Source organism: Chryseobacterium soli (assembly GCF_000737705.1).
Taxonomy (GTDB): Bacteria; Bacteroidota; Bacteroidia; order Flavobacteriales; family Weeksellaceae; genus Chryseobacterium; species Chryseobacterium soli.
Genome location: NZ_JPRH01000002.1, coordinates 57,672 through 173,014, shown reverse-complemented (window position 1 = coordinate 173,014; position 115,343 = coordinate 57,672). Strand labels below are relative to the sequence as shown.

General features: G+C 35.5%; 112 protein-coding genes and 1 other RNA gene (2 of these 113 cut by a window edge). 39 read left to right on the top strand and 74 right to left on the bottom strand.

Features of this window, described 5'->3' with window-relative positions:
- From IW15_RS06095 to IW15_RS06070, 6 genes are all read right to left on the bottom strand, one after another.
- Positions 1-268 carry the start of a hypothetical protein gene (locus tag IW15_RS06095; protein WP_034710044.1) on the bottom strand. It extends 458 nt beyond the left edge of the window, so only the first 268 of its 726 coding nucleotides appear in the window; the start codon lies at positions 266-268; its stop codon lies off the left edge, out of view.
- 29 nt (positions 269-297) lie between these two features.
- Positions 298-1,080, bottom strand: a complete 783-nt coding sequence (locus IW15_RS06090; protein ID WP_131368506.1) for a hypothetical protein — start codon at positions 1,078-1,080, stop codon at positions 298-300.
- Positions 1,081-1,459: 379 nt separating this feature from the next.
- Positions 1,460-2,761 carry a 30S ribosomal protein S12 methylthiotransferase RimO gene (rimO, locus tag IW15_RS06085; protein WP_034710042.1) on the bottom strand — a complete coding sequence of 434 codons (1,302 nt, stop codon included), beginning with the start codon at positions 2,759-2,761 and terminating at the stop codon, positions 1,460-1,462.
- A 100-nt stretch (positions 2,762-2,861) separates the two neighbouring features.
- Entirely contained in the window at positions 2,862-3,407 is a 546-nt protein-coding gene (rfbC, locus tag IW15_RS06080) for a dTDP-4-dehydrorhamnose 3,5-epimerase (RefSeq protein WP_034710041.1), read from the bottom strand.
- A gap of 17 nt (positions 3,408-3,424) precedes the next feature.
- Positions 3,425-4,390 carry an MraY family glycosyltransferase gene (locus IW15_RS06075; protein WP_051881796.1) on the bottom strand — a complete coding sequence of 322 codons (966 nt, stop codon included), beginning with the start codon at positions 4,388-4,390 and terminating at the stop codon, positions 3,425-3,427.
- Entirely contained in the window at positions 4,387-5,283 is an 897-nt protein-coding gene (locus IW15_RS06070) for an NAD-dependent epimerase/dehydratase family protein (protein ID WP_034710040.1), read from the bottom strand. Before IW15_RS06070 ends, IW15_RS06075 begins: the two co-directional genes overlap by 4 nt.
- 150 nt (positions 5,284-5,433) lie before the next feature.
- Between IW15_RS06070 and IW15_RS06065 the strand changes: the two genes are divergently transcribed.
- On the top strand, positions 5,434-6,459 hold the full coding sequence (locus IW15_RS06065; RefSeq protein ID WP_034710039.1) for an O-fucosyltransferase family protein: 1,026 nt from the start codon (positions 5,434-5,436) through the stop codon (positions 6,457-6,459).
- A gap of 4 nt (positions 6,460-6,463) precedes the next feature.
- Here IW15_RS06065 and IW15_RS06060 read toward each other — a convergent pair whose 3' ends face one another.
- From IW15_RS06060 to IW15_RS05940, 25 genes are all read right to left on the bottom strand, one after another.
- Positions 6,464-8,179, bottom strand: coding sequence for a DUF4838 domain-containing protein (locus IW15_RS06060; RefSeq protein WP_034710038.1), 1,716 nt, complete (start codon positions 8,177-8,179; stop codon positions 6,464-6,466).
- A complete protein-coding gene (locus IW15_RS06055; protein ID WP_034710037.1) occupies positions 8,176-8,991 on the bottom strand; it encodes a glycosyltransferase in 816 nt (271 codons plus the stop codon). The genes IW15_RS06060 and IW15_RS06055 overlap by 4 nt, the downstream gene beginning before the upstream one ends.
- Positions 8,992-9,169: 178 nt before the next feature.
- A complete protein-coding gene (locus IW15_RS06050; RefSeq protein ID WP_034710036.1) occupies positions 9,170-9,760 on the bottom strand; it encodes an LbetaH domain-containing protein in 591 nt (196 codons plus the stop codon).
- 12 nt (positions 9,761-9,772) lie between these two features.
- Positions 9,773-10,564: a glycosyltransferase family 2 protein gene (locus IW15_RS06045; RefSeq protein ID WP_034710035.1), complete on the bottom strand. Its 792-nt coding sequence runs from the start codon at positions 10,562-10,564 to the stop codon at positions 9,773-9,775.
- A gap of 9 nt (positions 10,565-10,573) precedes the next feature.
- Positions 10,574-11,638 (bottom strand): EpsG family protein, encoded by a 1,065-nt coding sequence (locus IW15_RS06040; RefSeq protein WP_034710034.1) that lies wholly within the window; start codon positions 11,636-11,638, stop codon positions 10,574-10,576.
- A gap of 2 nt (positions 11,639-11,640) precedes the next feature.
- Positions 11,641-12,774 (bottom strand): glycosyltransferase family 2 protein, encoded by a 1,134-nt coding sequence (locus IW15_RS06035; protein WP_034710033.1) that lies wholly within the window; start codon positions 12,772-12,774, stop codon positions 11,641-11,643.
- Between the two features lie 7 nt (positions 12,775-12,781).
- On the bottom strand, positions 12,782-14,269 hold the full coding sequence (locus IW15_RS06030; protein ID WP_034710032.1) for a lipopolysaccharide biosynthesis protein: 1,488 nt from the start codon (positions 14,267-14,269) through the stop codon (positions 12,782-12,784).
- 18 nt (positions 14,270-14,287) lie between these two features.
- Positions 14,288-15,142: an acyltransferase gene (locus tag IW15_RS06025; RefSeq protein ID WP_034710031.1), complete on the bottom strand. Its 855-nt coding sequence runs from the start codon at positions 15,140-15,142 to the stop codon at positions 14,288-14,290.
- 21 nt (positions 15,143-15,163) lie between these two features.
- Positions 15,164-16,201, bottom strand: a complete 1,038-nt coding sequence (locus IW15_RS06020; RefSeq protein WP_228384311.1) for a DegT/DnrJ/EryC1/StrS family aminotransferase — start codon at positions 16,199-16,201, stop codon at positions 15,164-15,166.
- Positions 16,202-16,225: 24 nt separating this feature from the next.
- A complete protein-coding gene (locus IW15_RS06015) occupies positions 16,226-17,314 on the bottom strand; it encodes a DegT/DnrJ/EryC1/StrS family aminotransferase (protein WP_034710029.1) in 1,089 nt (362 codons plus the stop codon).
- Between the two features lie 13 nt (positions 17,315-17,327).
- Entirely contained in the window at positions 17,328-18,350 is a 1,023-nt protein-coding gene (locus IW15_RS06010) for a polysaccharide biosynthesis protein (protein WP_034710028.1), read from the bottom strand.
- A gap of 52 nt (positions 18,351-18,402) precedes the next feature.
- Entirely contained in the window at positions 18,403-19,695 is a 1,293-nt protein-coding gene (locus IW15_RS06005) for a nucleotide sugar dehydrogenase (protein WP_034710027.1), read from the bottom strand.
- Positions 19,692-22,094, bottom strand: coding sequence for a GumC family protein (locus IW15_RS06000; RefSeq protein ID WP_034710026.1), 2,403 nt, complete (start codon positions 22,092-22,094; stop codon positions 19,692-19,694). The genes IW15_RS06005 and IW15_RS06000 overlap by 4 nt, the downstream gene beginning before the upstream one ends.
- Before the next feature lie 7 nt (positions 22,095-22,101).
- Positions 22,102-22,920, bottom strand: coding sequence for a polysaccharide biosynthesis/export family protein (locus tag IW15_RS05995; protein WP_034710025.1), 819 nt, complete (start codon positions 22,918-22,920; stop codon positions 22,102-22,104).
- Between the two features lie 36 nt (positions 22,921-22,956).
- Positions 22,957-24,885, bottom strand: a complete 1,929-nt coding sequence (locus IW15_RS05990; RefSeq protein WP_034710024.1) for a polysaccharide biosynthesis protein — start codon at positions 24,883-24,885, stop codon at positions 22,957-22,959.
- A gap of 121 nt (positions 24,886-25,006) precedes the next feature.
- Positions 25,007-26,098 carry a DegT/DnrJ/EryC1/StrS family aminotransferase gene (locus tag IW15_RS05985; RefSeq protein ID WP_034710296.1) on the bottom strand — a complete coding sequence of 364 codons (1,092 nt, stop codon included), beginning with the start codon at positions 26,096-26,098 and terminating at the stop codon, positions 25,007-25,009.
- 44 nt (positions 26,099-26,142) lie between these two features.
- Positions 26,143-26,607 (bottom strand): regulatory protein RecX, encoded by a 465-nt coding sequence (locus tag IW15_RS05980; RefSeq protein WP_084681371.1) that lies wholly within the window; start codon positions 26,605-26,607, stop codon positions 26,143-26,145.
- Between the two features lie 58 nt (positions 26,608-26,665).
- Positions 26,666-27,931: a serine hydroxymethyltransferase gene (gene glyA / locus IW15_RS05975; RefSeq protein WP_034710023.1), complete on the bottom strand. Its 1,266-nt coding sequence runs from the start codon at positions 27,929-27,931 to the stop codon at positions 26,666-26,668.
- Positions 27,932-28,038: 107 nt separating this feature from the next.
- Positions 28,039-28,941, bottom strand: a complete 903-nt coding sequence (locus IW15_RS05970; protein WP_034710022.1) for an NAD(P)/FAD-dependent oxidoreductase — start codon at positions 28,939-28,941, stop codon at positions 28,039-28,041.
- Between the two features lie 231 nt (positions 28,942-29,172).
- Positions 29,173-30,366 carry an efflux RND transporter periplasmic adaptor subunit gene (locus IW15_RS05965; RefSeq protein ID WP_034710021.1) on the bottom strand — a complete coding sequence of 398 codons (1,194 nt, stop codon included), beginning with the start codon at positions 30,364-30,366 and terminating at the stop codon, positions 29,173-29,175.
- Between the two features lie 16 nt (positions 30,367-30,382).
- Entirely contained in the window at positions 30,383-31,807 is a 1,425-nt protein-coding gene (locus IW15_RS05960) for a hypothetical protein (RefSeq protein WP_131368505.1), read from the bottom strand.
- Between the two features lie 7 nt (positions 31,808-31,814).
- On the bottom strand, positions 31,815-33,086 hold the full coding sequence (locus IW15_RS05955) for an ABC transporter permease (RefSeq protein ID WP_034710019.1): 1,272 nt from the start codon (positions 33,084-33,086) through the stop codon (positions 31,815-31,817).
- A 99-nt stretch (positions 33,087-33,185) separates the two neighbouring features.
- Positions 33,186-34,415: an ABC transporter permease gene (locus IW15_RS05950; protein WP_034710018.1), complete on the bottom strand. Its 1,230-nt coding sequence runs from the start codon at positions 34,413-34,415 to the stop codon at positions 33,186-33,188.
- A 135-nt stretch (positions 34,416-34,550) separates the two neighbouring features.
- Positions 34,551-34,901, bottom strand: a complete 351-nt coding sequence (locus IW15_RS05945) for a four helix bundle protein (protein WP_034710017.1) — start codon at positions 34,899-34,901, stop codon at positions 34,551-34,553.
- Positions 34,902-35,011: 110 nt separating this feature from the next.
- Positions 35,012-35,701 carry an ABC transporter ATP-binding protein gene (locus tag IW15_RS05940; RefSeq protein WP_034710016.1) on the bottom strand — a complete coding sequence of 230 codons (690 nt, stop codon included), beginning with the start codon at positions 35,699-35,701 and terminating at the stop codon, positions 35,012-35,014.
- Positions 35,702-36,127: 426 nt separating this feature from the next.
- Here IW15_RS05940 and IW15_RS05935 point away from each other — a divergent pair, with 426 nt between their 5' ends.
- From IW15_RS05935 to IW15_RS05915, 5 genes are all read left to right on the top strand, one after another.
- On the top strand, positions 36,128-37,102 hold the full coding sequence (locus IW15_RS05935) for a ribonucleotide-diphosphate reductase subunit beta (RefSeq protein ID WP_034710015.1): 975 nt from the start codon (positions 36,128-36,130) through the stop codon (positions 37,100-37,102).
- A 212-nt stretch (positions 37,103-37,314) separates the two neighbouring features.
- Complete coding sequence (locus IW15_RS05930; RefSeq protein ID WP_034710014.1) at positions 37,315-37,602, top strand: hypothetical protein; 288 nt, start codon at positions 37,315-37,317, stop codon at positions 37,600-37,602.
- Positions 37,603-37,633: 31 nt separating this feature from the next.
- Positions 37,634-39,319, top strand: coding sequence for a ribonucleoside-diphosphate reductase subunit alpha (locus tag IW15_RS05925; RefSeq protein WP_228384318.1), 1,686 nt, complete (start codon positions 37,634-37,636; stop codon positions 39,317-39,319).
- A gap of 708 nt (positions 39,320-40,027) precedes the next feature.
- Positions 40,028-40,600, top strand: coding sequence for a hypothetical protein (locus IW15_RS05920; RefSeq protein ID WP_051881794.1), 573 nt, complete (start codon positions 40,028-40,030; stop codon positions 40,598-40,600).
- Between the two features lie 6 nt (positions 40,601-40,606).
- Entirely contained in the window at positions 40,607-42,175 is a 1,569-nt protein-coding gene (locus IW15_RS05915; RefSeq protein ID WP_034710012.1) for a hypothetical protein, read from the top strand.
- Positions 42,176-42,322: 147 nt separating this feature from the next.
- Here the strand turns inward: IW15_RS05915 and IW15_RS05910 are convergent, their stop codons facing one another.
- Positions 42,323-45,508 (bottom strand): TonB-dependent receptor, encoded by a 3,186-nt coding sequence (locus tag IW15_RS05910; protein ID WP_034710293.1) that lies wholly within the window; start codon positions 45,506-45,508, stop codon positions 42,323-42,325.
- 434 nt (positions 45,509-45,942) lie between these two features.
- On the opposite strand from IW15_RS05910, the gene IW15_RS05905 reads away from it, so the two are divergent.
- Entirely contained in the window at positions 45,943-46,833 is an 891-nt protein-coding gene (locus tag IW15_RS05905; protein ID WP_034710011.1) for a DUF72 domain-containing protein, read from the top strand.
- Positions 46,834-47,028: 195 nt separating this feature from the next.
- On the top strand, positions 47,029-47,259 hold the full coding sequence (locus IW15_RS05900) for a hypothetical protein (RefSeq protein WP_034710010.1): 231 nt from the start codon (positions 47,029-47,031) through the stop codon (positions 47,257-47,259).
- Positions 47,260-47,325: 66 nt separating this feature from the next.
- On the opposite strand, the gene IW15_RS05895 is transcribed toward IW15_RS05900, so the two are convergent.
- The 6 genes from IW15_RS05895 to IW15_RS05870 all read right to left on the bottom strand — a co-directional run bounded on the left by IW15_RS05895 (position 47,326) and on the right by IW15_RS05870 (position 53,959).
- On the bottom strand, positions 47,326-47,844 hold the full coding sequence (locus tag IW15_RS05895; protein WP_034710292.1) for a hypothetical protein: 519 nt from the start codon (positions 47,842-47,844) through the stop codon (positions 47,326-47,328).
- Between the two features lie 113 nt (positions 47,845-47,957).
- Positions 47,958-48,602 carry an HD domain-containing protein gene (locus IW15_RS05890; RefSeq protein WP_034710009.1) on the bottom strand — a complete coding sequence of 215 codons (645 nt, stop codon included), beginning with the start codon at positions 48,600-48,602 and terminating at the stop codon, positions 47,958-47,960.
- The gene (locus IW15_RS05885) at positions 48,602-49,444 is read right to left on the bottom strand and encodes an alpha/beta hydrolase family protein (protein ID WP_034710008.1); all 843 of its coding nucleotides are present in this window, start codon (positions 49,442-49,444) and stop codon (positions 48,602-48,604) included. Before IW15_RS05885 ends, IW15_RS05890 begins: the two co-directional genes overlap by 1 nt.
- Before the next feature lie 88 nt (positions 49,445-49,532).
- A complete protein-coding gene (locus IW15_RS05880; protein WP_034710007.1) occupies positions 49,533-50,420 on the bottom strand; it encodes a ribokinase in 888 nt (295 codons plus the stop codon).
- A 67-nt stretch (positions 50,421-50,487) separates the two neighbouring features.
- Positions 50,488-51,123 (bottom strand): DUF4241 domain-containing protein, encoded by a 636-nt coding sequence (locus IW15_RS05875; protein WP_034710006.1) that lies wholly within the window; start codon positions 51,121-51,123, stop codon positions 50,488-50,490.
- A gap of 220 nt (positions 51,124-51,343) precedes the next feature.
- A complete protein-coding gene (locus tag IW15_RS05870) occupies positions 51,344-53,959 on the bottom strand; it encodes a valine--tRNA ligase (RefSeq protein ID WP_034710005.1) in 2,616 nt (871 codons plus the stop codon).
- 128 nt (positions 53,960-54,087) lie between these two features.
- Here IW15_RS05870 and IW15_RS05865 point away from each other — a divergent pair, with 128 nt between their 5' ends.
- Together IW15_RS05865 and IW15_RS05860 are read left to right on the top strand one after the other, a co-directional pair.
- Positions 54,088-54,573 carry a DUF1573 domain-containing protein gene (locus IW15_RS05865; RefSeq protein WP_034710004.1) on the top strand — a complete coding sequence of 162 codons (486 nt, stop codon included), beginning with the start codon at positions 54,088-54,090 and terminating at the stop codon, positions 54,571-54,573.
- A gap of 77 nt (positions 54,574-54,650) precedes the next feature.
- A complete protein-coding gene (locus IW15_RS05860; RefSeq protein ID WP_034710003.1) occupies positions 54,651-55,520 on the top strand; it encodes a PPK2 family polyphosphate kinase in 870 nt (289 codons plus the stop codon).
- 95 nt (positions 55,521-55,615) lie between these two features.
- Here IW15_RS05860 and rnpB read toward each other — a convergent pair.
- An RNA gene (gene rnpB / locus IW15_RS21935) (RNase P RNA component class A) lies at positions 55,616-55,939 on the bottom strand.
- 160 nt (positions 55,940-56,099) lie between these two features.
- Here rnpB and IW15_RS05855 point away from each other — a divergent pair.
- Genes IW15_RS05855 through IW15_RS05845 form a run of 3 tightly spaced genes read left to right on the top strand, consistent with a single transcriptional unit; the run spans position 56,100 to position 58,947 of the window.
- Positions 56,100-56,591, top strand: a complete 492-nt coding sequence (locus IW15_RS05855; protein ID WP_034710291.1) for an RNA polymerase sigma factor — start codon at positions 56,100-56,102, stop codon at positions 56,589-56,591.
- Entirely contained in the window at positions 56,584-57,258 is a 675-nt protein-coding gene (locus tag IW15_RS05850) for a hypothetical protein (RefSeq protein ID WP_034710002.1), read from the top strand. Before IW15_RS05855 ends, IW15_RS05850 begins: the two co-directional genes overlap by 8 nt.
- Positions 57,259-57,318: 60 nt before the next feature.
- The gene (locus IW15_RS05845) at positions 57,319-58,947 is read left to right on the top strand and encodes an AMP-binding protein (RefSeq protein WP_034710001.1); all 1,629 of its coding nucleotides are present in this window, start codon (positions 57,319-57,321) and stop codon (positions 58,945-58,947) included.
- Between the two features lie 84 nt (positions 58,948-59,031).
- Here IW15_RS05845 and rpoN read toward each other — a convergent pair whose 3' ends face one another.
- From rpoN to IW15_RS21890, 5 genes are all read right to left on the bottom strand, one after another.
- Positions 59,032-60,495: an RNA polymerase factor sigma-54 gene (rpoN, locus tag IW15_RS05840; RefSeq protein WP_034710000.1), complete on the bottom strand. Its 1,464-nt coding sequence runs from the start codon at positions 60,493-60,495 to the stop codon at positions 59,032-59,034.
- A gap of 158 nt (positions 60,496-60,653) precedes the next feature.
- Complete coding sequence (gene asnS / locus IW15_RS05835; protein WP_034709999.1) at positions 60,654-62,102, bottom strand: asparagine--tRNA ligase; 1,449 nt, start codon at positions 62,100-62,102, stop codon at positions 60,654-60,656.
- A 288-nt stretch (positions 62,103-62,390) separates the two neighbouring features.
- Positions 62,391-62,990, bottom strand: coding sequence for a CDP-alcohol phosphatidyltransferase family protein (locus IW15_RS05830; RefSeq protein ID WP_034709998.1), 600 nt, complete (start codon positions 62,988-62,990; stop codon positions 62,391-62,393).
- Positions 62,987-63,625, bottom strand: a complete 639-nt coding sequence (locus tag IW15_RS05825; RefSeq protein ID WP_034709997.1) for a hypothetical protein — start codon at positions 63,623-63,625, stop codon at positions 62,987-62,989. The genes IW15_RS05830 and IW15_RS05825 overlap by 4 nt, the downstream gene beginning before the upstream one ends.
- 11 nt (positions 63,626-63,636) lie before the next feature.
- Positions 63,637-64,101: a hypothetical protein gene (locus IW15_RS21890; protein ID WP_051881789.1), complete on the bottom strand. Its 465-nt coding sequence runs from the start codon at positions 64,099-64,101 to the stop codon at positions 63,637-63,639.
- A gap of 96 nt (positions 64,102-64,197) precedes the next feature.
- Between IW15_RS21890 and IW15_RS05815 the strand changes: the two genes are divergently transcribed.
- The 3 genes from IW15_RS05815 (at position 64,198) to IW15_RS05805 (ending at position 67,646) form a co-directional block, all read left to right on the top strand.
- On the top strand, positions 64,198-65,127 hold the full coding sequence (locus IW15_RS05815; RefSeq protein WP_034709996.1) for a helix-turn-helix domain-containing protein: 930 nt from the start codon (positions 64,198-64,200) through the stop codon (positions 65,125-65,127).
- Entirely contained in the window at positions 65,124-65,927 is an 804-nt protein-coding gene (locus IW15_RS05810) for a helix-turn-helix domain-containing protein (protein WP_034709993.1), read from the top strand. The genes IW15_RS05815 and IW15_RS05810 overlap by 4 nt, the downstream gene beginning before the upstream one ends.
- A 72-nt stretch (positions 65,928-65,999) precedes the next feature.
- Complete coding sequence (locus tag IW15_RS05805) at positions 66,000-67,646, top strand: serine hydrolase domain-containing protein (RefSeq protein ID WP_034709992.1); 1,647 nt, start codon at positions 66,000-66,002, stop codon at positions 67,644-67,646.
- Between the two features lie 317 nt (positions 67,647-67,963).
- On the opposite strand, the gene rimM is transcribed toward IW15_RS05805, so the two are convergent.
- The 7 genes from rimM to IW15_RS05770 all read right to left on the bottom strand — a co-directional run bounded on the left by rimM (position 67,964) and on the right by IW15_RS05770 (position 73,010).
- On the bottom strand, positions 67,964-68,506 hold the full coding sequence (gene rimM, locus IW15_RS05800; RefSeq protein ID WP_034709991.1) for a ribosome maturation factor RimM: 543 nt from the start codon (positions 68,504-68,506) through the stop codon (positions 67,964-67,966).
- A gap of 11 nt (positions 68,507-68,517) precedes the next feature.
- Positions 68,518-69,084 carry a 30S ribosomal protein S16 gene (locus IW15_RS05795; RefSeq protein WP_034709990.1) on the bottom strand — a complete coding sequence of 189 codons (567 nt, stop codon included), beginning with the start codon at positions 69,082-69,084 and terminating at the stop codon, positions 68,518-68,520.
- Positions 69,085-69,195: 111 nt separating this feature from the next.
- A complete protein-coding gene (locus tag IW15_RS05790) occupies positions 69,196-70,503 on the bottom strand; it encodes a cryptochrome/photolyase family protein (RefSeq protein ID WP_034709989.1) in 1,308 nt (435 codons plus the stop codon).
- Between the two features lie 22 nt (positions 70,504-70,525).
- A complete protein-coding gene (locus tag IW15_RS05785; RefSeq protein WP_034709988.1) occupies positions 70,526-71,038 on the bottom strand; it encodes a nitroreductase family protein in 513 nt (170 codons plus the stop codon).
- Between the two features lie 38 nt (positions 71,039-71,076).
- A complete protein-coding gene (locus IW15_RS05780) occupies positions 71,077-71,715 on the bottom strand; it encodes a DoxX family membrane protein (protein WP_034710288.1) in 639 nt (212 codons plus the stop codon).
- Between the two features lie 127 nt (positions 71,716-71,842).
- Positions 71,843-72,292: a hypothetical protein gene (locus IW15_RS05775; protein ID WP_034709986.1), complete on the bottom strand. Its 450-nt coding sequence runs from the start codon at positions 72,290-72,292 to the stop codon at positions 71,843-71,845.
- A 187-nt stretch (positions 72,293-72,479) separates the two neighbouring features.
- The gene (locus IW15_RS05770) at positions 72,480-73,010 is read right to left on the bottom strand and encodes an SRPBCC family protein (RefSeq protein WP_034709985.1); all 531 of its coding nucleotides are present in this window, start codon (positions 73,008-73,010) and stop codon (positions 72,480-72,482) included.
- Between the two features lie 212 nt (positions 73,011-73,222).
- Between IW15_RS05770 and IW15_RS05765 the strand changes: the two genes are divergently transcribed.
- The 11 genes from IW15_RS05765 to IW15_RS05715 all read left to right on the top strand — a co-directional run bounded on the left by IW15_RS05765 (position 73,223) and on the right by IW15_RS05715 (position 82,638).
- The gene (locus tag IW15_RS05765) at positions 73,223-75,241 is read left to right on the top strand and encodes a M3 family metallopeptidase (protein WP_034709984.1); all 2,019 of its coding nucleotides are present in this window, start codon (positions 73,223-73,225) and stop codon (positions 75,239-75,241) included.
- Between the two features lie 119 nt (positions 75,242-75,360).
- Positions 75,361-75,561 (top strand): YqaE/Pmp3 family membrane protein, encoded by a 201-nt coding sequence (locus tag IW15_RS05760; RefSeq protein WP_228384310.1) that lies wholly within the window; start codon positions 75,361-75,363, stop codon positions 75,559-75,561.
- A 12-nt stretch (positions 75,562-75,573) separates the two neighbouring features.
- A complete protein-coding gene (locus tag IW15_RS05755) occupies positions 75,574-76,305 on the top strand; it encodes a class I SAM-dependent methyltransferase (RefSeq protein ID WP_034709983.1) in 732 nt (243 codons plus the stop codon).
- Between the two features lie 175 nt (positions 76,306-76,480).
- The gene (locus IW15_RS05750; RefSeq protein WP_034709982.1) at positions 76,481-76,978 is read left to right on the top strand and encodes a DUF2867 domain-containing protein; all 498 of its coding nucleotides are present in this window, start codon (positions 76,481-76,483) and stop codon (positions 76,976-76,978) included.
- A 95-nt stretch (positions 76,979-77,073) separates the two neighbouring features.
- Complete coding sequence (locus IW15_RS05745; protein WP_034709981.1) at positions 77,074-78,471, top strand: gluzincin family metallopeptidase; 1,398 nt, start codon at positions 77,074-77,076, stop codon at positions 78,469-78,471.
- Positions 78,472-78,624: 153 nt separating this feature from the next.
- The gene (locus IW15_RS05740) at positions 78,625-79,380 is read left to right on the top strand and encodes a hypothetical protein (protein ID WP_034709980.1); all 756 of its coding nucleotides are present in this window, start codon (positions 78,625-78,627) and stop codon (positions 79,378-79,380) included.
- 33 nt (positions 79,381-79,413) lie between these two features.
- Positions 79,414-79,794 (top strand): tetratricopeptide repeat protein, encoded by a 381-nt coding sequence (locus IW15_RS05735; protein WP_034709979.1) that lies wholly within the window; start codon positions 79,414-79,416, stop codon positions 79,792-79,794.
- A 130-nt stretch (positions 79,795-79,924) separates the two neighbouring features.
- A complete protein-coding gene (locus tag IW15_RS05730; protein ID WP_034709978.1) occupies positions 79,925-80,887 on the top strand; it encodes a bifunctional helix-turn-helix transcriptional regulator/GNAT family N-acetyltransferase in 963 nt (320 codons plus the stop codon).
- 164 nt (positions 80,888-81,051) lie between these two features.
- Positions 81,052-81,921, top strand: coding sequence for a leucine-rich repeat domain-containing protein (locus IW15_RS05725; RefSeq protein ID WP_034709977.1), 870 nt, complete (start codon positions 81,052-81,054; stop codon positions 81,919-81,921).
- A gap of 23 nt (positions 81,922-81,944) precedes the next feature.
- Positions 81,945-82,244, top strand: coding sequence for a hypothetical protein (locus IW15_RS05720; protein WP_034709975.1), 300 nt, complete (start codon positions 81,945-81,947; stop codon positions 82,242-82,244).
- A 73-nt stretch (positions 82,245-82,317) separates the two neighbouring features.
- Positions 82,318-82,638, top strand: coding sequence for a hypothetical protein (locus tag IW15_RS05715; protein ID WP_131368504.1), 321 nt, complete (start codon positions 82,318-82,320; stop codon positions 82,636-82,638).
- A gap of 19 nt (positions 82,639-82,657) precedes the next feature.
- Here the strand turns inward: IW15_RS05715 and IW15_RS05710 are convergent, their stop codons facing one another.
- Together IW15_RS05710 and IW15_RS05705 are read right to left on the bottom strand one after the other, a co-directional pair.
- Entirely contained in the window at positions 82,658-84,064 is a 1,407-nt protein-coding gene (locus tag IW15_RS05710) for an MFS transporter (protein ID WP_034709972.1), read from the bottom strand.
- A 39-nt stretch (positions 84,065-84,103) separates the two neighbouring features.
- Positions 84,104-84,667 (bottom strand): TetR/AcrR family transcriptional regulator, encoded by a 564-nt coding sequence (locus IW15_RS05705; RefSeq protein ID WP_034709971.1) that lies wholly within the window; start codon positions 84,665-84,667, stop codon positions 84,104-84,106.
- Between the two features lie 264 nt (positions 84,668-84,931).
- Here IW15_RS05705 and IW15_RS05700 point away from each other — a divergent pair, with 264 nt between their 5' ends.
- Positions 84,932-85,720 carry a hypothetical protein gene (locus IW15_RS05700; RefSeq protein ID WP_034709970.1) on the top strand — a complete coding sequence of 263 codons (789 nt, stop codon included), beginning with the start codon at positions 84,932-84,934 and terminating at the stop codon, positions 85,718-85,720.
- Positions 85,721-85,733: 13 nt separating this feature from the next.
- On the opposite strand, the gene IW15_RS05695 is transcribed toward IW15_RS05700, so the two are convergent.
- Together IW15_RS05695 and IW15_RS05690 are read right to left on the bottom strand one after the other, a co-directional pair.
- Positions 85,734-86,753 (bottom strand): NAD-dependent epimerase/dehydratase family protein, encoded by a 1,020-nt coding sequence (locus IW15_RS05695; protein WP_034709969.1) that lies wholly within the window; start codon positions 86,751-86,753, stop codon positions 85,734-85,736.
- Positions 86,754-86,814: 61 nt separating this feature from the next.
- Positions 86,815-87,390 carry a Crp/Fnr family transcriptional regulator gene (locus IW15_RS05690; RefSeq protein ID WP_034709968.1) on the bottom strand — a complete coding sequence of 192 codons (576 nt, stop codon included), beginning with the start codon at positions 87,388-87,390 and terminating at the stop codon, positions 86,815-86,817.
- Between the two features lie 145 nt (positions 87,391-87,535).
- Between IW15_RS05690 and IW15_RS05685 the strand changes: the two genes are divergently transcribed.
- The 8 genes from IW15_RS05685 to IW15_RS05650 all read left to right on the top strand — a co-directional run bounded on the left by IW15_RS05685 (position 87,536) and on the right by IW15_RS05650 (position 95,652).
- Positions 87,536-89,908 carry a TonB-dependent receptor domain-containing protein gene (locus IW15_RS05685; protein ID WP_034709967.1) on the top strand — a complete coding sequence of 791 codons (2,373 nt, stop codon included), beginning with the start codon at positions 87,536-87,538 and terminating at the stop codon, positions 89,906-89,908.
- Between the two features lie 170 nt (positions 89,909-90,078).
- Positions 90,079-90,705 carry a TetR/AcrR family transcriptional regulator gene (locus tag IW15_RS21885; RefSeq protein WP_051881787.1) on the top strand — a complete coding sequence of 209 codons (627 nt, stop codon included), beginning with the start codon at positions 90,079-90,081 and terminating at the stop codon, positions 90,703-90,705.
- Positions 90,702-91,712, top strand: a complete 1,011-nt coding sequence (locus IW15_RS05675) for a hypothetical protein (RefSeq protein ID WP_034709964.1) — start codon at positions 90,702-90,704, stop codon at positions 91,710-91,712. The genes IW15_RS21885 and IW15_RS05675 overlap by 4 nt, the downstream gene beginning before the upstream one ends.
- Before the next feature lie 16 nt (positions 91,713-91,728).
- Positions 91,729-92,553, top strand: coding sequence for a helix-turn-helix domain-containing protein (locus IW15_RS05670; RefSeq protein WP_034710283.1), 825 nt, complete (start codon positions 91,729-91,731; stop codon positions 92,551-92,553).
- A 70-nt stretch (positions 92,554-92,623) separates the two neighbouring features.
- Positions 92,624-93,193, top strand: a complete 570-nt coding sequence (locus IW15_RS05665) for an NAD(P)H-dependent oxidoreductase (RefSeq protein WP_034709962.1) — start codon at positions 92,624-92,626, stop codon at positions 93,191-93,193.
- A gap of 221 nt (positions 93,194-93,414) precedes the next feature.
- Positions 93,415-94,578 carry a tyrosine--tRNA ligase gene (gene tyrS, locus IW15_RS05660; protein ID WP_228384309.1) on the top strand — a complete coding sequence of 388 codons (1,164 nt, stop codon included), beginning with the start codon at positions 93,415-93,417 and terminating at the stop codon, positions 94,576-94,578.
- Positions 94,579-94,664: 86 nt separating this feature from the next.
- Positions 94,665-95,186: a 3'-5' exonuclease gene (locus IW15_RS05655; RefSeq protein WP_034709961.1), complete on the top strand. Its 522-nt coding sequence runs from the start codon at positions 94,665-94,667 to the stop codon at positions 95,184-95,186.
- A gap of 31 nt (positions 95,187-95,217) precedes the next feature.
- Positions 95,218-95,652 (top strand): GNAT family N-acetyltransferase, encoded by a 435-nt coding sequence (locus IW15_RS05650; protein WP_034709960.1) that lies wholly within the window; start codon positions 95,218-95,220, stop codon positions 95,650-95,652.
- Between the two features lie 204 nt (positions 95,653-95,856).
- Here IW15_RS05650 and IW15_RS05645 read toward each other — a convergent pair whose 3' ends face one another.
- The 9 genes from IW15_RS05645 to panD all read right to left on the bottom strand — a co-directional run bounded on the left by IW15_RS05645 (position 95,857) and on the right by panD (position 104,007).
- Entirely contained in the window at positions 95,857-97,368 is a 1,512-nt protein-coding gene (locus IW15_RS05645; protein WP_034709959.1) for a helix-hairpin-helix domain-containing protein, read from the bottom strand.
- 2 nt (positions 97,369-97,370) lie between these two features.
- Positions 97,371-98,774 carry a PP2C family serine/threonine-protein phosphatase gene (locus IW15_RS05640; RefSeq protein WP_051881785.1) on the bottom strand — a complete coding sequence of 468 codons (1,404 nt, stop codon included), beginning with the start codon at positions 98,772-98,774 and terminating at the stop codon, positions 97,371-97,373.
- A complete protein-coding gene (locus tag IW15_RS05635) occupies positions 98,774-99,817 on the bottom strand; it encodes a TerY-C metal binding domain-containing protein (protein ID WP_034709958.1) in 1,044 nt (347 codons plus the stop codon). The genes IW15_RS05640 and IW15_RS05635 overlap by 1 nt, the downstream gene beginning before the upstream one ends.
- Positions 99,818-99,841: 24 nt before the next feature.
- Complete coding sequence (locus IW15_RS05630; protein ID WP_034709957.1) at positions 99,842-100,480, bottom strand: vWA domain-containing protein; 639 nt, start codon at positions 100,478-100,480, stop codon at positions 99,842-99,844.
- Positions 100,480-101,118, bottom strand: a complete 639-nt coding sequence (locus IW15_RS05625) for a vWA domain-containing protein (RefSeq protein WP_034709956.1) — start codon at positions 101,116-101,118, stop codon at positions 100,480-100,482. Before IW15_RS05625 ends, IW15_RS05630 begins: the two co-directional genes overlap by 1 nt.
- Positions 101,119-101,790 carry a TerD family protein gene (locus tag IW15_RS05620; protein WP_034709955.1) on the bottom strand — a complete coding sequence of 224 codons (672 nt, stop codon included), beginning with the start codon at positions 101,788-101,790 and terminating at the stop codon, positions 101,119-101,121. It lies immediately after the preceding gene.
- Between the two features lie 27 nt (positions 101,791-101,817).
- The gene (locus IW15_RS05615; protein ID WP_034709954.1) at positions 101,818-102,393 is read right to left on the bottom strand and encodes a TerD family protein; all 576 of its coding nucleotides are present in this window, start codon (positions 102,391-102,393) and stop codon (positions 101,818-101,820) included.
- 177 nt (positions 102,394-102,570) lie between these two features.
- Positions 102,571-103,653: a lysylphosphatidylglycerol synthase transmembrane domain-containing protein gene (locus IW15_RS05610; RefSeq protein ID WP_034709953.1), complete on the bottom strand. Its 1,083-nt coding sequence runs from the start codon at positions 103,651-103,653 to the stop codon at positions 102,571-102,573.
- Between the two features lie 3 nt (positions 103,654-103,656).
- Positions 103,657-104,007, bottom strand: coding sequence for an aspartate 1-decarboxylase (panD, locus tag IW15_RS05605; RefSeq protein WP_034709952.1), 351 nt, complete (start codon positions 104,005-104,007; stop codon positions 103,657-103,659).
- Positions 104,008-104,404: 397 nt separating this feature from the next.
- Between panD and IW15_RS05600 the strand changes: the two genes are divergently transcribed.
- Positions 104,405-104,695, top strand: a complete 291-nt coding sequence (locus IW15_RS05600) for an HU family DNA-binding protein (protein ID WP_034709951.1) — start codon at positions 104,405-104,407, stop codon at positions 104,693-104,695.
- A gap of 89 nt (positions 104,696-104,784) precedes the next feature.
- Here IW15_RS05600 and pdxH read toward each other — a convergent pair whose 3' ends face one another.
- On the bottom strand, positions 104,785-105,429 hold the full coding sequence (gene pdxH / locus IW15_RS05595; protein ID WP_034709950.1) for a pyridoxamine 5'-phosphate oxidase: 645 nt from the start codon (positions 105,427-105,429) through the stop codon (positions 104,785-104,787).
- Between the two features lie 24 nt (positions 105,430-105,453).
- On the opposite strand from pdxH, the gene IW15_RS05590 reads away from it, so the two are divergent.
- The gene (locus IW15_RS05590) at positions 105,454-106,002 is read left to right on the top strand and encodes a YqgE/AlgH family protein (RefSeq protein WP_034709949.1); all 549 of its coding nucleotides are present in this window, start codon (positions 105,454-105,456) and stop codon (positions 106,000-106,002) included.
- A gap of 110 nt (positions 106,003-106,112) precedes the next feature.
- On the top strand, positions 106,113-106,694 hold the full coding sequence (locus IW15_RS05585; RefSeq protein WP_034709948.1) for an N-acetylmuramoyl-L-alanine amidase family protein: 582 nt from the start codon (positions 106,113-106,115) through the stop codon (positions 106,692-106,694).
- A gap of 82 nt (positions 106,695-106,776) precedes the next feature.
- Here the strand turns inward: IW15_RS05585 and IW15_RS05580 are convergent, their stop codons facing one another.
- From IW15_RS05580 to IW15_RS05540, 9 genes are all read right to left on the bottom strand, one after another.
- Positions 106,777-107,586: an aminotransferase class IV gene (locus tag IW15_RS05580; RefSeq protein ID WP_034709947.1), complete on the bottom strand. Its 810-nt coding sequence runs from the start codon at positions 107,584-107,586 to the stop codon at positions 106,777-106,779.
- 78 nt (positions 107,587-107,664) lie between these two features.
- Complete coding sequence (locus IW15_RS05575; RefSeq protein WP_034709946.1) at positions 107,665-108,051, bottom strand: START-like domain-containing protein; 387 nt, start codon at positions 108,049-108,051, stop codon at positions 107,665-107,667.
- A 177-nt stretch (positions 108,052-108,228) separates the two neighbouring features.
- The gene (locus IW15_RS05570; protein ID WP_034710280.1) at positions 108,229-109,404 is read right to left on the bottom strand and encodes an aspartate aminotransferase family protein; all 1,176 of its coding nucleotides are present in this window, start codon (positions 109,402-109,404) and stop codon (positions 108,229-108,231) included.
- A gap of 142 nt (positions 109,405-109,546) precedes the next feature.
- Complete coding sequence (locus IW15_RS05565) at positions 109,547-110,323, bottom strand: hypothetical protein (protein WP_034709945.1); 777 nt, start codon at positions 110,321-110,323, stop codon at positions 109,547-109,549.
- 2 nt (positions 110,324-110,325) lie between these two features.
- On the bottom strand, positions 110,326-111,153 hold the full coding sequence (locus tag IW15_RS05560) for a hypothetical protein (protein ID WP_034709944.1): 828 nt from the start codon (positions 111,151-111,153) through the stop codon (positions 110,326-110,328).
- Position 111,154: 1 nt separating this feature from the next.
- Entirely contained in the window at positions 111,155-112,060 is a 906-nt protein-coding gene (locus IW15_RS05555) for a hypothetical protein (protein WP_034709943.1), read from the bottom strand.
- Between the two features lie 273 nt (positions 112,061-112,333).
- A complete protein-coding gene (locus IW15_RS05550) occupies positions 112,334-114,079 on the bottom strand; it encodes an OstA-like protein (RefSeq protein ID WP_034709942.1) in 1,746 nt (581 codons plus the stop codon).
- A gap of 3 nt (positions 114,080-114,082) precedes the next feature.
- The gene (locus IW15_RS05545) at positions 114,083-114,556 is read right to left on the bottom strand and encodes a Fur family transcriptional regulator (RefSeq protein WP_034709941.1); all 474 of its coding nucleotides are present in this window, start codon (positions 114,554-114,556) and stop codon (positions 114,083-114,085) included.
- A gap of 68 nt (positions 114,557-114,624) precedes the next feature.
- Positions 114,625-115,343 carry the end of a KUP/HAK/KT family potassium transporter gene (locus IW15_RS05540; protein WP_034709940.1) on the bottom strand. The gene runs 1,276 nt beyond the window's last position, so 719 of the gene's 1,995 nt are visible here — the last part of the coding sequence; its start codon lies off the right edge, out of view; it ends in the stop codon at positions 114,625-114,627.

The following is a 115,343-nucleotide window of genomic DNA, read 5'->3' as shown; positions in this document are numbered from 1 at the left end:
CAAATGCTGTTGGATAAGTTATACCATCCAGATTAGCAGTTTTAAACGTCCAAGTTGTTAGGTTTGTTGAAGGAAAATATAAACCTTTTCCTACATTGTTAGGGGTTCCTGTAGATGCGGTATCAAAGTTTGTAGAAGCATCAAAGAAAGGGTTTTCTCCGACAATATTATTAACTACAGTACCATTACTTGCTACCTGGGCTGAAACAGAATTTAATCCAAAAGTTGCAAGTGAAAGTACTACTACAGATTTAAATATATTTTTCATTGTATTGTATTTACTAAAATTATTAATTATTATCTACTTGCAGCATTCCACCAGTTAGTTCCATCAGAGATAAACATTGCGCCTGAACCTGCAGTTAGGTTAGCAAAGTTCAAAGGCCAAGCTACTCCATCAGCACCTGTAGGAGCTATAGCAACACCACTATTATTTCTAATGCATAAAATTCTACCCGCATTTGCACCGGTTGGACTTGGTAAAGCAAGCTGACCAGAGATAGCAGGATTAGTAAGGATTACAAAATAATCACTTGTAGTCCATACAACATTTGTCGCACCTGTATAAGTTCTTACGCTGGTATTGTAAACACCACCTTGCGTCTGAAAACTTCCATTTACGATTGCTTTTGCAGTACCTGTAGTAAAAGTTAAGTTGTTATTATTTTGTGTTACCACTCTAGGACCAGCTAAAGTACCATCATTTAGGTATAAACTTGTGTCAACACTAGCACCTCCACCACCAACAGCAATCCATTTGTTGGTTGATCTACCATCATAATAATAGAATCCTGCTGTTGTTACATTTGCTGTTTTAGTAGTAGCAGTACCATCAATTGTATTTACAAATACCAATGCACCATCTTGAGCTGCAAGGTAAGCTGCGTCTTTAGCATACAATTGTGCTCTTGTCATACGAGGAACCAATAGCGCATCAGGTCTCGTAGCATCTGTTGTAGTAGCTACAACATCTAAAGTAGCTGCAGGAGTACTCGTGTTAATACCAACACGCCCTTGCTGAGCCTGAGAAAGCGCCGCAAATCCGACTAACATAGTCGCTGTTAATAAAAATTTTTTCATAAGTTTTTAAAGATTTTAATTACATTTTTTTTTCATCAATATTTTCAAATGGGAAATATATTCCAACTTGTGCACGTTCAAATCTACCTATAAATAAACGAGTTACATTCTATTTATTTGAATTTGAAAATACCTTTAAACTGAAGTATATAATTTTAGAATATTGTTTATAGTGCAAATTTAAGATATAATTTCATATAACGTATGTTTTATACAAAAAAAATACTTAACATTAGCCACCAAAACCACAACTCCCTAAATAACAACAAAGTAGAGATTTAAGCATGAAAAAGAAAGATATTAATTTTTCTTAACATAATTCAATTAACCTAAATTTATTTACATTATTGTTTAAAATTCAACAACAATAAAGGATTACTTACACTAATTCTCCATATAAATCAAACTCCTCAGCAGAAGTAATTTTTACGTTGGCAAATTCACCAATAGAAATGTAAGTTTCCTCAGCTAAAACCATAACGGTATTGTCAACATCTGGAGAGTCATACTCTGTTCTGCCAATGAAATAATTTCCTTCTTTTCGGTCAAAAACACATTTAAAAATTTTACCGATTTTTTCCTGATTTTTTTCCCAGGAAATCTGAGACTGCAATTCCATGATTTCTTCCACTCTTGCCTCTTTTACTTCCTGAGGAATATCATCTTCCAATACATGAGCAGTCGTATTTTCTTCATGAGAATAGGTAAAGCATCCCAATCTGTCAAATTTCTGTTCTTTTACCCAATCTTTCAATTCCTGGAATCTTTCCTGTGTTTCCCCAGGATATCCTACGATCAGGGTTGTTCTGATGGCCATATCCGGAACTTTCTCTCTGAATTTTGATAGCAGGGCATTGGTTTTTTCATGCGTAGTTCCTCTTTTCATTGATTTCAATAAATCAGAGTTAATATGCTGAAGAGGAATATCTATATAATTACATACCTTAGGTTCTTCTCTGATGATGTCTAATACATCTTCCGGAAATCCGCTAGGAAAAGCATAATGAAGACGGATCCATTCAATACCATCTATTTTCACTAATTCTTTTAATAAATCTCCAAGGGCACGTTTTTTATAGAGATCTAATCCATAATATGTTAAATCCTGAGCAATAAGAATCAGTTCTTTTGTTCCTTTTTTAGCAAGTTTCTGCGCCTCAAGCACTAATTTTTCAATTGGGGTAGAAATGTGCCCTCCTCTCATTAAAGGAATTGCACAGAAAGAACATGGTCTGTCGCATCCTTCCGATATTTTAAGATAAGCATAGTGTCTTGGAGTAGTCGTAAGCCTTTCTCCAACCAATTCATGCTTATAATCTGCTCCGAGATGTTTTAGTAAGATCGGAAGATCTCTGGTTCCAAAATATTGGTCTACATCGGGAATTTCTCTGATCAAATCCGGCTTATATCTTTCAGAAAGACATCCTGTAACGAATACCTTTTCAACTTCACCTCTGTTTTTAGCCTCTACATAATCAAGAATCGTATTAATTGATTCTTCTTTTGCATTATCTATGAATCCACATGTATTGATTACTACAATATCTCCCTTCTCTTCATGTACCACTTCTTTTCCGTTGGCTTTCAACTGGCTCATTAATACTTCAGAATCATATACATTCTTGGAACATCCAAGAGTGACAATATTGATTTTCTTCTTCCCTACAGATTTTGTGCGCATCGTTTTGATTTTGAGTCTGCAAAGATACGAAATATTAAAGAGTATAGATTATAAAATACAAAACCACTTTAATAAAGTGGTTTTCAATAGGGTATTTATTTTAAAAGTTCCTTTCGCTAAAGGATGCTAATGCTTTATCTTTATCTGATAACTGAACTGCTTCTAATGGTAACTTCCAGTCGATATTCAATTCCGGATCATTCCACATTACGTTTCCTTCAGATTCTTTATTATAAAAATTATCGCACTTATAAGAGAAAATAGCAGTTTCACTCAATACCGAAAATCCATGTCCAAATCCTCTTGGAACATACAGTTGTAATTTATTTTCCGGTGTAAGCTCTATCCCGAACCATTTTCCAAATGTTGGAGAGTCTTTTCTAAGGTCGACGGCAACATCAAAAACTTTACCTTCAAGACAAGATACTAGTTTTGCCTGTGCATGCTCTCCTTTTTGCAAATGCAGTCCTCTCAAAACGCCGTAAGAAGATTTTGAGATATTATCCTGAACAAAATGACCATTCATCCCGGTTAGTTCTTCGAATTTCTGCTGGTTATATTTTTCAAAAAAATATCCTCGGTCATCTTCAAAAATTGTAGGTTCTATGATATAACAATCTTTTAAAGGAGTTTCTTTTATTTTCATATTCAAGTTTTATTCTGTTATAAATTATATTTCTTTTTTAAGCTCAATTTTAATACTAAATATACACATCCCAAAGGGATAAAAACCATTGCTATTACTGCCCAAATTGAATAATTCGAATGTATTAAAAATACATTTATGAGTAATTGTACAATAGCATAAACGCTACTGATCACTAAATGAGAAGCCTTTTTTTCATTCGCAAAAAGCTGATATAAATGTCTTCTATGGGCTTCGAAAATATTTTCTTTTAATATTATTCTTTCAATAATGGTAAGTACTACCTCCATTCCATAGATTGCTAAAAGCAGGATGAATTTATATTCACCCGTTCTCATAATTAAAAGTGTAACAAGCCCAATTATCCAGAAACCAATCCCCATACTTCCCACATCACCAGCGAAGCATTTTGCTTTCTTTCTGAAATTAAAAAATAGAAACACAAGACAGGCAAGCATCGGATAGTATATAAAATCAATATCTGTAAATTGAACAACCTCTTTATTAATATAGGCTAATGAACCAAGTGCTACAAAACTATAAATTCCTGTCATCCCATTAATACCATCCATAAAATTATATGCATTCAGTGTACCTACTATTAATATAAATAGTATAGGCCATATCCAAAAAGGCATTAAAGTAAAAGCTCCAGTAAAATACAAAAGTAAAATAACCGAAATAAGGTGAACAAACAGTCTGATCTTATTTGACAGTGTTCTAATATCATCAATAAAACTTATTGTACATATTGCCAGAATTCCAAGGCCAAAAGACCAATATTCGTTGATCATCAAGTTGAAATTAAAAAATCCAAAGATGATAAATGCTATAGGAAATATAACCCCTCCTCCTCTTAAAGTGATCTGTGTATGGGCACTTCTGTGGTTGGGTTTATCTATGATGTTGTACTTATCTGCAATTTTGAAATACATCAGCATTGTGATAAACAAAATAACTATTATTACTATATATTCTATCATTTGTTTTTAAAACTTTTTATTGTTTTAAGCAGACCATCTTCTGCAGAAACAGGCATGCATTTTATATTTAAAGCGTGTTTTATTTTTTCATTAGAGACTTCATAGCTTTCAGTTAGCTTTTTCAATCTTTCAGAATTTAAAGGCAGCTTTAATATATCACCCAATTTTGCAACTGAAGAAATCATTCTGGAGGGTAGTTTCCACAATCTGCTTTTTCTTTCTGAAGCCTGACCTATAATTTTTATCAAATCATTTGTAGAAATAGATTTATCATCAGCAAAATTATAAATTCCGGAAGGAACATTTTTATTTTTAAGTATTTCATAGATTAAAAAATTTAAATTATCAATACTTAAAAAGGAACGTTTATTTTCGAAAGCGGCTAATGGCCATGGGATTCCTTTTTCTACAACCTTATAAAGAAGATTCAAATTTCCTTTATTTCCAGGACCATGAATCATACATGGACGAATAATCAACAACCTTTTATCTTCAGGAAGATTTTTAGATAATAAATATTCTTCAGCAAAGAGTTTGGATTTTCCATAATGAGTCTGGGGATTTGACACATTCTCTTCATCTAAAATTCCATCCACTGTATCTGCGGTTGCTTTTACACTGCTGAAATAGATAAAGTCTTTAATATCTGAGTTCAGAAACTCATCGAAAAGTTTTTTAGTTAGCTCAGTATTTACTTTAAAATATTCTTCCTCTTGGGAGGTATTGGCGGTATCATGAGCCTTACCAGCGAGATGAATGATTGTTTTTGTGTTTTTATTAATCTTCCATTTATTTCTTAATGAAAGATTTTGAATATTGTAATTATTATCTTTTAAAAAATTTGAAAGATTTTTCCCTACAAACCCAGAAGCACCAGTAATTGTAACCTCCATTGTTAATTTAAATTCTTAATTTTAAGTTCCAAAAATAGCAAATCTTATTCCAACAAAAAATTATTCTGCAAAAAGAAATATTTATATTAACCCTATTTCTACTACAAATCAGTATATTTGTTGTTATACCTAACTTTTCATATTCATAATATGACCTTAAAAGAGCTGCTTAGAAAGAACAAACAAATAAAAGAATTATATCATTTTTATTTAGAATCAATTTATGACATTAGAAATTACAGATATAAAAAAATTGTAAAAAAACTACTTCATAATAGTGATGAACTTGATCTTGCAATTGCAAATATAAAAAAGATAGCCTCATCATCTGAAAAAAAAACTTATTACATAATACGAAGAGATAATTCTTCAATAGGGCTTTTAACATATGTTTCACTTTTTCTAGGTCATATTGCTTATGCTATTGCAAAGGGATATATACCCGTAGTCGATATGCAAAATTTTCACAGTATTTATTTAAATGAGGAAGATTTCGGAAAAAAGAATGCTTGGGAGTTTTATTTTAAACAGCCTTTAAATTCCAATTTAGATGATATTTATAAAGCAGGCAATTATGTTTTAAGTCCAACAAAAATGCAGCCATTATCTCCTTTTATCAATTCTGTTTTCGACCGGGATGAAAGCATATTCTGGAAAAAAATATGTGAGAATTTCATTCATTTAAGTGATCAGGCTAATTCTTACATTCAAGATGAATATATAAATCTTATAAATGGTAAAAAAGTTCTTGGTTTATTGTATAGAGGAACTGATTATACAAAAATGAAGCCTTATGGACACCCCATACAACCCGACATCGATACATTTATCAGTAAAATTGAAGAGCTTATCGCTCAATGGGGTGAATTTGATTATATATATATCGCTACAGAAGAAAAAGCAGCAGTTAATAAGCTAAAAGAGAAATTTCCTAATAAAATCTTAGAAAATAAAAGAGTATACTATGATGATCTCAATGTTGATTTTCTTTTTGAAGCTTCTTTTAACAGGGAAAATGACAGGTATTTAAAGGGAATTGAATACTTATCTTCAATTTATATACTTTCTAAGTGTAATTCTTTTATCGGGGGACTATGTGCCGGAACTTATGCTACTAACTTTATGAATTCAACAGATTTTGAAAATAAATTTTTCTTTGATCTTGGAAAATACTAAATAATTATTTACCTGTTTTTTTCTCAATTTGTTTTTGATATTCCTCATTAGTAAGTTCTCCATTTCTAAGAAAAGTTATCCCCACTGATTTAGCTTCCGATACAAAGGTATTTGCTTTGTTATGAATTCCAGCACCTCCTATTTGATCGAATCTTTTTTGATCATTTCTACCTATTTCCAAGACAGCATAATCTACGGATAACAATTCTTTTTTTATTCTTTTTTCAAATTTGCTATTACCTTTCACCTTGTTTAAGGCTGATTTCAAGATTTGATAGTAATCTCTAATGTTTTGATCACTCAAATAACCATCTTTATATTGTACGGGATTAGCATAAACATCCAGAGATGCTCCTGACTGCTGAAATCTATTATTAACTGTATTTATATAGTTTTTTATATCTGTCCATACAGGACCATAATAGTTTTTCAAGAAATCATCAATTAACGTCTGAACATCTAGTTCAGGATTCCATAAAAGTTTTGCTATAACATATGACTTCAACTCTGAAAATTCGCCTTTTTGCGGGCCTATTCCCTGTTCAAATATTTTTTTAACGCCTGAAGCTTTAAAATACTGAAGATTCGGTTGGAGAGTATAGATGTTAGGAAAGGGAAACAATGAATTGAAATAGTTTACTGTATAATCCCAGACAAAAAAATTATTTGTCTGCTTTTTCCATTCCTTAAATGCTTCTTTGAATTTTGCAGCATCCTTATTTTCAGGAGACGAAATGGGTTTACTTCTATCTACATTGGTATAGCAAAACATTATCTCCACATTACTCTGCGGCTTCGTCTTAGGTGATGGATATAGTGACTGATTATATGCCAATGTACTTATAGTTTTATCTGGAAAGGCTATTGCAATTTTATTCACAAAATACATCATAGCTTCAGTGAATCCACCATTTGAATATTTTTTTTCACATAAATTACAATGGCATACATTGGGAGAGTCTAGTGGACTTACAGACCACACAACATTATTAGGTGAAAGTGACATTTCCACTTTCAGAACTTTAATAAGTTCCTGTATTGCCCCTTCACTACTGAAACACATTTGAGAAGCGTCTCTTTTACCATTAACTAAAGCAAAAAATTCCGGATTAGTTTTAAAGTACTTATCCGCAGGCAGAAGCCATCCAAATGAATGAGCAAAATATAACCTATTTTCAAAAAAATAGTTCAATTTATGAAAATCAGCATAATTCTTATCTTGACTTTCAATAAAATATTCTGATCTGAACTCAAATGTAGGAGAGTAAATAAAATTAAGATTATTCGGGATCTGAACATTTTTACTAACAGGTATAGTTTTTTCATCCAATGCATAGACTTTATATCCCATATAATTTTCAAAAAAAGTATATATCGCATAAAGTACTCCTTTTCTGCTTCCTCCTGATATAATAAGATTATTGTTCAGTGCTTTAATCACTACTCCATCTTCTGCAACATTGAAACTATTCCCAAAAGCAGAATTCTTACCTATTCTTATTTCTTTCTCTTTTTTAAAATCTGAGGTTTCAATAGGCAGGGTAACTCCTGATATATCTTTAAACATTCTCTGAAACTCCTGTGCTGACTGTTTTTCAATATTATCTGCATTCTTAGCTAGGGCTATATGATAAACCGAAGTACCACCTGAAGCCAAAACTAATTGTTGAGAATATAGTCTCAATGAAATAGCCAACAGAAAAAGAGTAATTAGTTTCATTTGAATTGTGATATTGTTTCTTTATTTACGTTTGTTCTTTCAAAGTCAAAGAACCATCCCCATTTTGAGAAATATCTATATGCTGACGCTAGAAAAATTTTAAATAATTTTTTATTTTTATTAGCACCTGATTCATATTTATGATAAATAGATACTTTTGGATAATAAATCGTTTTATATTTTTTGTGCATCCTTCTTGAGATGTCCCAATCTTCAAAATACATAAAAAACCGGTCATCATAGAGACCAATTTCTTTTAACGCAGTACATCTGAACAATGTAAAACAACCTGAAAGAATTGGCGCATTATAGATTTCAGATTGATCTACAAATCTAAGTTCATATTTATTAATAAAATCATTGTAAATAAAAAAAGGAGACTTGATCTTTCTAAGCAAGATACTCATTGGAGAGGGCAAAAGCTTAGGAAGAAACTGAACTGTCCCATCCTCATTCAGAATCTGTGGCATAAGCATTCCTATTTCAGAATCAGTATTCATATAACTAATCATATCAGAAATTACATCGCCTTTGAAATAAGCATCAGGGTTAACTACGAAATGATATTTCACCCTGCTATCTTCCAACGATTTTTTCAAAGCAATATTATGAGATGCACCAAATCCTGGATTGGAAGGGTTATGTATATATTGAATAAAATTAAACTCTTTAAAATATTTTTCCAGAGAGTTTGTTTCAGAGTTGTCAACTAGAATAAGATTAAATTCTAGTTTAAGCTGAGAGAAAGAAGAAAGAAAGTTATTAATATCTTCTGAAGAAGTATTATATAAAACTATTGAAATATTTATCATTACAATTCTAGATTCTAGATCATCATTATTATCTTCATTTTTTAGCTATGCTTAGTTTCAACAATTCTTTTTCCCTTTACATTTCTTACGGTTTGTCTTAACATTGCAAGGCTATTGGTAATACATTTTTAACAGCCTATTTCATATACTTATATTTCATTTCTGTAATAGGTTCATATTAAACTTTATCCCATGTATTAGTAGAAAAATTAAACTTTTTTATCACTTTTGCGGGACTGCCAACAGCAATAGTATAATCTGGAATATCTTTTGTTACGACAGACATCGTACCAATAATAGATCCTTTGCCTATTGTAACGCCTGGCATTATTGAAACATATTCTCCAAGCCATACATTTTCTTCAATAGTTACCGGTGAAGATTGAAGTTTTCTTTCACTTGGTTTAGATAATGGAGAATCTTGATCTTCTCCGCTATAACTACCATGGTTATGATCTGTTATAAAAACTTTACTAGCTATTAATACATTATCTTTAATGACAACTTTTCTATGCGCTGCAATGTGCACATAATCATTCATCTGTACTCCTTCCCCTATCTCAATTAGATATTTTTCTTTACTATCTGATGGAAAAGCATCAATTCTACAATTAAAACCTGTCGTAAAACCTTTGCCTACTTTGATAAACTTTCTTCCTCTTATTCTAAACGGAAAACGAATCAATCTCGCATTTTTAAAAATAAGCATTCCTCTAATCTTAAAGTATAACAGACTGATAATACCAAATATACCGTATCTTTCTAACATAAATATCGTATATTATTTTAATTTAACAATTAAGAATCTTCTTACATATTTTAAAATAGAAAAGGTACTAATCAAAACATATTCAAAACTATTAATAATTCCCATATGTAAGGAGTCTTTAATATTTTTTAATTCTCCTTTTTCCATTTCCAAAATATTTCCTGATAACCCGCTTTCTCCAAAATGGGCTTTACCACCTCCCGTTATCACTAAACTTTCATTAAGTAGATATGCATTATATTTATTGGCTATTCTAATAAAATAATTTCCTTCTTCCGCATATCTTTGATTTTCATCAAAATATCCAATATCGTCAACTATGCTTTTCCTAAACAAAATAGTAGGGGTTACAAAAACAAATCTTAATAGAAGTTGTTTCGCTGTTATTTTTGTTAAATGGCCTAATTTAATCCATAGGATATTTTTAATAACCTCTTTATTCCTGGTGGTCCCTAAAAAATCTATTGAAGGATTTTCCTTAATAATTTCAATCTGTCTTTCTAATTTATTTACTTCCCATGCATCATCAGAATCCAAAAGGGCAATCCAATCTCCATGGGCATTTTTAATTCCTGTATTTCTTGCAACAGAAACACCACTATTCTTAATATTAATTATTTGAATTTTTATTCCTGATTGATTATTGTTGATAATCTGATCAACAATATTTTTAGAATCATCTTTACTTCCATCATTAACAATAATTATTTCATCAGGTTTACATGTTTGACTAAAAACTGATTTTAATGTTTCAGTGATAGTCTTCTCGGAATTATACATGGGGATTATTACGGAAATATTCATATAAAAAAATTAAAAAGGATAGCCTTGTTCCCAAAAGAATTTATAAGGTAAAAAAGGAGTCAGTTGCGCCTCATCTCCCACACTGGTAATATTCTTCATAAACATTGCAGTACTGAATAAACTGATTATGATCATTCTGAACATAAACATGCTTCTATTTTTGATTTCCAACAAATCAATATTATTCAATATATATATAATTAAAGTGAATAAAAATGTTGTTTGAAGCCTTAATCCTGCATAAGTAAATTTAGCAATGATAAATGATATAATTTCCAAGATCAAAATAATATGCAATAGTTTTTTCGAAGACTTTTTGTTTGAATAAAATAAAAAACAAAAATAAATAAATAAAAACTGGATCAGAGGTCCAATTCCCGAAAACGCACCTGGTGATTGAATGTGCGAGTAGCTTTTCTGTTTTCCCGCCAAATGGTCCAAAAAGAAGTCAAAAGTACTTGTGAGAGTCATCAAGACAAGAAAAATACCTAAAAATACAAAAATATATTTTTTCTTTATTAAGTTAGATATAAAAACCAGCACAATAAGCAATGCAGAATACTGAATTGAAATAGCGACCATTGACAAAATCGTTGTGTAAAGGTATTTTTTTTCATACAAATAGTGCACAGCCCAAGCAGCTAATGCAAAGCTTAGCCCATATCTTATACCATTCATTGTAAAATCAAAGTAGAAAATAGGAAAAAATACAACTACAAATAGAGCAATAGTTTCTTTTGACCGCGAAAAAAGCTTAATAAGAAGAAAACTTGTCATTACAGAAATTAAAGCCACTCCAAATCTTGCCCCTAATCCTAATTTTGATATTAAAAAAGTAAGTAAAAGAAATCCTGGTTCATATCCATCCGTAACCATACCCTTTTCATGGAGAGAAAAAAGACCCAGGTAAAAAAAAGTATCTGTCCCTATATTCCCTCTTAATACAGCAATTAAAAATGCAGGCAATAAGAAAACAAATAATAACAGATTTTTTCTTTGAAAATCTACTTTATTAAAATAGTAATTTATCCAAAGAAAAAATATATAGATGTATGGTATTAAGTAATATGGCATTCTTATGAATTATAAATTTCCAATACTTTTTGAATATTTTCTATACTTAAAATTGTTTTGTCTTTCCGAGAACTCATTTTTGTATTCAATATATTCAAAGCTTTTTTAGTATAAATTTTAAATATACTTTTTGCATTTTCAATTTTGTATTTATTTTGGCTGATATTATTTTCAGATAATGTTTTCTGAGTCTCCTCTTCAATCAAATCACTAATAAACTTCCTATTGTTTATTCTTCCTTGAGCCAAAAGATAAAAAATATTAAATTCTTTTAATAGTTCAAATTCTTTCAATTCTTCTAATGCTTTCAACCCAGACTCAGCCCATATTGTATTAACACTATAATATTTAGGAATTCTTTTATCAAAAACATATCCTTCTCTATGTCTAAGATGGGGAATATTTTCTAATGTTCCTGAATGCTTTCCTGTGAAGTTTTCTGCAGTAGTACTTGTTGGGCATACTCCTGCCACTGAAATTGGCTCTTCCAATTGGAAATGGTTTTTAGCAATGCATGAAACGGCAACTGAAGAGTATATATCCGGGCTTAATCCACCATAATAATGTCCTGTTAGCTTTTTTATCTTTTCTAAAATATCTTTTTTAACTATTCCGTGATAGGTTTTAGGTAAAGGATACAGCAAATAATGTTGTAATCCATTATGTAGAAGACTGATTAAATTCTTTTTTAGAGAAATTTCCTTTATATTATTACCAAATGGCGGAATAATTAATGCTCCGGTAGGGTATTGCTCTAATGCACCTGGCCAGTAATAAGTAACTGCTTCTTTAGAACAAACAGAATCTATATCGTTATTATCTGCCCATTCGGCTATCTCAATGGCCTTTGGCAATATCGTATCATCATCACCAATCAGTATGATATATTTTCCTGTGGTAAGTTCTATTGCTCTGTTAAAGTTTTCAATTGAAGAAACCGGGCCTGAATCATATCTATATTTAACATTAGTAGATTTCAGCTCTTCAATAAAGTTCTTTACCTGGGGAGTTGCGCTATTATCTGAAATGGTAATTTCTATTTTATTACTATTAAGAGATAAAATAGACTGTATTGATTTCACACAATATTTTTCTCTGTCTTTAGTCGCTATTGCAATACTTAGTAATGGTCTCATTACAAAATTAATTTTTAAATTTAAAAAATCTTTTTATTTCCTCTCTTGGCAAAACTATAACAGAAGTGACCATCAATGTTAGAAAGGTAGCAATCCCTATCCATATAAAAGAAATAATTCTGCTTTCACTAAAGATTTGTGGAATTCTTGAAAGCATAAAAGATACTAAAAATGCTATAATGAACGGAATAAAAATCTGTTTAAAAAAAATTTTATTCAGCAAGTTTTCTTTTATGAATTTTCTATTTATAAAATAAATATATATAAATGTAGAAATAATCTGTACGAAAAGGAAAACGACAGCCGCTCCATATGCCTGGTAGTATTTAATGGAAAAATAGTATCCGGGAAACGTTATAAATATACTTAGTATTCCCAATACGTTATTTAGCTTTGTATATCCATTTGCTATGGCCACCTGGCCTGGAATTACCTGAAGCATAACAAAACCATAAGCTGAAGCTACAATTGGTAAGATTATATATACATGGTTAACGATTTCTAAATTTCCAGTCCATGCCCATAATAATGGTTTAGTAAAGAAAATAATATTAGACAAGAAAGTAAAAATTAAGATAGAAACATACAATGCATACTTATTATACAAATCCTTAGCTTCAGTAATTTTTTTTAATGAATAATAGGCTGTAAAATTTGGAAGTACAGCTGTAGCTATAGGTCCGGCAATAGCAAGCATCCCTTGAGACAACGAAACTGCTAAGGTATAATATCCTAAACTTTCTAATGATAAAAGTTTAGAAATAACAATTTTATCCATCTGCGTATTGAAGGCTGCTACTATAGCAATCAATAGCATTCCACCAGCAAAATGAGAGACATTTTTCAAAACATTTTTGTCTATGCTAAACAAAAAATTTATTTTTCTTTTATAAACTATCTTGTCAAGAGAAGCTTTCATTAAAAAAGTAAAAATAAGTGTAGCAGCACTCTGCCAGATAAAAAATGTATTTAAATCAGGATAGTAAATAATTACCCCAATAACCAGCCCATTTCTTAACATTCCCCACAACATTTGATAAACATTGGCCATCACCTGCTTTTGAAGGCCAAACAGGCCTCCCATATAAAACCTAAGCAACAGTTGAAAACCTACATCAATACTAATAATTTTAAGAAAACCAGATACCTGAGATGGTGTATAAGATTTAACCTTAATCCAATTATCTGCGATAATATCTGAAAACAAGACTATTCCTACAATAGATAGCAAAACAACTATTATATAAACCGACTCAAGTGTTTTATAAATTTTTATTCTGTCTTCTTCTTTATTATCATTTCTTGCAAATTCCCTCGATAAGGTAGCTGTGAGTCCAGAATCTAAAATTGCAATTATTCCCGCTATAATTAATATAAAGCTTATAATAGAATAGCTTTCAAATCCTAAATACTTAATATATAAAGGAATAAATATAAAATTTGAGAATATACCCCAAAATTTACCTATAAAATTTGCAACAATATTTTTTTTCATCTATTTTTCTAAGTAGGATCAAGCAGGTAAAAATCTCGCCTTATTATTGTACAAGAACTTATAAACTCTTCTTTCCAATTCTGAATTTGACTTATTGAATGTTTTATTGTGCAACAAAAAATATCCTTTTTCAGCGTTATCTTCTTCTTCCGTGGTAAATACTACATCACTATTGCTGTCAGATAACTTTGTTCTTTTTTCGTCTAATGTGATCTGTACATCTTGATTTAATGAAACGAATTCCTGCAACCATCCATTAAGCATTTCAAATTTTTTGTCTAGCGTTACATCTTTGTAAAAATTTGCTTTTTCCATAAGCTTTGCAGGACTTCCTGAATAAACTCTATTAGCTTCTAAATCTTTCGTTATAACAGAGTTAATAAGTGCTGTGCTTCTTTTCCCTAAATACAGGCCAGATCCTACAACACAGCTTCCTACAAGCCACACATCATCATCAATGGTTGTTTTTCTCTTTGCGTACAGTGTACAGCCTTCTATTTGCTCACCACTTGCCACATGCGTCCATATCTGTGAGTACATTCCAACTCTTACTCCATTTCCTATTTCAAGTCCACCTGCAGCATCAAGAATAGTATTCTGTCCAAACCAGCAATTATGTCCAATCTTCATCTCTTGTTCTGCCATTAACAACATATCATTATGCAGAACGTTCCAATCTCCTATATTCAATGAACTGTAAACAAATATTCTTGTATTATCATTAATAATATTATTATCACCAATTACAACTTCAGCATCCGGATCATTTCCTACTATTTCAATAAGTACATTTTTCCCTATACGGTTATATTCGCCAAGCCTTACATTCTTATGAATTTTGGCAGTTTCATGAATCTGATTTGTAGAACTCATATATTATATTATTATTTCAATTTAACGGGTGAACCACCATCCAGACGGTACAGCCACATATTTACTCATAAATTCATTTACTCCAATTAATTCCGTTTTATTCTGAAAAACAGAATAAACATTATTATTAATATGAACGCCTGTGGAATAGAAACCCTCTGCTTTCATCTTTTGAAGAAACTCATTTTTATTATCTGTAAGAAGTCCGTATACCCAAAAATTGGGATTAACATTTTCATTAACTTTCAGTGATTGAAGTTTAGGATCTGCGTCACAGATTTTGTTCCATGTTAAACCATTATTTCTCTGCTTTTCCAAAAGCTTGGTAACATTTTTCATCTGCTCCGTTCCGATTAAAGAGTTAATCTCACTCATTGTGGCCCCATATCCTTCTAATGTGATATCACAATCAGGATTGATTTCTCCATTTTGTAATCTGAAATTTGATCTGTCTATTCCATAATCTCTTATCATTCTCGCCTTTTCATATAGTTTGTTATCTTTAAAAGACAATGCTCCTCCATCTATTGTATTAGGCAACCTCACAGTCTGAAAAGAAAAAATGGTAATATCAGCTCCTGTATTTCCTGTTTTTTTTCCTTTATATTCAGTTCCAAAAGCTTCTATACAATCATCAACAACAGGAATATTAAATTCTGTACCTAACTGATAAACATCATCTAACTCTCCTGCGTATCCACAAAAAAGGTTATTAAATATAGCTTTTGTTTTTCCAGAAATAAGTTTTCTTAAATGCTCAGTATCAATTGTTCCTGAAGTAGGATCTACATCAACCCAATTTATTTTTAGATCTTTAACTGCAAATGGTTGGTTACTGGCTAAGCAACTTACCGGACTCGCAATAATTTCATCACCCGCTTTAAGGTCTAAAACTGATAATGCCATTAATAATGCTTGATTATAAGTAGTGGTCGTCAAAATTTTATCATTACTGATAAAATCAGAAAGAGATTGTTCAAATTCTTTTCCTATCTTGCCATAAGATAGTTTTCCGGAATATAATATTTCATTAATTTTATCTGAAATATTTTCCGGCATAAAGGGTTTATATATAGGAATCATTTACCATCCTTTTTTAATTACTTCAGCAATTGTATTACGGGTATCCTCATCTATCCACCATCCACAAGGTATATGTACCATTTTTTTATAAAAATCATCAAAAACAGGTAATTCCGTTTCAGATTCTTTAAACAAGGAATGTCTGTCATTACGAAGATGAAGTTCTGATGCTGTAATTCCATTATCGGCCATCATCTTAATAAAATTTTCCCTATCATCTACTTTCATGGTATATAACCAATAAGAGGGATCTGTATTTGGATTATAATCTAACAGTTGTATTCCGGAAGTATTTTCTAATGCTGTATCGAAAAATTTACCATTTGAAATATATTTACCAATTATATCTCTTACATATTTCATTTGTATAAGACCAATAGTAGCATTCACATTATTCATGTGATACTTATAGCCTGGGAATTTAATATCATTTTCAAGCCTAGCTACTTTCTTATCCAAACCAAACCATCTCAGTAATCTTCCTTGGTTATATTTATCTTCGCTTTTTACAGTCAAAAAGCCTCCATCCACAGTAGTCATATGCTTTATAGCCTGCAAGGAAAAAATCGTATATGCAGAATTATTTCCAATCATTTCCCCATTATATTTTGCCCCCATTGCATGAGCTGCATCTTCGATTATTGGGATATTGAATTCTTCCGAAATTTTATTAAACTCATCCATATCACATACCATTCCGGCATAATGTACAAGTAAAATAGCTTTAGTTTTAGCAGTAATTTTACTTCTTACACTTACTGGATCCAGTAGTCCTGTATTTTTTTGTACATCAGCCCAAACTACTTTACCTCCAACAAGTTTTATAGCAACGTTAGTAGGTTCAGCTGTAAGAACCGTACTTATAACTTCATCTCCTGGCTGTATTCCAACCATTAATAGAGCTATATGCAAAGCAGCAGTACCTGAATTAAGAGACAGAGCAAGTGGGTTTCCTATGTACTCTCCAAATTCTTTTTCGAATTCATAAACTTTTTCTCCTTCAGCTATATATCCGCTATATAAAGTTTCTTGTATTGCCGGCATTAAATCTTCAGCAGGTGGTAAATACGGTTTTACTATAGGAATCATATTTCTATTTTAATTATTTGGTGATCAGATTTAATTCTTGTTGAACATATTCCAGGGTCAATAAAAGTTTTTTAAGCTTTTCAACATCAAGTAGTTCTGTGTTATCCGAATTATATTCTTCTACACTAAGTTTTGGACCATCTGTTTGTACATATTTAGTATAGTTCAGATCTCGCAGATCTGCAGGAATACGATAGAAATCACCAAGATCTTCAGCTTTTGCCATTTCTTCTTTAGCACATAATGTTTCATACATTTTTTCTGCGTGACGCTCTCCAATAATTTGAATTTCATTATTAGCTGAAAATAATTCTTTTAATGCTATGGCTAAGGTTTCTATAGTTGCACCCGGGGATTTTTGAACAAAAATATCTCCAGGATTTCCATTTTCAAAAGCAAATAAAACCAACTCAACAGAATCATCAAGAGACATCATAAATCTTGTCATTTTAGGATTTGTAATAGTCAATGGTTTTCCCTCTTTTATTTGTTTAATAAATAACGGAATAATAGATCCTCTGGAGCACATAACATTTCCATATCTGGTTGCCGTGTATACAGCATTTACAGCTTGGACTCTAGGATCTCTAGCTTTAGAAACTGACAGTTTTTCCATTATTGCTTTGGACATTCCCATTGTATTTATGGGATAAACAGCTTTGTCTGTACTTAGAACAACTACTCTTTCCACATTATTCCTTGCTGCAGCTTCGAGTACATTTTCTGCTCCAAGTATATTGGTTTGAATGGCTTGCATCGGATAAAATTCACACGATGGTACTTGTTTTAGTGCCGCTGCGTGAAAAACGAAGCTTACTCCTTTCATTGCATTATTAATACTGTCGAAATCTCGAACATCTCCAATAACAAAATTTAATTTGTCATTTTTATATTCGATACGCATATCTTCCTGCTTTTTCTCATCTCTTGAAAAGATTCTTATTTCTTTAAGGTCAGAATTAAGAAATCCTTTAAGCATTGCATTTCCAAAAGAACCAGTTCCTCCTGTAATTAATAATACTTTATCTTTTAACATATTTGTTTATTTTTTTATTTAATGGGATATATTGGAATGGGCAAATAAAGTTTTATAATCTTGCATCTACCATCGTTCTATCTAAACATGCCTTTGCATCAAATACAACACCATTATCTGTTTTAATTTTCTGAATATCCAGTTTCAAAAATTCATTATGAGACACAGCAAGAATAATGGAATCATATTTTTTTCCATCATTAAGTCTATCTATAAGTTCTACATTATATTCTTGACGAACCTCTTCTTTGCTTGCCCAAGGATCGTATATATCTACTTTGATACCAAAATCAATTAATTCTGAATATATATCGACTACCTTTGTATTTCTGACATCAGGACAGTTTTCTTTAAATGTCACACCTAATATTAAAGCGTTTGAATCTTTTATAATTCCCCCTTTTGCAATTAAAAGTTTAACAACTTTAGACGCTATAAACTTGGCAATTGAATCATTCACCCTTCTTCCTGATAAAATAACATCTGGGTGATAACCGAGTTGTTCTGCTTTATGGGCTAAATAGTATGGATCTACAGATATACAATGACCACCAACCAGTCCAGGTTTATACTTAAGGAAATTATATTTCGTTCCGGCAGCTTCCAAAACATCATGGGTATCAATCCCTATTCTATCAAAGATCAGAGCCAATTCATTAACAAATGAAATATTTACATCACGTTGAGCATTTTCTATGGCCTTAGAAGCTTCCGCTACTTTTATACTTGGTGCTTTATGTGTTCCAGCCGTAATGATTTTCTTATATAGATTATTAACTTCCTGAGCAATTTCTTCAGTAGACCCAGAAGTTACTTTTTTAACACTCGTAAGTGTATTAATTTTATCTCCAGGGTTAATTCTTTCAGGGGAATAGCCAACAAAAAAATCTAAATTGAATACAAGACCTGAATATTCTTCGAGAATAGGAACACATTCTTCTTCAGTACAGCCAGGGAAAACCGTTGATTCATAAATAATAATATCTCCTGTTTTTATAATTTCGCCAAGCATTTTTGATGCAGAGATTAAAGGTCTTAAATCTGGAGCATTATATTTGTCAATAGGTGTAGGAACTGTAACTATATAAATATTAGCTTCTACTATATCAGATAATTTACTTGTTGCTTTGTATCCTAATTTACCTTCTGTCTCTTCAAATTTTTTCAATCCATTATCCAGCTTTTCTATATCTGCTTCTAATGTATTATCCATTCCATTATTAAGTTCTGTTACTCTTTGATCATTTATATCAAATCCTAACACTGGATAATGTTTAGCAAATTCTAGGGACAGAGGCAGCCCTACATATCCCTGTCCTACAACTGCTATTCTATATGGTTTCATCTTTTTGTGAATTTATTTTTAATTTTCTCCAAACATGTTTGTTCTATATGATTATTATAGCCATAACCATATTTATTGCTGTATCCCAAATTCTCTCTACTTACATCATTTAATACAAAGCCTACATTTTTAATTTTCTTTTGATCGATATTACTATTCGCAAATTCTAATAATGCTTTTTCAGTGTACTTCGATCTTGAAACATAAATAGTAACATCCGCAAACTCTGCGATCAGGAATGTATCTGTAACAAGCAATAATGGTGCAGTATCTAATATTATATAATCATACTTTAATTTAAGTTGATCTAATAATATTTCATATTTTCCATTTGATAATAATTCAGTAGGATTTGGAGGAATCATCCCTGAATAAATTACATCTAAATTTGGATTAAAAGAAGATACATGAATAATTTCATCCAGATTAGCCTGATCAGAATACAAATATTCAGTAAGACCAGCCAAGCCTTTTCTTGCCGTATTATATCGTTGTAATTGAGGATTTCGAATATCTGATCCAATAATAATTGTCTTTTTCTTTGGATTCGCTAACGTTAAAGCTAAATTAACAGATGCAAATGTTTTCCCTTCCCCTTTTACTGTCGAAGTCACGAAAACGACTTTTCCTTTCTTATTATCCTTAGGAAGCATAAAATTCATATTAGTAATCAAAATTCTAAATGCCTCTGCCATAGGAGTAACATCATTCATCCTTACTATATCGGAGTCTCCCTTCTCCAAGCTTGGCAGTTCTGCAATTACAGGTGCATGAACAAGTTTTTCCAAATCATGCTTGGTGATTACCTTATTATTTAATAATTCTGACAAATAGATAATAATAAAAGGAATAAGAAGGCCAACTGCCAAGGCCCCAAGAAGTATTATATTTTTCTTCGGGGAAACAGGTGCACTGGAAGCGTATGCTGTATCTATCACTCTTGCTTTTGGAGCAGTAATCGATAGCCCTATAGCTGTTTCCTCTCTTTTTTGTAAAAGAAGAAGATACAGGTTTTCTTTAATTTGCTGCTGCCTTTCAATTCCTCTAAAAAGCTTCTCAATAGAAGGAAGTTTAGATATTTTACTGGAAACTTTACTTTGTTCTCCTAAATATTCATTTTTAGTTAACTCTAGACCGTCTTTATTCCTTTGTAAACTCTGCATTATTGTTGTACGCATCGCACCAATTTGCTTCGTAACATCAATTACTGTAGGGTTTTCTGGCGTAGCCGATTCCAATAACCTATTACGCTGCATGATAAGCTGATTATAAGTGGAAATTCCAGCAGCAGCTTCAGGACTGTTTAAACCAACATTAGATGGTAGAACCTGAAACTGTCCTTGTTTTGAAACGAAACCAATCAAAGAATTTGTCAATTCCAGCTGAGCATCAACATCCAGTTGTTTTGCTCTTGCGGCAGCTGAACTTTCTAAATCTATTTTTGCTTCAGTTTCAAGATCCGTAAGATTATTTTTTGTTTTAAAATTTTCTTTTTGATTCTCTACTTCACCTAGCTCTCCTGAAAGTTTTTTTATTCTATCTTCGATAAAATCCAAAGTTTTTTTAGATTCTAAGTTCTTATCAGTAATCGCATCATTATTATAAGCTAATACTAGTGCATTTAGAATATCAATAGCTTTTTCTGTTTGAGGATAATTTAATCCCAGTCCTAAAACTGTAGCATCTTTATTAACAACTCCAACATTAGAAATACTTTGAAAATAAGATATTTTAGCTTCTGTCGTAGAAATTTTGAGTTGCATTTCATTTACATCTAAATCCCTAACAGTTAAAGGGTTAAAATCATTATTTTTAATAATAATAATGGTTGCAAATGGTAAATTTATAGTTGTTCCAAATTTTGAAACGATTTCTTTTCCAATTTCATCTGAAAAAAGATGTAACTCATTTCCTTTTATTGTCAAATTAATTGGCTCTTCAGGAAACTTAGCCAAAGGCTTTTCTGAAACGACTTTAATACTAACCGGAGAAGAGCTTTTATATAATTCAACACTTCCGATTTTATTTTTTGAGAAAATATCAACCTGCATATTTTGAGATTTCACAACATCTCTCATCAGTTTCTTAGATTTTAAAATCTCAATTTCATTATCTACACTATTCGTTTTCATTCCTCCGAATCCAGATAAATCTTGAAGTATTCCAACATCACTCACGGTAGTAGTTTGAGAGCCTTTGGAATCTTTTATAAGTATTGTAGTTTTTACACTATAAACTGGCGTTACAAATTTTAAAGCAAAATAAGTTATAAGAGTACATAATAGAACTGAAATAACAAACCATGGCCAATTTCTTAAATAGGGTCTGATAACTTCATTAATATCAATACTTTTTAAATCTTCCGTTTGTGATAAATTCAGAGTTTTTTGGCTGTCCATTAATTTTTTACTTCTTGATTAAACTTACTACAACAGCGGCAGCTGTAATGGCAATTGAAAGTGCAGTTATGTAGAATGTCGTATTTGGGTTTTGTTTAGATGCTAAATCCTTTGTATTATTAGAAGCTACAATGATAGCATCCCCTTGCTTCAAATTATAATAAGGTGAATTAATTAAATTGGCATCTTGTAAATTTATCTTGCCATGAATTATTTGTCCATTTTCAGTTCTAATGACCAAAACATCATCCCTCTTACCATACATTGTTAAATCTCCAGCCATTCCTAATGCATTTAAAATTGTAGCTTGTCCATTTGAAATTACATAATCTCCCTGCCTGTTTACTTCTCCTAAAACTGTAATTTTAAAATTCGAAATTCTTAAGTTTATTGTAGGGTTAATAACATAACGAGCCATTTCACTTTTAAGCACATCTTTAAATTCGGTAAATGTTTTTCCGGAAGTATTAAGTTTCCCTATTATAGGAAAATCTATATTTCCTTCATTATCTACAATATAAGTAGGTCCTGCAATGTTAGTTGTGCCTTGGGTAGGAGTATTTCCGCCAGCAAAAGTATTGTTCTGAATAGTTTCAGATGAAGAATAGTTTTGATTAAAAGGCTTCACAACATCCATATCTTTTGCCGTCACCAATATAACGAGTTGATCTCCCGGTTGAATAGTAGAACTAGAATTTCTAGTAGAAGCTTCTACAGCTACTTGTTCTATGTTCTGCATATAGTTCAGATCATTTTTTGTATTAGGATTTGTTTTGCATGAAACTAGCCAAAATGCTAGTAATATAATCAATATCTTACTTTTCATATTTTTTAATTATACAAATATACATTTATATTTTTCTTATATATCCAAAATCTCGTAGACAGAATTATTACTCCTGAATTCAGGTACGATGATTTTCAAAATTTTCACCACCTCTACTTTGTCTTTCATTATAGAAGCGTCCGTAACCAAATCTATCAGACCTTCTATTTCTAAAAATGCCATGGCTGGATCTTTAGAGATCATAATCTTTTCATTATGAGTAGGAAGTGTTTTAGCATTGTCACTCAACAACTCTTCATATAGTTTTTCACCTGGCCTTAATCCGGTATATATAATTTTTATATCAATATTGGGTTCAAAACCTGATAATTTAATCATTCTCCTTGCGAGATCCAGGATCTTAACAGGTTCGCCCATGTCAAAGACAAAAATTTCACCTCCTCTTCCCATAGTTCCTGCATGAAGAACAAGTTCACAAGCTTCAGGAATTGTCATAAAATATCTTACAATATCAGGATGTGTAATCGTAACTGGCCCTCCCGCTTCAATCTGCTTTTTAAAATGTGGTATAACAGAACCATTTGATCCTAAAACGTTACCAAACCTTGTTGTAATAAATTTTGTAGTATTTCCTTCGACATGCTGTAAAGATTGAACGAATAATTCCGCAGCTCTTTTAGAAGCTCCCATTACATTGGTAGGATTTACCGCTTTATCTGTAGAAATCATTACAAACCTGTTCACCTTATAACGGCTTGATAAAACAGCAATATTTTTTGATCCCAATACATTGACACGAATCGCCTCATTAGGATTTTCTTCCACTAAAGGTACGTGCTTATAAGCCGCAGCATGGTATACCATTGAAAAATTATAAGTCTGAAATAGTGGTTCAACTCTATACATATTAGAGACATCCGCTAAAACAAATTTAAATCTTATGTGAGGAAATTTCTCCTTCACTTCAAGCTCAATGTCATAAAGAGGTGTTTCGGCTTGATCTAAAACAACTATCAATGCAGGATTAAATTGGGCAACCTGTCTTACAATTTCACTACCAATAGAACCTGCACCACCCGTTACCAATATATTTTTATTGAAGTGCCTGCTTCTAACTTCTTCACTTTCAATTTTTATTGGTTTTCTATTAAGTAGATCTTCAATCTGAAGATTTCTAATCGCCCCTCCTAAATCACTGTCTCTTAATTTTTGAACGGATGGAGCTTTGAAAATATTTAAGTCTTTTTCTAAAAATAAATTTACCCAAGAATTCATTTCATCTTTAGACATCATTTCCTTAACAATAATAACACCATCAATAATAAGATCTTCTTTTGTTGTTTCCTCTATTCTTCTTTTTTCATAAATAGGTTTTCCTAATAAAGAAGCTCTTTTAGAATCTTTTCTTTGAGTCAGAAAACCAACCACCTGATACGGCAGACTTGGATTATCCAAAATAGCACGGGCTATAGCAATAGACTGTTCGTCAATACCCAATACTAAAATTCTTTTTTTCAGAGCACTTCTTCTATATTCTCTAACAATATGAAAGAATTCTTTCACATATAGCCTGAAGAGAAACAGGCCCATGAAAGAAATAATAAAATACAACACCAGAAAAGGTGTTAATATAAACTTCCCCCCCATAGTCCAGAAATAGGTCAGGTTTACAACCCCTATAACGGTCATAGTACAAAAACATGATATCAACAATTTGAAAAGGTCAATAAAAGTAGAATGTCTTATTATTCCTGCATAAGTCTTGAAAAAATACATAAACATAGTATTTATCAAAATTATAAAAGCAAAAACAACACTTTTATCTTCATGATAAATAAACTCTTTTTGGGTAATTTTTTCAATAGTATAAGTAGAAAGAAATAGAGACATCACCAAAATGATAATATCTATTACAAGTATTATCCATCTAGGTAAATATCTAACGTCTGAGAGATTGACAACATTATCACCTCCGAATATTTTTTTTCTAAAAGAGCTGTACATTGTCTGTATTTGTGTTCATATTCAAATGGGTTACCCCCTAGTTTTAATTAATGATAATTCTTAAGAGTGGATACAAAATTAAAATAAAATTTCATCTACGCTTAAATTAAAAAAAACAAATTTAGTAAATTTCATTTTGTAAAACATTAGAAATTCTAGCTCTGTAATCATCTGTTAAATTAGTTCCCGACGGTAGGCACAGTCCTGTATCAAAAAGTGTACCAGACAAATTATCTCCAAAAAACTTATACCCTTTATACAGAGGCTGAAGATGCATAGGCTTCCATAGGAATCTGGTTTCTATATTATTCTGTGAAAATTTTTCTTTTAAATTTTCTTTTAAAAAATCATTTTTCAGAATAACAGTATTGAGCCAATAATTAGAATAAAAGTCACTATTTGGTGCAGAAAATAACTCAATATCATTATTATTCTTCACTGCCTGTTGATAAAAATCATGATTTTTTCTCCGCTGCTCTATTTTTTTCTCGAGTGTTTCTAACTGTCCTCGTCCTATTCCAGCTGCAATATTATCCATTCTGTAATTATATCCTATTTCAGAATGACTATAAAATTCTGCATCATCCTTAGCTTGTGTAGCAAGGAAAAGAGTTCTTTTTTTAGCAGCTGCATTTCGGGATATTAAAATTCCACCTCCTGCAGTCGTAATAATTTTGTTCCCGTTAAAACTTATAATGGAAAGATCTCCAAAAGTTCCACACAGCTGGCCCTTATATTTACTACCTAGTGCTTCTGCACTGTCTTCAATAATAGGAATTTCATACTTTCTGGAAATATTGAGTATTTCTTCCACCTTAAAAGGCATTCCATATAAAGATACTGTGATAATAGCTTTAGGTTTTTTCCCTTGCTGAATAACATATTTTATTGCTTCTTCCAGCATGTCCGGACACATATTCCATGTCAGGCTTTCGCTATCGACAAATACAGGTATCGCCTTTAAATAAAGAATAGGATTAGCAGTAGCAACAAAAGTGAAAGACTGACAAATTACAAAATCTCCTTCCTCAACATTTAGTAATCGTAACGCCAAGTGAATGGCAGCAGTTCCGGAAGATAAAGCTGTGACATAAGAACTGTTTCCTAAATAATTTTCCAGACTTTTCTCAAACTCATCTATATTGGAGCCGTATTGGGAAATCCAGTTGGTATCAAATGCGTTCTGTATGTATTTAAGTTCATTCCCTCCCATATGCGGAGGAGATAGCCAAATCTTTTCTTTTTTCACTTATCTGCTTATGTTTCGTCAAAAGTATCAATTATTTTCTCATATTCAAAACCTCTACTCATCAAATATTTTATGGTCTTCGATTTTCTTTGATACTCTTTTTGGTCTTTTTGCCTGGAATAGTAATCTTCAAAAATTTTTCTGATGGTCTTTTCATAGTCAGCTTCATCTATTTCATCAAAGCATTTACTGATAAGCTTTTCAGAAATCTGCTTTTGCTTGAGATTCATTTTTATTTTACCTTTTCCCCAATGCTTTATATAAAATTTTCCTCTGATATAGCTTCGGGTAAACCGTTCCTCATTTAAATAGTTCTCTTGGAGAAGGTAAAGCATAATCTCTTCCTTTGCTTCCGGAATCAGCATAAATTCCTTCATTTTCTGCTCAACCTCAGCGTGGCAGCGATCCTGATAAACACAATAATTTACCAATTTCAGTTTGATTTCATCGAAAGTGAAAGATTTCTTATCCATATTGATAAAAAAAGAATGAGCTATCGCTCATTCTTTATATTTCTGTTGGCAATACCTATTAGTAGTTAAACAATGCTTTACCTTCCATTAATTCATTAACTTTCTTTCTTACGGAAGTAAGAACTTCTTCATTTTTGATATTGTCTACAACATCAGAAATCAATCCTGCGATAGTATCCATATCCTGTTCTTTCAATCCTCTGGTGGTAATAGCTGCAGTACCTAATCTGATTCCTGAAGTTGTGAATGGAGATTTGTCATCGAAAGGAACCATATTTTTATTACATGTGATATCTGCCAATACCAAAGCTTTTTCAGTTTCTTTTCCGTTTACACCTTTATTTCTAAGGTCTACAAGCATCAAGTGATTGTCTGTACCTCCGCTTACAATATCAAATCCTCTGTCGGTCATTGCTTTTGACAATGCTTGAGCATTCGATTTAACCTGCTTTGCATAGGTTTCAAATTTTCCGTCCAATGCTTCTCCGAAAGCTACTGCTTTACCAGCAATAACATGTTCTAGAGGACCACCTTGAATTCCTGGGAATACAGCTCCGTCAAGTACCTGGCTCATCATTTTGGTTTCTCCTTTTGGAGTTTTATGTCCGTAAGTATTTTCAAAATCTTTACCCATCATGATCATCCCACCTCTTGGGCCTCTCAGTGTTTTATGAGTGGTAGTGGTTACAACATGACAGTGTTCGAATGGAGAATTCAATAATCCTTTCGCCACCAATCCTGCAGGGTGAGCAATGTCAGCCCACAGTGTCGCTCCTATTTCGTCAGCAACCTCTCTGAATTTTGCATAATCCAAATCTCTTGAATATGCCGAGAAACCTGCAATAAGCATTTTCGGTCTTTCTCTTAAAGCTACTTCTCTCATTTGGTCATAATCGATCAAACCGGTTTCCTGCTGTACTCCGTAAGAAACTACCTGATACTGGATTCCTGAGAAATTAACTGCTGAACCATGAGTAAGGTGTCCTCCCATTGAAAGGTCCATTCCCATAATTTTATCACCGGCTTTCAAAACTGCAAGATAAATAGCTGCATTAGCCTGAGAACCTGAATGTGGCTGCACATTCACATAATCAACTCCAAAAAGTTCTTTTGCTCTGTTGATGGCTAATGTTTCAACCTCATCTACTACTTCACATCCTCCATAGTATCTTTTTCCTGGGTAGCCTTCTGCATATTTATTCGTCAATACGCTTCCCATTGCTTTCATCACATTTTCAGAAACAAAATTTTCTGATGCAATAAGCTCCAATCCGTGAGTTTGTCTTTGTTTTTCTTTTTCAATAAGGTCGAAAATAATATCCATTTACTTTTAGTTTTGAGATTTTCCACCCCAAATGTACGGAATTTCCCTCTAGATTTTGGCATCCCAAAATATGATTTTTGGAATTAAAATCATAAATATTCTATAATTCAGAAGTTCTCATCTACCAGTTCTTTGTTAACCATAGCACCTGTAAAATTGCCCTGAGAGACTGCATTTGCTACTGAACGCATCATCGTGACATTATCTCCACAGGCATATATTCCGTATACAGTCGTCTTTTGAAAAAGATCAGCTTTAATAAATCCCTGTTCCGTCAGCTCATAGCCTAAATCTTCAGCAGCCTTCAGGTTTTGTTCAAAAGGTATTTTAGAATACAGTACTTTTAATGGAAATTCTTTTCCATTTTTAAAAACTATTGTACTGATATTTCCATTTTGATGTTCTATCTTTTCAATTTCATCTTCATTAATATGGATTTGATGCTGCTCTAATTTTCCGATCTGCTCTTCTGTAAAAGTCGATTTTCCGTTGGTGAAAAGGGTAATTTCTTTAGTCCAGTTGAGGATCATTTTTGAAAATTCATAGGCTATATCTCCACTGGCTAAAATTCCTGTTGGTTCATTTTTCACTTCATAACCATGGCAATACGGACAGTGAAGAACAGAGATCCCCCAGCAGTCCGTAAATCCTGGAATGTCCGGATGTATGTCTTTAATTCCGGTGGCAATAATCAATTTTTTAGCGTTGAATTTTTCTCCTGAATCAGTTTCAACTTCAAAACCACCAGAAATTTTATTGGTTTTCACAACGATTCCATCGTATAATTTTACCGTTTCATATTTTAATACCTGTTCTCTTGCTATCATATTGATCGCCTTTGGACTTTTTCCGTCATGCGTCAAGAAATTATGAGAATACGGAGTTTGCCTGTTGCAGGGGTTTCCACTATCGATGATGAGAACATTCCGCAGAGATCTTCCCAAAGACATTCCTGCTGATAAACCTGCGTAGCTTCCTCCTATGATAATGACGTTAAAATTGTTTTCCATAGCTTGTTGGTTGTTGGTTGTTGGTTGTTGGTTACGCAAAGGTAAATAAATCTCCACTAATGCAATTAAGTTGCAATAGTGTTTTTTTTTATAAATATTTCTCGGTAAGGAAAAATGCAAACAACTGATGGTAGATCTTTAAAAACTACAAAACTTTAAATATCCCTGTCTTAAAAACAAAAAAATCCCGAAAAAATCGGGATTCCAGTTTAAAACTTATATAGTCGTTTATTATTTTTTCTTTTCTTTAAGCTCTTCTTTATCTTTATCGGAAGGATTCCATACTTTTACATTGGCATCTTTTGTAATTCCTGATAGGATTTGCACATTGATTCCATCGCTGGCACCAAGCGTTACATAGGTTTTCTTAAATTTCCCATCTGCCTGCTTAACCTCAACAAAAGGTTTGTCTTTTCCGTTGCTTTTTTCATATTGAATAAGCGATTCATCCAATAACAATGCGTTTTTCTGAGAACTTAATACAATTTCTCCGTTGGCAGAGAAACCAGCTCTGATGTATTCGTTGTTAGGATTTTGGACATCACCTTCAACCGGGAATTTTATAGTTCCGTTGGTATCTTTTCCTTTAGGAGCAATCATCGTCAGTTTTCCCGGAAAACTTTTATTCTGTAAAGCACCGATCACAATCTTCATATCCATTCCCTGCTTTAGTTTTCCTGCCTGCGCTTCATCAATATCCCCCTGAAAGATCAAAGAGCTAAGATCTGCAATAGAACAGATGGTTGTTCCGGCATTGAACGAGTTGGCTTCAATTACCTGGCTTCCTACTTTTACAGGAACTTCAAGCACTGTCCCTGCTGCTTTAGAACGAATCTGGGTTGTTGCTAAGCCCTGTAATTCCGGAGTAGCTCCTGTTTTTACAATTTGCAGTCTTTTTTGAGCAGTCTGCAGCTGTTGATTAGCATTTTTCACTGCCTGCTGCATAGAATACAGGTCCTGTTGTGAAGTAAGGTATTCCTGTTTGGAAATTACGCCCTGCTTATACAGTTTTTCCTGCATAGCAAACTGTTTCTGCTTATTGTCTACATTCATTTTTGCATTACTGATCTGCAGTTGAGAATTCATAACCTCCTGCTGTGCATTATTTACATCAGCAATATTCGGGATAATTCTTACGGTAGCAATCAGCTGTCCGGCAGTTACTTTATCTCCTTCATCTACCAGAATCTTATCGATAATCCCGGCAATGTTGGGTTTTATTTCAATTTCTTCTTTTGGAACGATTTTTCCGGTCGCCATTACTTTATCATCCATATTCTGGATGGTAGGTTTACGGGTAAGGAAATTTTCGCTCTGCTTCGTATTGGACTTTATGAGGTACCCAATTCCTGAGAACAACGCCACTGCAAATACAAGCCCCAACACTATATAAATGGCTTTCTTCCAAGTGAATTTCTTTTTCATATATCTAGTTTATTTTTTAATATTGAATTAATTGGTCTTTATTAATACTTTTATGTTTGGCCAGTTTTTCAAACGCCGGAGCTAGGTCTTCTTTCTTATTAATAAAAAGAATGATGATCATCCTGTTTTTGGCATCTATAAAACTTATATTCTGTATGGACTGGTTATATTGTATTCCTTTAATCTCCGGGAAAACCTTTTTCAATTCGTCCAGATTTTCTTTTTGATTCTTATCCAGCAGCATTATAAAAGAGGAATCGGCTTCCTGCAATTTTGAGCTTTGTGAAATATTTTTCATTGGGCTCGAAACACGTACATTGTTGGCACTGAAATACGTGAAAAGAGCATCAAATATATAATTCCCTTCCAATTCTTCCGTATACAGATTCAAGGTATTAAAATTAGGTGCATATTCATAAAGCGAATCAGGAAAAGTCTGTTCAAACTTTTTAATCGCTTCATCAATAAAATCCTTGTCAATTGCTTTATTTTCCTCCAAATATTTTTCAGTTAACGGATAAATCGCCTTTGCAAAGAGCGCAATGGTAGGATTATTATACCATTCCTGTGTATCCAAAACCCCTTTGTTTAACACTTTATATGCATATCCGTTGCCCAATGCTGTTGCCATTGCTTCATTAAAATAAGAATAGGCCAGCTTCGCATATCTTGATTTATTTTGCTTAAAGTAAGTCTCCTGCTCTTCCTGAACTTCCCTACTCTGCTCGTTATATAAAATGTGACACATCTCGTGCATCGTTACTCCCAATGTTCCTACTGTATCATTGGAATCTGTCATACTTCCGACACACAGCGCATTTCCATGAGGTGTTGCCGTAGTATTTCCACTTTTCCCGGGGATAGGATACAGCGTCACATAAAACGGAATATGCTGATCCCAAGATGATTTATAAAAGTGATTAAACTTTAAAAATAGTTCAGAACTAACAGCATTATATTTTTTAAGATCATCGATCTGTTTTTTAATCTTTGATTCATTCTCATTCCATACAAACTGTCTGAAATAAGGCTGTACATTTTTCAACGTCTGGTATACCTGCATTTGCTCATTAATAGGCAAAATCCCGGTTATTCTTTCATTAAAATCATCAAGATCTTTAGACTTCAGGGTGTTTACGATAAGCAGTGTCAAATAACTTTTCATATACATCCTGCCTTTCGGATAATCCTGTCTTGTAATGCTTTCATTAAAATCCATGGATTTAAAATCTCCGACCAATTTCTGAAAGTCTTTATCTCCTGATAGCTTTCCGTCTATATATTTCCTGTATGTAGAAGAGGTTCCCGGCATTTTTGCTGCCGTTTCCATGAAATTAAACAGGCTATAGACCTCACTTTCTTTAAAAATGAAAAAATCACTGCGCTGTCCGTAAACAGCTCCAAAACAGTAGATCATTATGAGTAAAAAAAGCTTTTTCATCTTTGTCTTATTCAGTTCTCAATGCTTCAATCGGCCTGATCTTCACGGCTCTCTGCGCCGGAATCATTCCTATTAACAATCCTAAAATTACCATTACTGCCATCGCCCCAAACACATTCAGGTAGTTGACTGTCGGGTTGTAGAAAGGAAATGAATCCTGATTCTGCGTCACCATATTTAATATAATCAAAACAAAGATTCCCGACATGAATCCCAGCAGCCCCGAGGACAGTGTAATAACCACACTTTCCAGCAGAATCTGGTTTCTTACTTCAGCAGGTTTCGCTCCTAAGGCTCTTCTGATCCCGATTTCCTTGGTTCTTTCTTTTACCGTAATCAATAAAATGTTTGAAATGGCGATAACCCCTGCAAGAATCGTTAACGTTCCCACGATAATGGTTAAAAGCTGCATTCCGGTTAGGAAACCTGTCAGCTTTTTAAATTCTTTTCCCAGGTTGAAACTTCCAAAAGCGTTTGTATCTTCCGGTGAGACTTTATTTTTAGCTTTTAATGCAAGCTTTACTCTTTCTTCTACATCATTGACGTTGGCATTAGGTTTACTTACAATCGCAAACATATCAATCTTATCTCCCGCATTGTACATTTTAGTATACGTAGAAAGTGGAATAAAAATAGTCTGGTCATTTTCAAAGCCGCCTCCTTTTTTCACCCTGAAAACCCCTATGACATTAAAGAAAAGACCTTTAACATTGATGGATTTACCAATAGGATTTTCATTCTTTTTAGAATCAAAGAAGTTTTTATATACTTCTTCTCCAATAACAGCTACATTTTTATTTCCAGAAACATCCGCATCATTGATGTATCTTCCAAAAATAAGTTTTTTCTCAGAAATTTTATTTCCAACAGGATAATCTCCCGTAAGAGAATAGGTTCCGTTTTTCCCATTTCTGGACATGATTTCTCCCGGTGTACCTGTAAAACTTCCTCTTGCATTTTGCGGAGAGATATAATCAATTTCTGAAATTTTATTTTTAAGCATCTGAATATCGGGAAGGGTAAGATCCAGCTTTCTTCCTTTCGGGAAACCTTCATAAGGAATGTTTGTGTTTTGTGCCCAAAGAAAAATTGAATTCGTTGCAAATCCCGAGAACACTTTATCAAAACCGTTCTCCATTCCTTTTGCTGCCCCCAAGAGACTCACGTATAAAAACATCCCCCAGCCCACACCAATCATGGTAAGGAATGTTCGAAGCTTATTATTCCGCAACGAATAATAAATCTCCTGCCAAGTATCTTTTTTAAATAAAATATTCACTTTCTTGAGTTATAAGTTATATGATGATCTCTAAAGGATTCATCTATTGATTGATCTTTGAGTCTGCTTATCAATTTTCTTTGTTACTATTCGCAGCAATTATTCTGTTCTTAATGCTTCGATAGGTTTAATCTTTGAAGCTCTGTATGCCGGAACAAATCCCGCAATAAGACCGGATAAAACCAAAGCAATAAAGGCCATAATAATAGTTCCCCAGCCCACACTCGGACTTTTGATAAAATATTCTTCCAGATTATCTCCAATTAAATTTAAAGCCAATACTCCAATTCCTACTCCTACAAAACCTGAAATTACCGTAATGACGACACTCTCCTGGACAATTAAGGCAACGATACTTCCGGGTTTTGCACCGATAGCTTTTCGTACACCAATTTCCTTGGTCCTTTCTTTTACGATATACACCATAATATTGCTGATCCCAATGATTCCTGCCAGCAAAGTTCCAAGACCGATAAAAGTTACAATAGCAGTAATCACAGCCATAAACATAAATGTATCATTCATATTTTTAGCGTTGTTCCATACCCGCACTCCGTTTTCGTCATCAGGAGATACACTTTTTCTGGACTTCAGTTTATCTTTTAATTCATCACCGTATTTTATGGCTGCTGCGGGAGTCAGTTTATCACTATAAGCAATGAATATTGTACTCACGGTATCAGAACCCTTTTTCATCTGCTGCAACGTGCTGATAGGAACGGTAATATGTCGTTCGTCAGAATCTCCGCCATCATCAGAGAAAACTCCTACAATTTTAAACATCGTTCCATTGATATTCAATTCTTTTCCGACAGGGCTTCCGTTCTTAATCAAATCCCGCTGTACCATTCTTCCGATAACGGCAACATTCTGCTTTCTTTCCAGGTCCATTGGACTTAGGTAACGGCCTTCCAGCATTTTTCTGTTTTCGGTAAACTGCTCCTGTGGATCAGCACCATTTACCTGGTAGGTTCCACTTTCTTTTCCATACTTGATCATTAAGCTGGATGAATACCTTGGAGTGGCATAGCCAACATTTTCTTTGTCTGTATTTACCAGGAAATCGTAGTCATCATTATTCATGGTAACCTTTCTGTCAGACTGCAGTCCTTTGTAGGCCAGCGTAGTTTTTCCTGTATAAATGGAAATAAGATTCTGGGCATCTCTGGTAAATCCTTCTGTAAAGGCATTTTGCAGCCCCGTCCCTATTCCAAAGAGAACGATGAAGATAAATAAACCTAAAGCCACCGTAAACCCCGAAAGTACCGTCCGCAATACATTACTGCGGATAGAACTGAATATTTCCTGCCAACGATCTAGGTCAAACATAGTTTTGTTTTTTACTTTATAAAAAAGTCAATTAAAATTAAATTGTGAATATTCTTCAAAGTCAATTCACTGCGTTGTCAATTTTTTCTCCTCTTGTGAATTTCACCTGCCCAATAAAATTCAGCATCATTTTGACTATTTTAACATTCCACTTAATAAAATGAAAGTTGTTTTTATTAATTTTCCTGTTTTTTCTAAATTCTCTCTTTCAATATACTTACATTCAATAGCTATATCAAAACATGAATCTAATTCTATTACCGAACCTCTTGCAATTTCAAAATACCTTTTTCTTTCGGTCTCGGATTTTCTTGAACAACCTTCTGTAATATTCAATACCACTGAAGTTGAAGCTCTTCTTATCTGATCTGTTAAATTAAATCTTTCACTATCCGGAAGTCTTGATAACATTTGATAACATTCAAACCTTAATTCCCTTGCCGATTTATAAACATCGAGTTTATAATGATTGAGATCTAAAAACATTTTTATTCTTTTTCAAATTTGTGATTTATTATATATGACGAACTATTCAATTTTTCACAAACATAAAAATTCACTTGCGAAGCAAAATTGACCATTCATCATTCACTTTCTTACAACACAATCTGCTTGATAAACTCATCGCTTTCAATAACTCCGTCTTTTAAAATAACGTTTCTTTTGGTTTGCGCTGCAACATCAGGTTCATGGGTAACCACAATAATGGTTTTCCCTTCGTTATTGATATCCTGAAGAAGCTTCATAATATCATGGGTAGTTTTGGAATCCAGGGCTCCCGTAGGCTCATCTGCCAGTACGATCTTGGGATCAGTAATCAAAGCTCTGGCAATAGCCACCCTTTGTTTCTGCCCTCCGGAAAGCTCATTCGGAAGGTGGGTTGCCCACTGGGCAAGGCCTACTTTCTCCAGATACTCCATCGCTTTTATGTTACGTTCTTTTCTGGGAACATTTTGATAATATAAAGGAAGAGCTACATTATCTAAGGCTGTTTTGTATCCAATCAAATTAAAAGACTGGAAAATAAATCCTAAAAATTTACTTCTGTATTCAGCTGCTTTTATTTCAGACAGATGCTCAATCGGAACGCCAGCCAGCTCATATATTCCTGAATCTTTTTCATCCAGAATACCAATAATATTAAGGAGTGTAGACTTTCCGGAACCGGAACTTCCCATAATGGAAACAAACTCGCCTTCGGAAATATTAAGATTAATTCCTTTGAGAACGTGCAACTTGCTTTTTCCTGTGTCGTACGATTTATTTAAATCCTGAATTACTAACATTAAGTGATGTATGTTTTATACCCAATAAGTAGACGATATATTCAATTTGTTACAAGAATAGCAATTTATTCAAATAAATTATTGTTTAACTCATTATGCATTTATTAATAGGTATTTACAGAATCCTGTTTAACCGTAAGTTTGCATTTTTATTCATTTTAGCTTCAGAACTGTGCTTAGACCATTATCAGCGCGACTTTCATGTAAATGTGGAAAACTTTTAGAGTTAAAACTCAACCAATTAGTATTTTCCCCTTTTTAAATCAGTTCTTTTTTTCGACCTTTGTGCTTCGCACGAAACAAAAAACAAAGACCCTTCTCCTGTGAAAAACTTTGAAATACAAGTTACGACAGATCAAGAAGTTGATTATTTTTTGAACGTTATCCACAGTCATGTAATTATTTTAATTTTAAAGACATTTTAATATGGGAATTTTTGATAAAAGAGTAAGCTATAAACCATTTGAATACCCTGAGGTTCTTCAATTTGTAGAGGCGATCAACAAATCGTTCTGGGTGCATTCGGAAGTGGACTTTACTGCAGATGTTCAGGATTTTCATTCGCAGTTAGAACCACACGAAAAAAATGCTGTGAAAAATGCATTGTTAGCCATTGCACAGATCGAGGTGTCTGTAAAGACATTCTGGGGAAACCTATACAACCACATGCCTAAACCTGAATTGAATGGCCTGGGTGCTACTTTTGCAGAATGTGAATTCCGTCATTCTGAAGCCTATTCCCGTCTGGTAGAAGTATTAGGATATAACGAAGAATTCTCTAATGTTATAGAAATTCCTGCTGTGAAAAAGAGAATTGATTTCTTAACAAACGTTTTGAAACACGCTAATTCTACCACTCCAAAAGAATATGTTTCTTCTCTTTTATTATTCAGCATCCTGATTGAAAATGTATCGCTTTTCTCACAATTCGCGATCATCCTTTCTTTCACAAGATTCAAAGGATACATGAAGAACGTTTCCAATATTATTGCATGGACTTCTATCGACGAGCAGATTCACGCGAATGGAGGAATCTACCTGATCAATAAAATTCGTGAAGAACAACCTGACCTGTTAACAGATTCTGATATTGAAGACATCTATACTTTGGTAGATCAGTCTATTGAATTGGAAGGTGAAATTATCGAATGGATCTTCGAATTAGGAGAATTTAATTTCTTCACCAAAGAAGATCTGTTAAACTTCATGAAATACCGTGTTGACGACAGTTTAAAGAAAATCAATATGGATACACGTTATAACATCACTCCTGAACAATATCGTCCAATGAAGTGGTTTGAAGAAGAAGTTTTCGCCAACTCTATGGATGATTTCTTCGCAAAAAGACCGGTAGATTATACAAAACACGATAAGAGTATTACAGCGAACGATTTGTTTTAATGATGAAGGCGCGAGCAAAGCGAGCGTCAAAACAGATAGTATTAGCGTTTTTGTCATTCTGAATGAAGAATTTCATCTTAATATTCTTAAAACTTAAATCATCCTTAATGGTTAAAATTTAAAATACTAAGAAATAGTTAAGAAATCAAAATTATCAAGAGATTGCTTCGTTCCTCGCAATGACAACCAGATTAAATATTAAAACATAAATAATGATCAACGTAATCGTATCTTACACCGTTAAACCGGAATTTGTTACCGAAAACAAAACCAATATCCAAAAGTTTCTGGATGATTTCAAAAATTTAGATCAGGAAACCTTTGAATATAAAGTGTATATAAAAGAAGATGACGTTACATTTTTACATTACTCCAATTATATCAATGAAGAAGTACAGCATGAGGTTTTGAACGTACCTTCTTTTAAGGAATTTCAAAAATTAAGAGACGAAAGCGGACTGAATGGTTCCCACAAAATAGAAATTTTACAATCAATATAAGCAATACAAAATTCCTGAGAATGATAAAACCATCCGGGAATTCGAAAATATAACATCTATGGAAGAGCAAAATTCAAATATATGGTGGCTCAATGAAGAGTCTGAGCAAATGCTGAACAGAGGATATCTGTTAAAAGGAGAAACTGTAGACGGAGCTATCGACAGAATCACCACTGCTGCTGCAAAAAAATTATACAAGCCTGAATTACAGCCGGCTTTCAAGGAAATGATCACAAAAGGATGGATCAGTTTTTCTTCTCCTGTCTGGGCCAATATGGGAACACAGAGAGGACTTCCGATCTCATGTTTCAACGTTCATATTCCGGACAGTATTGAAGGAATTACCCACAAAATGGGTGAGGTGATCATGCAGACAAAAATCGGAGGAGGAACTTCAGGGTATTTCGGAGAACTTCGTAACCGAGGAACTGCAGTAACCGATAATGGAAAATCTTCAGGAGCTGTATCTTTTATGAAACTGTTTGATACAGCAATGGATGTTGTTTCTCAGGGCGGAGTAAGAAGAGGTGCTTTTGCTGCTTATTTGGATATCGACCACGGTGATATTGAAGAATTCTTATCTATCAAAGATATCGGAAGTCCGATTCAGAACCTGTTCACAGGGATCTGTGTACCGGATTACTGGATGCAGGATATGATCGATGGCGACATGGACAAACGTAAAATCTGGGCGAGAGTACTGGAAAGCCGTCAACAAAAAGGCCTTCCTTATATTTTCTTTACAGATAACGTTAACAGAAACAAGCCGCAGGTTTATAAGGATCTGGGAATGCCTGTAAATGCAAGTAACCTGTGTTCTGAAATCATGCTTCCTTCCACCAGAGAAGAATCTTTCATCTGCTGTCTGTCTTCTATGAACTTAGAATTGTATGATGAATGGAAAGATACGGACGCTGTAAAACTTGCCGTTTACTTCCTGGATGCTGTTTTAACTGAATTTATCGAAAAAACAGAAGGTAATTACTACCTGCAGGGAGCAAGAAACTTTGCATTACGTCACAGAGCACTGGGCTTAGGAGTATTGGGATACCATTCTTATTTACAGAAAAACATGATTCCATTTGAAAGTTTTGAGGCAACCCAGTTCAACGCAAGAGCTTTCAGACATATCAAAGAACAGGCAGAAACTGCTTCAAGAGAATTGGCCAATATCTATGGAGAACCTGAATTATTGAAAGGTTATGGATTGAGAAATACCACGACTATGGCTATTGCTCCTACAACTTCAAGTTCAGCGATTCTGGGACAAACTTCTCCGGGAATTGAACCTTTTGCCTCTAACTATTATAAAGCGGGCTTAGCGAAAGGAAACTTTATGCGTAAGAACAAATATCTGGCAAAATTACTGGAAGAAAAAGGATTGGATAACGAAGAAACCTGGAGAACAATTATGCTAAATCACGGTTCTGTTCAGCATTTAACGGAACTTAGCGATGAAGAAAAAGCAGTATTCAAAACATTTAAAGAAATCTCTCCAATGGAGATCATTTCACAGGCTGCCCAAAGACAACAGTATATTGACCAGGCGCAGTCACTGAACTTACAGATTCCTTCTACAATGCCTGTAAAAGATGTAAATTACCTCTATATCGAAGCATGGAAAAAAGGAGTGAAGACTTTATATTACCAAAGAAGTTCTTCTGTTTCTAAAGAAATGATGGTCAATTTTGTAAGCTGTTCTGCTTGTGAAGCATAATATGGAACAATAATAAACATCAATATAGTACCAAAGCACGCTTTTTTAGCGTGCTTTTTTATTGTATTTAATATTTTAATATAAATTTAATATTGGGGTACAAAAATCTATTTTCTCTTCACACTCTATTAACACTGAAAATATCAGGTATCCATTCCCCAAGCAGTGAATCAAACCCCTGTAGCACTGAACTTTAGCTGTTTTTTGAAACAATTTTTACATATATTTGCTTAAATTCATCATATACTATAATATTTAACATAATGTTAATCAATAATAAAATATGCATTGAATAATAAAAAGGGTAAATCATGAATTTTATGATTTCTATTGAAATATGTATTAAGATGAATATTTTTTTAACAAATATGAAGAGATTAAAAAAATTGAATATTTACAAGCAAAATCTATAAATAAGTTAAAATAATACATTTTGCATTTCAACTAAAAAATTCAAACATAATAAAAACACACACCATAACAGATGAATCCCAAAATGCATGAATAGAGCCCAAAAACACACAAAAAACACCTACACAAATCACTAAACAATGAATTTAAATTCAATAAGAGATAAAAATTTAAATTAATCATAAACAAATATCAATTTATAATATAAAATACACAAATTAATCAAATTAAACAATTAATTTTCTATTGGCAAGAAGTTTGCTAATAGTACAAACACACAAAAAAATTATTTCGAAAATGTACAAAATTATTACAGCAATGTTGGTAATGGCTTTTTGTTCCATGACCGCACAGGTGGGTATTAATACCTCTACCCCTGACCCAAGCTCAGCTTTAGATGTTACTAGTACTTCTAAAGGGGTTTTACTCCCAAGAATAAGCAATCTTTCATCGGTTACTAATCCTGCAACAGGACTGGTCATTTTTGATACCAATAAGAAATGTATCAGTCAGAATGTAGGAACTCCTGCAGCTCCGGACTGGGCATGTCTTTCTCCCAATGCTACCAGGTTTTTCTATATGCCGAGTATAGTATTTGACACGACAACTACCGGAACAGGACAAACAAAGGATTTATACACTTTGTATAAAAATCAGTTTTCGAATGTACCGACTAATGCGAGAAGCGCATCTGCTCCAGCCACGATCCCGTTTTTTCCGAATGCAACAGATTTATATTATTATGTAACGGGCTATGATGCCACTGTTTTCAAAATAAACAGCATCAGCAGCACGGGTGTATTAAATTATGATGTTTTATCGAATGCTACTTCAGCCTCTTTCATCAACATCGTATTTGTCGTAAAATAAACAGCCATGAAAAAGAATTTTACAAGGCCATCATTGATGAGCCTGGTTCTCGTACTGCTTACACATTTCGTGTATGCACAGACAGACAGTACTGAAGTGGCCAGTATTTATGGGTTTTATTCCTATTCAAGTTCGCTGATGAATGCTTCTTCAGCACCGGAACTTTCGATACAGGGAAATGCCTCATATACTGCTACAGGAGTACAGCTTACGCCTGCAAGTTCAGGACAGTTTGGAGGATTATTTATCAACGGAAGAACTTTTACTTCCGTAAACGGACTTCATGTTGAATTTGAATATGACATGAAAAACGGAACACCGCTAAGCGGGACCTATGGAGATGGTTTATCATTCTTTCTTTATGACGGGGCTATAACAAACCCCACTATCGGATCACCAGGTGCAGGTCTAGGGTATGCTTACAACAGAGCAAAGGATACTTACGCATCGCTAAGAAAAGCAGGTTTATCAGGAGGATACCTGGGGATTGGTCTGGATGAGTTCGGAAATTTTAAGTCCAAGCGTTTTCAGGGTGATGCCAGAGTAAATGGTATTGCTGGGGTAACCTGGAGCCAGGCGACAAGTCATGTTTCTTTAAGGGGAGCAATGGGTGCTGCTATCAATTCTAATGGATTAGGTACAGGATTTACAGGATATCCTCTTTTGGTTACCCGATCTACCTTAAGCAATACAGGAACCGTGGGATTGGCTTTACAAAATGACAGAAGCTATCTGGCTACTTCAAATACATTAACATCAGTTTTTGATCTCAGAAACAATGCCGGAGAATTCAGGAAAGTATACCTTGATCTTATTCCACATTTTATTACTCCTACTACTACAGATGGATTTGATATCAAAGTGGATATTCAGACAACCCAGGGCGGAACACCGGTGAATGTCATCAACTATTATCATTATAAAACTTCGGTGCCTTATACTGAAAATGCAAATCCACAGGTAACTGATTTTAATACTTCAGATGTTGAGGGGTCGGCTACTAATCAGACCTTGAATGCAACAGTACCTTCAGTTTTAAAGCTTGGTTTTGCAGCTTCTACAGGAGCAGCATATCAACAGCATATTATCCGAAATGTAAAACTTACTCTTCCTTATGCCGCTGTGGCTAATGATGATGTGACTTCTACCTGTAAACTTCAGCCAGTCAATATTCCGGTTTTCAGTAATGATATCGCTTATAAAGGTCCGATCAGTATTACAACTCCTCCAACGGGAAGCAATGCCAATATTGATTACTCAACCTTCAGTTTTACAAAAAGCAGCGATACGGATCTAACATTGTACCGCAAAAAAGTGACTGCCCAAGGAACATGGACCTATAATAAATCTACAGGTATTGTGACTTTTAATCCTTCAAGCGGATTTACAGGAACAGCAACGATGACGTATACGATAAAAGGAAAAACAGTAAAAGATTCAAGCGGAAACATTATTGAACCCTATGGAGATACCGCTTACAGATCTGTTCCAGGTACCATTACCGTTAATTTAAAAACTACAGGTTGTATCTATTCGGTTGTTTCCAACAGAATGGTAACACAAGGTGTAAAATAAAACATATTCTGCCATACAGAAGCAATATAAAAACCATAGGAATTTCTATGGTTTTTGTTTTTTTAAATAAGTAAAATCCTAAGGCATCTTTATAAAAAAGGCCCGGAAAGAAAATCCGGACCCCTTGAAAGAATATATAAAGTAAAATTAAAAATTGTATCGAACTCCAAGCTGAGCCTGGAACCTTGACGCAAACTGGTCAATAGTATAAGGCAATCCTGGTTTTGTAAAATTATAAGTAGGATCTCCTGCGGCAGTTTGTCCTGCTGCTACATTTCCTACTTTCGTTAATCCTACACTGGCTGTGGAATTAAAGGTATTAGGTACAAAATATACTTTCCCCCAATCTTTATTCAACAGATTCGTAAGGTTGATGATGCTTAATGAAATCTGAATATTATTTTTAGATTTTTCACTTAATCTTATCTCATCCATGATTCTGAAATCGGCCTGGATATTCCACGGAGTATTATCACCATTACGTTCTGTAAACTTTCCTCGTCGGGAGCTTAAATATTTACTTCCATTAACAAAGTTTTCATAATCCGCGATCTGCTGCTGGGCCGTAACCACTACATTTCCTGATGCATCTTTTATAGGCACAATATATTTTGCCGCTTCAGTCGCATCCTTAAAGATATAAGCCAATCCTGCTGCCTGTCCCGTATTGGCAATCGTACTGTTTACAAATCCCCATGAGAAAGGATTTCCTGATTGTGCATTGAAGTATACATTCGCAGACAATCTGTTGGATTTCGAAACATTGAAGGCATATCCAAGGTTAGCAACCACTCTGTTTTTGATCGCGAAATTGGAAGTTGTCAATTTAGGATCATTAGGAGTCAGCGACTGATTCATCTGCCAGTTACTTTCCATAGAGTTTCGGATTCCATTGGTAATATCTTTTGCATCACCGTATGTATAAGCGGCAAAGAAATTAAACCCGAAACTGTACGCTTTTGAAATCTGTGCCGTCACATTATACCGGTATCCTTCTTTGGTATTGGATAAAAGATAGGCATTAGAAAAATTACTATTGATATTGGTGGTGTAAATCGGCATCTCATGATTCACATCATAGCTGTAATACGTTACATTGTCTGTTTTGTTTACCTGCTGGAACTTCAGATCGTAAAGTACTTTCGTATAAATTCCTTCTAAGGTTAGTTTATATCCTGCGAATGTGTAATCCAGGGCTAATGAACTTCTCCATACTCTTGGCATTTTAAAATTGTTATCGATAAGATCCACCTGCACTTTGGAAGAATTCTGCCATTTCGGGAAATTTCCGCTTACCAAAGGATCTCCATTCGTTGCAAGCTGTGCGGCAGTCGGTGCATTATAATCATAGCTGCCAAAACCTACCCCGTCATTATAATAGGCGTATCCCAGCCATGCAAAAGGTATTCTTCCCACAAAGATTCCGGAACCTCCTCTTACTACCACAGAACGGTCTTCTGTAACATCCCACGTAAATCCTAATCTTGGAGAAAGTGTCGGTTTAGTTAGATAATCATTATTGAGCTGGCTCAGTGGTGTATAGGTATAAGTATTTCCGTAATTAGGATCTGCAGGAGAACTCGTCACCTTCGGGCTTAAAAGAGGCTTATTCGGCAGATCAGTATAATCCACTCTCACTCCCGGAGACAATCTCAGTCTTCCTAAATTAATTTCATCCTGGAAATATAAGGAAAGAAGATTTACTTTATACTGTGCATACGGATTATCGAAAATCGTCTGTCTGCTATCTCCGTTGAATGGATACGTACCTCTGATTCTGGCAGGATTGGAATTATAAAAATCCGCTAGGCTTTTGTAAGAAATTCTTCCGTTAAGAGCATTTACAAAACCGTAATCAATATTATATAATTCATTGTGTGTTCCTAATAAGAACGTATGATTCCCTGTTTTATAGGTCAGGTTATCTGTGATCTCAAAAGTTTTCTGTTTCATGTTAAAAACAGTAGCTTCTCTGTCATTTCCTAATAAAATAGTTCCGCCGTTATAGGCAATTTCCACCTGTGGAAACATGTTATTGGTAGAAGTAGGATCTCTGTAATCATGAATAGAAGAATATCCCAATACCAAATTATTATTCCATTTATCATTGAAACGGCTCTTTAATTCTAAAGTCGTTGAAGAAGAGGTGTTTTTCTGGATAAAATCCATGCTGGAAAATCTGAAATTGGCTCCATCCCTTTCAAGATTTGAAGCCTGAGAAAACACAGTGTTATTCTTAATGGATAAAGTATTCTTATCGTTGATCTTCCAATCTAATTTATTAAACATCTTAGCACTTTCCGAGAAGTTGGTATACTGATCAAAACTTCCTACATTAAAATTATATTTATTTCGTACAAAGTCAGAAATCTGTTGAGCAACTGTATTGCTTACCAAAGCATTGGGGTCGCCTGCATTATAAAAAACCGGGTCTGTTCGTTTCGTATACTCAAAGTTGCTGAAAAGAAAAACCTTATCCTTTACCACAGGAAGTCCTACTCTTCCCCCGTAAATAAAATCTTCAAAAGAATTCGGCATCTTAGAATTGTCTCCCACTCTGTTTTTTCCTGTAATAGAAGCATTTCTTCCATACACATACATCGATCCCGTCACATCATTACTTCCGCTTCGGGTTACAGCATTGATACTTCCGCCAAGAAAATTTCCCAGCTTTACATCATAAGGAGCAATGTACACCTGAACATCCTGGATAGCATCTAAACTTATAGAATTGGAACGGGTACTGCTCCCGGGCATCCCCGAAGTTCCTGTCTGCCCTCCCAAAGATGGACTGAAACCGATAGCATCATTATTAATAGATCCATCAATCGTTACGTTATTATATCGGAAATTGGTTCCGTTAAAAGAGTTATTGGCACTTTGCGGTACAAGTTTCGTCACATCCTGAATTCCTCTGTTGATATTGGGAAGTCCGGAAATCTGAGCCTGGCTGATTCCGACTCCATTTTTTACACTTGTTCTCTTGGAAGTAATTTTAACTTCATCAATGGTTTTCTCCCCATTATTGATCTCCACTACCGGCAGATCATTATTTCCTAACGAAAGCTGGACGTTGGTATTAGAATAAACGATTTGTGAGCCATCAGAAATCACAATACTATACGGACCTCCCGGCTGCAGGTTATCCAGACTAAACTGCCCCTTGCTGTTACTTTTTGTTTCAAAAGTACTATTGGTAGGCACGTGAATTACTTTTACAGTAAGCTCCGAACTTGTTCCTTTCAGCCTTCCAAAAATCTTAGAGGTAGTTTCCTGTGAAAATGCAAAGCCGAAGGACAATAAAGCAAAAGCACAGATCAGTTTTTTTTTCATTTTTTTACTTCTTATTTCTAGGGCAAAATTAGATTCCCTGCTGATGAAGTATGGTAACATACAATTAACATTATGTAACACAAAGTTTAATATTTCCTTAAAAAAAACTTAATAAGGTTAGACAATCTTTTAATTCAGGAATATTTTAAGCCTATAAAAATCAGCTTACTCCGCCTATTAAAGACTTTTCGTGATATGAACACAATGTGAACAGGAAGAATAAATCCCGGATTGTTAAGAATTAGCCGTTCCTCTTTCTAAAAACTTCTATGAAAATAGTCTGTTGATTAGAATGATGTAATTTTCTAACAAAAAAGTAAAAAACACTCATTACAGAAGACGCTGACAGGGATCATTTTAACGCCAAAACCATAGAATTTTCTATTGTTTTGTTTTATATTTGTTATATCATATAATACCTAAAAATCACTCATATGAAATTCGGACAAGTAGAAGACCCTTCAAAAATAGATTTTACGTTACCAAAAGATCATCCCAGAACGAAAGAAATTTTAAATCAAAACAAAAAAGGACTGGAAACCCTTTCTGTAGGATGTGCAAAATGGAATAAAACCGACCTTAAAGGCTTTTATCCGAAAGGAACGAAAGATGAACTGACGTATTATGCGACCCAGTTTAATTCTATAGAACTGAACGCTACTTTTTACGGAATGCCGACTTCGGATCAGGTAATCACCTGGAAGGAAAAAACCCCTGCTGATTTTAAGTTTTTCCCAAAAATAACCAATACGGTTTCCCATTTCAGAAGACTGATTGATGTTACAGATCCTGTAACTCACTTTGCATCCGCAGTAATAAATTTTGATGAAAAACTGGGAATGGCTTTTCTCCAGCTTCATGATAATTTTAAACCTAAAGATTACGACAGGCTTGAAAAATTTGTCAAGGAATGGCCGAAAGAAGTTCCTTTAGCCATTGAACTCCGAAATACAGAATGGTTTACCGACGAAAACATCCTGAATACCACCTGCGAGCTCTTTGAAGCCCACAATATCACGAACATCATTGTAGATACGGCCGGAAGAAGAGATATGCTTCATATGCGCCTTACCACTCCCAGCGCTTTCATCCGGTATGTAGGAGCTAATGCAGAAAGTGATTATGAAAGATTGGATGACTGGCTCGAGCATCTTACAAAATGGAAGAAGGAAGGACTGCAGAATCTTTACTTTTTTGTTCACCAGAATATTGAAAAAGCATCCCCTCTATTATCTGCCTATTTCATCAAAAAATTGAATGAAAAGTGGAAAACTGATCTTCCGGTCCCACAAATGGCGACTGAAAGTACAGGAACTTTGTTTTAAACAAATAAAAAAATATCAACACTTGGTGAAAAAAGCAATAATCTATCTAAAAATCACCATTTAAACAGTACATCTGTAGGCTATTTTTCTTTTTTATAAAAATTATAATTAAAAGGGTTTTTATATTCGTAAATTTAATATATTCCACCCTACACAATTCGCATTCAATTTTGAATGCTCAAAAACTATAATGTTATGGAAAAAGAAATTTGTACGATAAGCATTACCAGCAACTGGCTGGGCGATGCCTATACTTTTTATACAGATAATAAAATAAAAAGAGTGTACGACACCAGCAGCCTTAATTCTAATATAACAGAATGGCTAGACGCTACGCAGATCAGCAAGCATAATAAGGACAAATTAATTAAAAACTGTCCTGAAGAGTTTAAAGAACAGGTGATGCATATCCTGGATTATCCTTAATAGGTAAAAGAAAATTCGCGTAAGAAGCCGATCTTTTGAGGTATATTCTTAACGGAGCTAAATAAGTTATTTATTTTTTCTTACGATCAATACCAAATTGAGAAACAGGAGCAGCAGATCCAATGCTACCCAGATTCCCAATTTGGTATTTTCATAATTATAGGCGTCAACCTGCTTTTTTGCAGCTTCAGAAAGCTTTAAACTTTGGTTGATATAGTTTTGAACCTCTACAATCTGGTCAATATTTTTATTAGGAACGGAATGCTGAGAGAAATACACCAGATTTTTTTTGCCCAGGTATCCTACAATCCAGTATTCGTTTGACTGATCCATTTTCAGATATTCTACCCTATAATATTCGGGACGTATTTTACCAATATGCTTGGATTCCAACACCCCATTCTTTTCAGGATTATTGACATTGATTACATAAAAATCCAATGTCTGAGGCAGTTTATTGATGACCTGCAAGCCAACCGAATTGTCGATAAACCCTACCGCACTTTTTTTGATAAACCAATAGGTAAATATGGAAACCGAAAAAACAACGGTAACGATGCGAAATAATTTCGCCCATTTTGCCATCCTTCCCGATTTTACTTTTGATAAAACCAAAGAAAGTACACAAGCCCAAAAGATAACAAAAATGATAAATACCATACTGCAAAGATACTCATTTCGGAATTTTTGAGGGAATGTTAATCAACATTCCACTCTTTATAAAACTGATCCAGGAATGTAAGCATGAAATTATGTCTTTGCTGTGCGAGTTCCCGGCCTTTTTCTGTGTTCATCAAATCCTTCAGTAACAGGAGTTTTTCATAGAAATGATTGATCGTAGTGCCGTTCGATTTTTTATATTCTTCTTTGGACATATTCAGACTGGGTGGCACTTGCGGATCGTACATCGGGTTATTTTTAAATCCTCCGAAATTAAATGTTCTTCCGATTCCAATGGCACCAATCGCATCGATACGGTCGGCATCCTGAACAATTTTAAGTTCAATAGGCAGCTCTGAAGGGGCTTCACCTCTGTTTTTAAATGATATATTTTTGATAACAAACAAAACCTGTTCAATGATATCTTCCGAAACCTGCTGTGATTCCAGAAATTCCCTGGAAATTTTCAACGCCAATGTTTCATCACCGTTATGGAATTTGGGATCGGCAATATCATGCAGCAATGCCGACAGCTCTACCACGTCATGATTACAGTTTTCTGCTTCCGCAATTTTTTTTGAAAGCTTCCATACTCTTTCGATATGGTACCAGTCGTGCCCGGCTTCTGCTCCTTCTAATTTTTCTTTTACAAATTCTACGGTGTTGTTAATTGTACTTTTCATTAATCTGTCAGTTCATTTAAAATTATATCCCAAAGGTTTTTATTATAACTTCTAAAAAAATTCACATGCCCTATCTCTTTCTTTGAGGATTCGGATGTTTCTACAAGTCTGTAAGTAGGTCTAAGGTTTGGATAGGTGTCATTCAAAAGACTTTTGACTCCTTTTTCAGTCAGCCATATATCATCTTCTGCACGGATCACAAACACTTTCTGCGTTAAATTTTTAGAATAATCATCAATTTTCTCCAGCAATCTGTTGGTTGATTTTCTGTTTAAAATTAGGGTTCTCCAGTCATATGCACAATTTTTTGGAAGACTTTCTCCAAGACCAAACCAATGTGCCGGGAAATAACCTAATAACCCGGTGGTTAGAGGTTGTGCAATTCCAAATCCCAAATAGGCTTCCACTTTTGTCCTAAGTTTTAGATTTCCTACAAAAGCATTTTGAGTTCCTACAAAGATAAATTCTTTAAACAGGTCGGAATCTTTATTCATTCCTAAGATCAATGCTCCTACGGAATGACCAAGGCAATATTTTTTATATTCAGGAAATTTGATCTTAATATAATCCGTCAATGCTTTATAGTCTACTGATCCCCAAATTCTCATCGAAGCATCAAATCCTTTCATATGCTTTGGTTTTGAAAGACCGATTCCCTGGTAATCATAGGTAATTACCGTAAACCCTTTTTCAGAAAAATAGTTGGCAAAAGAAAAATAGACCTGTTGTTTCACCCCTGTCGCAGAATTGATCAGCAGCAGTTTGCTATTACTTTGTTCCGGCTCAAAAATATGCGCAGCCAGAGAAATATGATCCCGTGTTGTGATGATTAGCTTTTCCATAGTATAAAAGAAAATATCCACCCTAAAAGTGGATATTTTACTTATATTTTTGTGTGAAGTTTATAATTTTCGATATGTAACAAATAGTTTAAACGAAATCCGACCTCCTTGGCAGCCCCGTCTGAGAACCTTTGCCACCGGACACTCTTGATGAAACTTCATTTCCAAATTTCACGCAATCTTCAATAGAATTTCCATGGCATAAAGCTACAGCAAATCCTGAAGTAAAGGCATCTCCCATCCCCATCTTGTAAACCGTTTCATCTTTATCATTCCGGTAATATTTCATTTCCGTACCATCGAAGTAGATGGTTGAATTGGTATCATCCCGAACAAAAACTTTATTGAAAAATTTTTTCAGAACTTCTTCTCGCTGTTCTTTTCCAAAAACAATATACAGCTCACTGCTTTTTGCGACTACAAAATCTACCATTTCCAAAATGGTGTCACTTACTCTCATCGCAGGGGATGCATACAATCCTACTTTTTTGCCGTATTTTTTAGCTTTTCTTACGGTATATTCCACCACTTCCATGGAAACTTCCAGTTGTACGAGAACAAGATCTGCGGTATGAAAATACTTATCAGCATCCTCAATATGTTCTATACTCAAACATTTATTGGCAGCTGGTACCACTACAATGGCAGCGTGTCCCTGGCTTGTTGTAACATATGCCGTTCCCGTTGATTCTCTGTCTGTTTCATACACAAACCCTACATTCACATTTTCGCTTACCAGATTCCTCATGATTTGCTGCCCAAGAGGATCCATGCCGACGCAGCCTACAAAATATACGCTGGCACCCAACCGGGCTGTCCCTACGGCCTGATTAGCCCCTTTTCCACCAAAATAACTGTCGGAATTAACGGCTAATACGGTTTCATTAGGCTGTGGAAGTTTTTCTGTTTCTAAGACCAAATCGATTGAGGAACTGCCTACAACAATAATCCGGGGTTGTTCTGATGAGAAATTCATTGTGTTTTATGTTAGTTTAATAATTTATATTTGGTGGAAGTTGTTCTTCAAAAATAACTATTTTTATTTAACTTATTTCAATAAATTCTGTTACAATTTTTACCGGTGATTTTTCTTTGTCATAACCGATATAGCTTGCATAAAATCCTTCGCCATATCCGGTCTCAAAAGCGAAAATTGTTCCGGGATGATCTTCTGCCGGCTTCAAAAATGCATATTGGTCTATCGCCCCGTTTTCATCAAAGAAATAATCATGGAAGAATTCTTCATAGATTCCCATAAAATCCACTCCTTTGCTGTGGTATAACCTTTTTTCGAGATCATTGAGCTTTTCCTGGGTACCCACATCCATAAAGCAACCCATTCCGCTTTCTACAGGATAGCCGAAAATTTCTCCTTCGGACAGATCTTTCAGATTCTGATCATCAGTTGTTGCTAATTTCCATTCTGCAATTTCTGCATTCGTGAAAATAATTTCAGCGTATGCTACACAGTTGCTTTCTCTTTCTTTATGCAGTAAAACTGAAAAATCTCCTTTTGGAAATTCTGTAGAAAAAGGTTTCATATCATTGGTAATCAAAGGATCACAAGCCACTAATTTTCCACTGGAAAGATAGATCTTCCCCACTTCAAAACTTTCAAGCAAAGGACTTTCTACAAAGTCTTTTGAGAATAGTTTTTTTATGTTTTCTATATGTGTCATTTTTAATTTTCAATTATATCATTAAATTCACAAAAGAAGACCAGTTCAACCAGTCTTCTTTTATGTATATCATTTTCCGGAATCATTGACAATTCCTGCAAGACTTATCGGAATGGTTTACAATATATACAAATAGTCTTCCATTTTATATAAAAGGCTTCCCGAACCGGGTTCTTGATATTTCAGCCTGATATTCCGAGCAATTACTGTTCATTTAGGATTATAAACTTTTCAGCTTTTCTTCCAGAATGGCAATTTTATCCTGCGCATCTTTTTGTTTTTTGCGTTCACCGTCTACGACTTCAGGTTTTGCATTGGCCACAAATTTTTCATTGGAAAGCTTTTTATCTACAGAGATCAAAAATCCTTTCAGGTATTTCAATTCTTCTTCTGTTTTTATTTTTTCCTCTCCTAAATCTAAATTTTCACTTAAAGGAATCGAAACTTCCGTAGACCCAATAAGGAAAGTAAAGCTTGGCTTCTCTGTCTTTTCACCGAAATGAATTTCAGAAACATTAGCTAATTTCTTAATCACCGCTTCGTTTTCAAACTTATCTGCACTGGTATATACTTCAACGATTTCTTTCGGTGAGATTCCTTTAGTCTGACGGTAATTTCTAACACCGGAAATAATTTCTTCAGCAGTCTCAAAGTTTTTAATAAGAGCATCATTAAACGCTCCAGCTTTTTTCTGCTGTGCAATTACCAACGCTTCCTCAATGCTTCTCTCAGAGATCAAATGCCAGATTTCTTCTGACTGGAAAGGCATAAACGGATGAAGAAGTTTCATTAATTCTTCGAAGAAAATAACAGTTCTGTCATATACTTCTTTAGAAATTCCTTCTCCGTAATTAGGCTTAATGGCTTCCAGGTACCAACCACAGAAATCATCCCAGATCAATTTATAGATCAGGTGCAGCGCATCAGAAATTCTGAATTTCTCAAACTGCTGATCTATTTCTACTATCATTTTGTTTAATTTATTTTCAAACCATTCGATTGCCTGGTTGTCTGCAATATTCGCCGGCTTATCTTCATGATTCCACATGTTGATCAAGCGGAATGCACTCCAGATCTTCGTCATGAAGTTTCTTCCCTGAAGCATAAGATCTTCATCAAAAAGAAGGTCGTTTCCGGCTGCAGAACTCAATAAAATTCCTACACGTACTCCATCTGCTCCATATTTATCCATCAATTCAAGCGGATCCGGTGAGTTCCCTAAAGATTTTGACATCTTTCTTCGCTGCTTATCTCTTACAATACCTGTAAAATAAACATTCTTAAACGGAACTTCTTTTCTGTATTCCAATCCGGCCATGATCATTCTGGCTACCCAGAAGAAAATAATATCCGGACCAGTTACCAGATCTGAAGTTGGATAGTAATAATTGATTTCTTTATTTTCAGGATCAAGTAAACCGTCAAATACAGACATTGGCCATAACCATGATGAGAACCAGGTGTCAAGAGCATCTTCGTCCTGTTTCAGGTTATCAGTTGTCAGTTGTCGGTTGTTGGTTTTTTGCTTGGCAAGTTCTAATGCTTCATCAATGTTTTCTGCAACAACGAAATCATTTTCTCCTTCCCCGTAATAGAACGCAGGAATCTGCTGTCCCCACCAAAGCTGGCGGGAGATATTCCAGTCGCGGATGTTTTCCATCCAGTGTTTGTAGGTGTTTTTAAACTTTTCAGGATAAAATTTCACCTCATCGTCCATTACGACATCCAAAGCCGGCTGGGCAATATCCGCCATTTTAAGGAACCACTGAACAGAAACTTTAGGCTCGATTACCGCACCCGTTCTTTCTGAAGTTCCTACTTTATTTACGTAGTCTTCTGCTTTTAACAGAAGTCCGTTTTCTTCTAATTCTTTTGCAATCTGCTTTCTTACCTCAAATCTGTTTTTTCCGGCATAATGCAGTCCGTGCTCATTAAGGTTTCCGTCATCATCCAAAGCATCAATCATTTTTAACTGATGTTTCTGCCCGATCTCATAGTCATTGGTATCGTGAGCAGGTGTGATTTTCAATGCTCCTGTTCCAAATTCAATATCAACATATTCATCTTCAATAATCGGAATCACTCTGTTAACAATCGGTACGATGACATTTTTACCTTTTAAATGAGCATATCTCTCATCATTCGGATTGATACAAACGGCAGTATCTCCAAAAATAGTTTCCGGACGCGTGGTAGCCACGGAAAGAAATTCTTCGGTTCCTTCAATTTTATATTTAAGAAAATATAGTTTTCCGTTTTGTTCTTTAAATATTACCTCTTCATCGGAAATATTGGTTTTTGCTTCCGGATCCCAGTTGACCATTCTGTATCCTCTGTAGATCAATCCTTTATTGTAAAGGTCTACAAAACTTTTGATCACCTGCTGGGACAATTTCTCTTCCATAGTGAAGCGGGTTCTGTCCCAGTCACAAGAACAGCCCAGTTTTTTCAACTGCTCAAGGATCGTTCCTCCGTATTTATCGGTCCATTCCCAGGCATGTTTTAAAAATTCTTCACGGGTAATATCGGATTTACTGATCCCTTCAGATTTCAGTTTGGCAACAACTTTAGCTTCGGTAGCAATGGAAGCATGGTCTGTTCCCGGAATCCAGCAGGCGTTAAAGCCCTGCATTCTTGCACGACGGACCAGAACATCCTGAATGGTATTATTCAACATATGACCCATGTGTAAAATCCCCGTAACGTTTGGCGGAGGGATGACCACGGTATATGGAGGCTTGTCATTGGGTTCTGAGTGGAAAAATTTATTTTCCAGCCAATACTTGTACCATTTCTGTTCTGTTTCCTGTGGATTATACTTTTCTGAAATCTGCATAAATTCTATTTCTTTAGCTTACAATTTGCAAAAATAGCTTAAAGAAAAAAAATTTTAAGTATGAATTAAAATAATTTTTAACTTTGTTTCTCAAAATTTATCTAACAAACGTATTAACATTCAAGAATATGAAAAAATTAATTGCAGGAATTGCATTATTCGGGACATTTGCTCTTGCATCTGCACAAACTATTACATTCGATAAGACTACTTTCGACTATGGTACTATTAAGCCAAGTTCTGATGGTACAAGATTTTTTACAGTAAAGAATACAGGTGATAAGCCTTTGGTAATTTCTAATGTTAAACCTTCTTGCGGATGTACTACTCCAGAATTCAGCACAGACCCGATCATGCCTGGAAAATCTGCTAAAATCAAAGTTGGATACAACACTGCTCTTAATGGTGGATTCAACAAAATGATTGAGGTATTTTCTAATGACCCGGTAAACAGCAGAAGCGTAATTTACATCAAAGGTAATGTAGACGCTAACGCTCCTGAGCCAAAGCCATTAACTGCTGAAGAGCAAAAACAGGCTGCTAAAGCTCAGAAAGAAGCAGATAAAGCTGCTAAAAAAGCTGCTAAAGTTGCAAAAGTTGCTGCCGCAAAGTAAGCTCTACTCAAAAAAATAAAAGAACCGCCTCCTTTGAGGCGGTTCTTTTATTACTTTTATTATAAATATCAACATGTATGGACACCAATTTCTCTGATGATTTCCTGGTAAACGGAAAATTCTCAATAAAAAAATCTTCAACATCTTATGAAGGAAAACTCACTAAAGAAGAAGGAAAGAAATTATTAATAAAGGAAAAAGAAAAACTTCGTGAACTTCAGGAGAAGTTGTATGCGGACGGCAGCAAATCTCTTCTGGTTATCTTACAGGCCATGGATGCTGCAGGAAAAGACAGTATGATAGAGCATGTTTTTGGAGGAGTAAATCCACAGGGATGTAACGTCACCAGTTTCAAAACACCCACTTCTAAAGAGTATTCCCACGATTTTCTCTGGAGGCATTATTTAGCCTTACCACAAAAAGGAATGATCGGTATTTTCAACCGTTCTCATTATGAAAGTGTTTTAGTATGTAAGGTACATCCTGAATACAACCTCAGTGAAAAAACCTGGAAAACGGTAAAAGATTTTGACAGTACTTTCTGGGAAAACAGATATGAAAGCATCCGAAATTTCGAAAAACATCTTTCGCAAAATGGAACTACCATTGTGAAAATTTTTCTGAATGTTTCTAAAGGAGAACAGAAGAAAAGACTTCTGGACCGAATTGAAAAGCAGGAAAAAAACTGGAAATTCTCGGCAGCAGACCTTCCTGAAAGAGCTTTATTCGGCCAGTATATGGAAGCCTATGAAACTGCCATTAATGAAACTTCAAAAGATTATGCACCCTGGTATATACTTCCCGCTGACAATAAATGGTTTGCAAGAGTAGCTGCTATACAGATTATTATTGACACCCTGGAAAAAATGGACCTCAGGTATCCGGTACTTTCGGAAAAAGATAAAACAGAATTGGAAGAATCTAAAAAAACACTGGAGAATGAATAATTTATGAGGAAGATGGGAGCTGGGGGATAAAGGTTACAATTATCGCATTAAAAAACTTCCTTCCTCCAGCTTCTAACTTCCTGCTTTTTTCAAAAATCACGAGAAAATCTGTAAGCCGGATTTTGTACTTCCGAAGAAGTGCCTGTTATTTATCTGCGTACTGCATTGCTGCAATACTTTAGCTGATTACCCCTCGGCTTTCAGAGCGAGCCGCCCCTATTTTCATTGCTGAAAAGAACCGATATACTTATCATTGCACCGCAAAGAGTTTACCTGGTTTCACTACAGCCGAACTGTACCTGCTTTCTGTTGCACTTGTCCTACCCTCACGGGTGACGGATGTTATCCGCTTTGCTGCTCTATGGTGTCCGGACTTTCCTACCCCTGCCGAAGCAGGAATCAACAAGCCGACTTTCTCGTGGCTGCAAAGATACAGGATAATTTTGAGAATGAGATAATGCGGTTATAGGTAAATTCGTAAATATATATTTCCCTTTTAGCGTCCTGTTCATAATTATGAATGATAACTCTTCATTAATCACCACATTATTATTATCTTCGTGCCGTTATACATCTATTGTGATTTCTAGAGAAAAAGAATTTGCGCAGCTCATCAAGGATAATCAGGGTTTGATTATCAAGGTTTCGCGTCTTTATACCAACTCTCTGGAAGATGAAGAAGATCTTTTTCAGGAAATTGTTCTTCAACTCTGGAGAAGCTACGATTCTTTTAAAGGAAATTCTAAAATTTCTACCTGGATGTATCGTGTAGCCCTTAATACAGCCATTACCCTTTTTAGAAAAAAAAGCAAAAGCCTTCCTACCAACGAATTAGACATTAATCACAGAGATTTTATCGAAGATGATGATGAAAAACAGCAGCAGGTATCACTTTTGTATACGGTAATAAAGACATTGCCTAATGTGGAAAGAGCCATCGTAATGATGTATCTGGATGATTTGCCTTACAAGGATATCGCAGAAAACCTCGGGATTACCGAAGTTAATGCACGTGTGAAAATGAACAGATTAAAGAAAACCCTTAAAGAACAGATGGAAAAATATGCCTGAATTTGATTTAGACAGTTTTAAGAAGACATGGCAAGAACAGCCTGTTCAACAGAAATACGATAACAGCGAGATCCTTCAGATGCTGAACCGAAAATCGCGCAATTACGTGAAATATATTTTCTGGATCAGTGTGGTAGAATTTTTGTTCTTTTCGATCATGGGGGTATTTTACTTCATAAAGGGAGATGAATCCAACAGCTTTCTTAAACTATTGGAAAGACTGGGAGCCCAAAAAACACCTGAGGTAGAAAATAGTTTTGAGATTATATATTTAATTATTAAAAGTCTTAGCTTATTGATAACAGCTTATTTCGTCTATAAATTCTATCAAAACTACCGACAGATAAAAATAGAGGAAAACCTTAAAGGATTAATTACACGGATTATACACTTTAAAAAAACGGTCAATGCATTTATTTTAATCAGCATTGTTTTACTCGTTGTTGTTACCACCGTATTTATTGGTTTTATCTTCTACTCTCTGAATTCCCAAAGTATAGAGGTTAATAGTTCTACTCTTACAGGTTTCCTGATTGGAATTGTTTTAAGCACTGCTTTAACAGTATCACTGGTATGGCTTTATTATAAACTGGTGTATGGTATTATCATGAGGAAATTGGACAAAAATCTAAAACAGCTTAAAGACATCGATTCCCAGGAAAATTAATAATTCCCAGGCTTTAGCTTACGATTTATTTACTAATTTTAGGTAACCAAATCTTTAGTTATGGCATTATCCTATGTACACGGTGCTTCCGCTATTCCCTTATTGGGAGAGACAATCGGAGGTAATCTAAAAAATACGGTTGAAAAACATGCTCACCAGGAAGCATTAATCTCAGTTCATCAAAATTACCGGGCTACCTATCAAGAATTTTATAATCAAACAACAGCCGTTGCCAAAGCCCTGATTTATTTAGGTGCCAAAGCCGGAGACAGAATAGGAATATGGGCTTCCAACCGGTATGAATGGGTAATTCTTCAATATGCAACGGCCAGAATAGGAACCATCATGGTTAATATCAATCCTGCCTACAGAACGCATGAGCTGACCTATGTGATCAATCAGTCTGAAATCCGTTTTATTTTTTCATCACTACACTTTAAAACCAGCAATTATAAAGAAATGGTAGAATATGCCAAAGAGGTTTGCCCTTCTATGGAGCATGCCATATTCTTTGATGATACCTGGGAAGAATTTGTAAACAACGGACAATATATTTCCGATGAAACCCTCCACAGTTTTGAAGAACATGTGCAATTTGATGATCCTGTTAACATTCAGTATACTTCCGGAACAACAGGCTTTCCCAAAGGAGTAACCCTCTCCCATCATAATATTCTGAATAACGGCTATTTCATAGGTATCCGCCTACGCTATTCCGAAAAGGACCGGGTCTGTATTCCCGTACCATTTTATCACTGCTTCGGAATGGTGATCGGAAATATCTGCTGTATTGCTCACGGAGCCTGTATTGTAATTCCTAATGACAGTTTTGATCCTGATATTACCTTAAAAACAGTTTCTGACGAGAAATGCACCTCATTATATGGCGTTCCTACCATGTTTATCGCGGAACTGGCTGTTAAAGATTTCGATACCTATGATTTTTCCAGCTTAAGGACTGGTGTAATGGCAGGTTCAGTCTGCCCTCCGGAAATCATGAAAAAAGTAGAAAACCTTATGAACATTAAAGAAATGAGTATCTGCTACGGAATGACCGAAACATCCCCGGTTTCCACACAAACCTTAATAGGTACTTCTCTGGAAAAACAGGTAAGCACTGTGGGTACCGTTCAGGATCATCTGGAAATAAAAATCATTGATGAAAACGGAAAAGTTGTAGAGCGCGGGGAACATGGCGAGCTTTGTACAAGAGGCTATTCTGTGATGCTGAAATACTGGAACGATCCTGAAAATACTAAAAAGGTGCTGGATGATGCCAGGTGGATGCACACCGGAGATATGGCCGTGATGGATGACGAAGGATATATTACCATTTCCGGAAGGATAAAAGATCTCATCATTCGTGGTGGTGAAAATATTTCGCCCAAAGAAATTGAAGACTTTTTATACACCTATCCCAATATTCTGGATGTTCAGATTATTGGTGTTCCCAGTGAAAAATTCGGAGAGGAAGTGATGGCCTGGGTGAAAATCAGAAAAGGATTTGATGTCACAGAAGAAGAACTTCTTACTTACTGTAAAGAAAAAATATCCCATTATAAAATCCCGAAATACTGGAAGTTTGTAGATGAATTTCCTATGACCATTTCCGGGAAAATAAGGAAAGTAGAAATGCGCGAGATTTCTATAAAAGAACTGGGAATAGAAATCGGTAAGCCTCGTTCATAACCGCACTTTTACAATATAACTTAATAAAAATGCCCAATTACTAATTAATTGGGCATTTTAAATATTCTAAATAATAAACGTTTATTATAATTCTTTTCTTAATCGTGCAACCGGAATATTAAGCTGTTCTCTATACTTTGCAATCGTTCTTCTTGCAATATTATAGCCTTGTTCTTTTAAGATCACTACCAATGCATCATCGGTAAGCGGCTTTCTTTTATTTTCCTTGCTGATGACTTCCTGAAGATGATTTTTAATCTCTTTGGTAGAAACCTCTTCTCCATCATCATTCGTCAGACTATCTGAGAATAAGTCTTTAAGATAAATAATTCCATTTGGAGTATCTGCATACTTACTTTTCACTACCCTTGAAATGGTAGAGATATCAAAGCCAGTAATATCAGCAATATCCTTCAGAATCATTGGTTTCAACGACTTTTCATCACCCGTGATAAAATAATTCTTCTGGAATTTTACAATGGCATTAATGGTCTGTAACAACGTATTCTGACGTTGGTTAATGGCATCAATATACCATTTTGCAGCATCCAGTTTTTGCTTGATAAATAAAGCAGCCTGTTTATGATCAGCTGATTTTTTATCATGCGAATATGTCGTTAAAATATCTTTATATTCTTCAGAAACTCTTAAAGTAGGTGCGTTTTTGCTGTTCAGCATTGGAATAACGATTCCATCCTTCACCTGAATCACAAAATCCGGGATAATTTCCTGATTGATTGTAATCGTTTGAGTATCAAAATTACCTCCTACTTTCGGAGACAATTTGGAAATTTCATCCAAAGCATCTTTAAGATCTTCTTCTTCGATATCGTATTTCTGGATGATCTTGTTGTAATGCTTGTTGGTCAATGCATCAAACTGATGTCTCAGGATATTTGCAGCTAAAGAAACCGCTTTATCAGAACTCACCTTTTTTTCGATCTGCAGCAACAGACATTCCTGAAGGCCTCTTGCGCCTACTCCCGGCGGATCAAGCTTCTGAACATAGTTTTCCAGCACATCATCTACTCTTTCCTTGGTCGTATAAATTCCCTGGGAAAAAGCCAGATCATCAACGATAGATTTGATTTCTCTTCTCAAATATCCGTCTGTATCAAGGTTTCCGATAAGATATTCAGCAATTTTCACATCTTCCTCATTGATATTGGCAAGATGGATCTGCTCCATCAGATAGTCATATAAAGACTGTCCTTCTGTTAAAAGGCTTTCATTATCGAATTCTTCGTCATCCGCAGAATAGTTGCTGGATGCAGTTTTATAGTTAGGTTCGTCGTCGTAGAGATAATCATTGACATCAAAATCTGTTTCAATGCTTTCTGTTCCTTCATCCTGATATGCTTCTTCTAGGGAAGAATAATCATCTTCCTTAGACTCTTCTTTTGCAATCTCCAACGCAGGATTCTCTTCTAACTCTCTCTCTAACTCTTCTTCAAATTCCAGCGTATGAAGCTGAATAAGCTTCATCAATTGGATCTGCTGTGGTGCCAGCTTCTGTCCTAATTTGAGTTGTAAGTGTTGTTTAAGCATATTAATATGTGTGTTTTAACATAACATAGTCTACGAATTTAATAAATTTATTCGAGAAAAAATATATTTAGCATGATTTTTGCATTATACTTATCAACATAATAAGCTATTAAAGCATAAAAAAAGCCTTAAATTAAAATTTAAGGCTTTTTATTTATCTAAAACTCAGCATTCTTCGGTGTTCTAGGGAAAGGAATCACATCTCTGATGTTTGTCATTCCTGTTACAAAAAGAACCAGTCTTTCTAACCCCAATCCGAATCCTGCATGAGGTACTGAACCAAATTTTCGGGTATCAAGATACCACCAAAGTTCGTGCTCATCTACATGCATGTCTGCCATTTTCTGTTTTAATACATCCAATCTGGCTTCTCTTTCAGAACCGCCGATGATTTCACCGATTCCAGGGAAAAGAACATCCATTGCTGCAACAGTTTTGTTGTCATCATTCAGCTTCATGTAGAATGCTTTGATTTCTTTTGGATAATCAAACAATACTACCGGACTTTCAAAATGTTTTTCTACAAGATATCTTTCATGTTCAGACTGAAGATCGGTTCCCCATTCTTCAATCGGATACTGGAATTTTCCTTTTTTATTTTCTTTTGAGTTTAATAAAATCTCGATGGCTTCTGTATAACTTACACGTTTGAATCGTTTAGCAATTACATTCTGAAGCTTTTCAATAAGACCTTCTTTTGCTCTTTCTTTTTCAGGTTTTGTTTTTTGCTCTTCCTCTAAACGCTTATCAAGGAATTCCAGATCATCTTTACAGTGGTCAAGTACGTACTGGATTACATATTTAAGGAAATCCTCTGCAAGGTCAATGTTATCTTCAAGGTTATTAAACGCTACTTCAGGTTCAATCATCCAGAATTCTGCCAGGTGACGTGTTGTGTTGGAATTTTCAGCACGGAAAGTAGGTCCGAATGTATAAATTCTTCCCAATCCCATTGCTGCCGTTTCTCCTTCCAACTGTCCTGAAACCGTTAAGTTCGTTTTCTTACCAAAAAAGTCCTGTGCAAAATCAATTTCACCTTCTTCAGTTCTTGGAATTGCATTCAGATCAAAGTTGGTTACTCCAAACATTTCCCCTGCTCCTTCCGCATCAGCACCCGTAATAACCGGTGTGTTGATATAGAAGAACTGGTTTTGGTTGAAGAAAGAATGCACTGCAAAACTTAAAGCGTGACGAATTCTGAAAACAGCTCCAAATACATTGGTTCTGAATCTTAAATGCGCCTGCTCACGAAGTTTTTCCAAGCTGTGCTTTTTAGGCTGAAGAATGGTATTCTGCAACTCTTCCGTAAAGTTATCTCCTAAAATAATGATCTTTTTAGCAACAATCTCCACGGTTTGTCCTGCTCCCTGACTTTCTACTACTTCACCTACAATTTTAAGGGAAGAAGCAGTACTGATTTTACTGATAATTTCTTTATCGAAATTTTCGAAATCAACAACAATCTGCAAATTATTAATTGTAGAACCATCATTAAGGGCAATAAAGCGATTGGCACGGAAGGATCTTACCCAACCGTAAACAGTAATGTCATGATGTAATACCTTTTTGTAATCCTGTAGGATTTCTTTAATTGTTTGCTTTTTCATTTGTTGACTATAAATTTTTGTATAAAAATTAACGTCTGCAAAGTTACAAAAAAACAGCGCAATTTGAATATCACGCTGTGTTTTTACAAAATCATTTATCAATTATTTAACGAATAACTATGCTTAAAATAGTATTTAAGTTAAGTTCAGATAGATTAAGGTAGCTGGAAGGAGGAAGAGGGAAGTTATTGTTTTCATCTATAATTTCTAAGAATCATTAAAAGAACAAAAATCTTTTCGTTCTCAATAACTTCCTTCTCCAAGCTCCAAGCTTCCATCTCTTATTTTTTAATTAAAGAATATGGTCTTTTTTCTCTGCTTTCCATGTCTGATTTTCCATGCATGATAACTGCTTGGGACATCAAACTGCCATTTCGGGAGTATTAAAACAATCAGGATTACATCAATATGAGAAACAAGTCCTAATCCTATGGTGAGGTAAAAAGCCCAGCCCACTTCCTGAAATCCTATTAAATATGTAAATGCAATCAGTAAACTCAATCCCCACATTTTCGATATAAATGCATGGGTACACGTTTCTTTTCCGAATTTCCAGATGCTTATTACGTAGCAAAGAGCTTCCATAATGAAGAGTAAAAGAATTCCCGGCCATTCATTTTTAATTAATTCAGCATTCAGAAAATAGGACGCAAATCCTAGCGAAAGCCAGAAAATAAGATCGGTCTGACTGTCCAGTCTTCTTAATTTTTCTGAGGAAACACCAACTTTTCGTGCAATAATTCCATCGAAGATATCGGTTAATAATCCAAAATACATTAAGGCTACAATTAAAAATCTTGATTCAATGCCCTTGAAACACGCTAATAACAAAATGATTGGAGCAAGGATAAACCTGATTCCAATAAGCAGATAGGGTAACTTTTTCATAACTTTTTATTTTTAAAATTCCAGTTGATCAAAGGCATTTTTCTTTTTCCATTTTCATTCCAAAAGCCAATCTGTATTCCCCTTGAATCCTTGCAGATATTAATCAAAGCCAGCTGAATGCCTCTGCACTTTTGACTTACATTCGCAAAAGTGGAAACCGCCACTCCTTTTGTGGTATGATGAAAATTGTACAGTGGTGAAATCGCAATTCCGTTGATCACCGAAGGGGCACTTATATTACTGGATAAACTCAATTCCAATCCATTGGTAACTGTAGGCTCCATATTGACAATAGATAGTTGCATCCCATTAATTGTATTCATTTTATCGGGTAAAGGTTCTGAGCCAATATCATTAATACCCCAGTTATCAATGGATGTAATATTGACAAGAAATAGTACGGGAAAGAAAATCCCTAAACCATTAAAGCCCAATCCAACCCCATTAACTTTCTTAGGCTGTATTTCCTGATCAATCTCATCATAATATTTAATAAGCATTCCATTTACATTTTTAGTTGCCTTCGAAGGTGAAAAAGCAATAAACTTTGGCTTATCCATAGCATTTAAACTGTCCTGAGCGTTGATGATACATACCATAAAAAAGCTGATCATCATTAAAAATTTTGTTTTCATAATTTTTAATTTTAAAATCCTATTTTTAATTTTCCGTAAACATTATCTTTATGGGTAAGTCTAAACGTAATCCCTGCCGTGAATCCTTGTATTTTCACATTACTGTTGTTATAAGATTTTGAATATCCTATTCCAATATCACAAGAATTAAATAATGATATCCCGACTACAGAATAGGCATGGGAGAAAGAAGAACCCGCCTTAACAAATAAAAGTGTTCCTATATTATAACTCAAATGCAGGTCCGGAATTCCGTGCATTTTACCATGATCGCCTACTACTCCATACCCTGTTCCTAAAAAAAGTTTATCCTGATTTTCACCTCCATCCATCAGAATAAATTCTACCCCTCCACGTAATATATGTTTGCTGGCATAAGAATAATCTATATAATAAATCGGTTGGATCTTTTGTTGTGCCTTCACCTTTAGTGATAAAATCAGGCATGATATGGCAAGAATTATTTTGTGTTTCATTTCCTAAATATTTCTTCAAATTTGAAAAGAATATTCACTTTCTTAAATGTGATAAACCATTAACATTTTGCTTACATTTGTGAAAATCACAAAAGCATGTATCAGGAACTTTTACTTAAGGAAATTCGCAGAAAAATTGGTGACAAATCTTTGAACGATGAGATTGCCAATATTCTGAATATAAGTTATGATGCATCGCATAGAAGAACCTCTCTGAAAGCAAAGTTCAGTTTTGAAGAAGGCTTGGAACTGGCCAAATATTATCAGATTTCTCTCGATCAATTGATCACTTCAGACCAGCAGCTGTTGGTTAGGAAAACTTCAGTGGTAAACGAAACGGAAGATTTACAGTCGTTTTTTCAGAATACGCTCAGTATTTTTGAAAATCTGCCGCTTTCTGATGAGATGACCATTTATTATTCTGCCAAGGATATTCCTTTTTTTTATACGCTTTCAGATACCTTGCTTTCCCGTTTTAAAATCTATGTCTGGATGAACCTGCTTAATGCGAAACAGGTTTTCATTCCCTTTTTGCAGTTTTCACCTCCTCATTTTGAATCAAATACTCAGGAACTCAAGAAAAAATATGAGGCACAAAATATAGTGGAACTGTGGAATGACAGGACTATTTCCAGTATTTTGCAGCAGATTTTATTTTATTATGAAACCGGACTTTTACAAAAAAATGAAGGGGAAATTATTCTGAAAGAGCTAAAAGAGCTTATAGGATATATTGAACAAAAGACAGAGAATGATCCAAAATTTCACTTGTATGAAAATGAGCTCATGCATCTGTCCAATGATATCTTTTTTCATCATCCGCAACAATCCCTTTTTGCCTTACCTGCGAATATGTTTGGATATATTTTGATTAATGATGCAAAAACCTGTAATGAAACGCTGAATTATTTTGAACATCAGATTAAAAATTCCAAATCATTGACGACTTCGGGAAACCGGGACCGAAAAATATTCTTCAATACCATGTATGAACAGATTGAAAATTTAAAGCAAAAACTGCAATGAATACGCTCCGTACCGGTGAATTTTTTGGACAAACCAACGAAAAAATCAATTTTGAGGGGCTGATCATCACGGATACTGAATACACCCATCCGTACGTCGATTGGCATTATCACGAAAATGCCTATTTTACTTTTCTGCTTCAGGGAAATATGGTAGAAGGAAATAAAAAAGAGGTCTACCATTGTCCTTCAGGAACGCTTCTTTACCATCATTGGGAAGACCCGCACTACAACATCAAACCGGAAGGTTTTACCAGAGGATTCCATATTGAAATCTCTGCTGAATGGTTTGAACAGTTTCATGTTTCTAAAAACGCTGTTGAAGGAAGTATACAAATAGAGAATCCAGCCATCAAATTAATGCTATCGAAAATTTTTAAAGAAACAAAAATGAACGATCAGACGTTTGAATTGTCTGTTCAGCATCTATTATTAAATGTATTCAGCCAGTTATCCGCTGACAAAATGATCCCACCGGAAAGGAATCCACGCTGGGTAAAACAGATCAATGAGCTTTTACATGAAAACTTTATGGAGAAAGTAAGCTTAACTGAACTCTCGAAAACTTTGGATATTCATCCGGTACATCTCAGCAGGGATTTTCAAAAATATTTTCATTGTAACCTCGGAGAATATATCAGACAACTCAAAATCAATAAATCGCTGATTCTTCTTCACAATAAAAACACGCCACTGACAGAGATTGCCTTGGAATGCGGTTTTTCAGATCAAAGCCATTTTATACGATCTTTTAAAGAAAATCTAGGGATCACTCCGTTGAAATACCGGAAAATGCGATAAAATATAGATGTTAATTTCATTCTATTTTTATCCGTAAAAACAGTGTAGTTTTACAAGCATTATAAGATCACCATGAAATTTTCACTTTTATCATTCCTGTTTTTCACATTTGGAACCTTTTATGCTCAGAAGAATATCGGAGAACCGGAGAAAATCGACAATTCCATTCAGAAAAAACATCTTCACACGGTTGTTTTTTTAGATAAAGCCGTGGCGCTGGAAAATCTAAAGGAAACTGATTTTCTTACCCATGCTGTACTCCAGGAGGATAAAGATTTTGGGATCAGGGTTTTTATGGATAATTCTCTGGTTAATTATTTGCATGAGCTTGAGCCTTCTTTAACGGCTGATGAATTGATACAAAAAGGAAATTACCAGTTCTCTTTTTATGTGGACGGAAAATTGATCTATCTTGAAAATCTGAATACAGGCGCAGGAACACCGGAGCAGAAAAAACTGAAAACCACCTTTAGAATTCCACTGTTCAGTTCAAGCAATGAAGATTCCTGGGGAAGGTATTTGTGGATGCGCTTCTATATGGCTCATAACGGAATTGATGCACTTACAGAAGGAAATCACAATCTAAAAATAGAGATCAGACCTTACATCAATACCAATTCTTTAAAAACTGGCAGGGTGATTGCCACCGGGGAAATTCCTGTAACCGTTCCTAAGAAACAACTTACCGAACAGCAAATTGCTATTCAGCCGATTGCACCGAATAGCGGATGGGAAATTTCTACAGAAAAAATCAATACTGAAAAGATAAAAGCTTTACATCAGAAAATTGCTGAAAACAGATTCAGAGATATCACTGGTATTGTGGTCATTAAAAACAATAAGCTCCTCATAGAAGAGTACTTCAGTAATTCCGGACGTGACAGTTTACAGGATACACGTTCCGTCGGAAAATCTTTTGCTTCTGCCTTAACAGGAATTGCCATTAAAGAAGGTTATTTAAAAAATGAAAATCAAAAACTGGGAGAGTTCTATCATCTAAAAGAATATAAGCATTACACACCCAAGAAAGACAGCGTCACTTTAAAAAGTCTTCTGACAATGAGTTCAGGATTCGAAGGTAATGATGAAGAGGAAACTTCACCCGGAAATGAAGAGAATATGTACCCTACCGATAATTGGGTGAAATTTACCATCGATGTTCCTATGACAGATCAGAAAATTGGCGAAAAATGGAGTTATTTTACAGCCGGAGTGGTCGTTGTAGGGGATGTACTGGATAAAAATATTCCCGGAGGATTGGAAGCCTATGCTGATAAAAAACTATTTAAACCTCTGGGCATCAATACCTATCAGTGGCAATACACCCCGCAGCATAAGATTTCATTGGCGGGAGGATTGAGAATGAATGCATTAGATTTTGCAAAATTCGGACAGTTGTATAAAAATGAAGGAATATGGAATGGCAAAAGACTCATAGATAAAGCCTGGATTAAAAAATCATTCACCAATTATTTTGCTGACAACAAGGATTTTGAAGGCTATGGCTACCTGTTCTGGAGAAAAGTATACAAGGTGGGAAACCGGAATTTTGAGGCGTACCAATGCAGTGGAAATGGTGGCAATAAAATTATTATGTTTACAGAAATTCCTGTAGTAATCGTAATTAGTGCAAAGGCTTACAATAGATCATATGCGCATTCGCAGGCGGAGAAAATAGTTCAGGAGTATTTGCTGCCGGCAATTAATAATGAGCGATAAACAGGATGACAACTCTTCTTTGCAGGGAATGATCTGTTCCTACAACAGTTTCATTTTATTGTAAAAACAATGTGAAAAGGGTGAACTTTTTTAGGGTCACGCAGATTGGGCTGATTAAGCAGATTAAATAGATTCAGTTGTCAGCGTTTGGTATAACCTTTACAACTTGTTGAGCAGTTTATTCCACAGTAAATGACAGGTAACTATTTTTTATACCTTACATTTTGCTATAAAATTTTTATAAAAAGAGAATGAAGAGCACGAATTATTGGCTCCGAAATGAATAGTAAAAAGAAATAATCCTTATGAATAAGGTATTATTCGTCTTTTTTGGAAGGAACCAAGAAGACATCGATAAGTCCTTCGGGAAGCCTCATTTTGATGATTCTTTCTTCACGATCAACTTCTAGAATCCAGTCTTTGATGATAGGAATTACCACTTCTTTTCCATCTAAGTTGGTTACAAAATAAGTTTGTGCCGTCTGATCATTCACAGATCGTATAACACCGCAGTCGTTATCATTTTCATCAAGGATATTGAAACCGATGATCTCATGATAATAGAACTTATTTCCTGAAAGTTTAGGCAGTGTATCAAGCGGCAGGTAAACGTTTTTACCCAATGACTGATCTACTAAAGCCTCGGAAGAATTTTTAAAGGCAAGGTTCAGAGCATCTAATTTACTCCATGATGATTTTGCAATAAAAAATGGAACCAATAATCCGTTGATTTCAACGAATATTGATTCCAATTTATTGTAAAGCTCGGGTTGATCTGTATCTAATTTCAAGATAACATTCCCCGCAAGTCCGTGTCTGCGTGTGATTTTTCCTAAAAAATAGCAATCTTCTATACGCATACAGTTGTTTTTTAAGCTTCAGTGTTTTCTTCAGTTTCAGCAGCAGGAGCTTCTCCTTCAGCAGTTTCAGCAACCACTTCTTCAGCAGGTGCGTTAGCAGCTTCTTCAGCAGCTTTAGCATCAGCTTCAACTTGTGCAGCAGCAGCGATTCTAGCTTCGTTTACTTTAACTTCAGCATCTAAAGCAGCTTTCTTAGCGTCTGCCTGAGATTTAGTTAAACCTTCTACTTTACCTTGTACTTTTTGTTCTTTAGCTTCTAACCAAGCAGCAAATCTTTTTTCAGCTTCAGCCTCGTCAAAAGATCCTTTAGCAACACCACCTTGTAAGTGTTTTTTGTAAAGTACTCCTTTGTAAGAAAGAATAGCTCTTGCAGTATCAGTCGGTTGAGCACCGTTGTTTAACCACTTTACAGCAGAGTCAACGTTCAAATCGATAGTCGCAGGGTTAGTAATTGGGTTGTAAGTACCTAGTTTTTCGATGAATCTACCATCTCTTCTTGCTCTAGCATCTGCAACCACGATGTGGAAAAAAGGCTTACCTTTTTTACCGTGTCTTTGTAATCTGATTTTTACTGACATAATGTTTGAATTTTACGGGAACTCGTCCCAGTTAAATATTTAAGTCTGCAAAGATAGTGAAAATATTTAAAGTTCAAAGCTAAATTTTGCAATGTTTTTCACCTTTAAGGCTTACCTTCCATTATATTCGCCAAGACCCTTCTTATAGGCCTCCAAAGCTCTGTTTCTGGCAAACGCATGATCTACCATTCTCTCTTCAAAAATGGATTTTTCATAGTCAGGATTCCATTTTTTTACGTATTTCAGGTCTTTGTCGAATTTTTTCGTTTGTTCATCCGGGTTAAACACCCTGAAATAAGGCGCCGCATCACAGCCACAACCTGCCGCCCACTGCCAGTTTCCATTGTTTGCAGAAAGGTCATAATCCAAGAGTTTTTTAGCAAAATAGGCTTCTCCCCACCGCCAGTCGATCAACAGGTGTTTGGTAAGAAAACTTGCCACGATCATGCGTACCCTGTTATGCATCTGTCCCGTTTGGTTCAGTTGCCTCATGCCAGCGTCTACAATGGGATATCCGGTTGTTCCCTTGCACCATTTTTCAAATTCTTCTTCATTATTCCGCCACGGAATATTTTCGTATTTTTCTTTGAAACATTTTTTAACCACTTTCGGAAAGTGAAATAGGATCTGCATAAAAAACTCTCTCCAGATCAGTTCATTCAGCCATGTTTCATTATGTTTCAGAGCAAATCTTACGCATGTTCTGATAGAAATTGTTCCAAAACGCAAAGCAATTCCCAAATGAGTGGTTGCATCTAAAGCCGGAAAATCTCTGTTTTTATCATAATGATCAATAATTGCGGACTCCAGTGTTGGAAGTTCAAACTTTAAATCCGTTTTTTCGAATCCTATTTCTTTCAAACTTATAATACTATTGAAATCTGACTGATGAAAGTTCTTATGATTAAGCACCACTGTCTGTATATTTTCGGGGCTAAAGGTCTTCTTCCACTTTTTGGAATAAGGAGTATACACCGTGTAAGGCTCATGATTGTCTTTTGTGACTTCATTTTTTTCAAAAATCACCTGATCTTTATAATCGAAAAAATCAACATTTTTACCATTCAAAAATTCTTTGACCTCAGTATCTCTTTTGACAGCTGCGGGTTCGTAATCACGGTTGCAGTACACCGATTTCACCTTATATTCGGATTCTATCTTTTTGAAAATGTCCAAAGGTTTTCCGTGATACGTTTGAAGGTTGGTTCCGAATTCTTTCAGTTCAGCATTGATTTTTTCCAATGCCTGATGGATATAATCTACCCTTCTGTCATATTTATCTTCCAGCTGATCTAAAATATCAGCATCAAAAATAAAAATCGGAATCACTTGGTATCCCGATTGTAATGCTTCTGATAAGCCGGTATTATATTCCAGCCGCAGGTCTCTGCGAAACCAAAATATTGAAATTTCTTTCATTTTTTTATTCAGTGATATGAGCTTATTCCAAACTTCCGATATAGAATAATCCTAAACATTTCTGGTTTTCTTCAATAGTAAGAGAATCCTTAAGATCATCTACAATTTTTGGGGAACTCCAGTAAGATCCTATATGATTTGCCGTACAGGTAAGATACATATTTTGTACAGCCATAGAAACGGCAGCGATTTCTTCCCATTCCGGAACCATTCCACTGAAATTAACGATAATAGAAACGACAGCATCCGCTTTGTTGATTTTAAAACCAATATCAGTATATTTTTTTTCCAGGAAAAGATGTTCCGGCTGCGATGTTTTATAGATCGTTTGCATTTCCAATGCCAGCTTTGCTTTTTCTTCTCCTTTGAAAATCTTAAAACGCCATGGTTTTGTACGTTTATGGTTGGGGGCAAATGTTGCGGAGTTTACAATTTCTTCGATCATCTCTTGAGAGATTTCAGTATCAGTATAATCTTTTGGAAATATACTTCTTCGCTGTTCTATGATTTCTTTTAAAATGGTTGCTTTATTCATAGTACAAATTTACAACATGGAATTGAATGTGCTTTATATTATACCTGCGTTTTTAAAAGACTTCCTGAATTTTTATATGCTTTATAATTGGTAATGATAAAAGTACCGGCCAATACCAATCCGAATACCAAAGAGAGCCATTGAGTATAGTCTTCTTTTATTGAACTTAGCCATAAAATTGCTATGAATGAAAACGAATAAATACTGCCCGCAATAATCCACAGACGTTCAGGATCAGGAAAAGCCTTAACGGCAGAGTGCTGATTATAGGCAAAAAGCGGATGCAGTTTATGATGATCCCAGACCAGTAAAATGATCACAGCAATCATCATCAGTGAAGTAATGATCCAGGTTCCGGTAAATGAAAGACTGATGGTAATCACCCAAATATTGCTTAATATCGCAAAAAACATCAGTGCGCCAGGTAAAGCGTACCGCTGTGTCATCAGTAAAATGCCTGCCGCCACCTGTGCAAGCCCTAGGAAATTCCAGTAAAATCCTGACTGATATAAAGCTTCAAAGAAATATCCGATAGGATTGTCTGTAGAAACCTGGGTAAATCTTTCTCCCATTACTTTTATAAGTCCCGAAGGCAAAAAGGCAAAACCTACCAGGTAGCGTAAATGAATAATGATCCATTGATTGAATCGATTTGTTCTTAGTTTTTCAAATTGCATGATGTTATAGTTTATAGTAATTTGCATTGCAAGGTACTAAAATAAAACATAAGCTCCAAAACAGGATTCGGAGCTTTTAGATATTATGCGCGTAAAATGTAATAGGATAAGAAACTGAAGAAAGGAATTATAAAACCTCAACGATCTCCTGATGGATATTATTCAAGGTAAAGGCATCACCGCCTTTCATTCCCATCATCTTTTTGGCCATTGGACTTTCGGGAGAAATAGCGTAGAACCGATCCCCCTCAAAAAAGAATTCACCCAATGAAACTGAAATATAAAAACGGGCTTTATTGGTAATGACCAGAGAGCCAAGCTGAATTTTTTCGGTAGCAGCATTTAAGACCCTGGACATATTTCTGTTAAGCTCATTTAATGCTGCGAGCTGGCGCTGCATCTGATAAATCTCCTCCTGCATTTCTTCTCTCATGCTGTCATATTTCGGAGTTTTTTTGATGTCGCGGCTTGCTTCTAAAGTAAATTCAATAAAATTTTTAAGTTTGGTGATCTTTTCGGCAATCACGCCTTTTACAAAGTTTCTTATATCATTTTTCTCAAATACGGTCTTCTCCATACATCTAATCTTTACATAAAGATAATATTTTTTAAAATAATAATGATCTTTTCGTTTTTCAAAAAACTAATCATCCGCAGAATTTTAAACTTATTTTCGCTTGGCAGTAAATGTTATTTTGGAAATGAGGATTATATCTACTTCACAGATAAAAAAACAGCCTTGTAAAAATTACAAGGCTGTTTCATTATTTTTCTGACATTTTTTTCAGGTCTCCAAGACCTTCATCAAACATTTTTTTCATATTCATATCCATCATGGGTTTCATGATTTTCATCATTGTATTCAGTTCATTGTCCATCGTCCAGGTCACTTTCGTCCCATTTCCGTCTGGTGTAAGCACAAAAGTACCTTTTGCATCCCCTTCGAATGGTTTTATGAAATGTAATTTGGTGGTTAGTTTTTCATTTGGTGCTACTTCAGTCACCGTTTGCTCACCCTCTCCTACTTTGTCATTTCCTTTCCAATGATAGGATTCTCCTACCTGTCCTGTTACTCCGGAATACGTGATTACAACATTTTTGTCTGCTTTAGAAAACGGATCCCAGGTATTAAACCCTTTTAATGACCCGGTATATTGCCATACTTTTTCCTTCGGCTCATTGATCACGATTGATCTTTCAAAATGGTAATCTTTACTGAAAAAGAGCATTGCAATCACTGCATAGGCAATAATCAATAAGATGATCACTCCAAGAATTCTCAAAATTGTTTTCATAGTATCTATTTATATTAAGGTTATCTTTTAATTGTATTCTGCTTTATCCGTTTCAAAAATAGCAATTCTGCATACCCCTCTACTTTTCCTATGACAAGATTATTAAAGATAACGCATTTTTGTCATACACTGGCAGTAAGGCATTATTTTTGCGCATTTCAGCTGTCAGATCAAGACGAATCATTATTTTTACCCCAATTAAAATTTGAAAAATGAATATTTTAACAGAAAAATTTAATACTCCCTATCATACTGCACCATTCAACGAGATTAAGAATGAAGATTATCTTCCTGCTTTTAAAGAACTGATCCAACACTCTGAAGAAGAGATTGATGCTCTGGTTTCCAGTTCTGAAGAACCTACTTTCGCCAATGTTATTGAGGCACTGGCTTACTCCGGTGAGCAGCTTGATGTGGTTTCCAATATATTTTTCAATTTAAATTCAGCAGAAACAAGTGACGAATTACAGCAACTTGCTCAGGAAGTTTCTCCCATCTTAACAGAATATTCATCAAAAATATCTCAAAACGAGGCTTTATTCAATAAAATTAAAAAAGTCTACGACGAGAAAGAGAAATATGATCTTAATGAAGAGCAGGAAATGCTTTTGGAAGAAACCTACAAAGGGTTTGTAAGAAACGGAGCATTATTAAATGAAGAGGACAAAGAAAAATTACAGAAGATCAGCATGGATCTTTCCTTAAAATCTCTTCAGTTTGGACAGAATGTACTGGCTTCGACCAATGCTTATTATAAACATATCACTCAAAAAGAAGAATTGGCAGGTATTCCTGAAGCGATCATCGGGCAATATGCTGAAGAGGCAAAAGAAAGAAATCTTGAAGGATGGGTGGTTACTCTTCAATATCCAAGCTATATCCCGTTGATGACGTACGCTGAAAACCGTAATTTGAGAAAAGAACTCGCATTGGCTAACGGTAAAAAATCATTTGATGGCGGAGAATTTGATAACCAGCATATGATTAAGGAAATCCTTGAATTAAAACAGCAAAAAGCAGAATTGCTCGGCTATGCAACGTATGCAGATTTCGTTCTTGAAGAGAGAATGGCCAAATCTCCCGGTAAAGTATTAGACTTTTTAAATGAAATGCTCACCAAAGCAAAACCTTATGCTGATAAGGAAATTGAAGAGTTAAAAGCATTAGCCAAAGCCGATGGAATTGAAGATATGCAGTCTTATGATCATTCTTTTTATGCTGAAAAGCTTCGAAAAGAAAAATATGATCTTAATGATGAAGAGCTGAAACCCTATTTCCCACTGGATCAGGTTCAGGATGCTGTATTCGGACTGGCCGGACAGCTTTTCGGGCTTAGCTTTAAGGAAAGAAGTGATATTCAGAAATACCATGAAGATGTCAAAGTATATGAAGTACAGGAAAATGGTGAATATAAATCATTATTGTATGTAGATTATTTCCCAAGAAAAGGCAAAAGAGCTGGAGCGTGGATGACAAGCTACAAAAATCAGTATATCAAAAACGGTGAAAACTCACGTCCTCATATTTCTATCGTTTGTAACTTCAGTAAACCGACAAAAGACACCCCTAGTTTACTGACTTTCCAGGAAGTGACTACCTTATTCCACGAGTTTGGGCACGCGCTTCACGGAATGCTGGCCAACACGCAGTATCCTACTCTTTCCGGAACTTCTGTAAAATGGGATTTTGTGGAATTACCGTCCCAATTCCTTGAAAACTTCTGTTATGAACCTGAATTCCTGAAAACTTTTGCCAAACATTATACAACCGGCGAAGTTCTTCCTGATGACAAAATCCAAAAGATAGAACAGTCAAAAAACTTTATGGAAGGATACCAAACGATGAGACAGTTAGGTTTCGGAATCCTAGATATGAATTACCATACGAAAGTCGCAGAACTGGAACATGAAACGATAAAAGAATTTGAAGATAAATACACAAAAGCTACGCAGCTATATCCATCAAATCCTGAAACGGCGATGAGTCCAAGTTTTTCGCATATTTTCCAGGGTGGATATTCAGCCGGATATTATTCTTACAAATGGGCGGAAGTATTGGATGCAGATGCCTTCCAATATTTTAAGGAAAACGGAATTTTCAATCCTGAAATTGCCGCAAAATATAAAATCCTTCTTTCCTCCGGCGGGACTAAAGATCCTATGGAACTGTACAAAAGTTTCAGAGGAAGCGAACCGAAAGTGGAAAGCTTGCTGAAAAGAGCGTTTGGATAAAATTTATAATAAACCCCTCTTGATCTGACAATCAAGGGGGATTTTTTTTGTTTTTAGTGAAAATTTTACTCTGTAAAAATTTTCTTATTTTTAAGATTCAAAATTTAAAACGTATTATCATGCTACTAGCCATCTTACTTCCTTTTCTATCGTTTATCCTTCGTGGAAAAATTATCACAGGAATTATTTGCCTTATTTTACAGATCACATTGATAGGATGGCTTCCCGCTGCAATCTGGGCTGCATTATCTTTGAATAATGCGAGAGCAGACAAAAGAAATGATAAATTAATCCAGGCAATGAAAGACAACAGAAAATAATCTGATGTATCTATGAAAGAAAATAAATACGACAGCCTTTCTTTTTTCAACCAATATGAAAAAATGCTCCGGTCTCAAAAAGGATTGGAAGGTGCCGGTGAATGGCATGCTTTACAAAAAATGCTTCCGGATTTTACCGGGAAAACGATGCTTGATCTGGGTTGCGGTTTTGGTTGGCACTGTCGTTATGCCATAGAAAACGGAGCAAAGTCTGTGACAGGTATTGATCTTTCTGAAAAAATGCTTGAAAAAGCCAGGGAAATCAACCATCTCGAAGGGATTGAATATGAGAGAAAAGCTTTAGAGGATGTAAGGTATCCGACAGAAAAATTTGATATCATATTAAGTTCTTTAACGTTCCATTATATAGAATCCTTTGATGTAATGGCCCAGAACATCTATCAATGGCTCAAACCAAACGGACATTTTGTGTTTTCTGTGGAACATCCAGTGTTTACAGCACAGGGAAACCAGGATTGGACGTATGCAGAAGATGGAAAAAAACTGCATTGGCCTGTGGATAATTATTTTGCAGAAGGAAAGAGAAATACTCATTTTTTAGGAGAGGACATCGTAAAATACCACCGGACTTTAACGACTTATATGAACAGTCTTTTACAGCAAGGATTTAGAATTAAAGAAGTTATCGAACCCCAGCCCAATGATACCATGCTGGAAGAGTTTTCAGAAATGAAAGATGAACTGCGGCGCCCGATGATGCTCTTGATTTCTGCGGAGAAATAATTTTCAAACTTCACCTATACTGAATATTGCTCCCATCACCTGAAACATCTGAAAAACAAAAATAATATTCTTTCATGTATTTTTCGTAAATTGGTGCTACCGGAGAACCTGCTCTATAAGGCAGACTTAGTATATATACGTTCTTATTTACTCCGGTGCAAAAACTAAAAATCTCATGAAAATACCTGAAAAATCACTACTGAATACGCAGCATTTTGATTACTCAGATTCTTTTGAAAAGGAATTTGTAAGTAAACAGACCCATATTAATTCTTCTGAACTGGGAAAATTATTCTTTTCAAGCGGTTCTCCATGGATAAAAAAGCTGTTTTCGCTAAGAAATAAAATTGTCAAAATTTTCGGGTTAAAAGCCTCGGAACATCAGGAAACAAAAGAATTCAACTATGAACCGGGTGATCAGATAGGACTTTTTAAAGTGCTGGAAAAGAATGATCATGAAATTATTATTGGAGAAGATGATAAACATTTGAATTTTAGAGTTTCTTTGATGTTAGACAATGAAAATAATCAGCAACACAATAGAAAATTAACCATCACTACTATTGTAACCTATAATAACTGGTGGGGGAAACTGTATTTTTTCCCTGTGAAACCATTTCATAAAATGATTGTTCCTTCTATGCTTAATGGGATTGTAAAGAATTTATCTTAACTGATACATCAGAGGGTATAATACATTTGTAGATTGGAGCCTTAAGTAATATCTTTGCCCATCCAATAAAATTTAGGCAATCCACTCAGACCCCCATGAAATCTTTATTATCATTCTTATTGATCAGTCTGCTCTCATTACCCATTACCGCACAGGAAAAAGCACCATTATTAACCGGAAAAGTAGCCATTTCCATCAAAGAGGGAACCTTCGATTGCGATCTTACGCTGAGTGATATTCCATATATCAGGGACTATTATATCCGCCTCAATTCCGGGATGAATCCTCTTCATTTCAGAAGTAAGAAACCGAATGACATGGTGCTTTCTTATGATAAATCTCAATCGGACAGTACTTCATCGGGAGAATCCCTGGCCTATTTCTTCCCGAATAAAAGCGGGAAATTCCTTCCGGAATCGGTACAGTTCAAATATGTAGGTAAATTTCCTGTCGCCAAAGACACCCTCGAAAATTATACAAAAGATGACTGGCGCGGAAATATCGCCTTTAATGCTAATTCTCTGCGGGTAGAAGGCACCCAATCCGCCTGGTATCCTGTTCTGTATGATATCCGAAAAGACAAAAGGTATGAGGAAGTACGGTATGATATAGAATTCACTTGTAAAGACTGTAGTACGTTGTACGTGAATGGGAATGCCCCTGTGAAAACTTCAAGCATGTGTTTTAAAAGTGATACTCCTCTGGAGCTCACGCTTTTCTTCGGTAATTATGATTTTTCCAATATTGGCAATACCTATATTTTAAATCCGCAAATCAGTGAAGCGCAGATTAAGGAGTTTAGTGAATTGATCAATACCTACAAAAAATTTTATGCGGATAAACTGGGAATTCCCTTCGGAAAACCGGTTACCTTCGTTGAAACCACTCCAACTTCTATAAAAAACGGATGGCTTTTCGTTTCTTATCCAACGATCATCAATGTCGGATGGGGTGAAAACGGACTTAAAAGTTTGTTCAACCCGAAAACTCAAAACTGGTTCAGACCTTTCATTGCTCATGAATTGGGACATTATTATTTCGGAACTTATAAACAGTTCAACTCTGAGCTTGGAGGTTTGCTATCAGAAGGTTTCTCTGAATATTTATCGTTGAAGGTAACGAAGGATATTTTGGGGAAAGATATTTATGACAAAAAGATAAAAGAAAAAATAGAAGGTCTTACTGAAGAACCGCTTTTAGGCTATTTCAGCAGCATACAAACAAAACCGGAAGATGATGATTATCTTTCTTATGCTTATGATTACACCCCGGTTATATTGGCCGCCATAGAAAAAGAAATTGGTGAGAAACAGATGTGGAACTGGATGAATACCATGCTTAAGACGCCGACCACCTTTACCAACTATGAGTTTTTAACATCGACCCTCGAAAAGACTCTCTCCAACAGCAGACTATTGAAACAGATCAAAAGCCAGTATTTCGAAACTGAAAAATCTTTTGAAAATGCAGTTAAAACCATAGAGAAACAATAGGATACACTTATAACGGCTTACATACAGGCTGTCATTAATCTTTATAAACGGAGATTCAAAAAAAGTTTGTAACAAAAAAATGTTTCCCCTACCTTCGTTCTTGATGGGAAGAATAATAAGCTCGCTGGCTTTAATACTCATAACGCGATTAGCATGAACAAAGAGGTAATTGAAACTTTTACAGATTTAGCAACAGGAAAGCTCACCGCAACCGAATGGATTCAGTGGTTTGAAGAGCACAAAAATCTTGTGGAAATCACTTGCGGAAGAACAGCTTTTTTAAAAATTAAGCCTAAAGGAAATCAAACCTGTATCGGTAATGCTTATGCCGGACAAACCGCAGTCGTCAACTGGTTAACAACCCAAAATATTAATACAGAAGTAAGTAATATCTACCAAAAAGCCTATGAAAAAGAGTTTGATGCATTCATCAAACAGGAAAAACAAAAAGATAAGCTACGCCAGCAGTACGTAAAAGATAATTTCGCCTATCTGGCAGATTTTTATCCCCGATTTTTCAAACAGCTTCAGAAAAGTTTTGATAATTCGAATACGATTGAAAAGGGCAAAACTCTTTCAGAAATTTCAGAGAAAGAGCTTTCTTTAACCAGCACATTTTCTCCTGACCTGATCACTTTTTTCTCTGCCATTTCAAAACTCAGCCTGGAAGGAATAGATATCGATTTCGACACGCTTTCCATAGAATTCTTTGAAGGCAAAAGCTTTTTGGTGTTGGGTGAATTTTGGTATTATGGAGATGGTGATTTGCTTTTATATGATCTTACCAATCACCAGTTATTTTCCTATGCCCATGAGTATCAACCTCCGAAATTAATACGACTGGCCAATAGTGTACCGGATCTTTTAGAAAAGACTTTCACAAAATATTTAAAATCACAGACTGAGTAAAGATTTATTTAAAACAGAAAATAAAACAATATCATGGATATCAAAGTAAGATTGGAAAATCTAAAAAAGCTTCAGGCAAAAAGGTGGGAAAATGAAGACCATTGGGATACCATCAATGATCTTTTAATCAAAGAACTGGATGAAATTTTACTCATTGATCCGAAAAACACAGCAGCTTTAATCAATATGGGAGCAGTGTATTCTGATATGGGAGAAAATGCAAAGGCACTGGAACATTTAGAAATAGCATTAGATCTGGGTTCCGAAGACAAAAATCTTTATATCAATCTGGTGATTGTACATGTTTATCTGGAGAATCATCAGGAAGAATATCTTGAATACCTTGAAACTGCTGAAGAAAAAACGGAAGATCCCCTTACTTTTAAAGCCTATTTTGATCCTCAGTCTCATTAAACAGTCTCCCGCAAACCGACAGAAATAGCAATCAGCCTACATATTATATTAAAAATTTTAAAAAAATAAAGTGTATGTAATCTGAGTTAATTATATTTGCATAATCAGTTATGTAATTAATTATACACTTATGAATCTATTCGAAAAAACCGGGAAAATGGCTTTAGGAAGCAGATTACGTTTGCTTACTGCTAAAGTGACAGAAGATGCTTCTAAAATTTATGATCTTTACCAGGTGAAATTTTCTCCCAAATGGTTTCCTGTATTTTTTATTCTGGCAGAAGACGGAGAAAAAACAATCACACAAATTGCAGAAGACATCGGACATTCCCAGCCTTCCGTAACAAAAATCGTGAAGGAAATGACGACGGCAGGACTGGTTAAAAATCAGCTTACCTCAAAAGACAAACGCAGGAATGTCGTTGGACTTACAGAAAAAGGAGCTACAGTGGCCGAAGAAATGATTAAGGGGCAATGCGCAGACATTGATGTTGCCATTGACGGTATCATGGCTGAAGCCAAACATAATTTATGGGAAGCTATTGCAGAATGGGAATTTTTATTAGACCAGAAATCTATGTTTAAAAGAGTTCAGGATCAAAAAAAACTTCGTGAGAGTAAAGATGTCCAGATTGTAGATTACGAGCCGAAATACCAATCTGCATTCAAATCGTTAAACGAAGAATGGATCTCCACCTATTTTGAAATGGAGGAAGCCGATTACAAAGCACTGGATCATCCTAAAGAATATATTCTGGATAAAGGCGGAAAAATATGGGTTGCCCTCTATCAAAATGAGCCTGTAGGTGTTTGTGCCCTGATTAAAATGGATGATCCCAATTTTGATTTCGAAATGGCAAAAATGGCCGTTTCTCCTAATGTTCAAGGAAAAAGTATTGGCTGGCTACTTGGTCAGGCTGTTGTAGAGCACGCCAAAAAAGCGGGAGCTTCAAAAATATATCTGGAAAGCAATACAATCCTGAAACCGGCCATTAACCTGTATTATAAACTAGGATTTCAGAAAATTGCAGGTCATGCAACGCCCTATAAGAGATGCAATATCCAGATGGAGCTCGATCTTAATCAACAATAACATCAATAGGTACGAAGGAATACAAAAAAGCTTTGATCAGTACTATTTAATGAAAACATTGGTCGCCCAGCTTACAGAAGTGGAAAAGGGACGGGTAAAAGTTTCAATGCCAAAATAATTATTTTGTATATTTAAAAAAGGTAAAGATTGGCAACAGAATAACTATGAAAAAATTTAGATTTAATGAAAACATCAATGAATTCGAAATTGATCATCGCTGTATTGAAGAAGGAGTAAAATTTGCTGAGAAAAAAAATTATCCTGCCATCAGAATCGTAGACTTAAAAGAAGATGGAAAAGCTTGTTATCTGGACTTATCTCCTTTGTTCGGAAATACATTCATAGAATCGCTTTCCATCTCTGATGATGTTAAAATTTCCAAAGTCTCTCTTGAAGCCCTCTACTCTATGGAAAGCCTGACAAAATTATCTTTTCAGGATAAAAAAATACAACCGGATTACTCAAAACTATCCAATCTGCAGGTATTATATATGAAGTTCAGTGATCTTCCTACAGGATTTTCCTGTCTTGAAAAGATGACGGACCTCCTTATTACATCATTGAATCATGAAAACTGTTCTTTTTTTGATGGATTGCATTCACTGAAAGAGCTCCGGTTAAGCGGTGGAAAACTGCAAACCCTCTTCGGTATAGAAAAAGCGGTAAATTTAATGGATGTAAAAATAGATCACTGCTCTAAACTGCATGATATTTCCAGCTTATCTGCTCTGAAAAATCTAAAAAATGTACATATAGAGAAATGTAAATTAGCCACCGATTTCTCCTCTCTCACGGATAATACTACACTTACACATCTATTTGCATCAACCATCGATTCGATCAGCTTTATTCCGACCATGCCCAAACTTACTTCATTGCATTTCTGGGATTTAACTGATGGTGACCTAAGTCCTCTTCTCGAAGCAAAATCATTGAAGGAAGTTGACTTTTATCCCAATAAAAAACATTACAGCTATACCTTTGAGGAAATCAATTCCTTGTTGGAAAAACGTCATCCACAAAAGATATCATAAATAAACTTTATTTACCTCAATACATGTTAGATTTCTATTTCCTGCAAGACAACGAATCTCAACCCAGTTATCCTGAACAGGCTCACTTATCATACGCCGGAGAACTTGATGACCATACCTTCAAAAACCTGCAGGATAAAAAAGTCATCGGTAAACAGTTTGAATACTATTCTGATTTCAGATGGCCAACGGAAGTTATTTCTCAAATGGAACGGATCATTTCAGAAAACAAATTACAGGATGATACGGATGTACAACAACTAATGTCAATTTTTGAAGCAGCTGCTATGAAAAAAAGCGGACTGATTGCGTATGGTGATTAAATATTGTCTTACTCTTATTTTTACATTATTTGTATTTGCAGTCTCATCTTCACAGCAAAAACTTAAAGTAAAGTTGATAGAATTTTCTGATCATAAAATTCCGTCTTACTGTGGTTATAATAAACAGTATGGTGTTTTAAAACTTGAACTTTTGGACGATAGCTCCATATTTAAAAAAGGGGAACATCTATTTATTTATCAGGAATACCCAAGAGAACTCATGAATGAATATGTAGGAAAATATACTAATAATGAAATATATCTTCTTAATCTTAAAGGGAAAATTAAAGAAAAGAGTCTAAATTCAGCAAAAAAATTAAGTAAAACATATTACAAAAATGAAGATTCTAGTATCATTTATTTTGGCTGGCTGGAAAAAAATAAGAAGAAATAAAATAGTCTTATTCTATAAACTAATCGTATTTATTTTTCCCTGGCAGAATATGATCAGGTACTTTAGCAATAATAATGATGACGGCGAATAAGCAAACAATATTGCTTGAAATGGCCATTTCAAATGCTTTTTGATAATTGGCTACCAAAGGTTTTTCGCCTAAAAAATAATAAAAAACACTGCCGATCATAATAATCCCAATGATGGCTGCAATCTGCTGAAAAGTAATATACACTCCGGAAGCATTTCCTATAAGATCTTTCGGAATTCCGGCCAATGCGATATTAGCCAGTGAAGGAATAATACTTCCCACGCCTACTCCATGAATAAACAGCAATGCATACAGCAATACCCAGGAAACCCCTTCAGTAAACAGATAAGCCTGCACAATCAAGACACTGATAATCAACAACAATCCAATAATTAAGATCTTTTTTCCAAATCGTACAATAAGTTTCGTGGAAAAAACAGAAGCAAGGATAAAACCAAGTCCCTGAAAAACAATAATTTCCCCGGAATCCAACGGATTAATTTTCAATCCTTCCTGAAAAAAGACCGATAGAATATAAAAATAGGAATCCAGCATGATAAAGAAAAAAGAAACAGCCAGAATTCCAAGATTGAAATTTTTATACGTAAATAATGTAAAATCAATCAAATAAGATTGATTTTTTTTAGCTCTATTACGCTGATTTTTAATAAAATAAAACAAAAGAGCTATCGAACTGAGCACCAAAAAGATACTTTTCCCATCAAATTGACCCTGCTCCGAGCTGGTTAAAGCATACGTAAAGCAAAACAGTCCCAATACCAGTATCACAACGCCAGATACATTAAACTTCGCAGTACCTGTAGTTTTGGATTCCTCCAATATTTTAAGTCCCAAAACAATTGCCAGCAGACAGATCGGAATATTAATGAAAAAAATAAGCCTCCATGCTTCATGCATAATATGCAGAGATGAAAAATACCCCCCTAAAAACTGTCCGGCAATCGTTCCCAGCCCAATAGTGACGCCATACCAGCCCATTGCTTTTGTACGCTCCTCATGGGCAGGATACAACATCTGGATCATCGATAGCACCTGAGGTGACATCAGCGCTGAGCTTATTCCCTGCACAAATCTCGAAATAATCAATACCCATGAATTGCTGGAAAGTCCACATATGATGGAACTCAACATAAACACAACCAGTCCGATGATGAATATCTTCTTTCGGCCGTATACATCTCCCAACTTTCCGCCAGTGATCAGAAAGGACGCAAACCCAATCAGATAAGAAGCTATGATCAGCTGCATATCTCCATTCGACACATGAATATCCCGCTGAATGGATGGAATCGACACATTGATAATAAAAATATCCATGATTGCAAGCAGCTGCCCGAAAAGGATAATGAGTAATTTAAGTTCTTGAGATTTCATTTTATATAGATATATCTATTTTCAAACAGGTAAAAAAATTTAAGGCAGTAAGCCCTGAATTATTTTTTTGATATGAGCGAAAGCATCTGCATTTTTATCAATGGTAGAAGTTACCACCGCTCCTTCAATCAAAAGGAAAATATGCTCTGCAACACTATCAATATCGAGAGACTTTTTCTCTACATCGTATTGCGTGAGGATCTCTCTGATCATTATTTTCTGCTTTTCTTTATGGTTTTTCACAACATCTGAAACCAGCGGATTGCTGTCTCCCAATTCGGAAATAATTTTAATAAAATGGCATCCTGCGAACGTTGAATCATCTTGCAGCTTTTTCCGGTAATTAATTAATGCTACAATTTTATCTTTAGGAGGATCAATATTTCCTATTTGTTCTTCAAAACCTTTAAACCATTCTGTCTCCTCTTTGATGAGGTAAGCCCGAAGCAGATCGTTTTTAGAGGAAAAGTGATTGTACAGTGAACCGATGGCAATATCCGCCTCTGCAATAATCTGGTTAATTCCTGTAGAATTAAAACCCTGTCTGTAAAAAAGATCAGAAGCGGTTCTGATGATGCGGTCTTTTGCTTTCTCCTTTTTCATATAAAAAGTTTTTGCAAATCTAATTAAAAAATAGATAAGTCTATCTATTTTTTGATCATTTCATTTTTACTACTCCATAAAAACACTTTAAAAACAACTGACATTGTTTACATTGCATAAGGCTACCCATGGTAAACTCACCTTAGATACGAAATATTGATTTTTGAAAATAAATTAATTATTAAGTTAAAAACATGCAGAATTTTTCTTTATCTTAGTGAAGGAAATGCTTTTAATTCATTGAAACTAAGCATTGCATACTATATGGCAGAAGAAATATACTTCATCAAAACCAATCCTACCATTGCCAGAATTAATCTGTATAATAAACTCTGCCGCGAAGAAAAAAATATCCTGGATTTTCTGGATGATGATAAAAAAACGAGTCTTGAAATCATCAAAACAAAGGTTCAGGGATCTATCAACAGCCTTACTCATGATGAGTTTTTAAGCATTTATAACTGGATTAAAAATACTTGTATTCCGGCTCATGATGCTACCATTGAAGAAGAAGTAAAAACCCAGCTTTTTATTAACGGAATAGATCTTTTTTTTGAAATCCCTGCAAAAACTTCTGCGAAAAGTTTCTCTGATCTCCTTTCCCATTATGAAACCATTATCGGTCATCATCTTCCATTCATTTCGGAAACTAACCATTTCAACCGATTTTTGATTTATTCTATGTTTTATACCGGAAAACTTAAGCTGTTTTTCGACCTGTATGAACAAAAAAATGATCCCACTGATGAACATATTTTTATGCAGCTTGATATGTTAAAGCCCAATTATAAAGACTTATACGAGCTGGCCGAACAGGAATTCAATATTGGGCTTCCTGCATTTCAAAACCTCATCAGCGAATCTCAAAAACTGGGAGAATTTCATCAGACTGCCAACAATAATCAGTCATACTCCATTCCCTCAGAATTGGTTCCTTTATTAGAAAATGAAAAAGACATTTTGGCAACTGCCAGTCTTTATCAGACCCTGTCCGGTTTATATGAACTTACCAAATATTATAAGGATTCTATCATTAAACTTCATCTTTATTAACACATTAAAGTTCTTAAGACTGCTTTAAAAGTTCTGGATGTTTCATCAGATATTTCAACGCTTCCTGAACGGCTTTTGCAGGACTTTTGGGAGCAAAGCCCAGTTCATTCCTTGATTTGGAAATATCAAAATTCTGCTGAAGTCCGGAAAACATAGCAATATCTTTTCTGGTCAGTACCGGTGCTTTTCCACTTATTTTAGCCGACAGTTCCATGATTCCGGCAATGGCATACAACATGAAATTTGGAACGGCACCCGGCACTTTCAGTTGAAGATCCGGATACAGCTGATCTGCTAATTTTGTAGTATCTGTAATCGTCATGCACTGTTCGTTGGCGAGAATATAGCGTTCACCCGAACGTCCTTTCTGTGCTGCCAGATAGCACCCTTCCGCAACATCTTTCACATCAATCCAGTTGAGAGTAATTTTGGTATCCACAGGAATTTGTTTATTCAGAATTAATTTCAAAACACTGTAGGATACGTTCAGTGGAAGAGATGCTTCACTTCCGATCATGGCTGAAGGCATTACAGAAACAAGCTCAATCCCTAATTTTTGGGCCAGTTCAAAGGCCAGCTTTTCCCCGTCATTTTTAGAATTATAATACATATCTCTCCTGTCCGGATTATAGCCGTTGCTTTCTTTCGTGGGCAGATGAGTATAATCAAGCGCGGCAATGGAACTTACATAGACAATTCTTTTGACTCCCGCTTCAGCGGCTGCTTCAATGGTATTGCGGGTTCCCTGTATATTAACGTCATAAATTTCCTTCTTCGGATCTTTAGCCCATAATTTAAAAGAGGCCCCGACCGCATAAAAAGTTTCAACCCCCTGGAGTGCCTTTACAAAAGAAGCTTTATCCGTAATATCAGCCTGCACAACCTCGCAGTTCAAACCTTCAAAAGGTTTTTTATTCTGGATATTTCTTACCGTTGCCCGTACGGGAATGCCTTTCTGCAGAAGCAATCTCACCAGATTATTTCCTAAATGTCCATTAGCTCCTGAAACCAGGCTTAGTGTATTCTGTATCATTTTTCTTACGTTTTAATGATACAAAGTTCTGTTTATCCTTTCCGGAACCGCTTGACTTTTGTTAGTTAATTATTTTTTTTCGGATACGGCTCAGGCTTTCGGGCTTCATTCCTAAAAATGATGCAATATATTGAACAGGAACATTCTGAATAATCTCCGGATAATTTTCTATCAGCTTGAGATAGCGCTGCTCTGCGCTTAGCGTTGATAATTCTTTAGACCGGTTTTCATTGTAGGTAACAGACTGCTGAAATACCGAAATACTGAAATCCTTCATTGCAGAACTGGCAGCAGTAAGAACATCAAGATTTTCTTTACTGATTCTTAACAGTTCACAAGCTGTTATGCATTCTACATTTTCATCGGACTTGGTCTGATTGATAAAATTAAAGTAAGAAGTAAAAAATCCCGGCGGACAATTGATATGCGTTGTTACTTCAGCACCGTTCTGATCTGTATAAAATAACCTCAGATAGCCCGTCACAATATAATACAGATACTGCGGCACCTTTCCAGCTGCTTCAATGATGGTATTTTTTGAATAGTTCACAGGTTCAAAATAGGTAGTTATCATTTCAATCTCGTCACTATTGAACTGATGGCCGGAACTGATAAAATGTAAAAGCTTTTCATGCATCATCGAAAATTTTATCCTACAAATTTAATTAAAACAAACAGGAAATGCTGATGGTCAACAGAAGTGATTATTAAAAAAACAGCAATATTACTATTGTCATGTAATATCACCAACCCATGAGTTGTCTTTATGGTAAATACTATACATGAATCGAAAGATTGTTATTCTTTTAAGTCTGGTTTCCTCTTCATTTATTTTTGCACAGAGTGTGGAAGGAACCATTACCGATAAAGAAAATAAACCTGCAGCAGAAACTGAAGTCCTTATCACAAAAGGTGAAGCAAAGTTTTCTGCTATCACTGATGAAAAAGGGATGTATAAAGTCCCATTGAAAGAAGACGGAAATTATCTGCTTGAAATTATAAAAGACGGCATCAAAACCAATAGTGAAAAAATTTCTGTAAAAGGAAATTCCAAAAAAAATATCCAGCTGAAAGAAGTTCCTACAGAGGAAAGAAAAATTGAAGGGGTAACGGTAACCGTTAAGAAAAAACTTTTTGAAAGAAAAGTAGACCGTTTGGTCTTTAATGTGGAAAATTCTGTAGCCTCCCAAGGTCTGGATGCGATAGAAGCCTTAGCAAAAACACCGATGGTACGTACTTCGGATGAAGCCATCAGCATCGCAGGAAAAAGCAATGTGGCGGTGATGATTAATGACAGGCTGCTTAATCTCAACGGGCAGGAACTTATCAATTACCTGAAAACCATCCGTTCCGATGATATTCTTAAGATTGAAGTTATTACCACCCCTCCTGCAAAATATGAAGCAGAAGGAAAAAGCGGACTGATTAATATTATCCTTAAAAGAAATACCAATCTCGGCTGGAACGGCTCTCTCCAGACTTCAGGAAACTATTATGGCGGAAAAGCCACTACTTCCACCAGAAGTGGCGCTACTTTTAATTATCAGGGAGAAAAACTGTCGGTTACCTCCAATTTATCTATTGGCGATAATTACTGGGAAAATACTTCCTACAATTATCTCACCGGAACTACCGATGATAATTACTGGAATACGAATACCAAAAGTTTAAGCAATTACCGGTATAAAGGCGGAAACGTAAAAGCGGAATATAAGATCAATGATAAAAGTACGGTAGGGATCAACTACAATTATTCCTTCAGTAATCCCATCGAACAAGGAAAAAGCAGTACAAAAGTTTTTAATGAAAACGGGCTTTTGGACATTTCATCCGATTACAGAAATAAAAACCGCAGAAATGCGCATAACGCCTCTGCTTTTTATGATGTAAAACTGGATACACTGGGAAGCAAACTGAGTTTGACAGCGAATGTGATGATGAATAATGCCAATGCCAGGAATTTTTATAATACCATTACCACCAATACGGTTTCTACTATGGCCAACCCGATCAGTAAATACAGGATTTATTCGGGACAGGCAGATCTGGAGAAAAATTTTGCCAAGATCAAAACGGAAGCCGGAGTAAAATATACTAAGATCAAAAATGATTCTGAGTTTAATTTCTTCAATATCATTAACGGGCAGAATATCCTGAATACCGACAGAACCAATACCTTCTTCTACAATGAAGAAAACTATGCAGCCTATGCCTCCGCAAGCTTTAAAATCAGTGAAAAATGGGAAGCAAAAGCAGGACTTCGTTATGAATACACAAAACTGGAGGGAATTTCAATGAATGATGATTCTTCAGCCAAAATCAACTACGGTAAGCTGTTTCCCACGGCATATATCAGTTACAAGGCCAGTGACGACCATACGTTCTCCCTCAACTATTCCAGAAGAATCTCTCGTCCTTATTTTGGGAACCTGAATCCTTTCAAATTCTATACTTCAGAATATGAATACAGCACCGGGAATCCTTATCTGCTGCCTTCATTCTCCGATAACTTTGAATTCGCCTATGTACTGAAAAGTAATCTGAGCTTTACGGCTTACTATAACCGCAATAAAGATAATTGGGACAGAATACAGGTCGTGGAAGGAGATCTGAAATACAGCATCGTTAAAAATTTTTACAATGAAGACCAGACCGGGATCAATATCAGCTATAACTACAATAAACTGAAATGGCTGGAATCTAACGTCTTTGTGAACGGATTTTATGCCAAATCAAAATCATACAGTCCTAATGCGGTTTCTGCACCTGCAGGGTATGGAGCCAATTTTAATTTAGATAATAATTTCTTTCTGAATAAAGAGAAAACGGTCACATTCATGCTCGGACTTTGGAGTTCTATTCCCAACCGAAGCGGAAATACGTATTTCAATGGAAATGTTTCGGTGTACACTGGGATGAAGCTAAGTCTTATGGAGAAAAAACTGTTGATTAACCTTAATGTAAATGATATTCTGAACACCAACCGTTCAAAAGGAACTGAATATTATCCGAATTATGATGTAGAATATTTCACGAAAGGAATCACCAGAAATATCAATCTTTCCGTAACGTATAAATTTGGAAACAATAATGTAAAAGGAGCCACAAAACAGGTAAAATTTGAAGAATCCAGCCGTGCAGGTGGAGGAAGCTAACTCTCATCATAAAAAATATTAACTAATAACCAAAAACTGAAACCGGCAGTATTCTTTTATCATTAAGAATACTACCGGTTTCTTTTTATGAACTTATGATAAAAGGATATCCCATTCCGCCTGCAAAATAGATATTGAATTATTATCTAAAACTCTCTTATATTTGGACCATGAAAACCAAGGAAAAGATAGCGGTAAAAGCCCTTCAGCTGTTCAACGAAAAAGGTTACAATAACATAACCACAAGGCATATTGCTGCTGAACTGAACATCAGCCCGGGAAATCTGCATTATCATTTCAAACATTCGGAAGACATCATTAACCTGCTTTTTCGTGCTTTAATCTCCAAGATGGATGCGCTGATGAAACAGCTGGAAAAAAATGAATATAAGGATTTGGAAAGCCTGTATGATTTCACGTATTCTTCTTTCGAAATATTTTATAATTATCAGTTTATCTTTTTGAACTTCCTGGATATTTTACATCGGATTCCGGAAATAGAAACTGAGTATGAACTCTTGAGTATCAGAAGAAAGGAAGAATTTCAGACCATTTTTGAGAGCTTTCAAAAGAATAAAATTTTAAAAGAAAATATCCCTGATTTTATCATGGATAATCTTCTGACCCAAATGTTTGTGTTTGGAAATAACTGGATCAGCCACAATAAAATCACCCTAAAACTGAATAAAGAGGAAGCTGTAAAATATTATACCCTGGTACAGATGAACTTTTTTTATCTTCTGCTGAATGAGGAACAGCAGAAATTGTATGAATTAAATTATATAAAGAAACCATGAAATCCACCTTACTCATTATAACATTGTTTATCTCATCATTCTTGTTTTCGCAAGATACAATCTCACTGAGTCAGAATTATTTTATTGAAGCCACTTATCTTACAGAAGGACGTTTAACGCTTAAAAAATGGACTTACGATACGAATGAAGATGCAGAAAAAGATATTTGGTATATTGTCTACTGTGATGAAGATTGCGAAGACAAAATACTGGATAAGGACAGTAAATACAGAATAAAAAATGCCTTATCCGAAGAAGAATATAAAAAATACACGGAAAAAAACACCTCTGAAGGAGTAAGCCTTTCCCAGGGAACCTATCGAATCCAAAATATAGTCGATGGTTTTAAAAAAGAAGAAATACTCTTTACAATTGATAGAAAAGGACGCTTTGAAAAAATATTGACCAAAGGAAAACTTTATATTTTTAAAGACGGAAATCTGGTTCGTTCGGAGTTCACCCATGAAAAAAAATGCTATGAAACCTGGGAAGATAGCATCTATACTCGTACTGAATATTATGCGAATGGAAATAGATTCAGCACTATAAAAATAGATAATAGTATACAGGATAAAGACAGCAATACCATCAAAACAATTTATAGCCAGGACGGCAAAAAAGTACTGCGGGTTATCAATAGTTTTACTAAAATCAACCACGCATTTTACCCAAATGGAAAAACCAAAGAATATAATGATGAAAATAAAAACATCAAAACCAAATATGAGACAGACGGCTCGAAGACGACAGAAAAATTAATAGTGGATGAAAATTCCGCAAAAAATAAAGAAAAATATATCTGTCAGGAAAAATACGACAGCAAAAATGTTATTACGTATAAACTTTGTAAAAGTAATAATGAAAAAAAAGAATATAAGTACCATAACGGAAAATTAAGTCAGGTTACAACTACCGACAGATATGGCAGATCTAAAACAGTGGATGACAAAGGAAATATAATAAACCAAACTGACGCTGCACCAGCTCCAGGCTATAGATCTAACTAATTTTACTTCGATGATCATGGAAGATAAAACGCCGGAATACCATCAACTCAGGATTTCAGTTCCTACAGAATTTGAAAATGTATTCTCGCATTTTTATTATGCTGAAAACACATCCACCGAAGCATTAACAAAGACTTTATTGCCCACCTACCAAACTATTTTGTTATTCTGTTTCGGAGAAAATGCATCTCTGACGACCCAAGAAAAAACAACCCTTACCGTGGATAAATGTATTGTCTTTGGACCCATCAGGCATGCTTTTGAATATACTTTACCTTCAAAAACCTCAATTTTAGTCGCTAATTTTAAAGATGATGCATTTTACCGTTTTTTTGGAAGAGCGACAATTGAAAATAATGCAGTCCTACATCCGGACGAACTTTTAAGAGAAAACTGTTTTACGGATCTATGGCAGCAACTGGCAGTAATTCCTTCCCCTGAACAACAGGTTGACCACATTATTGAATTTTGTAGATTATACCTGAAAGATCAGGATACTACAAACCGGCTGTTGAGCAGTTTCACCGATGAAAATTTAAATCCTGTTAAAACAATCGCAGAACAGACCGGGCAAAGTGAGAGAAACATCCAGTTGAAACACAAAGAAAATTTTGGCTATTCATCAAAGGAAATTAACCGCTACAGCCGTTTTTTAAAAGCCATCAAAACCATCGAAAAAAAAATTGAAAATCAGGATACGGTAGAATGGTTCAGCATTATTGACGAATGTGGTTATTATGACCAAAGCCAGCTGATCCATGATTTTAAGCATTTCCTGAACATTTCCCCGAAACAGTATCTGAAATTCCAGCAGGATATCTGCAATCCGAGATCAGAATAAATTCCATTTCGTTTTCTTACAATTTTTGAAACCTCATCTGCTCTACTTTTGTCCCATACAATTAGAAAACATGAGACATTTAATTATTTACGCACACCCAAACTCAAAGAGTTTAAACCATCAGCTGCTGGAAACCGTAACAGAAAGTCTTCGGTCCGCAAACCACGAAATCGAAATCAGAGATCTCAATCAGATCAATTTCAATCCTGTTATGAGTCTTGAGGACATGCAGGGACAACGTATGGGAAAAGTCGCTGATGATGTACAGACAGAACAGGATTTCATTTCTTGGGCAGAGCACATCACCTTCATCTATCCCATCTGGTGGACAGGAATGCCTGCGGTGATGAAAGGATATATCGACCGCGTGTTCAGCTATGGTTTTGCGTACCGGTATGATCAGGGCATTCAAAAAGGGCTTCTGACAGGTAAAAAGACAGTCATCATCAATACCCACGGAAAATCCCATGACGAATATGAACGGATGGGGATGGATAAAGCGCTTTCACTGACTTCAGATCAGGGAATTTTCCTGTATTCAGGTTTTGAAATTATTCAGCATTTCTTTTTTGATCAAGCCGACCGCGCTTCTTCGGAAGATGTGGAAATCTGGAAAGAACAGATCAGAAACTGCTATTAAGAATCGTGATTTTTAATCCTTATCAAAAAAAGTTTCTATATTTGTATTTCAAATGAAGCATTTAAACAGCATATTGCGCTTGCCTTTTTTCAGCGAGTATTACTACCCGGCCTATCGTTCGGGAAGACTTTCTATCGCTATTATCTAGTATAAAATAATCTACAATAGTATAGAGCCCGGACAGGATTGTCCGGGCTTTTTTAATTCTAAAATCTTATTCAATGATCAACACATTACAACAAAACACAGCCTTTATTCTGCCTGAAAACGGGTTAGAGCAGAAATTAAAACAGGCAAAGGAAGAACATAGAAAACTGAGAATCAAGCTGGGGTTTGATCCTACCGCTCCGGATCTGCATCTCGGCCATGCCGTAGTGCTCAAAAAGTTGAAACAGTTTCAGGATCTCGGGCATGAGGTCATTATTGTGGTTGGCAGTTTTACCGCCAGAATCGGGGATCCTACAGGAAAAAATAAAGCCCGGAAACCGTTGAGTATAGAAGAGGTGCAACACAATGCACAAACCTACATCAGCCAGCTTTCAAAGGTGATGGATATTGAAAAAACAAAAATTGTTTTTAACTCCGACTGGTTGGATGCATTACCTTTTTCGGAAGTGATTCAGCTTATGTCAAAAGTTACCATTGCCCAGCTTATGCACAGAAATGATTTTAATAAAAGGTTTACGGATAATACACCAATCGCCATGCACGAACTGGTATACCCAATTTTACAGGGTTTTGATTCTGTAAAAATTGAATGTGATATTGAAATGGGCGGAACCGACCAGCTTTTCAACTGTACCATGGGGCGCCAGCTGCAGGAAAGTCATAAAAAATCTCCGCAAATTGTGATCTGCATGCCTTTATTAAAAGGATTGGATGGAAAAGAAAAAATGAGTAAATCACTAAATAATACCATTGGTCTTACTGATGAGCCAAATGAAATGTTTGGAAAAATAATGTCTATTCCGGATACCTTGATTGAAGAATTTATTGATCTGACCACCGATTTTCCCGTGGAAGAAAAGCAAAGTATACTGCTGAAAATAGAAAACGGCGAAAATCCAATGAACATCAAAAAGCTGATCGCAAAAAACATCATCAGCCAATACCATGATGAGGCATCAGCAGATCTTGCGGAAGTATTTTTCAGCAGTCAGTTTCAAAGTAAAAATGTTGGAGACAAAGTTTTTGAACCGGTTTCTATTGCTTCTTTATCTCATGATAATCACAGATTATTATTAATTGAACTTTGTCATCAGCTTAAAAATGACCTCAGCAAATCAGCGGTGCGGAGATTGATTGAAAATGGCGGCGTCCAGATTGGTACTATAAAAATGACCGATCCTGATGTTTTCGTCGAATTAATCCACAGACTAAAATAAAGATTGGGAAAAGAGCATTTTTTGAACTTCTATAGATATAAAGTTTCAGAAAGAATTTTAATATATTCGTTCAATAAAGAAAAACAATGAGCTACATCATGGTGGATATAGAATCGGACGGTCCGATTCCCGGAGACTTTTCAATGATCTGTTTTGGAGCGGTTCTGGTGAATGAAGAACTCGACACCACTTTCTATGGAAAACTTAAACCCATTTCAGGAAATTTCAATCCTGATGCTTTGGCCGTTTCCGGTTTCAGCAGGGAAGAAACGATGAATTTTGATGATCCTGAAACTATGATGCTTCAATTTGAAGACTGGATCAAAACACATTCTAAGGGAAGACCTATTTTCATCAGTGATAACAACGGTTTCGACTGGATGTTCATCTGCTGGTATTTTCATCATTTTATCAAAAGAAATCCTTTTGGATACTCTTCAAGAAGACTGTCTGACTTGTACTGCGGATTAGAAAAAGATACGTTTGCCCAGTGGAAACATCTCCGAAAAACGGAGCACACCCATCACCCGGTGGATGATGCCAAAGGAAATGCTGAGGTACTGCTTCATATGAAAAAAGAAATGGGACTGAAAATCGGTCTTAAGTAAAGGTTCTCTTAATTTTTAAACCAACACCAAAATGAACACTGAAATACACTATAGAAAAGCCTCCGAAAATGATATCGATTTTTTACTGGATCTAAGGACCAAAACGATGAATGAGCATTATGCCAATTCCAGTCTTCCCACTGACAGAGCTTCCACTTTACAAAGAGTATTGTATCAGTTTGAAAAGGCGAATATTATTCTTTTAAACGATGAACCAATAGGATTATTAAAAATCGACAAAAGTAAAGATCCCATTGAGGTGCTTCAGCTTCAAATAGATCCCAATCAACAGGGAAAAGGACTTGGAAAAACTATTTTACAATCCATTCTTGAGGAAGCTTCATTAGCAGGGAAAAAAGTTTCACTAAGTGTTTTGAAAAGCAACAAAGCCCAATATTTATATTCCAGCCTGGGATTCAAAGCGGTGGGCGAAGATGAGCATTCTTATTTTATGGAGTTTTTCTGATAGATAGTTTTGAAGAACAAAGAATAAAGAAATATAATTCTATCCATCAATAGAAGCGGGTTTTAACCCGCTCATTTTTATATAAATTCATATAAAAACCATCTGGCTTTAGCCAAAATCTAATGGCATTCCCTACCTATTACTCACAAAATTCCCCATCAACCAAAAAACAACAACCGTCAACCGTCACCAAAAAACAAACCCCTATTTATTCGCAAGCGTAACGTAAATCAATCGGCCGCCTTCTTCGTTGGACAGTAATATTTTTTTACCCTCGGTGAGTTCTACCATGGTATTAGGTGGAATCTCCTTTCCTTCCGTAACATCTTTCATACTGGGAAGGCTTTGATTGACTAAAACCCATTTGCCCTGATGAAAAGTAAAATAGCCTATAGGTTTTTTATCTTCTGCCGTAAGGTTTTCATTTCTAATTACTTTTTTGGACACGTGCCATTTAAACAAGTATTGATTGTGATAGACCATCAGCCTGTGGTTTTCAGGTTTCCAGACATCATCTTTAAATTTATAATAGAGATCCAGAATGGGAAGTGTCCCGCTATGCGGAGTTCCGCAGAATGGGCATTTCGGTTTGTTGCTATTGTCAAACACATACCATTTTTCATTACATGACGGATTATTGCACGGCTGGATCAGATCTACGGTTTTCATCAGTGCCGTCTCCCATTCGTTGGCAATTGGGCGAAGAATAGGATTATGGAGACCGTCTACAAACGCTCTTTTAAATAACTCAGATAAATAAGGTCCGGTCGCCGTGTAAGGTATTTTTTTAGGATCCCCCCAAAAAGCATCCCATTTTTTAAGATGGTCCAGCTTTACTCGGTTGGTGGTATCAGTAGGATGTTCTATAAACATTGCCTTTTCACCCATGGAAAGCAGATCGTCCTTCATCGTATCCAGATCCCAGATTTTACCTCCTTTCAGAGGATGTCTTCTCAGCAAATACATATAAATAAGCACTGCAAGGGCATGCAAATCTGTTTTTTGATTAGGAAGCTGCCTGTTGGAATCTTTGATATTCAAATGTTTTGTCTTCAATACCTCAGGCGCTATAAAATCAGCCGTTCCAATTACTTCCGGCGGAAATAAATTAGGAACCACCAACCCATCGATATCGATAATGCAGGCAGACTTCGTAACAGGATCCACCAAAATATTATTGTAAGACAAATCCGAATGTGCAAGGCCCATCTGGTGAAGCTTTTTAACCCCTCTACTGATGTTCACCGAAATCTGAAAATAACTCAGCCAATCTCCCAATTCTGCCTTGTCAAGCCGCAACGGATACTGTTGATTTCTAAACATGGGTGCGGTAAACCATTTTCCTACTTTATCCCCGCCCAAAATAATATCAGAACCTACATAGCCTTTGGCAAAAAAGAACTTTTTATCATAAATAGGAACAATAATCCCGGTCAAATCACCCTTCTGAACAATATCATAAGGCCATCTGAAAATATCATTCAGAAAATAATCTGAAGCATTACCACCTTTCATATTCGTAAGATACATGGTGACAATCCTTTTAATTCTCTCTTTCTGATCCACTTGCAGCGGAGTCCTGTAAAATGCCACGACGTAGCTTCTGTCAGGAGAAAAATAGACATCTTTCACCCCTCCCTGCACAGGATTACCCTCTACATATTCATAGCTCTTGGCAGTATCTAAAACGGAAGAAACCTTAACTGTTTTTTTCATGCTTAATAAATTATAGCCAATGTTCGGTCATCGTGATTGCCTTTGCTCCAGAAATCAGTCCATTCCAGCAATTGCTGATCGATGATTTCATCATTGGTAAAGTCCACTTTTATCCCGTCCTCATTGTTTCCATCGAGGTCATGAAAAAATGCTTTCCAGCTTTCTACATTTTCCAGCTTGTTTTCTGTCACAAACTTTGGATCGTAAATCCCGTCGGTCATCAGGATAAGATGGGAAAAATCATCTACACAGCTAATTCCGAAACGTGAACTGATCTGCGGATCGTTAAAAATTTCCTTCATGGTGATAAATCGGGTTCCCCCTCCAAATTCACCCACATCCATCTGGTTCAGGAGCTTCACATCTGAAAAATCAGGATTGATAAGATTAATCGGGCAGTCCCCTACTCCAAAAGTCAGGATTACATATCCGAAATCAAACTTTTTGGCAAGCGAAAAAATCAGGGTTGCATGCAGATCTTTTATGGAGAAAGAATGTTCGTCCGCTGTTTTCTGCAGGAGGTTATAAATATGCAAAGCACCTTTGTACAGCAGTCTGATAATGCTTTGTTTTGCGACAACCTTTGCATCTACCGTATTACCATCCGCGTCGGTTTCCAGAGCTTCTTCCTTGTCCGTATAAATAACCTTAACATTATTTTCAATTTCATTGATCACCCCTTCATTGTTGAAGAAATCCCGGATGGCTTCTGTAGAAAGCTGGGAGCCGTATCTTGCTTTTTTTGCAGAACCGGCACCATCGGACACCGCAATAATGCTCCAGGCTGAGGGCAATTCACTCAATGCAAAATCATCATCCCTGAAAGTCCCCTCATGAGCATGAGAACGGCCTCTTTTGGAAGCGATAACAATTTTTTTATCTAAAAACTTTCCTTTGTAAGCGGCTTCTTCAGGTTTATAAAAAATGGCATTCAACGGACTTGCAATGTTTTTCCAGAGATCTTTCGGATCTGCATTTACAAAAAGCTGAACGGTTTTCATCTCTATATTCTGCTCATCATTCACATGAAAAAACTCAATATCCAGATCAAAAGTATTGTTGATAACCGGAGTTCCCTTAATCGTATTATTCTCAAATACCAACCCGATAGGCTCAAGGTTTCTGATATTTTTTATTTTGATATTCGGAAACTTTTCCATGTCAAAACTGTATTCGTACGCCTGTTTGGAATTGGCATTTTTTATCATAAAATGAGCTTCCTTAAACTCTTCTTTTTCTTTATAAATCGTAGCTTCCTGCATAATGTTTTGTTTTGCATTTGAAATACGCTGCAGCTGTTTATGGACATTCGCGTTGTTAATAAGCTTAGAAACCACTTTGTCTGCCATTTTTCCCTCCAGGTAGATCGTATCTTTTAGGATGTCTTTAATATCATTTTCCATCATTACCCCAGTGTTCTGTTAATATCAAATCCTTCACTTGAAAATCCGTAATAATCTGAAGTACCACACCATGGACAGGTACTGTGTCCTTCGCCTTTCAGGCAATGGATACCGCCACAAGAGCAGGTTGCTAACGCAATGGGATTCGCACAGTGCGGACAGGAAGCTCCGCCCTGCAGTTCTTCTATTGAAATTTTGAGATTGCTCTTTTGTGAAGATGAAAGCCTCAAATAGGAATTTTCTTCAATTTTGTAAGCGCCATCCAGCCGGTAATATCGTGTAGACATCCCCTCAATTCCTGAATCTGTAAGCGCTTTTTTAAATTTAATCAGGTACAGCTTCTTCGTTTCGGAACATTTTCCGTTCAGAACCACAAAGTTGTTATCAGGAAATCTTTGCTGCATTTCGGGATTTACTTTTTCCAAAATAATAGAATCTATTTTAGATAAATTAATTCCTTCTTTATGCGCTTCACTGACGCTCTGACTGGTAGTTTTAATAGAATCGGTTACCCATTTGAAAAATTCCCGATAGGAATTTTCATCGGTATTTTTAAACAAAAGAACGTTGTCGGACAGCGATCCTAATAATTTATAGTTGGTGTTGTCTCCTATAGAAACTGCAATAGTATTGGCTTTTCCGTTATAATTTTTATTCCATCGGTCAATGGCTGCTGTAGCATCATCGGTTGGAATTCCGTCTGTAAACAGGAAAACTATAGGCTTCCAGTCGCCCTTTCTTTCGTAGGTTGTTTTTACCACTTCCTTATCGATACAATCCATTACCGTAAACAGTCCTTTAGACAAAGAAGTTCCGCTTCCGATAGGGATTTTAGGCGGATAGAATGATATGATATCCTGAAGAGGCGTAATGACTTCTGATTCTCCTGCAAATCCAATGATAGAAATCCAAACGGTTTCTAATGAATAGGGATCTTTTTTTAATTCCTTAATAATGGTAGCAATACCATCCTGAACCTGCTCGATAGGCTCTCCTACCATAGATTCTGAGATATCGACCAAAAAATAAATGGGTAGTCTTCTCATGGTTTAGTTTAAATACAAAAATTATTAGACGATAATATTAAGCTCAGACGGTGGCGGCGGTAAGGTCATACTTTCTCCGGTTCCCTGTGTTTTTCCTCCCATCGTAATGGAAGAACTCACCCACTTAAAGAATGAAGAAAGGGTAACGGCATCCGTTGCATCCAGCTTCACCACATGATCGGTAAGTTCCCTTAAAAAAGTCTCATCAGCTTTAGGGCCTGCTGCACAACCTACAATCACTCCGAATTCCAGATTTTTAATTATCGGAATCATCTGTCTGTATCTTTGAAGATCTGAAGGTTTACCATCTGTAAAAATGAATAGAAGTGGCTTCCAGTCTCCTTTTCTGTCTAGTGAACCTTTTACAAGATCTTTATGAACAAGATTTACAACCATTTCCAACCCTTCCCCTGTATGGGTAGGCCCACTTTCCGGGCAGGTAATTTCCATCGGATGAAAACTGGTCAGATCAATCAGCGGAATAATGTTTTTAACCTCCCGGTCAAAAGTAATAACACTGATATGCAGTGTATCCATCGCCTGCGGATCTGCCCTAAGCGTGCTTATAAGCCCATTAAATCCGTTATTTAATGCCTGAATAGGCTCACCTTTCATGGAACCCGAAGTATCCAGCAGGAAATAAGCCAGTAATCGCCTGGTCATTATGAAACGAATGTTAATTCCGATGGCGGAGGGGGCAGCTGATCAAGACCGAATACTTCCTTCCCTGATTCTTCCAACTTAGTGGAAGTCGTGGAAATCGAAGCAGTAACCCATTTGAAAAACTGTGCAATACTTTCAGAATCTGCATTCTGCAGGCTCACCACTTCGTTGGTGATCTGTTTCAGGATAGAAGAATCGGCACTTCCGCCTACCGCACAACCTACAAGGAATCCGTTGTACACTGCTTTCAATTTATTCAAGCCTGCCTGCCAATCGTCGGTAGGAACACCATCCGTCATAATGAACGTCATCGGTTTCCAGTCGCCTTTCTGCTCCAGGGTGGTTTTGCTCACCTCGGTCTGTACTTTATCTGCTAATAAAGCGAGTGCTCCTCCAAAAGAAGTGACACCTGAAGCTTTAATATCCACCATTTGAAAACTGGCCAGATCCGTTAACGGGATAATCTGTTTGGCATCGGTATCAAAAGTAATAATACTGATATATGCCGTTTCCAAAGCCTGAGGCATCTGCCTTAATGAATGCAGCATCATCTGTACTCCATTTTTCACGGCTTCAATAGGTTCTCCGGTCATGGAACCCGATGTGTCTAATAACAAATAAACTGGAAGTCTTCTCATCTATCTTGTATATGTGTATTGTTTTAAAAGATCTATAAAATTATCAGTGGAATGCGGTTCTCCAACAGCGCGGAATTTCCAGTCGTTGTTATGACGGTAGGCTTCAGCAAAAACCATAGAACACATGCCATTCATGCTTGAATCTCCTGAAAGACTGTACTTGGTGATTTCTTTTCCTTTGGCGTCTACCGCTCTGATGAATGCATTATCGATCATTCCGAAATGCTGATTATTTTTTCTTCCCAAATAAATGGAAACTACAAATACGATTTTCTGATAAGCCTGGTCCAGCTGATCCAGTTTAACGATGATCTGTTCGTCATCCCCATCTCCGGCACCGGTTCTGTTATCTCCCGTCAGCCAAACATTTCCGCTTGGATGCTGCATAGAATTAAAGTAGATAACATCTCCCTGATATAAGGCAACCTGCCTTCCGTCACTCGTCTGCCCCGTTCTGCCAAGGTTGGCTACTTTGCCATTGGCATCCAATAAAAATGCGATGGCATCAAGGTCATATTCAGCTTCTTTACTGAATAGTTTTCCTAAAAAGCCGCCTTGCTTTCTTACATCCCATCCTAAACCGATCGTTACTTTAGAGAGGTCATACACGTTTTCCCCACGGTCATTTTTTCTTAAATCAATCGTCTGACCTTTCTGTAAATTAATTGCCATAGTTATTATTTTGTATTAGTGTTTTTTTTATTTAATGATAGGACCTTTGTAATACTTTTCCAGGAAGAATGACAGGTCGGCTCTGTATCCGATCCCCGAAGCTTCGAATTTCCAACTTCCGTTTCTTTTGTACAGTCTTCCGAATTCTACTCCCGTTTCAATAGAAAAATCCTCATCCAGTTCGTATTTAGCAATTTCCTGGTTGGTATGGTTGTCTACGATGCGGATGTAAGAATTTCTCACCTGTCCGAAGTTTTGCTTTCTTCTTTCAAAATCCTCGATCGTTACCACAAACAGAATCTCTTTTACCTTGGAATCTACTTTTTCAAGGTCAACGATAATTGCTTCATCATCATCTCCATCGCTGTTTTTTCCGTTGGGATCGTCACCGGTGTGTGTCAGGGCTCCGTCCGGAGAATTCAGATTATTATAAAAGACAAAACATTCTTCACTCACTAACTTTCTGTCAGAATCAATCATGATAGCAGACGCATCAAGATCAAAATCGTGGCCTGTTCCTTCATTTGGATCCCAGCCCAATCCTATTGTCATTTTCGTCAGACCCAGATCAATTTTCTGGCCTTTCTGTAAATTAATTGCCATAGTGCTTATATTATAAATTTATATTTTGCCTTAAGATAAATTTGATTTATGAACTGACCAAATTTATTGATAAAAAATAATGCCTCCATTACGGTTTTCCGTAATAAGTGCTGATTACAGCCCACAAAAAAGTCCAATTAAAAAATTGGACTGTATAGAGTATATATATTTTTAATTTTAATTCTGATGTTCCTGCTGCGATACCGCTTTATTTCTCGCTCTTGCCAGCATAGGAATAGAAATAAGCCCCATCACCAGCATAATACAAATCTGCAGCGGAAGTGATATAAATGAATAGGTAAGGCCCATTTCCCCTCCAAATTCAGCACTTTTGCCTACCGACAGGAATAAGGCCATAAAGCCGTACTTCATAGCCAGGTTAAAAGCTCCGATGCCTCCACTCGCAGGAATAATCATTCCCAAAGTACCGACCACAATAATAAAAAAGCCGTCTGCAAAAGTAAAATTAGAGGTTTCAGGAAGGGCGAAGCACACCAGATAGGCCGCAAAATAATAACAAACCCAGATTCCTATCGTATACAGGATGAATTTTCCTTTTTCCTTTAGTTTGAAAATAGAGGTCAATCCCTGAAGAATTCCTTTCCCGAAATTAATCAGTTTTTCTTTTTTATATTTATAGATAAGAAGTATTGCTGCAATGATCAGTAAGACAATTCCTATTTTAACAAAATAATAGAATGAGTCAAAATCTGCTACGCCCATTTTCATCAGCTGCCTTTCTAATAGGTTGGGAACAAATTCTTCTTTTTTATCTTTTTCCGCTGTCACAAAATTATAGAAAGAGAGAATTGCATCATATTTAAAGATAACGGTTAATCCCAAGAAAGCTCCCATACACATCAGGTCCACCACCCTTTCCAGGATAATCGTTCCGAAAGATTTGTCCACCGGTACTTTTTCCACTCCGTACAAAGCTGTTGCTCTTGCCACTTCGCCGCTTCGCGGAATGGTAAGATTCATCAAATAGCCAAATGAAATTGACCAAAGTGCATTGGAACTGGAAATACGGTGGCCCATCGGTTCCAGCATCAGATTCCAGCGTATTGCTCTGAACCAATAAGCGAGAATCCCAAATACCGAGGCAAACAGAACCCAAAGATAATTGGCTTTTGCCAACGATTTTTGAATTACCTTAAAATCAAGACCTCTTAAAGCAAGCCATAAAAAAAAGCCTGCAAAAGCAAGCGATATTACTATTGTTAGTATTGATTGTAAAGGATTCGTTGATTTTTTCTCCATGTATTAGGTAAGAAGGTTTGTTTTTTCATCCGGAAAAACGATTTTCGGCTGGAAAACCTGAGCTTCTTCGGGAGTCATCTGTGCATAGGCAATGATGATAATGATGTCGTCTCGCTGAACTTTCCTGGCTGCAGGACCGTTCAGGCAAACTTCTCCTGACTTTCTCTTTCCTTTAATAACGTAGGTATCAAAACGCTCACCGTTATTTACATTCACAATATAGACCCTTTCTCCGACTACCAGACCGGCTGCCTCTATAAGGTCTTCATCTATCGTTATACTCCCAATGTAATTAAGGTCTGAGGCCGTAACCCGTACCCTATGGATCTTAGACTTGAAAACTTCTATTAACATGCTGCAAATTTATTAATAAAAATTAATAAAACGGGCTTTTAAAATGATTTTAAACTAACAGAAACACAGTACTTTAATTTTATTAAAAGTAAAAAAAATTAATTCTAGTTATAAAATCAGTAACCATATCCTTAAAAACATTAATACTTTGTACATAATTCAGGATTTAATAAATACAGAAAATAATATCTGTTTTTTGCTAAAGTCAATACACATAAGCATTTGGCATGATTTTAGTAACGCCTAACGTAGGTTTTACGTGAAAAATCAAATTATCATATTTTAACCAATTTCACCTAAAATCAAAAAAATTATACAAGTTTTAATAAATAAATTGCACAATTACAAAATATTATTATATTTGCTATAATTACGAACTAACTTAATATTAAAAATTATGAACAAGTCTGAATTAATCGACGCAATCGCAAAAGACGCAGGAATCACTAAAGTTGCAGCTAAGTCTGCTTTAGAATCCTTTATTTCTAACGTAACTTCTACTTTAAAGAAAAAAGACGGAAAAGTTTCTTTAGTAGGATTCGGTACTTTCTCAGTAGCTGAAAGAGCAGCTAGACAAGGAATCAATCCTGCAACTAAGAAACCAATTAAAATTGCTGCTAAAAAAGTTGCTAAATTCAAAGCTGGCGCTGATCTATCTAACGCAGTTTCTGGAGTGAAGAAAAAATAATCATTCAGATTAAAAAATGCAAACCTCATCAATTGATGAGGTTTTTTTATACGTAAATCTTAGTACAGGACTATAATCGGGGAAAATGATTAAGGTGCTAATCTGGAAATTTTCCAATCCAGCCCGTCTACCAGTTCATAGATGATTCTATCGTGTAATCTATTGGGTCTGCCCTGCCAGAATTCAATTTCATAGGGTTTTGCTATATATCCGCCCCAGTTTTCAGGTCTTGGAACCTCACTGTTCTCATATTTCTGTTCGAGTTCTTTTAATTTCACCTCCAAAAATTCCTTATTGGGAATTACCTGACTTTGCGGAGAAACGGCTGCCCCAAGCTGACTTCCTTTCGGTCTTGAATGAAAATAGCCGTCACTAAGGTTTTCAGCAATCTTCTCTAAATCTGCTTTGATAATGATCTGTCTTTCAAGACTGGGCCAGAAAAAATGAAGACACGCTTTATGATTTTTTTCTATGGCTTTTCCTTTTCTGCTGTCATAGTTCGTATAAAAGATAAATCCTTCATGCGTATAGGCTTTGAGTAAAACCATTCTTGTCCTCGGACAGCCATCTTCCTCTACTGTAGAAACAGCCATTGCATTCGATTCAGAAATAGCAGGATTTTCACTGGCTTCCATAAACCAATCTCTGAATTGCTCTATCGGATTCTGTTTTATCTCACTTTCAATAAGTTGGGATTTCTCGTACACTTTTCTGTGGTCGTGCAGGTTTTCCATAAATATTTTTTATTAAATTTGAGTATGAATTACTCATACAAAGGTAAAATATTAATTTCCACACCTGACATTTCCGGTGATATTTTTTCCCGATCGGTCGTATTGATCGTTGAGCATAATGAAGCAGGCGCATTTGGCTTGATTTTAAACAAGAAAAACAGCCAGATGAGCGGTAAGTTTAAAAATTTTTTTGACTTCAAAATAGAGGTGTATGACGGTGGGCCGGTAGAAAATGAAAAAGTATTTTTTATTGCCAAAGGAAAGAAAGTAACTGAATTGTATACCGACATCAGCGACGATTTTTATGTAACTGAAGACATAGAAAATATCATCAGTGCGGTGCTGAGCGGCGAATTGGATATCCAGAATGTGAAAATATTCTCAGGCTATTCTGGGTGGTCTTCTCTTCAGCTGGAGAATGAGGTTCAGCGGAAAATGTGGACGGTAGTTGATATTTATAATCTTGATTATACTCTTCCTAATGACCAGACGCTTTGGAAATCTATCATGCAGAATCTTGGCGGAGAATACCTTCTGTGGGCAAATGCACCGGAAGATACTTCTCTGAACTAATAGAAATCCTATTCAAAACGCAGTGAAATAACATTAACAAACTTTAAGATTATGTTAACCAATTTTATAGAAAGAATTTCCGTTATTTGACAAACCAAAATCACTGAAAAATGAAAGGAATTAAACTTATTGCTTTATCAGCCTTTTCTACAGCATTTTTATCTTTCACCCCTGTTAACAAGAAATATATTGTCATAGATGCCGGACACGGCGGTAACGATATGGGAGCGGTTTATCAGGGTATTTCAGAAAAAGACATCACTTTGCATATTGCTCATGAAATTGAGAAAATCAACACCACTCAGGATAAATACGAGGTTATTTTAACGAGAGGTTCAGATGATGATATCATTCTAGCCGACAGGACAGCAAAGATCAACGATCTTAAACCTGAAATGGTGATTTCACTTCACGTCAACAGCAATCCTAAAGAGGAAACTCCAGATAAAGGAACTGAAATTTTCGTACAAAACTCTGACAGCTCACGAAAATTAGCTGAAAAAATTTCCAAAAAATTTAATGTCCGCAAAATTGAGGAACGCAATCTTCATATGTTGAGAGAATCACAATCACCTACCGTATTGGTGGAACTTGGATTTGTCAACAATACTGAAGACAGACGGTACATGACGAGTGAAAAGGGACAACAGGAAATCGCAAAAAAATTCATTGAGGTTATCAAAGAATATTAGATAAAGAAACAAGTTCTGATCTATTCAGAATAAAACCCGGTAAAGGACTGTAGTATTATGTTGTTTACCGGGTTTGTCAATGTTAAAAACTTTTTTTCCAGCTTTCTATCAATTCCAGAAAACGGGAACATTCAAAAGTTTTATTTCTTATTTTACCTACAGAGAATATACCTTTCTCATCGGAAATCATTAAAATTTCTTCGGCTTTCTGAGATTCAAAAGCAATAATTTCATGTTCCTGAATGTCAGCAAGGTTATTTTTATGCAGAAAAGTAACAAAATTTTCCAGTAAAGGAGAAATGTACGCTCCTTCAGACTGCTTGGGAACTTTTATAACATCCCCTTCCAAAAACAGCAGATTTCCGGAAGTAGAACGGGCAATTCTCTTATTTGGGTTAAGAAGAATAACATCATCCAGGTCATTTTCCTGGGCATAAATACTGCCATAGATGTTTTCCGGACTGTGAACCCTGATGTTGCTGAGTAAATTGTTGTTGACGTTGATTTCTTTAATCAGATCAAGTTCCAAAGGTCTTGGATGTACTGCCAGAACATCTTCTTTTTCTTCCACTTCATAGAAGTATGAAATTGATGATTTTGCCAGTGTCATTCCATCAGAATTTCTGAATACCTGAAAATTAATGATTCCCTCTTTAATTCCTTTTCCTTCAATAACGTCTTTTTGAAAGAGTGACTGGAAAAACTCCAGGGTATAGGTTAATGGAATATTCATTCTCATCTTTCTCATGGAAGCCATTAAGAAGAAATAGCATTCTTCATCCATGATAAGCTGAGCATCCTTTATAAAAAAGGAAACCTTTACCGCATCTCCTACAAGAAATGCTCTATTCTTTGCACTGAACTGGCCTGATGTAAAATATTGATCTTCCAATTTTCTATCTGATTTAATTATAAAAAAATAATGAACGATAAATCGTTCATCAGTTTTACCATTTCATACAGCCCGACATTATGCCGCACCCAATTTTATTCTAAGGTTTTCGATAAGGTTTTCCCAATACATGGCATTTTCTTCCTCATCTCCTTCTTCACAGAAATCTGTGATATTTAAAGCTAAGTCTTCTGTAATATCATCTATAGTGATCGTCATTTCAAAGAAATGTTTTGTTCCTTCATCTTCTTCCCATCTGAAACGAACGAAACCTTCAGGCTTATATCTAATCAAAGTGGCCTTCTCAGCAGGACCCCCGCCCCAACTAAAAAAGAAATCGTCCCCTTTCTCTACTACCTCATCCGCAAACCATTCAGACAAACCCTCTGCAGTCGCCAGATATTCATATAAAATCTCTGATAGACAATGCATTGGAAATTCGTAATGGACTTTATGTTTAGCCATATAATCTTTGTTTTATCGTCCCGCAATATATAAATTAATTTTTTTATTACACAAAAATGGGTGTATTTTTTTGTACAATCTTCATGATATTTGTCACGGCTGCCAAACCTTGATTTTAAAAAAAAAATAAGATGCCATGCATAAAAAATCTCCTCCGAAACGGAAGAGATTTTTGTATTAGTTTTCGTTCAGCACCTCCAGAATAATCCGGCATCCTTCTCTGATTTCATCAAGAGAAAGGGTAAGCGGGGGTGAGATTCTTAAATATTCATTTCTGTATAGCTGCCAGAAAACGATCAGGCCTTTCTCCATGCATTTTTTGGCAACTTCCAGAGTGTATTCCGGAGAGCCAAGGTTCACGGCAAGCATCAGCCCCATTCCGTTGATATTTTTAATTTTTGGATGAACCAAAAGTTCCCTGAAAAGATTTTCTTTTTCCTGTACTTCATTCATCAAACCACTATCTAACACTTCTTTCAATGTCGCGTAGCTGGATGCTGCAATTAAAGGGTTTCCTCCAAAAGTGGTAATGTGTCCTAATTTAGGAGAATGAGATAAGGTACTCATGATTTCACGGGAGCTCATAAAAGCTCCAACGGGAACTCCACCGCCCATACCTTTACCCATCACCAAAATATCAGGAACGATCCCAAAATGCTCAAAAGAAAACAGTTTTCCTGTTCTTCCGAATCCCGGCTGTATTTCATCTAAAATTAAAAGAGTTCCTACTTCTTCGCATCTCTTTTTTAGCTTGATCAGATAATCATGATTGGGTACCAGAAAACCTGCGGCTCCCTGAATGGTTTCCAGGATAACACATGCTGTTTTTTCAGTAATCTTGTCAAAGTCATTCTCATTATTGAATTCAATGAAAGAAATCATAGGCAGTAACGGACGGAATTCCCTTTTATGGGTTTCGTTTCCGGAAACGCTTAATGCACCATGGGTATTTCCATGGTAGGAATCCTTAAATGAAACAATTTCTTCTCTTCCGGTGTACCTTTTGGCAAGTTTCAGGCTTCCGTCGATAGCCTCGGCCCCACTGTTCACCAGGTAGGTAATTTCAAGCGGATCCGGGGTCGCTTCGGCCAGCAAACGGCATAGCGCAACCGGCTTTTCCTGAGCATATTCGCCATACACCATTACATGAAGGTATCTATCTGCCTGTTCTTTTATAGCCTCAACAATTTTAGGATGGGAATGCCCCAATGTATTGGCAGAAACTCCTGCCACAAAATCAAGGTATTTTCTACCGTCTGTGCCATAAATATAGCTTCCTGATGCCTTTTCAACTTCAAAACCTGCTGCAAATTGTGTGGTCTGTGCCTGATATATAAAAAAGTCTTTCTGCATTTCCATTATTGTGAAAAATTTCAGCAAAGCTATAAAACATTCATTACATGCCGAAATTATCCTGCCAGAATAAAAATTGCCCTTAATAAAAAATTAAGGGCAATACCATTCGATGGTAATATATTGATGTGTTTATTATTGATTATAAAACTTTTTCTACGGTTACATAGCTGTTGTTCGTAACGGTATAGGATGTTGTCCCTCCGACTTCCGAAACGGCCTCCAGCGTTATGTACTGTCCCTGCACCACATATACTGAAAAATCAAGATTAATCTTTCTGTTTGTACCATCATAGTTTACCGTACTTTCCAAAAGCTGAAATCTTTGTGCATCGTTCACGTACAAGCCTGCGCCTAACCTGCTGCTGAATGATCCTGCAGGACCTGTAAAGTTTATATTTAAATTTATTCTGTATAAGCCTGTCTGCCGTACATACAGCCTATTAAGGCTAGCACCGCTCACTGCTACATTGGTTTTCAGCTTTAGCGGATCTGCCAAGAAATTAGGCTTGTCTATTAAAGAATTAATGGGCAGCAATACAGATCCGGAAGTGGTAGACACAGAATTGATCTGAAAACGTGAAATATTATCAGATTCCACTTCAAAGGCTTTGCTCCAAACAAGTCCGTCAAAAACCATTGCTTCTCCTGTACTTTTCACAAAAATCAGCATTCCTTTTAAAACGTCTATGCTTACTGATGGCGCATTCACTCCTGTATAGGGAAGATCTGTAGGAGTTTCAACAGCGGGAAGACCAAAGCCTTTTACTCCGGTTGCTTCACTGGTGTTGGTGACATACATCATTACCTTATCATTTCCGCTGGCGTTAGAATCCGGATTGGGAATATTGGTAAAATTTACCTGCGCATCGTAGATACTTATGATAAATAAAAACAAGCAGTATATATATTTTTTCATGATTAATAAGCTTTAATTAAACGTGCAGCGATATACGAGTTGATGGAATTGGTGTCTGTTCCGTACGCAGATAAAGCTCCTCCTGAAATGGCATTGGAACTTATTGAAGGAACAACTCTCAGTTCGGCACCGGCCGGCAGCGAAATGGTCTGGGCAAAGCTTGAAGATTTATTCCCCTGGGTATCAATAATGAAAACTATGGAAAAGTTAGATTTTGTAACAACCGTTTCCCAGTCTGAAGCTGGTGTATATTTTACCTGCAGGGTTAATTTAAATTCAGTAACTCCCGCCTGGGCACCAAAACTCCCGCCTGTAAAGCCTAAAGCGACTCCTATATCATAAATTCCAGCTACTTTTACCGTTACCGAACTTGGATTTTTTAATAACAGATTATCTACCAGAACCTGGCTCTTGTTATCTGGTGCAAGATAACTTGGAGTACCTCCTGCAAAACAAAATCCTATCCCGAATGATATACACGGAATCGTGATTCCGGCAGAAATCCCCAATCTGGAACCTTTAGGCTGATAAATCCCCTGTATTTGTCTGGCAGGATTCCATGAATATCCGTCATACTTATAATACTGATCATCATTCTTATTATAAATCAAACTCCCCGTAAGATTAGCGTAATCATCAAATACATCCGGTGCCGCAGCATCATATCTTGGGAAAGATGTGTAAATATTGGAGTAAGGAAGTATGACTCCTCTTGTTCCGTCTTGAATTTTCAATATATTTTGATTACTGCTCACCGCACCTCCGATCACTACCTGAGCATATAAGGAATATTGAAAAAAGAGTGCTATAATTAATATAATTCTTTTCATTTTATTGCATTTTTATTTCTTCAACAATAACTTCAGATATCGCATTTCCTGTTGTAGTCATCGAAAAAGACATATTATTGCCTCCCAATGCTCCGGTACAAATTCCTGATCCTATATCCTGGCTTCCCGCAAGGGTAAGTCTCAGTTTATCTCCTGCATTAAAAACTCCCACATAGGTAAATGCTAACGACTGTCCCACATCAATAGAACCCGGAAGCAGACTGCTTACAGAAAGGGCTCCTGCTGTAGAACTGCTGGATGTATTATTAATGGGTCTCCAGGTCGCGTCAGCAGCAGTACTTAACTCAAGACCGAGTTTTGATTGCAGATTGATCACAACCCCTACACAAAGCGGTGTACTGATATCAACGGTTCCGCTTTTAAAAGAAACTTTGTATAAGCCTTTCGTATTGATGTTAATAACATTACTGGTACCGGCCGCCAGTGAGACATCTGTAGAAATTTCGTTAAAACTAGGGCTGCTGGTAGTGAAATTAATATTGGCAGGTGTGCATGTTTTTACGGTAAGTGCACAAGCTAATCCGCAGGTACCGCAACTCGTAGTGACGTTTCCGGACCTTACAAAACGGCTCATTTTATTATTTTTCATTACTGAAACAATAGGATCTGATATTTTCCATGTTGTTCCGTCATTCTGTACAACGCTTCCGGTCTCACTATTAAAAATGACGGAGCCCTGGGTTCCGTTTCCTGTTGTACCTACAGCAGAAGCGGGAAGTACTGATGCTGTATTGGCCCTGGGTAACCGGGCGGCGTAATCGTCTTGTTTTACATGAAGTTGTGTTCTGGAATCTGGCTGAAAAGTCAGAGTTTTAGAAATCCCAACCTGTGCAATGGCCTTTATATTACACAATAAAAAAACCATAAGAATAAAGTTTGTTTTCATTTTGTTTTTATGTTACTTAAATTTAAAGAAAATTATAGTTCAACAAATATTTATCTTCATAAAAATAAATATGGGGTAAATATAAATCTTTGAAAAAGCGGGATTTTCATTGTGATACTGCGACTTTTTGATTGTGAAATAATTCACAAAACATATTTTTACTGGTTGTAAAAAGTCATTTTATTGAAAAAAGTCAGTATTTTATCACCATTTTAAACCAAAAAAATCACCATTTCTTTATTTGAAATGGTGATTTTTATTATTTGGTAAAAATTATTTTCTGGTTCGCTTTGGTTTTTTGGCTTCTTCCTTAGCTTGCGCTTTTTCTATTGCTTCCTGGGCCTGGTTATAGAGTTTATCATCTGAGGTGTATTTAATTTCCTCATAATTAGGTGTATCCACTAATATATCTTGCCATTTTCGGATCCGGTCTTTAGTATTCCAGTTAAAATCAGTAAACTTTCTTTTCGCCGGCTCTATCCTGCTCATGGGATAGGTATCTGAATTGGCTCCAATGCTGCAAGAAATGATTTGCAATGCTTTTTCTTCAAAAAGGGCACCAATAATACCACAGGTAGAAAGGGTAATCCCTATTCGCTCCGGCTTCTTAGTTTCCTTATTGACATCATCTACATAGGCGATTGACTGGGCATTCCCAACTACTCTTGCTTCTTTAATATCATTTTTTTCGTAGTAGACCGTCATATACTTTCCTTTCACCTGATTGAATTCATCTTTAAGAGTTAATGAATCAACTTTAGTTATTGCAAAAGCATTTCCAATGACTTTCAGGGAGTCAAGATCTTCGGTTGCCGTATTAAAATAGGCTTCTACTTTATCGCCGGTAACCTGTTTTTCACCGCTCCATAGGATGGGTTTAGTATACATGTGCATGATTCCGTCTGTCTCATTGAACGCTATGGAATCTGCTCTTCCCTGCGCATTTGATTTATAAAATCTTGCTTTTTTATAGGCCCGCAGGAAACTTTTTTTCACGTTAATATCCAACGCATCTGGTTTCTGATAAGAAATGATTTTTTCTGCGGCAAAATAGATAGAATCTTTTTCAAAAGCTTTTACGGCGTAAGGATTTTTGGTCATCATGGAAGAATCTTTCTTTTCGAAAATTTCTCCATATCCTCCTTTTATAAATCTCCTCTCTTTTGGATCATCCAGAGTTACATTCCCTGTTGCCTTTCCAAAACCGGTAAGCTGATTGAAGTACATGGTGTCACCAGTAAGAATCTTATCGTTATAGAACACTCTTGAGTTCTTATATAAAAACGCTTCTTTAGTGTTTGTATTATAATTTCCTTTATCTGTGACAATACGGTTTTTAGGATTCTTCTTATTGGTAATTGTTGTAGGTCCATTGATATCAACAATATTGGTACTTTGGTTCTGAACAACATTATCTCCTTCCAAAATATATTGAGCATCTTCAATTTTTACTCTTCCAGTAAGATCGATGATACGCGTTGTCAGAAAATAAGTTGCAGTTTTTGCATAGGTTGTACTTTTACCATCATTAATCGTTCCTCCAGTATTGTAATAAGCCTGATTAGAAAGCCTGTCATAATACATTGTTTCCGTCTTGATAACGGTACCTTTCGGATCGGTAAGCACTACATTTTTACGGGCCACTCCTTTTTGGGTATTGGCATCATATTCCATCTCGCCAGCAGTAATGACAGATCCGTCTGTGTTCTGAAGCTTTGTATTGCCTATTGCTTTTACAAAATTTTCTTCTTCATAGATCACGACTTCATCTGCTGTAAGAATAGAACCCTGATGTTCTATCTGTACATGTCCGGTAAGATATTGGTTTCCGTTATACTTATCGAGACTTTTCTTGACCTCATCTGCATGGATAATCCTTACTTTGTCTTCGGGTTTTGATGGTACCGGCTTAGCTTTTACCGGAGTTTGTAAATAAGGATCCCTCTGCACAGGTGTTTTTGTGTCCTGTGCAAAATTGAACGTTGAAATGAAAATTAACAGAAAAAGGACTATTCTCATTGATTAATCATTCTTAGTGCCATAGAAATACAGCGAATGAGAATCAATTTTTACGCCAAATGCATCTTCAATTGCTTCTTTAATTCCTTGAATCCGAGGGTCGCAGAATTCGATGATTTCTTCAATTTCTTTATCTGAATCTTTTTTGTAAATGACCAGGTGATCATGTTGTTTATCAAAATAAGATTTCTCGTAAGATGAAGAAGTCAGTGTTTTTTCTCCAAACTGATGCTTGCGTATAAGGCCTGCATCAAGGAAAATTTCAATAGTATTATAAATAGTTGCTTTCGAAACATGATATTTTTTCTGCATCATCAATAAATACAGATCATCCACATTAAAGTGGTGATCCATATTATAGATTTCTTCCAATATCGTGTATCGCTCAGGTGTATTTCTGAAACCTTTTTCTAGTAAATAGTTTCTTAAAACATCTTTTATTAAAGCAATATTTTTTTCTTTTTGTATAGTATCCATCAAAAAAATTATCTACAAATTTATTGATTTTTATTTAAATACATATTAGACAGTTTTGTTAAAGGATATTAACTGTTGTGACGTAAAAATTCAGCCTGCTCAATTTTATTGTCATACACAGTTAATTCCGTAATAGGAGCAGATTCCACCACTACATTGTGTGAAGTAACCCCCCATGATTTGAAGTCATCACTGCCTATATATTTAACGAAATTGTAGATATTAAGGGTAATTTTCTGTTTAACGGTCAGAAGTATATCGTTGATATAGGTGTTATCTATGACCACATATTTCAGATCCGGAGGAATATTATGGGCTCTTAACGATGGATGGCTGCTTCTTGAAGGAATAGTTCCATCGGCCATCAGATCTTTCAGCACCATATTAAAATAGTCATTAATCCTACGATCAACTTTAAATCCTAACAGGAAGTTGATTTTATAAACCGTTCCCGGTAAAATTTCATCAACGGTGTATTTAAAAGTATACGGATCTTCCTGATTGACAATACTTAATATAAAATAATGATCGGCTCTTTTCGGTTGCTTTTTGATGATAGAGTAAATAATTTTAGATTCTACTTCATCATTTCTTTTGGCTCTGCTCAGATAAGCAAGATTGGTGGCGTACTTAGGGATTGTTTCATCCAGTTTCATATCCTTGATAATCGAAACATAACTGTCAATCTTTACAAAATTGATGAATTTGGTTTTAATCAATCTTCCGTTATACCAGGCATACATACAAACTCCGATGAATCCTGCCAATATTACGGTAATCCAACCGC

Coding starts and splice junctions, on each gene's coding strand:
- IW15_RS06090 (WP_131368506.1), bottom strand. CDS start 1,080: ATGAAAAAATTTTTATTAACAGCGACTATGTTAGTCGGATTTGCGGCG.
- rimO (WP_034710042.1), bottom strand. CDS start 2,761: ATGCGCACAAAATCTGTAGGGAAGAAGAAAATCAATATTGTCACTCTT.
- rfbC (WP_034710041.1), bottom strand. CDS start 3,407: ATGAAAATAAAAGAAACTCCTTTAAAAGATTGTTATATCATAGAACCT.
- IW15_RS06075 (WP_051881796.1), bottom strand. CDS start 4,390: ATGATAGAATATATAGTAATAATAGTTATTTTGTTTATCACAATGCTG.
- IW15_RS06070 (WP_034710040.1), bottom strand. CDS start 5,283: ATGGAGGTTACAATTACTGGTGCTTCTGGGTTTGTAGGGAAAAATCTT.
- IW15_RS06065 (WP_034710039.1), top strand. CDS start 5,434: ATGACCTTAAAAGAGCTGCTTAGAAAGAACAAACAAATAAAAGAATTA.
- IW15_RS06060 (WP_034710038.1), bottom strand. CDS start 8,179: ATGAAACTAATTACTCTTTTTCTGTTGGCTATTTCATTGAGACTATAT.
- IW15_RS06055 (WP_034710037.1), bottom strand. CDS start 8,991: ATGATAAATATTTCAATAGTTTTATATAATACTTCTTCAGAAGATATT.
- IW15_RS06050 (WP_034710036.1), bottom strand. CDS start 9,760: ATGTTAGAAAGATACGGTATATTTGGTATTATCAGTCTGTTATACTTT.
- IW15_RS06045 (WP_034710035.1), bottom strand. CDS start 10,564: ATGAATATTTCCGTAATAATCCCCATGTATAATTCCGAGAAGACTATC.
- IW15_RS06040 (WP_034710034.1), bottom strand. CDS start 11,638: ATGCCATATTACTTAATACCATACATCTATATATTTTTTCTTTGGATA.
- IW15_RS06035 (WP_034710033.1), bottom strand. CDS start 12,774: ATGAGACCATTACTAAGTATTGCAATAGCGACTAAAGACAGAGAAAAA.
- IW15_RS06030 (WP_034710032.1), bottom strand. CDS start 14,269: ATGAAAAAAAATATTGTTGCAAATTTTATAGGTAAATTTTGGGGTATA.
- IW15_RS06025 (WP_034710031.1), bottom strand. CDS start 15,142: ATGAGTTCTACAAATCAGATTCATGAAACTGCCAAAATTCATAAGAAT.
- IW15_RS06020 (WP_228384311.1), bottom strand. CDS start 16,201: ATGCCGGAAAATATTTCAGATAAAATTAATGAAATATTATATTCCGGA.
- IW15_RS06015 (WP_034710029.1), bottom strand. CDS start 17,314: ATGATTCCTATAGTAAAACCGTATTTACCACCTGCTGAAGATTTAATG.
- IW15_RS06010 (WP_034710028.1), bottom strand. CDS start 18,350: ATGTTAAAAGATAAAGTATTATTAATTACAGGAGGAACTGGTTCTTTT.
- IW15_RS06005 (WP_034710027.1), bottom strand. CDS start 19,695: ATGAAACCATATAGAATAGCAGTTGTAGGACAGGGATATGTAGGGCTG.
- IW15_RS06000 (WP_034710026.1), bottom strand. CDS start 22,094: ATGGACAGCCAAAAAACTCTGAATTTATCACAAACGGAAGATTTAAAA.
- IW15_RS05995 (WP_034710025.1), bottom strand. CDS start 22,920: ATGAAAAGTAAGATATTGATTATATTACTAGCATTTTGGCTAGTTTCA.
- IW15_RS05990 (WP_034710024.1), bottom strand. CDS start 24,885: ATGTACAGCTCTTTTAGAAAAAAAATATTCGGAGGTGATAATGTTGTC.
- IW15_RS05985 (WP_034710296.1), bottom strand. CDS start 26,098: ATGGGAGGGAATGAACTTAAATACATACAGAACGCATTTGATACCAAC.
- IW15_RS05980 (WP_084681371.1), bottom strand. CDS start 26,607: ATGGATAAGAAATCTTTCACTTTCGATGAAATCAAACTGAAATTGGTA.
- glyA (WP_034710023.1), bottom strand. CDS start 27,931: ATGGATATTATTTTCGACCTTATTGAAAAAGAAAAACAAAGACAAACT.
- IW15_RS05970 (WP_034710022.1), bottom strand. CDS start 28,941: ATGGAAAACAATTTTAACGTCATTATCATAGGAGGAAGCTACGCAGGT.
- IW15_RS05965 (WP_034710021.1), bottom strand. CDS start 30,366: ATGAAAAAGAAATTCACTTGGAAGAAAGCCATTTATATAGTGTTGGGG.
- IW15_RS05960 (WP_131368505.1), bottom strand. CDS start 31,807: ATGAAAAAGCTTTTTTTACTCATAATGATCTACTGTTTTGGAGCTGTT.
- IW15_RS05950 (WP_034710018.1), bottom strand. CDS start 34,415: ATGTTTGACCTAGATCGTTGGCAGGAAATATTCAGTTCTATCCGCAGT.
- IW15_RS05945 (WP_034710017.1), bottom strand. CDS start 34,901: ATGTTTTTAGATCTCAATCATTATAAACTCGATGTTTATAAATCGGCA.
- IW15_RS05940 (WP_034710016.1), bottom strand. CDS start 35,701: ATGTTAGTAATTCAGGATTTAAATAAATCGTACGACACAGGAAAAAGC.
- IW15_RS05935 (WP_034710015.1), top strand. CDS start 36,128: ATGGGAATTTTTGATAAAAGAGTAAGCTATAAACCATTTGAATACCCT.
- IW15_RS05930 (WP_034710014.1), top strand. CDS start 37,315: ATGATCAACGTAATCGTATCTTACACCGTTAAACCGGAATTTGTTACC.
- IW15_RS05920 (WP_051881794.1), top strand. CDS start 40,028: ATGTACAAAATTATTACAGCAATGTTGGTAATGGCTTTTTGTTCCATG.
- IW15_RS05915 (WP_034710012.1), top strand. CDS start 40,607: ATGAAAAAGAATTTTACAAGGCCATCATTGATGAGCCTGGTTCTCGTA.
- IW15_RS05910 (WP_034710293.1), bottom strand. CDS start 45,508: ATGAAAAAAAAACTGATCTGTGCTTTTGCTTTATTGTCCTTCGGCTTT.
- IW15_RS05905 (WP_034710011.1), top strand. CDS start 45,943: ATGAAATTCGGACAAGTAGAAGACCCTTCAAAAATAGATTTTACGTTA.
- IW15_RS05900 (WP_034710010.1), top strand. CDS start 47,029: ATGGAAAAAGAAATTTGTACGATAAGCATTACCAGCAACTGGCTGGGC.
- IW15_RS05895 (WP_034710292.1), bottom strand. CDS start 47,844: ATGGCAAAATGGGCGAAATTATTTCGCATCGTTACCGTTGTTTTTTCG.
- IW15_RS05890 (WP_034710009.1), bottom strand. CDS start 48,602: ATGAAAAGTACAATTAACAACACCGTAGAATTTGTAAAAGAAAAATTA.
- IW15_RS05885 (WP_034710008.1), bottom strand. CDS start 49,444: ATGGAAAAGCTAATCATCACAACACGGGATCATATTTCTCTGGCTGCG.
- IW15_RS05880 (WP_034710007.1), bottom strand. CDS start 50,420: ATGAATTTCTCATCAGAACAACCCCGGATTATTGTTGTAGGCAGTTCC.
- IW15_RS05875 (WP_034710006.1), bottom strand. CDS start 51,123: ATGACACATATAGAAAACATAAAAAAACTATTCTCAAAAGACTTTGTA.
- IW15_RS05870 (WP_034710005.1), bottom strand. CDS start 53,959: ATGCAGATTTCAGAAAAGTATAATCCACAGGAAACAGAACAGAAATGG.
- IW15_RS05865 (WP_034710004.1), top strand. CDS start 54,088: ATGAAAAAATTAATTGCAGGAATTGCATTATTCGGGACATTTGCTCTT.
- IW15_RS05860 (WP_034710003.1), top strand. CDS start 54,651: ATGGACACCAATTTCTCTGATGATTTCCTGGTAAACGGAAAATTCTCA.
- IW15_RS05850 (WP_034710002.1), top strand. CDS start 56,584: ATGCCTGAATTTGATTTAGACAGTTTTAAGAAGACATGGCAAGAACAG.
- IW15_RS05845 (WP_034710001.1), top strand. CDS start 57,319: ATGGCATTATCCTATGTACACGGTGCTTCCGCTATTCCCTTATTGGGA.
- rpoN (WP_034710000.1), bottom strand. CDS start 60,495: ATGCTTAAACAACACTTACAACTCAAATTAGGACAGAAGCTGGCACCA.
- asnS (WP_034709999.1), bottom strand. CDS start 62,102: ATGAAAAAGCAAACAATTAAAGAAATCCTACAGGATTACAAAAAGGTA.
- IW15_RS05830 (WP_034709998.1), bottom strand. CDS start 62,990: ATGAAAAAGTTACCCTATCTGCTTATTGGAATCAGGTTTATCCTTGCT.
- IW15_RS05825 (WP_034709997.1), bottom strand. CDS start 63,625: ATGAAAACAAAATTTTTAATGATGATCAGCTTTTTTATGGTATGTATC.
- IW15_RS21890 (WP_051881789.1), bottom strand. CDS start 64,101: ATGAAACACAAAATAATTCTTGCCATATCATGCCTGATTTTATCACTA.
- IW15_RS05815 (WP_034709996.1), top strand. CDS start 64,198: ATGTATCAGGAACTTTTACTTAAGGAAATTCGCAGAAAAATTGGTGAC.
- IW15_RS05810 (WP_034709993.1), top strand. CDS start 65,124: ATGAATACGCTCCGTACCGGTGAATTTTTTGGACAAACCAACGAAAAA.
- IW15_RS05805 (WP_034709992.1), top strand. CDS start 66,000: ATGAAATTTTCACTTTTATCATTCCTGTTTTTCACATTTGGAACCTTT.
- rimM (WP_034709991.1), bottom strand. CDS start 68,506: ATGCGTATAGAAGATTGCTATTTTTTAGGAAAAATCACACGCAGACAC.
- IW15_RS05795 (WP_034709990.1), bottom strand. CDS start 69,084: ATGTCAGTAAAAATCAGATTACAAAGACACGGTAAAAAAGGTAAGCCT.
- IW15_RS05790 (WP_034709989.1), bottom strand. CDS start 70,503: ATGAAAGAAATTTCAATATTTTGGTTTCGCAGAGACCTGCGGCTGGAA.
- IW15_RS05785 (WP_034709988.1), bottom strand. CDS start 71,038: ATGAATAAAGCAACCATTTTAAAAGAAATCATAGAACAGCGAAGAAGT.
- IW15_RS05780 (WP_034710288.1), bottom strand. CDS start 71,715: ATGCAATTTGAAAAACTAAGAACAAATCGATTCAATCAATGGATCATT.
- IW15_RS05775 (WP_034709986.1), bottom strand. CDS start 72,292: ATGGAGAAGACCGTATTTGAGAAAAATGATATAAGAAACTTTGTAAAA.
- IW15_RS05770 (WP_034709985.1), bottom strand. CDS start 73,010: ATGAAAACAATTTTGAGAATTCTTGGAGTGATCATCTTATTGATTATT.
- IW15_RS05765 (WP_034709984.1), top strand. CDS start 73,223: ATGAATATTTTAACAGAAAAATTTAATACTCCCTATCATACTGCACCA.
- IW15_RS05760 (WP_228384310.1), top strand. CDS start 75,361: ATGCTACTAGCCATCTTACTTCCTTTTCTATCGTTTATCCTTCGTGGA.
- IW15_RS05755 (WP_034709983.1), top strand. CDS start 75,574: ATGAAAGAAAATAAATACGACAGCCTTTCTTTTTTCAACCAATATGAA.
- IW15_RS05750 (WP_034709982.1), top strand. CDS start 76,481: ATGAAAATACCTGAAAAATCACTACTGAATACGCAGCATTTTGATTAC.
- IW15_RS05745 (WP_034709981.1), top strand. CDS start 77,074: ATGAAATCTTTATTATCATTCTTATTGATCAGTCTGCTCTCATTACCC.
- IW15_RS05740 (WP_034709980.1), top strand. CDS start 78,625: ATGAACAAAGAGGTAATTGAAACTTTTACAGATTTAGCAACAGGAAAG.
- IW15_RS05735 (WP_034709979.1), top strand. CDS start 79,414: ATGGATATCAAAGTAAGATTGGAAAATCTAAAAAAGCTTCAGGCAAAA.
- IW15_RS05730 (WP_034709978.1), top strand. CDS start 79,925: ATGAATCTATTCGAAAAAACCGGGAAAATGGCTTTAGGAAGCAGATTA.
- IW15_RS05725 (WP_034709977.1), top strand. CDS start 81,052: ATGAAAAAATTTAGATTTAATGAAAACATCAATGAATTCGAAATTGAT.
- IW15_RS05720 (WP_034709975.1), top strand. CDS start 81,945: ATGTTAGATTTCTATTTCCTGCAAGACAACGAATCTCAACCCAGTTAT.
- IW15_RS05710 (WP_034709972.1), bottom strand. CDS start 84,064: ATGAAATCTCAAGAACTTAAATTACTCATTATCCTTTTCGGGCAGCTG.
- IW15_RS05705 (WP_034709971.1), bottom strand. CDS start 84,667: ATGAAAAAGGAGAAAGCAAAAGACCGCATCATCAGAACCGCTTCTGAT.
- IW15_RS05700 (WP_034709970.1), top strand. CDS start 84,932: ATGGCAGAAGAAATATACTTCATCAAAACCAATCCTACCATTGCCAGA.
- IW15_RS05695 (WP_034709969.1), bottom strand. CDS start 86,753: ATGATACAGAATACACTAAGCCTGGTTTCAGGAGCTAATGGACATTTA.
- IW15_RS05690 (WP_034709968.1), bottom strand. CDS start 87,390: ATGCATGAAAAGCTTTTACATTTTATCAGTTCCGGCCATCAGTTCAAT.
- IW15_RS05685 (WP_034709967.1), top strand. CDS start 87,536: ATGAATCGAAAGATTGTTATTCTTTTAAGTCTGGTTTCCTCTTCATTT.
- IW15_RS21885 (WP_051881787.1), top strand. CDS start 90,079: ATGAAAACCAAGGAAAAGATAGCGGTAAAAGCCCTTCAGCTGTTCAAC.
- IW15_RS05675 (WP_034709964.1), top strand. CDS start 90,702: ATGAAATCCACCTTACTCATTATAACATTGTTTATCTCATCATTCTTG.
- IW15_RS05670 (WP_034710283.1), top strand. CDS start 91,729: ATGGAAGATAAAACGCCGGAATACCATCAACTCAGGATTTCAGTTCCT.
- IW15_RS05665 (WP_034709962.1), top strand. CDS start 92,624: ATGAGACATTTAATTATTTACGCACACCCAAACTCAAAGAGTTTAAAC.
- tyrS (WP_228384309.1), top strand. CDS start 93,415: ATGATCAACACATTACAACAAAACACAGCCTTTATTCTGCCTGAAAAC.
- IW15_RS05655 (WP_034709961.1), top strand. CDS start 94,665: ATGAGCTACATCATGGTGGATATAGAATCGGACGGTCCGATTCCCGGA.
- IW15_RS05650 (WP_034709960.1), top strand. CDS start 95,218: ATGAACACTGAAATACACTATAGAAAAGCCTCCGAAAATGATATCGAT.
- IW15_RS05645 (WP_034709959.1), bottom strand. CDS start 97,368: ATGAAAAAAACAGTTAAGGTTTCTTCCGTTTTAGATACTGCCAAGAGC.
- IW15_RS05640 (WP_051881785.1), bottom strand. CDS start 98,774: ATGATGGAAAATGATATTAAAGACATCCTAAAAGATACGATCTACCTG.
- IW15_RS05635 (WP_034709958.1), bottom strand. CDS start 99,817: ATGAGAAGACTACCCATTTATTTTTTGGTCGATATCTCAGAATCTATG.
- IW15_RS05630 (WP_034709957.1), bottom strand. CDS start 100,480: ATGACCAGGCGATTACTGGCTTATTTCCTGCTGGATACTTCGGGTTCC.
- IW15_RS05625 (WP_034709956.1), bottom strand. CDS start 101,118: ATGAGAAGACTTCCAGTTTATTTGTTATTAGACACATCGGGTTCCATG.
- IW15_RS05620 (WP_034709955.1), bottom strand. CDS start 101,790: ATGGCAATTAATTTACAGAAAGGTCAGACGATTGATTTAAGAAAAAAT.
- IW15_RS05615 (WP_034709954.1), bottom strand. CDS start 102,393: ATGGCAATTAATTTACAGAAAGGCCAGAAAATTGATCTGGGTCTGACG.
- IW15_RS05610 (WP_034709953.1), bottom strand. CDS start 103,653: ATGGAGAAAAAATCAACGAATCCTTTACAATCAATACTAACAATAGTA.
- panD (WP_034709952.1), bottom strand. CDS start 104,007: ATGTTAATAGAAGTTTTCAAGTCTAAGATCCATAGGGTACGGGTTACG.
- IW15_RS05600 (WP_034709951.1), top strand. CDS start 104,405: ATGAACAAGTCTGAATTAATCGACGCAATCGCAAAAGACGCAGGAATC.
- pdxH (WP_034709950.1), bottom strand. CDS start 105,429: ATGGAAAACCTGCACGACCACAGAAAAGTGTACGAGAAATCCCAACTT.
- IW15_RS05590 (WP_034709949.1), top strand. CDS start 105,454: ATGAATTACTCATACAAAGGTAAAATATTAATTTCCACACCTGACATT.
- IW15_RS05585 (WP_034709948.1), top strand. CDS start 106,113: ATGAAAGGAATTAAACTTATTGCTTTATCAGCCTTTTCTACAGCATTT.
- IW15_RS05575 (WP_034709946.1), bottom strand. CDS start 108,051: ATGGCTAAACATAAAGTCCATTACGAATTTCCAATGCATTGTCTATCA.
- IW15_RS05570 (WP_034710280.1), bottom strand. CDS start 109,404: ATGCAGAAAGACTTTTTTATATATCAGGCACAGACCACACAATTTGCA.
- IW15_RS05565 (WP_034709945.1), bottom strand. CDS start 110,323: ATGAAAAAATATATATACTGCTTGTTTTTATTTATCATAAGTATCTAC.
- IW15_RS05560 (WP_034709944.1), bottom strand. CDS start 111,153: ATGAAAAGAATTATATTAATTATAGCACTCTTTTTTCAATATTCCTTA.
- IW15_RS05555 (WP_034709943.1), bottom strand. CDS start 112,060: ATGAAAACAAACTTTATTCTTATGGTTTTTTTATTGTGTAATATAAAG.
- IW15_RS05550 (WP_034709942.1), bottom strand. CDS start 114,079: ATGAGAATAGTCCTTTTTCTGTTAATTTTCATTTCAACGTTCAATTTT.
- IW15_RS05545 (WP_034709941.1), bottom strand. CDS start 114,556: ATGGATACTATACAAAAAGAAAAAAATATTGCTTTAATAAAAGATGTT.